General features: G+C 65.5%; 104 protein-coding genes and 1 tRNA gene (1 of these 105 cut by a window edge). 49 read left to right on the top strand and 56 right to left on the bottom strand.

Going from position 1 to position 112,039, the window contains the following annotated elements; translation table 11 throughout:
• The 4 genes from FAS41_RS04430 to FAS41_RS04415 all read left to right on the top strand — a co-directional run.
• Positions 1-816, top strand: the 3' portion of a protein-coding gene (locus tag FAS41_RS04430; protein WP_138520426.1) for a purine-cytosine permease family protein. The gene continues 699 nt to the left of window position 1, outside the view; only the last 816 of its 1,515 coding nucleotides appear in the window; the start codon falls outside the window, past its left edge; the stop codon is at positions 814-816.
• Between the two features lie 131 nt (positions 817-947).
• Positions 948-2,327 (top strand): sodium:solute symporter family protein, encoded by a 1,380-nt coding sequence (locus FAS41_RS04425; protein ID WP_138520425.1) that lies wholly within the window; start codon positions 948-950, stop codon positions 2,325-2,327.
• Between the two features lie 100 nt (positions 2,328-2,427).
• A complete protein-coding gene (locus FAS41_RS04420) occupies positions 2,428-4,029 on the top strand; it encodes a 5-guanidino-2-oxopentanoate decarboxylase (RefSeq protein ID WP_138520424.1) in 1,602 nt (533 codons plus the stop codon).
• Positions 4,030-4,351: 322 nt separating this feature from the next.
• Complete coding sequence (locus FAS41_RS04415) at positions 4,352-5,077, top strand: MBL fold metallo-hydrolase (protein ID WP_138520423.1); 726 nt, start codon at positions 4,352-4,354, stop codon at positions 5,075-5,077.
• Positions 5,078-5,147: 70 nt separating this feature from the next.
• On the opposite strand, the gene FAS41_RS31290 is transcribed toward FAS41_RS04415, so the two are convergent.
• From FAS41_RS31290 to FAS41_RS04400, 4 genes are all read right to left on the bottom strand, one after another.
• Complete coding sequence (locus FAS41_RS31290; protein WP_280055918.1) at positions 5,148-5,282, bottom strand: PA1414 family protein; 135 nt, start codon at positions 5,280-5,282, stop codon at positions 5,148-5,150.
• A 175-nt stretch (positions 5,283-5,457) separates the two neighbouring features.
• Positions 5,458-6,396: a DMT family transporter gene (locus tag FAS41_RS04410; RefSeq protein WP_138520422.1), complete on the bottom strand. Its 939-nt coding sequence runs from the start codon at positions 6,394-6,396 to the stop codon at positions 5,458-5,460.
• 184 nt (positions 6,397-6,580) lie between these two features.
• A complete protein-coding gene (locus FAS41_RS04405) occupies positions 6,581-7,678 on the bottom strand; it encodes an extracellular solute-binding protein (RefSeq protein ID WP_138520421.1) in 1,098 nt (365 codons plus the stop codon).
• Positions 7,679-7,784: 106 nt separating this feature from the next.
• A complete protein-coding gene (locus tag FAS41_RS04400) occupies positions 7,785-8,825 on the bottom strand; it encodes a histone deacetylase family protein (protein ID WP_024765266.1) in 1,041 nt (346 codons plus the stop codon).
• 252 nt (positions 8,826-9,077) lie between these two features.
• Here FAS41_RS04400 and FAS41_RS04395 point away from each other — a divergent pair, with 252 nt between their 5' ends.
• The 3 genes from FAS41_RS04395 (at position 9,078) to FAS41_RS04385 (ending at position 13,482) form a co-directional block, all read left to right on the top strand.
• Positions 9,078-11,531: a DUF3772 domain-containing protein gene (locus FAS41_RS04395; RefSeq protein ID WP_138520420.1), complete on the top strand. Its 2,454-nt coding sequence runs from the start codon at positions 9,078-9,080 to the stop codon at positions 11,529-11,531.
• Positions 11,532-11,736: 205 nt separating this feature from the next.
• The gene (locus FAS41_RS04390) at positions 11,737-12,783 is read left to right on the top strand and encodes a class I SAM-dependent methyltransferase (RefSeq protein WP_138520419.1); all 1,047 of its coding nucleotides are present in this window, start codon (positions 11,737-11,739) and stop codon (positions 12,781-12,783) included.
• A 132-nt stretch (positions 12,784-12,915) separates the two neighbouring features.
• Complete coding sequence (locus FAS41_RS04385; protein ID WP_138520418.1) at positions 12,916-13,482, top strand: hypothetical protein; 567 nt, start codon at positions 12,916-12,918, stop codon at positions 13,480-13,482.
• Between the two features lie 77 nt (positions 13,483-13,559).
• Here the strand turns inward: FAS41_RS04385 and FAS41_RS04380 are convergent, their stop codons facing one another.
• From FAS41_RS04380 to FAS41_RS04365, 4 genes are all read right to left on the bottom strand, one after another.
• The gene (locus FAS41_RS04380; RefSeq protein WP_138520417.1) at positions 13,560-13,775 is read right to left on the bottom strand and encodes a DUF3079 domain-containing protein; all 216 of its coding nucleotides are present in this window, start codon (positions 13,773-13,775) and stop codon (positions 13,560-13,562) included.
• A gap of 107 nt (positions 13,776-13,882) precedes the next feature.
• Positions 13,883-14,902 (bottom strand): AraC family transcriptional regulator, encoded by a 1,020-nt coding sequence (locus FAS41_RS04375; protein ID WP_138520416.1) that lies wholly within the window; start codon positions 14,900-14,902, stop codon positions 13,883-13,885.
• 223 nt (positions 14,903-15,125) lie between these two features.
• Complete coding sequence (locus FAS41_RS04370) at positions 15,126-16,307, bottom strand: vWA domain-containing protein (protein WP_015476361.1); 1,182 nt, start codon at positions 16,305-16,307, stop codon at positions 15,126-15,128.
• Positions 16,308-16,426: 119 nt separating this feature from the next.
• Complete coding sequence (locus FAS41_RS04365; RefSeq protein ID WP_015476360.1) at positions 16,427-17,272, bottom strand: AAA family ATPase; 846 nt, start codon at positions 17,270-17,272, stop codon at positions 16,427-16,429.
• A 231-nt stretch (positions 17,273-17,503) separates the two neighbouring features.
• On the opposite strand from FAS41_RS04365, the gene FAS41_RS04360 reads away from it, so the two are divergent.
• The 5 genes from FAS41_RS04360 to FAS41_RS04340 all read left to right on the top strand — a co-directional run bounded on the left by FAS41_RS04360 (position 17,504) and on the right by FAS41_RS04340 (position 21,809).
• Positions 17,504-17,893, top strand: coding sequence for a hypothetical protein (locus FAS41_RS04360; protein ID WP_052969551.1), 390 nt, complete (start codon positions 17,504-17,506; stop codon positions 17,891-17,893).
• Positions 17,894-17,902: 9 nt separating this feature from the next.
• Entirely contained in the window at positions 17,903-18,103 is a 201-nt protein-coding gene (locus FAS41_RS04355; protein ID WP_138520415.1) for a helix-turn-helix transcriptional regulator, read from the top strand.
• Between the two features lie 81 nt (positions 18,104-18,184).
• Positions 18,185-19,159 (top strand): cysteine synthase A, encoded by a 975-nt coding sequence (gene cysK, locus FAS41_RS04350; RefSeq protein WP_138520414.1) that lies wholly within the window; start codon positions 18,185-18,187, stop codon positions 19,157-19,159.
• Positions 19,160-19,370: 211 nt separating this feature from the next.
• Positions 19,371-20,465 (top strand): polyamine ABC transporter substrate-binding protein, encoded by a 1,095-nt coding sequence (locus FAS41_RS04345; RefSeq protein WP_045212354.1) that lies wholly within the window; start codon positions 19,371-19,373, stop codon positions 20,463-20,465.
• Between the two features lie 438 nt (positions 20,466-20,903).
• The gene (locus FAS41_RS04340) at positions 20,904-21,809 is read left to right on the top strand and encodes a DMT family transporter (protein ID WP_138520413.1); all 906 of its coding nucleotides are present in this window, start codon (positions 20,904-20,906) and stop codon (positions 21,807-21,809) included.
• Positions 21,810-22,017: 208 nt separating this feature from the next.
• Here the strand turns inward: FAS41_RS04340 and FAS41_RS04335 are convergent, their stop codons facing one another.
• The gene (locus tag FAS41_RS04335) at positions 22,018-22,923 is read right to left on the bottom strand and encodes a DMT family transporter (RefSeq protein WP_138520412.1); all 906 of its coding nucleotides are present in this window, start codon (positions 22,921-22,923) and stop codon (positions 22,018-22,020) included.
• An 85-nt stretch (positions 22,924-23,008) separates the two neighbouring features.
• The gene (locus FAS41_RS04330; protein ID WP_138520411.1) at positions 23,009-23,506 is read right to left on the bottom strand and encodes a GNAT family N-acetyltransferase; all 498 of its coding nucleotides are present in this window, start codon (positions 23,504-23,506) and stop codon (positions 23,009-23,011) included.
• A 179-nt stretch (positions 23,507-23,685) separates the two neighbouring features.
• Here FAS41_RS04330 and aceK point away from each other — a divergent pair, with 179 nt between their 5' ends.
• Complete coding sequence (gene aceK / locus FAS41_RS04325; protein ID WP_138520410.1) at positions 23,686-25,434, top strand: bifunctional isocitrate dehydrogenase kinase/phosphatase; 1,749 nt, start codon at positions 23,686-23,688, stop codon at positions 25,432-25,434.
• A 101-nt stretch (positions 25,435-25,535) separates the two neighbouring features.
• On the opposite strand, the gene FAS41_RS04320 is transcribed toward aceK, so the two are convergent.
• The 4 genes from FAS41_RS04320 to FAS41_RS04305 all read right to left on the bottom strand — a co-directional run bounded on the left by FAS41_RS04320 (position 25,536) and on the right by FAS41_RS04305 (position 27,909).
• Entirely contained in the window at positions 25,536-26,060 is a 525-nt protein-coding gene (locus tag FAS41_RS04320; protein ID WP_138520409.1) for a DUF2937 family protein, read from the bottom strand.
• 90 nt (positions 26,061-26,150) lie between these two features.
• Entirely contained in the window at positions 26,151-26,924 is a 774-nt protein-coding gene (locus FAS41_RS04315; protein ID WP_138520408.1) for a class II glutamine amidotransferase, read from the bottom strand.
• Positions 26,925-26,927: 3 nt separating this feature from the next.
• Positions 26,928-27,374 (bottom strand): HIT family protein, encoded by a 447-nt coding sequence (locus FAS41_RS04310; RefSeq protein WP_138520407.1) that lies wholly within the window; start codon positions 27,372-27,374, stop codon positions 26,928-26,930.
• A gap of 64 nt (positions 27,375-27,438) precedes the next feature.
• On the bottom strand, positions 27,439-27,909 hold the full coding sequence (locus FAS41_RS04305; RefSeq protein ID WP_138520406.1) for an MFS transporter: 471 nt from the start codon (positions 27,907-27,909) through the stop codon (positions 27,439-27,441).
• 103 nt (positions 27,910-28,012) lie between these two features.
• On the opposite strand from FAS41_RS04305, the gene FAS41_RS04300 reads away from it, so the two are divergent.
• Together FAS41_RS04300 and FAS41_RS04295 are read left to right on the top strand one after the other, a co-directional pair.
• Positions 28,013-30,073, top strand: a complete 2,061-nt coding sequence (locus tag FAS41_RS04300) for a S9 family peptidase (protein WP_138520405.1) — start codon at positions 28,013-28,015, stop codon at positions 30,071-30,073.
• Positions 30,073-30,414, top strand: coding sequence for a CPCC family cysteine-rich protein (locus FAS41_RS04295; RefSeq protein WP_138520404.1), 342 nt, complete (start codon positions 30,073-30,075; stop codon positions 30,412-30,414). Before FAS41_RS04300 ends, FAS41_RS04295 begins: the two co-directional genes overlap by 1 nt.
• Positions 30,415-30,421: 7 nt before the next feature.
• On the opposite strand, the gene FAS41_RS04290 is transcribed toward FAS41_RS04295, so the two are convergent.
• Positions 30,422-31,051: a LysE family translocator gene (locus tag FAS41_RS04290; RefSeq protein WP_138520403.1), complete on the bottom strand. Its 630-nt coding sequence runs from the start codon at positions 31,049-31,051 to the stop codon at positions 30,422-30,424.
• Positions 31,052-31,111: 60 nt separating this feature from the next.
• Positions 31,112-31,561, bottom strand: a complete 450-nt coding sequence (locus FAS41_RS04285) for a YcgN family cysteine cluster protein (protein WP_138520402.1) — start codon at positions 31,559-31,561, stop codon at positions 31,112-31,114.
• 236 nt (positions 31,562-31,797) lie between these two features.
• Here FAS41_RS04285 and FAS41_RS04280 point away from each other — a divergent pair, with 236 nt between their 5' ends.
• Positions 31,798-32,391, top strand: coding sequence for a nitroreductase family protein (locus FAS41_RS04280; RefSeq protein ID WP_054907202.1), 594 nt, complete (start codon positions 31,798-31,800; stop codon positions 32,389-32,391).
• Between the two features lie 133 nt (positions 32,392-32,524).
• Here the strand turns inward: FAS41_RS04280 and FAS41_RS04275 are convergent, their stop codons facing one another.
• The 3 genes from FAS41_RS04275 to rnd form a co-directional block, all read right to left on the bottom strand.
• Positions 32,525-33,457 carry a D-2-hydroxyacid dehydrogenase gene (locus FAS41_RS04275; protein ID WP_138520401.1) on the bottom strand — a complete coding sequence of 311 codons (933 nt, stop codon included), beginning with the start codon at positions 33,455-33,457 and terminating at the stop codon, positions 32,525-32,527.
• 249 nt (positions 33,458-33,706) lie between these two features.
• A complete protein-coding gene (locus FAS41_RS04270; protein WP_138520400.1) occupies positions 33,707-34,000 on the bottom strand; it encodes a YcgL domain-containing protein in 294 nt (97 codons plus the stop codon).
• 50 nt (positions 34,001-34,050) lie between these two features.
• Positions 34,051-35,241 carry a ribonuclease D gene (gene rnd / locus FAS41_RS04265; protein WP_138520399.1) on the bottom strand — a complete coding sequence of 397 codons (1,191 nt, stop codon included), beginning with the start codon at positions 35,239-35,241 and terminating at the stop codon, positions 34,051-34,053.
• A gap of 83 nt (positions 35,242-35,324) precedes the next feature.
• On the opposite strand from rnd, the gene FAS41_RS04260 reads away from it, so the two are divergent.
• A complete protein-coding gene (locus FAS41_RS04260; RefSeq protein WP_138520398.1) occupies positions 35,325-36,386 on the top strand; it encodes an SMP-30/gluconolactonase/LRE family protein in 1,062 nt (353 codons plus the stop codon).
• 22 nt (positions 36,387-36,408) lie between these two features.
• Here the strand turns inward: FAS41_RS04260 and FAS41_RS04255 are convergent, their stop codons facing one another.
• Complete coding sequence (locus FAS41_RS04255) at positions 36,409-37,203, bottom strand: lysophospholipid acyltransferase family protein (protein ID WP_138520397.1); 795 nt, start codon at positions 37,201-37,203, stop codon at positions 36,409-36,411.
• 78 nt (positions 37,204-37,281) lie between these two features.
• On the opposite strand from FAS41_RS04255, the gene FAS41_RS04250 reads away from it, so the two are divergent.
• The 4 genes from FAS41_RS04250 to FAS41_RS04235 all read left to right on the top strand — a co-directional run bounded on the left by FAS41_RS04250 (position 37,282) and on the right by FAS41_RS04235 (position 41,035).
• Positions 37,282-38,136 (top strand): sulfurtransferase, encoded by an 855-nt coding sequence (locus FAS41_RS04250; RefSeq protein WP_138520396.1) that lies wholly within the window; start codon positions 37,282-37,284, stop codon positions 38,134-38,136.
• Between the two features lie 116 nt (positions 38,137-38,252).
• Positions 38,253-38,906 (top strand): tetratricopeptide repeat protein, encoded by a 654-nt coding sequence (locus FAS41_RS04245; RefSeq protein WP_138520395.1) that lies wholly within the window; start codon positions 38,253-38,255, stop codon positions 38,904-38,906.
• A gap of 182 nt (positions 38,907-39,088) precedes the next feature.
• Positions 39,089-39,568, top strand: coding sequence for a hypothetical protein (locus FAS41_RS04240; RefSeq protein ID WP_138520394.1), 480 nt, complete (start codon positions 39,089-39,091; stop codon positions 39,566-39,568).
• Between the two features lie 189 nt (positions 39,569-39,757).
• Entirely contained in the window at positions 39,758-41,035 is a 1,278-nt protein-coding gene (locus FAS41_RS04235; RefSeq protein WP_138520393.1) for an outer membrane protein transport protein, read from the top strand.
• A 74-nt stretch (positions 41,036-41,109) separates the two neighbouring features.
• On the opposite strand, the gene FAS41_RS04230 is transcribed toward FAS41_RS04235, so the two are convergent.
• Positions 41,110-41,679 (bottom strand): MarR family winged helix-turn-helix transcriptional regulator, encoded by a 570-nt coding sequence (locus FAS41_RS04230; RefSeq protein WP_138520392.1) that lies wholly within the window; start codon positions 41,677-41,679, stop codon positions 41,110-41,112.
• A gap of 114 nt (positions 41,680-41,793) precedes the next feature.
• Here FAS41_RS04230 and FAS41_RS04225 point away from each other — a divergent pair, with 114 nt between their 5' ends.
• Positions 41,794-42,018, top strand: coding sequence for a glutaredoxin family protein (locus FAS41_RS04225; RefSeq protein WP_138520391.1), 225 nt, complete (start codon positions 41,794-41,796; stop codon positions 42,016-42,018).
• An 11-nt stretch (positions 42,019-42,029) separates the two neighbouring features.
• Positions 42,030-42,311: a Rho-binding antiterminator gene (locus FAS41_RS04220; protein WP_138520390.1), complete on the top strand. Its 282-nt coding sequence runs from the start codon at positions 42,030-42,032 to the stop codon at positions 42,309-42,311.
• Between the two features lie 15 nt (positions 42,312-42,326).
• On the opposite strand, the gene FAS41_RS04215 is transcribed toward FAS41_RS04220, so the two are convergent.
• Positions 42,327-42,866, bottom strand: coding sequence for a DUF2058 domain-containing protein (locus tag FAS41_RS04215; protein ID WP_138520389.1), 540 nt, complete (start codon positions 42,864-42,866; stop codon positions 42,327-42,329).
• 162 nt (positions 42,867-43,028) lie between these two features.
• On the opposite strand from FAS41_RS04215, the gene FAS41_RS04210 reads away from it, so the two are divergent.
• Positions 43,029-43,961 carry an aspartyl/asparaginyl beta-hydroxylase domain-containing protein gene (locus FAS41_RS04210; RefSeq protein WP_138520388.1) on the top strand — a complete coding sequence of 311 codons (933 nt, stop codon included), beginning with the start codon at positions 43,029-43,031 and terminating at the stop codon, positions 43,959-43,961.
• Between the two features lie 140 nt (positions 43,962-44,101).
• Here the strand turns inward: FAS41_RS04210 and mazG are convergent, their stop codons facing one another.
• From mazG to FAS41_RS04180, 6 genes are all read right to left on the bottom strand, one after another.
• Positions 44,102-44,935, bottom strand: a complete 834-nt coding sequence (gene mazG / locus FAS41_RS04205) for a nucleoside triphosphate pyrophosphohydrolase (RefSeq protein WP_138520387.1) — start codon at positions 44,933-44,935, stop codon at positions 44,102-44,104.
• Positions 44,928-47,186: a GTP diphosphokinase gene (relA, locus tag FAS41_RS04200; protein ID WP_138520386.1), complete on the bottom strand. Its 2,259-nt coding sequence runs from the start codon at positions 47,184-47,186 to the stop codon at positions 44,928-44,930. Before relA ends, mazG begins: the two co-directional genes overlap by 8 nt.
• 89 nt (positions 47,187-47,275) lie before the next feature.
• Positions 47,276-48,646 (bottom strand): 23S rRNA (uracil(1939)-C(5))-methyltransferase RlmD, encoded by a 1,371-nt coding sequence (rlmD, locus tag FAS41_RS04195; RefSeq protein WP_138520385.1) that lies wholly within the window; start codon positions 48,644-48,646, stop codon positions 47,276-47,278.
• Between the two features lies 1 nt (position 48,647).
• Positions 48,648-49,547 carry a cysteine synthase CysM gene (cysM, locus tag FAS41_RS04190; protein ID WP_138520384.1) on the bottom strand — a complete coding sequence of 300 codons (900 nt, stop codon included), beginning with the start codon at positions 49,545-49,547 and terminating at the stop codon, positions 48,648-48,650.
• Positions 49,548-49,648: 101 nt separating this feature from the next.
• The gene (locus FAS41_RS04185; RefSeq protein WP_138520383.1) at positions 49,649-50,995 is read right to left on the bottom strand and encodes a HAMP domain-containing sensor histidine kinase; all 1,347 of its coding nucleotides are present in this window, start codon (positions 50,993-50,995) and stop codon (positions 49,649-49,651) included.
• Between the two features lies 1 nt (position 50,996).
• A complete protein-coding gene (locus FAS41_RS04180; RefSeq protein WP_138520382.1) occupies positions 50,997-51,707 on the bottom strand; it encodes a response regulator transcription factor in 711 nt (236 codons plus the stop codon).
• A gap of 127 nt (positions 51,708-51,834) precedes the next feature.
• On the opposite strand from FAS41_RS04180, the gene FAS41_RS04175 reads away from it, so the two are divergent.
• From FAS41_RS04175 to FAS41_RS04160, 4 genes are all read left to right on the top strand, one after another.
• Positions 51,835-54,606, top strand: coding sequence for a response regulator (locus FAS41_RS04175; protein WP_138520381.1), 2,772 nt, complete (start codon positions 51,835-51,837; stop codon positions 54,604-54,606).
• Positions 54,607-54,622: 16 nt separating this feature from the next.
• The gene (locus FAS41_RS04170; RefSeq protein ID WP_138520380.1) at positions 54,623-55,612 is read left to right on the top strand and encodes a 2-hydroxyacid dehydrogenase; all 990 of its coding nucleotides are present in this window, start codon (positions 54,623-54,625) and stop codon (positions 55,610-55,612) included.
• A 62-nt stretch (positions 55,613-55,674) separates the two neighbouring features.
• On the top strand, positions 55,675-56,115 hold the full coding sequence (locus FAS41_RS04165; protein WP_138520379.1) for a hypothetical protein: 441 nt from the start codon (positions 55,675-55,677) through the stop codon (positions 56,113-56,115).
• Positions 56,112-56,510 (top strand): META domain-containing protein, encoded by a 399-nt coding sequence (locus tag FAS41_RS04160; RefSeq protein ID WP_138520378.1) that lies wholly within the window; start codon positions 56,112-56,114, stop codon positions 56,508-56,510. The genes FAS41_RS04165 and FAS41_RS04160 overlap by 4 nt, the downstream gene beginning before the upstream one ends.
• 17 nt (positions 56,511-56,527) lie before the next feature.
• On the opposite strand, the gene dinB is transcribed toward FAS41_RS04160, so the two are convergent.
• Positions 56,528-57,586 (bottom strand): DNA polymerase IV, encoded by a 1,059-nt coding sequence (gene dinB / locus FAS41_RS04155; protein ID WP_138520377.1) that lies wholly within the window; start codon positions 57,584-57,586, stop codon positions 56,528-56,530.
• Between the two features lie 219 nt (positions 57,587-57,805).
• On the opposite strand from dinB, the gene FAS41_RS04150 reads away from it, so the two are divergent.
• From FAS41_RS04150 to FAS41_RS04135, 4 genes are all read left to right on the top strand, one after another.
• Positions 57,806-57,882: transfer RNA gene (locus tag FAS41_RS04150), tRNA-Met, on the top strand.
• Between the two features lie 163 nt (positions 57,883-58,045).
• Positions 58,046-60,679 (top strand): bifunctional lysylphosphatidylglycerol flippase/synthetase MprF, encoded by a 2,634-nt coding sequence (mprF, locus tag FAS41_RS04145; protein WP_138520376.1) that lies wholly within the window; start codon positions 58,046-58,048, stop codon positions 60,677-60,679.
• A 1-nt stretch (position 60,680) separates the two neighbouring features.
• Positions 60,681-61,955, top strand: a complete 1,275-nt coding sequence (locus tag FAS41_RS04140) for a virulence factor family protein (protein ID WP_138520375.1) — start codon at positions 60,681-60,683, stop codon at positions 61,953-61,955.
• A 141-nt stretch (positions 61,956-62,096) separates the two neighbouring features.
• Complete coding sequence (locus FAS41_RS04135; protein WP_138520374.1) at positions 62,097-62,660, top strand: cytochrome b; 564 nt, start codon at positions 62,097-62,099, stop codon at positions 62,658-62,660.
• A 55-nt stretch (positions 62,661-62,715) separates the two neighbouring features.
• Here the strand turns inward: FAS41_RS04135 and FAS41_RS04130 are convergent, their stop codons facing one another.
• A complete protein-coding gene (locus FAS41_RS04130) occupies positions 62,716-63,840 on the bottom strand; it encodes a GNAT family N-acetyltransferase (RefSeq protein ID WP_138520373.1) in 1,125 nt (374 codons plus the stop codon).
• A gap of 214 nt (positions 63,841-64,054) precedes the next feature.
• On the opposite strand from FAS41_RS04130, the gene FAS41_RS04125 reads away from it, so the two are divergent.
• Entirely contained in the window at positions 64,055-64,303 is a 249-nt protein-coding gene (locus tag FAS41_RS04125; protein ID WP_138520372.1) for a hypothetical protein, read from the top strand.
• On the opposite strand, the gene FAS41_RS04120 is transcribed toward FAS41_RS04125, so the two are convergent.
• Complete coding sequence (locus FAS41_RS04120) at positions 64,304-65,335, bottom strand: glycosyltransferase family 4 protein (protein ID WP_138520371.1); 1,032 nt, start codon at positions 65,333-65,335, stop codon at positions 64,304-64,306.
• A complete protein-coding gene (locus FAS41_RS04115; RefSeq protein WP_138520370.1) occupies positions 65,332-66,141 on the bottom strand; it encodes a UDP-2,3-diacylglucosamine diphosphatase in 810 nt (269 codons plus the stop codon). The genes FAS41_RS04120 and FAS41_RS04115 overlap by 4 nt, the downstream gene beginning before the upstream one ends.
• Positions 66,142-66,275: 134 nt before the next feature.
• Between FAS41_RS04115 and FAS41_RS04110 the strand changes: the two genes are divergently transcribed.
• The 3 genes from FAS41_RS04110 to FAS41_RS04100 all read left to right on the top strand — a co-directional run bounded on the left by FAS41_RS04110 (position 66,276) and on the right by FAS41_RS04100 (position 68,393).
• Positions 66,276-67,040, top strand: coding sequence for a helix-turn-helix transcriptional regulator (locus FAS41_RS04110; protein ID WP_138520369.1), 765 nt, complete (start codon positions 66,276-66,278; stop codon positions 67,038-67,040).
• Positions 67,041-67,109: 69 nt separating this feature from the next.
• Positions 67,110-67,451 (top strand): tRNA-binding protein, encoded by a 342-nt coding sequence (locus FAS41_RS04105; RefSeq protein WP_138520368.1) that lies wholly within the window; start codon positions 67,110-67,112, stop codon positions 67,449-67,451.
• A 75-nt stretch (positions 67,452-67,526) separates the two neighbouring features.
• Positions 67,527-68,393: a DMT family transporter gene (locus FAS41_RS04100; RefSeq protein ID WP_138520367.1), complete on the top strand. Its 867-nt coding sequence runs from the start codon at positions 67,527-67,529 to the stop codon at positions 68,391-68,393.
• Positions 68,394-68,635: 242 nt separating this feature from the next.
• Here the strand turns inward: FAS41_RS04100 and FAS41_RS04095 are convergent, their stop codons facing one another.
• The 3 genes from FAS41_RS04095 to FAS41_RS04085 all read right to left on the bottom strand — a co-directional run bounded on the left by FAS41_RS04095 (position 68,636) and on the right by FAS41_RS04085 (position 70,679).
• Positions 68,636-69,157 carry a hypothetical protein gene (locus FAS41_RS04095; protein WP_138520366.1) on the bottom strand — a complete coding sequence of 174 codons (522 nt, stop codon included), beginning with the start codon at positions 69,155-69,157 and terminating at the stop codon, positions 68,636-68,638.
• A gap of 121 nt (positions 69,158-69,278) precedes the next feature.
• On the bottom strand, positions 69,279-70,271 hold the full coding sequence (gene rfaD / locus FAS41_RS04090) for an ADP-glyceromanno-heptose 6-epimerase (protein WP_138520365.1): 993 nt from the start codon (positions 70,269-70,271) through the stop codon (positions 69,279-69,281).
• Between the two features lie 123 nt (positions 70,272-70,394).
• A complete protein-coding gene (locus FAS41_RS04085; RefSeq protein WP_138520364.1) occupies positions 70,395-70,679 on the bottom strand; it encodes an Rdx family protein in 285 nt (94 codons plus the stop codon).
• A 70-nt stretch (positions 70,680-70,749) separates the two neighbouring features.
• On the opposite strand from FAS41_RS04085, the gene FAS41_RS04080 reads away from it, so the two are divergent.
• Positions 70,750-72,954 carry a patatin-like phospholipase family protein gene (locus tag FAS41_RS04080; protein WP_138520363.1) on the top strand — a complete coding sequence of 735 codons (2,205 nt, stop codon included), beginning with the start codon at positions 70,750-70,752 and terminating at the stop codon, positions 72,952-72,954.
• Between the two features lie 82 nt (positions 72,955-73,036).
• Here the strand turns inward: FAS41_RS04080 and FAS41_RS04075 are convergent, their stop codons facing one another.
• From FAS41_RS04075 to recQ, 6 genes are all read right to left on the bottom strand, one after another.
• Positions 73,037-75,307, bottom strand: coding sequence for a FimV/HubP family polar landmark protein (locus FAS41_RS04075; protein ID WP_138520362.1), 2,271 nt, complete (start codon positions 75,305-75,307; stop codon positions 73,037-73,039).
• A gap of 295 nt (positions 75,308-75,602) precedes the next feature.
• The gene (slyA, locus tag FAS41_RS04070) at positions 75,603-76,037 is read right to left on the bottom strand and encodes a transcriptional regulator SlyA (RefSeq protein WP_045212475.1); all 435 of its coding nucleotides are present in this window, start codon (positions 76,035-76,037) and stop codon (positions 75,603-75,605) included.
• 107 nt (positions 76,038-76,144) lie between these two features.
• A complete protein-coding gene (locus FAS41_RS04065; RefSeq protein ID WP_138520361.1) occupies positions 76,145-77,161 on the bottom strand; it encodes a DUF2804 domain-containing protein in 1,017 nt (338 codons plus the stop codon).
• 97 nt (positions 77,162-77,258) lie between these two features.
• Entirely contained in the window at positions 77,259-78,455 is a 1,197-nt protein-coding gene (locus FAS41_RS04060; protein ID WP_171049435.1) for a GGDEF domain-containing protein, read from the bottom strand.
• 67 nt (positions 78,456-78,522) lie between these two features.
• Positions 78,523-78,795 (bottom strand): hypothetical protein, encoded by a 273-nt coding sequence (locus FAS41_RS04055; RefSeq protein WP_138520359.1) that lies wholly within the window; start codon positions 78,793-78,795, stop codon positions 78,523-78,525.
• Between the two features lie 103 nt (positions 78,796-78,898).
• Positions 78,899-81,043: a DNA helicase RecQ gene (gene recQ, locus FAS41_RS04050; RefSeq protein ID WP_138520358.1), complete on the bottom strand. Its 2,145-nt coding sequence runs from the start codon at positions 81,041-81,043 to the stop codon at positions 78,899-78,901.
• A gap of 209 nt (positions 81,044-81,252) precedes the next feature.
• Here recQ and FAS41_RS04045 point away from each other — a divergent pair, with 209 nt between their 5' ends.
• Positions 81,253-81,840 (top strand): UPF0149 family protein, encoded by a 588-nt coding sequence (locus FAS41_RS04045; protein WP_045212487.1) that lies wholly within the window; start codon positions 81,253-81,255, stop codon positions 81,838-81,840.
• Positions 81,841-81,895: 55 nt separating this feature from the next.
• Complete coding sequence (locus FAS41_RS04040; protein WP_138520357.1) at positions 81,896-82,294, top strand: YbaN family protein; 399 nt, start codon at positions 81,896-81,898, stop codon at positions 82,292-82,294.
• 164 nt (positions 82,295-82,458) lie between these two features.
• Here FAS41_RS04040 and FAS41_RS04035 read toward each other — a convergent pair whose 3' ends face one another.
• The 4 genes from FAS41_RS04035 to FAS41_RS04020 are packed head-to-tail and all read right to left on the bottom strand — an operon-like array spanning position 82,459 to position 88,856.
• A complete protein-coding gene (locus FAS41_RS04035) occupies positions 82,459-83,874 on the bottom strand; it encodes a heavy metal sensor histidine kinase (RefSeq protein WP_281286759.1) in 1,416 nt (471 codons plus the stop codon).
• A 5-nt stretch (positions 83,875-83,879) separates the two neighbouring features.
• A complete protein-coding gene (locus FAS41_RS04030) occupies positions 83,880-84,572 on the bottom strand; it encodes a heavy metal response regulator transcription factor (protein WP_138520355.1) in 693 nt (230 codons plus the stop codon).
• 49 nt (positions 84,573-84,621) lie between these two features.
• Positions 84,622-87,714, bottom strand: coding sequence for a multidrug efflux RND transporter permease subunit (locus FAS41_RS04025; protein WP_138520354.1), 3,093 nt, complete (start codon positions 87,712-87,714; stop codon positions 84,622-84,624).
• A complete protein-coding gene (locus tag FAS41_RS04020) occupies positions 87,711-88,856 on the bottom strand; it encodes an efflux RND transporter periplasmic adaptor subunit (RefSeq protein ID WP_246084808.1) in 1,146 nt (381 codons plus the stop codon). The genes FAS41_RS04025 and FAS41_RS04020 overlap by 4 nt, the downstream gene beginning before the upstream one ends.
• Positions 88,857-89,064: 208 nt before the next feature.
• Between FAS41_RS04020 and lapG the strand changes: the two genes are divergently transcribed.
• Together lapG and lapD are read left to right on the top strand one after the other, a co-directional pair.
• The gene (lapG, locus tag FAS41_RS04015) at positions 89,065-89,766 is read left to right on the top strand and encodes a cysteine protease LapG (RefSeq protein WP_138520353.1); all 702 of its coding nucleotides are present in this window, start codon (positions 89,065-89,067) and stop codon (positions 89,764-89,766) included.
• 12 nt (positions 89,767-89,778) lie between these two features.
• Complete coding sequence (gene lapD / locus FAS41_RS04010; protein ID WP_138520352.1) at positions 89,779-91,734, top strand: cyclic di-GMP receptor LapD; 1,956 nt, start codon at positions 89,779-89,781, stop codon at positions 91,732-91,734.
• Positions 91,735-92,172: 438 nt separating this feature from the next.
• Here lapD and pap read toward each other — a convergent pair whose 3' ends face one another.
• On the bottom strand, positions 92,173-93,678 hold the full coding sequence (gene pap, locus FAS41_RS04005) for a polyphosphate:AMP phosphotransferase (RefSeq protein WP_138520351.1): 1,506 nt from the start codon (positions 93,676-93,678) through the stop codon (positions 92,173-92,175).
• A gap of 107 nt (positions 93,679-93,785) precedes the next feature.
• Between pap and mnmC the strand changes: the two genes are divergently transcribed.
• Together mnmC and FAS41_RS03995 are read left to right on the top strand one after the other, a co-directional pair.
• Entirely contained in the window at positions 93,786-95,753 is a 1,968-nt protein-coding gene (mnmC, locus tag FAS41_RS04000) for a bifunctional tRNA (5-methylaminomethyl-2-thiouridine)(34)-methyltransferase MnmC2/FAD-dependent 5-carboxymethylaminomethyl-2-thiouridine(34) oxidoreductase MnmC1 (protein WP_138520350.1), read from the top strand.
• Positions 95,754-95,808: 55 nt separating this feature from the next.
• Positions 95,809-96,558, top strand: a complete 750-nt coding sequence (locus tag FAS41_RS03995; RefSeq protein ID WP_138520349.1) for a sulfite exporter TauE/SafE family protein — start codon at positions 95,809-95,811, stop codon at positions 96,556-96,558.
• A gap of 3 nt (positions 96,559-96,561) precedes the next feature.
• Here the strand turns inward: FAS41_RS03995 and FAS41_RS03990 are convergent, their stop codons facing one another.
• The gene (locus FAS41_RS03990; protein ID WP_138520348.1) at positions 96,562-97,041 is read right to left on the bottom strand and encodes a MarR family winged helix-turn-helix transcriptional regulator; all 480 of its coding nucleotides are present in this window, start codon (positions 97,039-97,041) and stop codon (positions 96,562-96,564) included.
• Positions 97,042-97,173: 132 nt separating this feature from the next.
• Here FAS41_RS03990 and FAS41_RS03985 point away from each other — a divergent pair, with 132 nt between their 5' ends.
• The 4 genes from FAS41_RS03985 to FAS41_RS03970 all read left to right on the top strand — a co-directional run bounded on the left by FAS41_RS03985 (position 97,174) and on the right by FAS41_RS03970 (position 102,328).
• On the top strand, positions 97,174-98,943 hold the full coding sequence (locus tag FAS41_RS03985; RefSeq protein ID WP_138520347.1) for an N-acetylglutaminylglutamine amidotransferase: 1,770 nt from the start codon (positions 97,174-97,176) through the stop codon (positions 98,941-98,943).
• Positions 98,944-99,018: 75 nt separating this feature from the next.
• A complete protein-coding gene (ngg, locus tag FAS41_RS03980; protein WP_138520346.1) occupies positions 99,019-100,818 on the top strand; it encodes an N-acetylglutaminylglutamine synthetase in 1,800 nt (599 codons plus the stop codon).
• A complete protein-coding gene (locus FAS41_RS03975; protein ID WP_138520345.1) occupies positions 100,815-102,038 on the top strand; it encodes an osmoprotectant NAGGN system M42 family peptidase in 1,224 nt (407 codons plus the stop codon). Before ngg ends, FAS41_RS03975 begins: the two co-directional genes overlap by 4 nt.
• 59 nt (positions 102,039-102,097) lie before the next feature.
• On the top strand, positions 102,098-102,328 hold the full coding sequence (locus FAS41_RS03970) for a YheU family protein (protein ID WP_081520251.1): 231 nt from the start codon (positions 102,098-102,100) through the stop codon (positions 102,326-102,328).
• 144 nt (positions 102,329-102,472) lie between these two features.
• On the opposite strand, the gene FAS41_RS03965 is transcribed toward FAS41_RS03970, so the two are convergent.
• The 9 genes from FAS41_RS03965 to FAS41_RS03925 all read right to left on the bottom strand — a co-directional run bounded on the left by FAS41_RS03965 (position 102,473) and on the right by FAS41_RS03925 (position 109,813).
• Positions 102,473-102,802 carry a YnfA family protein gene (locus tag FAS41_RS03965; RefSeq protein WP_138215220.1) on the bottom strand — a complete coding sequence of 110 codons (330 nt, stop codon included), beginning with the start codon at positions 102,800-102,802 and terminating at the stop codon, positions 102,473-102,475.
• 32 nt (positions 102,803-102,834) lie between these two features.
• Positions 102,835-103,260: a hypothetical protein gene (locus tag FAS41_RS03960; protein ID WP_017522014.1), complete on the bottom strand. Its 426-nt coding sequence runs from the start codon at positions 103,258-103,260 to the stop codon at positions 102,835-102,837.
• 241 nt (positions 103,261-103,501) lie between these two features.
• On the bottom strand, positions 103,502-104,314 hold the full coding sequence (locus tag FAS41_RS03955) for an SDR family oxidoreductase (RefSeq protein WP_138520344.1): 813 nt from the start codon (positions 104,312-104,314) through the stop codon (positions 103,502-103,504).
• Between the two features lie 167 nt (positions 104,315-104,481).
• The gene (locus FAS41_RS03950) at positions 104,482-104,781 is read right to left on the bottom strand and encodes a hypothetical protein (RefSeq protein ID WP_138520343.1); all 300 of its coding nucleotides are present in this window, start codon (positions 104,779-104,781) and stop codon (positions 104,482-104,484) included.
• A 284-nt stretch (positions 104,782-105,065) separates the two neighbouring features.
• Positions 105,066-105,224 carry a DUF3309 family protein gene (locus tag FAS41_RS03945; protein WP_138520342.1) on the bottom strand — a complete coding sequence of 53 codons (159 nt, stop codon included), beginning with the start codon at positions 105,222-105,224 and terminating at the stop codon, positions 105,066-105,068.
• A gap of 121 nt (positions 105,225-105,345) precedes the next feature.
• Positions 105,346-105,972 (bottom strand): 3'-5' exonuclease, encoded by a 627-nt coding sequence (locus FAS41_RS03940; RefSeq protein ID WP_138520341.1) that lies wholly within the window; start codon positions 105,970-105,972, stop codon positions 105,346-105,348.
• Positions 105,969-107,759 (bottom strand): DUF294 nucleotidyltransferase-like domain-containing protein, encoded by a 1,791-nt coding sequence (locus FAS41_RS03935; RefSeq protein ID WP_138520340.1) that lies wholly within the window; start codon positions 107,757-107,759, stop codon positions 105,969-105,971. Before FAS41_RS03935 ends, FAS41_RS03940 begins: the two co-directional genes overlap by 4 nt.
• A 75-nt stretch (positions 107,760-107,834) precedes the next feature.
• Positions 107,835-109,505: a cation acetate symporter gene (locus FAS41_RS03930; RefSeq protein ID WP_138520339.1), complete on the bottom strand. Its 1,671-nt coding sequence runs from the start codon at positions 109,503-109,505 to the stop codon at positions 107,835-107,837.
• Positions 109,502-109,813, bottom strand: coding sequence for a DUF485 domain-containing protein (locus tag FAS41_RS03925; RefSeq protein WP_024763446.1), 312 nt, complete (start codon positions 109,811-109,813; stop codon positions 109,502-109,504). The genes FAS41_RS03930 and FAS41_RS03925 overlap by 4 nt, the downstream gene beginning before the upstream one ends.
• A 587-nt stretch (positions 109,814-110,400) precedes the next feature.
• On the opposite strand from FAS41_RS03925, the gene FAS41_RS03920 reads away from it, so the two are divergent.
• Both FAS41_RS03920 and FAS41_RS31035 read left to right on the top strand, forming a co-directional pair.
• A complete protein-coding gene (locus tag FAS41_RS03920; protein ID WP_138520338.1) occupies positions 110,401-110,898 on the top strand; it encodes a PAAR domain-containing protein in 498 nt (165 codons plus the stop codon).
• Positions 110,895-111,983: a PAAR domain-containing protein gene (locus tag FAS41_RS31035; protein WP_218939100.1), complete on the top strand. Its 1,089-nt coding sequence runs from the start codon at positions 110,895-110,897 to the stop codon at positions 111,981-111,983. The genes FAS41_RS03920 and FAS41_RS31035 overlap by 4 nt, the downstream gene beginning before the upstream one ends.
• Positions 111,984-112,039 lie beyond the last annotated feature (56 nt).

Below are 112,039 nucleotides of genomic sequence, written 5' to 3'. Positions count from 1 at the left end.
GGTGACTGGGCGCGCTACATCCCGCGCGAGACCTCGCAGAAGCGCATCATGCTGGCGGTAATCTGTGCCCAGCTGGCCACCCTGATCCCGTTCCTGTTCGGCCTGGCCACCGCGACCATCGTGGCGGTGAACGCTCCGGACTACATCGCGCAGAACAACTACGTCGGCGGCCTGCTGGCCGTTTCGCCGAGCTGGTTCTTCCTGCCGGTGTGCCTGATCGCGGTGATCGGCGGCATGTCCACCGGCACCACCTCGCTCTACGGCACCGGCCTGGACATGTCCAGCGTGTTCCCGCGCCTGCTCAACCGCGTGCAGGCCACCCTGCTGATCGGCCTGCTGTCCATCGCCTTCATCTTCATCGGTCGCTTCGCCGCAAACCTGGTGCAGAGCGTGTCCACCTTCGCCGTGCTGATCATCACCTGCACCAGCCCCTGGATGGTCATCATGATCCTCGGCCTGGTGATCCGCCGTGGCTTCTACCACGCCGACGACCTGCAGGTGTTCACCCGTGGCCAGGAAGGTGGCGCCTACTGGTTCCACAACGGCTGGAACTGGCGCGGCATGGGTGCGTGGATCCCGAGTGCAGCCCTGGGCCTGTGCTTCGTCAACCTGCCGGGTCAGTTCGTCGGCCCGCTGGGCAACCTGGCCGGCGGTATCGACATCAGCCTGCCGGTCACCCTCGGCGTCGCCGCCCTGCTCTACATCACCCTGCTGCGAACCTTCCCGGAGCCGGCTGGCGTCTGCGGCCCCAAGGGTCCGCGCTGGGTCGGCAGCCATGACCGTCCGGTACGCAGCATCAGCGAGCCGACGGCCTGATCCAGGCTTCGCGGCCTGACGCGAAACGCACCACCTGAAAGCCCCATCGGACCGGTTGCCGCCGGTCCGATGCCCTACCGCACGCCACAAGCGCGCGGCAACAATGACAATGCAAGTGTGAGGAGCCGACCATGGCGTTAGATCTGATCGTCGTACTGATATATGCCGCTGGCATGTTGTGGCTGGGTTATTACGGCATGCGCCGAGCCAAGACCCACGAAGACTACCTCGTGGCCGGCCGCAACCTCGGCCCGGCGTTCTACATGGGCACCATGGCCGCCACCGTGCTGGGCGGCGCCTCCACCGTCGGCACCGTGCGCCTGGGCTACGTCCATGGCATCTCCGGCTTCTGGCTGTGCGCCGCCCTCGGCGCCGGCATCATCGCGCTGAACCTGTTCCTGGCCAAGCCGCTGCTCAAGCTGCGCATCTTCACCGTCACCCAGGTCCTGGAGCGTCGCTACAACCCCATGGCCCGCCAGGCGTCCGCGGTGATCATGTTCGCCTACGCGCTGATGATCGGCGTGGTCTCCACCCTGGCCATCGGCACCGTCATGCAAGTGCTGTTCGGCCTGCCGTTCTGGGTGTCCGTGCTGCTGGGCGGCGGCGTCGTGGTGATCTACTCCACCATTGGTGGCATGTGGTCCCTGACCCTGACCGACATCGTGCAGTTCATCATCAAGACCGTTGGCCTGATGTTCATCCTGCTGCCGATCTGCCTGTACCGCGTGGGCGGCTGGGACGAACTGGTGGCCAAGCTGCCGGCAACCGCCTTCAGCTTCCACACCATCGGCTACGACACCATCATCACCTACTTCCTGATCTACTTCTTCGGCATCCTGATCGGCCAGGACATCTGGCAGCGCGTGTTCACTGCGCGCGATGAGAAAGTCACCAAGTACGCCGGCACCGCCGCAGGCGTGTATTGCGTCATCTACGGCCTGGTCGGCGCGCTGATCGGCATGTGCGCCAAGGTCCTGCTGCCTGACCTGGACAACGTCAACAACGCCTTCGCCGCCATCGTCAGCGCTGCACTGCCGGACGGCATCCGTGGCCTGGTGATCGCCGCTGCACTGGCAGCCATGATGTCCACCGCCAGCGCGGGCCTGCTCGCCGCCTCCACCACCATCACCGAAGACCTGCTGCCGATCTTCACCGGCCAGCGTTCGACCCGCCTGAGCCTGAACCGCATCTGCACCCTGATCACCGGTGTCGTGGTCCTGGCCATCGCCCTGGTGGTGAACGACGTGCTCAGCGCCCTGACCCTGGCCTACAACCTGCTGGTGGGCGGCATGCTGATCCCGCTGATCGGCGCCATCTACTGGAAGCGCGCCACCACCGCCGGCGCCATCACCAGCATGGCCCTGGGCTTCGTCACCGCGCTGGTGTTCATGCTCAAGGACGGCTTCGACGCCAACACCCCGATCTACTACAGCCTGGCCATCGGCCTGGTCAGCTTCATCGTCGTCAGCCTGCTGTCGCCCCGTCCGGCGGCGGTCGCTGACGCGGCCTGATAAGAAATTGCGCTAGGCAAGAGGGCGCGGCGAGCTGATCTCCGCGCCCTTTTGCATGAATGATGACCACGACCTCACCCACGAACTCCAAGGAACTGCCATGACCACCTGCGGCGAATTCCTCGTCAAGCAACTCGAAGCCTGGGGCGTCGATACCGTCTTCGGCATCCCCGGCGTGCACACCGTCGAGCTGTACCGCGGCCTGCCCCACAGCAACATCCGCCACATCACCCCGCGCCACGAGCAGGGCGCCGGCTTCATGTCCGACGGCTACGCGCGCGTCACCGGCAAGCCGGGCGTGTGCTTCATCATCACCGGCCCGGGCATGACCAACATCCTCACCGCCATGGGCCAGGCCTACGCCGACTCGATCCCCATGCTGGTGATCTCCAGCGTCAACGAGCGCTCGCGTCTCGCCCATGGCAACGGCTACCTGCACGAGCTGCCGAACCAGCGCGCCATGGTCGCCGGCGTCAGTGCCTTCAGCCACACGCTGATGAGCGTCGACGAGCTGCCGGCGGTGCTGGCCCGCGCCTTCGCCGTGTTCGACAGCGAGCGCCCGCGCCCGGTGCACATCGAGCTGCCGCTGGACATCATCACCGCCCCGGCCGACCACATGCAGGTACGCCCGCGCGCCCAGCTGGCCCGCCCGGCCCCGGCACGCTCGCCGCTGCACGAGGCCGCCGCCAAGCTGGCCAAGGCGAAGAACCCGCTGCTGCTGCTCGGTGGCGGCTGCGTAGCCGCCCAGGCCGAAGCCCGCGCGCTGGCTATTGCCCTGGATGCACCGACCGCACAGACCATCAACGCCAAGGGCCTGCTGCAGCCGGACCATCCGCTGCTGATCGGCAGCAACCAGTCGCTGATTCCGGTCCGCGAACTCGCGCTGGAAGCCGACGTCGTACTGGCCATCGGCACCGAGCTGGGCGAGACCGACTACGACGTGGTGTTCGACGGCAACTTCAAGATCGGCGGCGAGCTGATCCGCATCGACATCGACCCGCAACAGCTGATGCGCAACTACGCACCGAGCATCGCCATCCACAGCGATGCCCGCACCGCCATGCGCGCCCTTCTGGACCTGCTGCCGGCCCGTGAGGCCGACACCTCCAGCCCCGGAGCGCAGCGCGCAGCCAAGGTGCGTGCGCAACTGGCTGAGGACTTCAGCGGCTGGGCGCACTACCGCACCCTGTTCGACAAGATCCTCGAAGTGCTGCCCGACGCGCGCTTCGTCGGCGACTCGACCCAGACCGTCTACAGCGGCAATCACCTGGTGGAACTGGACGGCGGCCGCCGCTGGTTCAACGCCTCCACCGGCTACGGCACCCTGGGCTATGGCCTGCCGGCGGCCATCGGCGCCAAGCTCGGCGAGCCGGGCCGTCCGGTGATCAGCCTGATGGGCGACGGCGGCCTGCAGTTCACCATGACCGAACTGGCCAGCGCCGTGGAAGCCAAGGTGGGCATCATCGTCCTACTGTGGAACAACCACGGCTACGGCGAGATCAAGCGCTACATGGAACGCCGCGACATCACCCCGCTGGGCGTGGATATCTACACCCCGGACTTCCTCGCCATCGCCAAGGGCTTCGGCTGCGCCGCCGAGCGCGCCCGCGATCACGATCACCTGCAGGAGCTGCTGCGCACCGCGCCGAGCGACCGTCCGCTGATCGTGGAAGTCATGGAAGCGGCGCCCTTCGCGCCGTAACGCTGCCGCAGGATGGGTGGAGCCTGCGATACCCATCGGCATGGGTATCGCTCCGCTCCACCCATCCTACGCTCAAGCCACTCACCCTGCCCTCTCCCAGGGGGAGCGGGAATCCGCCAGAGCCGAGCGGCCGCGCAGCTACCGGCAACGCCGCTCCACCCCCCAGGTTCCGAACGGTTCCCTCTCCCCCTGGGAGAGGTTAGGGTGAAGCCTCCTTGCAGGAGCGAGGGGGACGCCTAGTCATTGCTCGCGAACCTGGCCTCGCAGCGGGGTTTGTTCGCGAGCAAGCTCGCTCCTACAAAAACTCAGGAAAGGCGCAACCATGAAGATCGTCACCCGCGACCGCTGGTTCGAGGTCCGTCACTGCTACGACGGCGTCAGCCTGATCCACGAGCCCTACGTCCGCCCCTTCTACCGCTGCAACATGTGGCATATCCAGGGACGCGAACGCGACGTGCTGGTGGACAGCGGCTCCGGCCTGGTGAGCCTGCGCGAGCAACTGCCCTGGCTCACCGACCGCCCGCTGCTGGCGGTGGCCAGCCACACCCACTTCGACCACATCGCCGGCCACCACGAGTTCGACGAGCGCCTGGTACACCCGGCCGAAGCCGACATACTCGCCAGCCCCGATGGCGAACGCACGCTAGCCACCGCCTTCGTCGACGACGAGATGTTCGACGCGCACCCGGACTGCCCGCTGTGTTACGCCGAATACCGCGTCAAGGCCGCTCCGGCGACCCGCACCATCGAAGAAGGCGATGTGCTCGACCTCGGCGACCGTACCCTGCAGGTGCTGCACACCCCCGGTCACTCGCCGGGCGGCATCAGCCTCTGGGAAGAGAAGACGCAGACGCTGTTCTCCGGCGACATCATCTACGACGGCCCACTGATCGAGGATGCCTACCACTCCAATCTCGACGACTACGCCGCGAGTCTGGCGCGCCTGCGAGAGCTGCCGGTGCGCACCGTGCACGGCGGGCACTTCGACAGCTTCTCCGGGGAGCGCTTGAAGGGAATGATCGACGACTGGTTCAGGGCCCACGAATGACGGGCCATCCACCAGGAGCCCATAAAAAACCCGCCATCAGGCGGGTTTTTCGTGTCCAACGCGGGCGCCATCAGTAACGGCGGCGCTGCTCCATCCGACGACGTTGCTCGTCGCTGCGGACAGGGATGGGTTGCAGACGTGGAGGCTCGATCAGGCCGAGCGCGATACCGAGTTTCCACGCAACGCTTTGCAGCCAGACTTTCATGGAATGCCTCCTCGTTCGAATTCAGGTCGGGCGACCCGTTACCACCATGGGCCGCCCTAGGAAGAATAGCCCGGCGTCCCACTCTCCGCCCGTGCCACTCACTCCTTGCAACAAAGACTATCGTCTTCCCTCGCCGCGGCGCCTGACCTGAATCAAGAGCGCGACATTTCCCAAGTCAGCGGCGAAGCATCCGGCGGATCCACTGCTCGCTGCTCACCAGCGTGATGCCGGCTAGCACCAGCGCGGCGCCAGCGACGAAATTCAGGGTCAGCGGCTCGCCAAGGATCAGCACGCCGAAGGCGATACCGAACATCGGTGTCATGAAGGAAAACACCGCCAGGTTCGACGCGAGATATCGGCGTAGCAGCCAGAACCAGGTGAAGTAGCTGAAGAATGACACCACCAGTCCCTGGAACAGCACGCTGCCCACGCCGATGGCGGTGAAACTCACGTCCTGGGTCTTGCCCAGCGCCAGCGCGGCGAAGGGCAGCAGCAACGCTGCGATCAGCAGCTGGTAGAACAACGTCAGGATCGGTTTCGCCTCGGACAGCCGCGTGGTGCGCACCGCCACGGTGGTCATGCCCCAGGCGAAGCCGGCCAGCACGCCAAAGGCATCGCCCAGCAGCACACGGCTGTCCAGGTTGGCGAAGTCGAAGCCGCCCCCGAAGCACATCGCGATGCCCCCGAAGCACACGCCGATTCCCAGCCACTGCAGTGGCCGCAGGCGTTCGCTGGGCAACAGGAAATGCAACGCCAGCGCGGAGAAGATCGGCGCGGTGTAGATGAACACCGCCATGTGCGAGGCCGACGTATAGACCAGCCCCTGGGCGATGAAGAAGAACTCGGCGGCAAACAGCACGCCGGCCAGCAGGCCGCCCTTGAGCGTGCCGTGGCGCAGGAAACCTTCCCAGCCGCCGCGCCAGCACATGATCAGGCCGACGGCCACCGCGGCAACCAGGTTGCGCCCGAAGGCCTGCATGATGGGCGCAATGTCAGGGGCGGCGAGTTTCACCATCACCGCCTGGATGCCCCAGATGATGCACAGGCCGGTCATGACCTGGATGGCGAAGGCGTCGGCGCCCTTGCGCTCGACGATGTTGGCGGGCGTATTCATGGGCGCCTCCTTGCGAAGGCGTGGGCAACATTCGGGCAGGTCATGGCAAGGCTCGGCAGTTCAACAGAAGCGGGAAGCCCAAATAGAAATCGGCGGACTTCCTCGAAGAAAGTCCGCCGATCATGCCAGCTCGCGGCGCCTGCCCGCCAACGGAAATCCGCTGTTCAGAGCGCCGCGGGCGAGATTATTTCCCGGATTTCACCTGCGTCCAGGTACGAGTGCGGATGCGCTCGAGCTTGGGCGGCAGCATTTCCACCGAGAACAGCTTGGCCTGCACGTCCGCCGGCGGGTAGACGTTGGGGTTGTCGTGCAGCTCCTTGGAGATCAGCCCGTCCGCCGCCTGGTTGGGGTTGGCGTAGGCGACGTAGTCGGAGATCGGCGCGACCACTTCCGGGCGCAGCAGGTAGTTGAGGAAGGCGTGGGCCTGCTCGACGTTCTTCGAGTCCTTCGGAATCGCCAGCACGTCGAACCAGGCCGCCGCACCTTCCTTGGGAATGCGGTACTCGATGTGGATGCCGTTGCCGGCTTCCTTGGCGCGGTTGGCCGCCTGCATCGCGCCGCCGGACCAGGCCAGGGCCACGCAGACGTCGCCGTTGGCGAGGTCGGTGACGAACTTCGAGGAACTGAAGTAGGTAATGTTCGGGCGCAGCTTCGCCAGCAGTTGCTCGGCCTTCTTGTAGTCGTCCGGGTTGTGGCTGTTGGGCGACAGGCCCAGGTAATGCAGCACCTGCGGGATCACCTCGGTGGGCGAGTCGAGGAAGGCCACGCCGCAGGATTTGAGCTTGGCGAGATTCTCCGGTTTGAACACCAGGTCCCACGAGTCCAGCGGCGCGTTGTCGCCGAGCACGGCCTTGACCTTGTCGACGTTGTAGGCGATGCCGTTGGTGCCCCACATGTAGGGCATCACGTACTGGTTGCCCGGGTCCTTGCTCTCCAGCACCTTGAGCAGGGCGGGATTGAGATTCTTCCAGTTCGGCAGCTTGCTCTTGTCCAGCGGCTGGAACACGCCGGCCTTGAGGTAATTGGGGAGGAAGCTGTCGCTGGGCACGACCACGTCGTAGCCCGAGTGCCCGGACAGCAACTTGGCTTCCAGCACTTCGTTGCTGTCGTAGACGTCGTATTGCGGCTTGATGCCGGTCTCGCCCTGGAAACCCTTGAGGGTGTCCGGACCGATGTAGTCGAACCAGTTGTAGATGCGCACTTCCGGCGCGGCGCTGGCAGCGCTGGCGGTGACGAGGGTGGCGGCGGCGAGCAGGCCGCGCAGCGCAGTATTCTTGTTCATGTCCTTCCCCGGTTGGATGCGCTCGCACTCTGACCATTACAAACAGCGGATCGCGAGCAATCAAAAGCAATCGGGCGGATAGTTATCCGCCCGATCTTCTCTCTATTTAGCGTGCAGCGCCTTCGTAGCCCTGCAGCACGTTCACCGCGTTGACGCCGATGGCCTCCACCGCGTAACCGCCTTCCATGATGAACAGGGTCGGAATACCCAGTGCGGCGATGCGCTCGCCCATCTTCAGGTAGTCCGGGCTGTCCAGCTTGAACTCGGAAATCGGGTCGTCCTTATACGTATCCACGCCCAGCGATACAACCACTGCGTCCGGTGCGTAGTCGGCAATCTTCCGGCAGGCGTCGTCCAGCGCGGCGAACCAGCCGTCCCAGCCGGTGCCATGGGGCAGCGGGTAGTTGTGGTTGTAGCCCTCGCCGGCGCCTTCGCCGTGCTCATTGGCGTGGCCGAGGAAGTACGGGTACTCCACCAGCGGGTCGCCGTGGATCGAGGCGAACAGCACGTCGTTGCGGCGGTAGAAGATGTCCTGGGTGCCGTTGCCGTGGTGGTAGTCCACGTCGAGGATGGCCACGCGCTTGGCGCCCTGGTCGAGGAACGCCTGGCTGACGATGGCGGCGTTGTTCAGGAAGCAATAGCCGCCCATGAAGTCGCTGCCGGCGTGGTGGCCCGGCGGACGGCACAGAGCGAACGCCGTGCTCGCGCCCTGGCGCATGTGGTCCTGGGCAGTCAGCGCGACCTGGGCCGAGCTGTAAACGGCCTGCCAGGTGCCGGCGGTGATCGGCGCCTCGGTGTCGAAGCTGTAGTGCCCCACTTCGCCCATCAGCGCAGTCGGGATCGGACCGTCACGCAGCAGGCGGCGGCCCGGGAAGGTAGTGGAGACCAGATCACCGGTGTGGCCTTCGGCTGCCCAGCGGGCCCAGGCGCCCTTGAGGAATTCGACGTAGCGGGTGTTGTGGGCGCGCAGGATGGGTTCGAGGCCAAAATCCTTCGGCTCGATGATCTCGCCCAGGTTCTGCGACTTCACACGGGCCAGCACGGTGTCCGCACGGCTGGGCATCTCGAAGCAGGGCTGCAGTTTGCCGTCGACCAGTTCGGACTGGCCGAAATGCAGGCGGTGATCATCGCTGTACACGGTAAGCATGGGAGTACCCTCTGAAGGATTCTTGTTGTCCGGTGACGGGAATTCTGCCCAGCGACTGCCTCGCACAGAACAGCGGAAGCGGCCAAAAGGGGATCGATGTGGCCAGAATTTATGACCCTTAACCATCTGCATGCATTGATTGTCCGCTTTCGCCCGGCAAAGACCCACCACTGCGGCGCTATGCTCAGGGAATTGTCCGGGCCTGAAGCCGGTCGAACATCATCAAGCGTTTTGACCACAGGATGGGGGAAGATGCGGGAAACCTTCGTACGCGCCTGCAGCCGTGCGCTGCTGATGCTGACTTTATCGCTGGCGGGCGCTGGCGCCGTGCTGGCGGGCGAGCCGACTGATGTGCAGGCCGGCTCCCTGATCGAACTGCCAGCGCTACCCGACGACGCCAGTCTGGATCAGCTGAGCGACCGCCTGGAATTGATCCGCCAACGGGTCTCCACCGACAGCGACGACGGTCTGCTGTCGAACCTGCGCCAGGCCGCGCTGAACGTCCAGGCCCGGGCCGAACAGAGCGCCAGCGATATCGGCGCACAACTGGTACGCACCGAGGACCAGCTCAAGGTGCTGGGCCCGGTAACCCCCAATGAAGCCCCCAGCCTGACCAACCAGCGCAATGACCTGCTGGCCGACCAGAAGCAGCAGCAGAAGCAGCAGGACCGCGCCAACCAGCTGGACAAGAATGCCCAGGACCTCGCCGCGCAGATCGTCAACCTGCGCCGCAGTCAGTTCAACTCGCAGATCGCCACCCGCTATCCACCGCCGTTGAGCCCGCGCTTCTGGTCCAGCCTGATCCGTCCCACCGACGATGACCTGGCACGCCTGCAAGCCATGCGCGAGCAGATCGGCGAGGGCCTTGCGACGACCTGGCAACCCCAGCACCGCTGGCCCTTCATCGTTTGCCTGGGCCTTGCCGCGCTGTTGTGGATTCCGGGGCGGCGCCTGCTGGAACAGTTGCTGACCAAGGCGATGATCCGCTGGATTCCGGTCGGCCGCCTGCGCCGCAGCGCCCTGGCAGTGGCCGTCAGCCTGGCAACCATCCTCACCCTGGGCGGCGGCGCCCTGCTGATCCGCGAGGGCCTGGACTGGCACGAGCAGCTCAATGGCAGCATGGCCAATCTGGGTGACCAGTTGCTTTCGCTGGTGATCTTCTGCACCTTCACCGCCGGCCTGGGCCGCGCCCTGCTGGCCGTGCAGCGGCCGTCCTGGCGTCTGCCGGACCTGCCTGACCTGGTCGCCACGGCGCTGTCGCCGTTCCCCTGGCTGATGGCCTGGCTGCTCCTCCTGCTGGGCACGATGGACCGCATCAATAGCGCCAGCGGCGCAAGCCTGGCGCTGACCGTGGCGGTCAACGGCATTACCGCGATCGCCACCGCCGTGCTGTACGCCACCGCCCTCTACCGCTACCGTCGCGCCCGCCGGGCCGTCGAGGGCCACGAAACCTCGCCGCTGTCGGGGATCATCGTCCTGGCGATCCTTCTCACGGTCCTGCTGATCGTCCTGGCGCTGGTCAGCGGCTACCTCTCACTGGCCTATTTCCTCGCCGGCAAGCTGCTCTGGGCCAGCGTGGTCTCCGCCACCGGCTACTTGCTGACGACCCTGTTCGTCGATCTTTGCGAAGCGCTGCTATCGCCCCGGCAGAAGATCGGTGCGCGGCTGGCCGAGAACCTCGGTGTCGATCCGCGTCACCAGGCGCAGTTCGCGACCCTGCTGACCGGCGCCGGGCGCACGCTACTGGTGCTGTCCACCCTGCTGATCGCCTTCTCCACCTCGGGCACCAGCCCCGGCGAACTGCTCCAGGGCCTGGTACAGCTGGTGGAAAGCGGCCAGTCCCTGGGCCGCCTGAATATCGTCCCGCAGGACATCCTGCTCGCCCTTGGCACCCTGGCAGCCGGCCTGTTCGGTCTGCGCCTGCTCAAGCGCTGGCTGGCCGACGAGTTGTTGCCGGAAACCAGCATGGACGCCGGTATGCGCGCCTCGCTGGTGACCCTGGTGGGCTACATCGGCATGGTCATCCTGGTACTGCTGGTGCTCTCGGCGCTACGCATCAACCTCACCAGCCTGACCTGGGTAGTCAGCGCCTTGTCGGTGGGTATCGGTTTCGGCCTCCAGGCCATCGTGCAGAACTTCATTTCCGGCCTGATCCTGCTCACCGAGCGCCCGGTGAAGGTGGGTGACTGGGTCAGCCTGACCGGCGGCGTGGAAGGCGATATCCGACGGATCAACGTACGCGCCACGGAAATCCAGATGTCCGACCAGTCCACGGTGATCGTGCCCAACTCCCAGTTCATCTCGCAGAACGTGCGCAACGTGACCATGGGCAGCGCGCTGGGCGTAGTTGGCATCAACCTGACCCTGCCGCTGGACACCGATGTGCAGAAGGTCCGCGAACTGATGCTCAAGGCGTACACCGAGCACGAAAACATAGTCGATACACCCGCCCCCTCGGTGACCTTCAAGGACCTCAGCGCCACCGGCCTGACCCTGGCCGCCTCGGGGAATGTCAGCAGCCCACGCGCGGTGTACTCGACCAAGAGCGATCTGCTGTTCACCATTTTCAGCGGTCTGCGCGAAGCCGGCATCAGCCTCTCTTCGCCGCAGAACCTGGTCCTGCAGCGGCCCATGCGCGCCACACCAACCGACGAAGAAACCGCACCGCAGGTCGGCGATGACACCGGGCTGAAACCGTCGCCGTAACATAGGGATGTTCACCGGCGTGCCGCCCCGGCCCGCCGGACTTCGCGCAACAGTCCCGTGCGGGAGTCGTCGTTGTGCCTCAAGCGCCCTGAGCCCGCCTTTGGCCGGCGCCCGTCGCGGCAAGGGCCGCACGCGCCCCCTGCCGTCCCTCAATCACGGTTGGCCACCGCGGCATGGCCCGGCGGCCTCGCAGGGAGATCGTGCGATGGACGAAGCCAGACTCAACGAATTCATGGGCAAGCTGGTCAACGACATGGGAGGTGCGGCGATGCTCGCCAACATCATCCTGGGCGAAGAACTGGGCCTCTACAAAGCCATGGCCGACGGCCAGTGGCTGAGCCCGACGCAACTGGCCGAGCGCAGCGGCTGCAATGCCCGCCTGCTGCGCGAATGGCTCAGCGCCCACGCCGCATCCGGCTACATGGAGCACCAGGACGGCAACTTCCGCCTGCCCGAGGAGCAGGCCATGGCCCTGGCTATCGAGGACTCGCCGGTCTACGTCGCCGGCGGCGCTTCCGTGGTCGCCGCGCTCTACCACGACAAGGACAAGCTGGTCGCCGCCATGCGCGGGGACGGCGGCCTGGCCTGGGGTGATCACCATCCCTGCATGTTCTCCGGCACCGAGAAGTTCTTCCGCCCCGGCTACCGCGCACACCTGGTTGCCGAGTGGCTGCCGGCCCTGGATGACGTGGTCGGCAAGCTCGAACGCGGCGCGCGGGTTGCCGACGTCGGTTGCGGCCACGGTGCCTCCACCATCGTCATGGCGCAGTCTTTCCCGAGTTCGAGCTTCGTCGGCTTCGACTATCACCAGCCGTCCATCGACGTCGCCAACCAGCGCGCCGGCCAGGCCGAAGTCTCCGAGCGCGCCAGCTTCAAGCGCGCCAGCGCCAAGGACTACCCCGGCAACGACTACGACCTGATCTGCTTCTTCGACTGCCTGCACGACATGGGCGACCCGGTGGGCGCCGCGCAGCACGCACGCCAGGCCCTCAAGCCGGACGGCACGGTGCTGCTGGTGGAACCCTTCGCCAATGACCAGCTGGACGACAATCAGAACCCGGTCGGCCGGCTGTTCTATGCCGCCTCGACCTTCATCTGCACACCCAACTCGCTGTCCCAGGAGGTCGGGCTGGGGCTGGGTGCCCAGGCCGGCGAAGCGCGTCTGCGCCAGGTGTTCGAGGAAGCCGGTTTCAGCCGCTTCCGCCGGGCCGCCGAAACGCCGTTCAACCTCATTCTCGAAGCCCGTCCATAACGCCTCACCGATCAGCTACAGCGCCCGGATTCCGGGCGCTGTAGCTCGGAAACAATTCGTCATTTCGCCGTCATCAATCCGTTATGTGGCCCGTTGAAACTCGCAGGCTTTCAACCCAGGGAAGCCCCCGAGATGTTCAACAAGAAAGCCAACACTGCCGCATCCATCGCCCTGCTCGCCGCCGCCCTCGCCGGCTGCGCCGCCCAGGCACCGGTGGCCAGCAAGGAAGCCACGCCCAACAATGACGACTGGTACCTGGTGCGTACCGAGTCGACCCTTTATGTATTCGACGACGCCACCGTCTATCGCGACTACCTGGTGACCGGCAAGACCGAGCACACCAAGGCCGTGGGCGAGAAGGACAAGTTCGGCCAGGACATCGTGCTGGTGGTGCGCGCCGAGGACCAGGGCAAGGACGTGAAGAAGATCGCCGGCTACCAGTTCCTCAAGCAGAGCCTGCCGCCGGCCGCCGGCTTCTACGGTGAAATTCGCCAGGAAGGCGTGATCTACGTGGCCCAGCGCTACGGTGACATGGTCGACATGAATGGCCTGGGCGAGCCGATCTTCCGCCACACCGAAATTGCCAGCGGCCCCAACGGCGAGCGCGTGGTCTACCTGATGCAGAAGGAAGAGAAGAAGCCGGTCGGCCTGATCGCTCGCTTCCAGAAGATCTACGGCATCACCCCCGCCAAGGGCTGATGACGAAAAAGCGCGCATTCCGGGGAGGGAATGCGCGCTTTTTACTTTAGCCGGCGCCGCAACGGCGTGGGTGTGCGTTAGCTGGAAGGCTCCAGCTGCACCGCGGGAATCGTCTTCGGCGCCTCGATGCCCCAGTCACCGAACAGGTACCAGTCATCACCGAGCATCTCGGCCGGGTGCATGGTGCGATCCGCGCCGTTGCCACAGGCCAGGTTGGTTGCCGGGCAATAACGGTCGCAGCCCCAGCAGATGCGCTCGGGGTGCGGCGGGTTGAGGGGGAATTTCTTGGCCATGGTGAGGCCCTCGGTGGTTTCCTTGTGGGATTCCTGAAGGCTATGCCTGTCGGACCGGCCGGCTCCTTGATCTGAGACAAGCGCGTCCGGATTTCACCCGCGGCGGTTTATGCGCGGAAGTGACTCGGCGGCTGGCCGCTCCAGCGCTGGAAGGCGTGGCGCAGGCTGGCGGTCTCGCTAAAGCCCAACTCCTCGGCGATGCGGTAGATCGGCATGTCGCCGTCCTGCAGCAGTTCCTTGGCGCGGGCGAAGCGCAGTTCGTCGAGCAATTGCTGGTAGCTGGTCTGCTGTTGCTGCAGGTGGCGGCGCAGGCTGCGCGAGGAGCAGTTGAGGCGACGCGCCAGTTCTTCCAGGCCCGGCGGCTCCTGCAGGCGTTCGCCAAGGATCGCGCGGACCTTGTCCAGCCAGGCGCGGCGTGCGGCCAGATCGATGTTCTGGCGGCGGCACTGTTCGAGCATCTCGCGGTGGGTCACGGCGTCGGCCAGTGGCAAGCGCATGTCGAGCCAGCTGGCGGGGAAGCCGATGGCGCTGCGCGAACAATTGAAGCTCAACTGGCAACCAAACAACGTGGCGTATGCCGCGCGACGATCGGCCGGGCCTTCGTAGTCGAACTCGGCGCGCACCAGCGGCAACGGCTGGCCGAGCAGGTCGGCGCAGGCCACCTTCAGCGAACCCAGGCACAGTTCGGTATTGAACGGGCGCAGCTCCTCCTCTTCGCCATAGCCGGTGGCGACCAGCCAGGCCATGTCGCCGTCCACTTCCAGCGCGAGGTGGAAATAGGTGCCCAGCAGCACCGGATAGCTCAGGCCGATACGCAGCGCTTCACCCAGGGTCGGCGCGGAGATCAGCGCATAACCCAACAGGCCGTACGCGGTGATCCGCGTGCGCACGCCCAGGCGCAGGCCGAGGGCCGGCTCGCCCGCGAGGTTCTGCACGTTGCCGAAGACCTGCTGCTCCTGCCAGGGGCTGACCAGCCGACGCAGGTCGAGCAGGTCATCGCCGGTGATGCCGCTGCCCTCGAGGATGGACTCGCGGCTGTGCCCCTCGGACTCCATCAGCGCGACAGTCAGCGAGGTCATGTGCAGGGAGTTGAGCCAGGTGGAGCGGGAGAAGGTCAGAGGATTCATTCGATGCCCATCGTAGACGCTACAGTGCGCCGCCGGGTGTTACCGCGACAGGCGCAGGTCAGGAGCAGGCAAGTTACGTGCCGGCCACCCAGCGTGGCCGGATCGATCCCCATGTTACGGGGCCTGGGATGTCGGGCGGAAGCGATTCCACCCAATGGCGGGGTTACCTTTGCGGACACAGGACGGTGCGGGCGCACCGTCCTGATGCTCGATCGCCGTGGAGTTAACCGCGAGAGAGGAAGCGCATGCCCTCTTCCAGGCCACTCAGGGTCAGCGGGAACATCTGTTCCTTCACCAGCTCGCGCACCAGGCCGGTGGAGGCGGTGTAGTTCCAGGTGTCCTTCGGGTACGGATTGATCCAGATGAGCTTCTTGTACTTCTCCATGAAGCGCTGCATCCAGACGTAGCCGGCCTCTTCGTTCCAGTGTTCGACGCTGCCGCCGGCCTGGGTGATCTCGTAGGGCGCCATGGCGGCGTCGCCGACGAACACTACCTTGTAGTCCGGCCCATATTTATGCAGCAGGTCGAAGGTGGCGGTGCGCTCGCTGGAGCGGCGCAGGTTGTTCTTCCACACCGATTCGTAGATGAAGTTGTGGAAGTAGAAGTACTCCAGATGCTTGAACTCGGTCTTGCAGGCCGAGAACAGCTCCTCGCAGACCTTCACGTGGGCATCCATGGAGCCGCCGATATCCAGCAGCAGCAGGAGCTTCACGGTGTTGCGGCGCTCGGGGCGCATCTGGATGTTGAGCAGGCCGGCATCCTTGGCGGTGTGGTCGATGGTGCCGTCGATGTCCAGCTCTTCCGCCGCGCCCTCGCGGGCGAACTTGCGCAGGCGGCGCAGGGCAATCTTGATGTTGCGCGTGCCCAGCTCGACCTGATCATCGAGGTTCTTGTACTCGCGCTGGTCCCAGACCTTGGCGGCCTTGCCCTGGCGCTTGCCGGCGTCGCCGACGCGGATGCCCTCGGGGTTGAAGCCGCCGGAGCCGAACGGGCTGGTACCGCCGGTGCCAATCCACTTGTTGCCGCCGGCGTGGCGTTCCTTCTGCTCTTCCAGGCGCTTCTTGAACTCCTCGATGAGCTTGTCCAGACCGCCGAGCGACTGGATCTGCGCACGCTCCTCGTCGGTCAGCAGGCGCTCGAATTCCTTGCGCAGCCACTCCTCGGGGATCAACGCCTTGAGGTGGTCATCGAGCTTTTCCAGGCCCTTGAAGTAGGCGCCGAAGGCCCGGTCGAACTTATCGAAATGGCGCTCGTCCTTCACCATGATGGTGCGGGCGAGGTAATAGAACTCGTCCATGTCGGCGAACACGACGCGGTGCTTGAGCGCATCGATCAGGTCGAGCAGCTCGCGCACCGACACCGGCACCTTGGCCGCGCGCATTTCGTTGAACAGGTTGAGCAGCATGGCTGCACCCTCTCGTAAAGCGGATGCTCTTCGTAGGAGCGAGCTTGCTCGCGAAGCTCTTTGCGAAGTTCACAGGGTTCGCGAGCAAGCTCGCTCCTACAAAAGAGCAGATTCGTAGATCAGCGCGAAGCGCGGCGGCTCATGAAAGCAAGGCGCTCAAGAAGCTGCACATCCTGCTCGTTCTTAACCAGGGCGCCAGCCAGCGGCGGGATGGCCTTGGTGGGGTCGCGCTCGCGCAGCACGGCTTCGCCGATGTTGTCGGCCATCAGCAGCTTCAGCCAGTCCACCAGCTCGGAGGTGGAGGGCTTCTTCTTCAGGCCCGGCACCTTGCGCACGTCGAAGAAGATATCCAGCGCCTCGCTGACCAGCGTGCCGCTGATCTTCGGGTAGTGCACGTCGACGATCTTCTGCAGGGTCTCGCGGTCGGGGAAGGCGATGTAGTGGAAGAAGCAGCGGCGCAGGAAGGCGTCCGGCAGCTCCTTTTCGTTGTTGGAGGTGATGATGATGATCGGGCGCTGTTTGGCCTTGATGGTCTCGTTGGTCTCGTAAACGAAGAACTCCATCTTGTCGAGTTCCTGCAACAGGTCGTTGGGGAACTCGATGTCGGCCTTGTCGATCTCGTCGATCAGCAGGATCACGCGCTCCTCGGCCTCGAAGGCCTCCCAGAGCTTGCCCTTCTTGATGTAGTTGCGCACGTCGTGGACCTTGTCCACGCCCAGCTGCGAGTCGCGCAGGCGGCTGACCGCGTCGTACTCGTAAAGGCCCTGGTGGGCCTTGGTGGTGGACTTGATGTGCCAGGTGATCAGCTTGGCGCCGAAGGACTCCGCCAGCTGCTCGGCGAGCATGGTCTTGCCGGTGCCCGGCTCGCCTTTCACCAGCAGCGGGCGCTGCAGCGTGATGGCGGCGTTGACCGCCAGCTTGAGGTCGTCGGTGGCGACGTAGGACTGGGTGCCTTCGAACTTCATCGGTGAATCCTCGAACGATAGCGGGCCGGGCGTTCTGCCGGGCCGGGCGAATGGTCGGACAAGCTGCGACTATACCGCGCACCCGAGGCGAGTGTGAACGCAGACGCGGCATTCAGTCATTGAATGGCGGGTCAGGGGGTGACTGATCGCAAATGGCCTGCCGATGACAAGTTTACTTTACATCGAAGAAATCCAGATGTTAAGTTTGCTTTACATCACAAGGAGACCGCGATGAATCCCGCCCTGCGCCGCTACACCCTGTCCTGCGCCGCCCTGATGTTCATCTACTCCGCCCTGGTCGCGCTGATCAGCTGGGGCCTGGACCTGCAGCAGCTGCCTTATGCCCTGCGTGTCCTCGCCGCCGCGTCTCCGGCGCTGCCGCTACTGGCGATGCTTTACGTGTTCGACCGCTACCTGCGCAGCGAGCCGGACGAATTCCTCCGTTTCCTGCTGTCTCGCGCTGCCATGCTGGCCGGCGGCGTGGTGGTCGGGCTGTTCAGCGCCTGGGGCTTCCTGGAGCAGTACGCCGCCTGGCCACGCTTCCCGGTGATCCTCGCCTTCCCGCTGTTCTGGGCGGCCTATGGCATCGCCGTGGTGCTGCTGCGCCGGCGCTTTGCCTGAGGACGAAACATGCACAATCGCCTCAAGGAGCTGCGTGCCGAGCACGGCTGGAGCCAGCAGGACCTCGCCCTGCAACTGCAGGTTTCGCGGCAGAGCGTGATCGCCATCGAGAGTGGCAAGTTCGATCCCAGCCTGCCGCTGGCCTTTCGTATAGCGCGGGTTTTCGGGCTGCCCATCGAGGCCATCTTCAGTGACGCGCAGCCCGACTGAGACGGGTGCGCCGACTGGACGACGAAGCCCGCCGGGCATAGGCTGCTGGGTCTGCACAGCTCCGAACCTAAGGAACGCATCATGAGCCGCATTTTCGCCGACAACGCGCAGTCCATCGGCAATACGCCGCTGGTCCAGATCAACCGCATCGCCCCGCGCGGCGTCACCATCCTGGCCAAGATCGAAGGCCGCAATCCGGGTTACTCGGTGAAGTGCCGGATCGGCGCCAACATGATCTGGGACGCCGAATCCAGTGGCCGCCTGAAGTCGGGCATGACCATCGTCGAGCCGACCTCCGGCAACACCGGCATCGGCCTGGCCTTCGTCGCCGCTGCCCGCGGCTACAAGATGATCCTGACCATGCCGGCCTCGATGAGCCTGGAGCGCCGCAAGGTACTCAAGGCCCTGGGCGCCGAACTGGTGCTGACCGAGCCAGCCAAGGGCATGAAGGGCGCGATCGCCAAGGCCGAGGAAATCCTCGCCAGCGACCCGGCGAAGTACTTCATGCCGGCGCAGTTCGACAACCCGGCGAACCCGGCGATCCACGAGAAGACCACCGGCCCGGAAATCTGGAACGACACCGATGGTGCGGTGGATGTGCTGGTGGCCGGCGTCGGCACCGGCGGTACCCTTACCGGTGTGTCGCGCTACATCAAGAACACCAGGGGCAAGCCGATCCTGTCGGTCGCCGTGGAGCCGGTCAGTTCGCCGGTGATCAGCCAGACCCTGGCCGGCGAAGAGGTCAAGCCCAGCCCGCACAAGATTCAGGGCATCGGTGCCGGCTTCGTGCCGAAGAACCTCGACCTGTCGCTGGTCGACCGCGTTGCGACCATCACCGACGATGACGCCAAGGCCATGGCCCTGCGCCTGATGCAGGAAGAAGGCATCCTCTGTGGCATCTCCAGCGGCGCCGCCATGGCCGCCGCGGTGAAGCTCGCCGAAGAACCGAACATGCAGGGCAAGACCATCGTCGTCGTGCTGCCGGACTCGGGCGAACGCTACCTCTCCAGCATGCTGTTCGACGGCCTGTTCGAGGACCAGGAACTGGTCCAGTAAGCTCTATTCCGCCTCTCTGCGGGGCGGATTCCTACCAGCCGTTCCGAATCGGTGCGGCTCGGGTCACAGGCGCTGTCTGCGGACCCGCAGGCAGCCATGGCCCCTCGCCATGTTCCGGCAAAATGGTTAATTCTTGCCCAGCCCGCGACGAAGCGTCGCCCATCTTTCGCGGATGGCCCGGGCTTTCCGCACCGTTGTCAGGAACACAAGAATGAAAATTTCCGCCCCGTTGCTCTCCACCCTTGCACTCTCCCTCTCCGTTGCCGCCGGCGCCGCCCAGGCCGACAGCGTCAAGATCTACAACTGGTCCGACTACATCGCCCCGGACACCGTGCCGACCTTCACCAAGGAAACCGGCATCCAGGCGACCTATGACGTCTACGACAGCAACGAGACCCTCGATGGCAAGCTGATGACCGGCAAATCCGGTTACGACATCGTGGTGCCGTCGAACCACTTCATGGCCAAGCAGATCCAGGCCGGCGCGCTGAAGAAGCTGGACAAGAGCCAGCTGCCGAACTGGAAGAACCTCAACCCGGTGCTGATGAAGGCGCTGGAAGTGAACGACCCGGGCAACGAGCACGGCTTCCCCTACCTGTGGGGCACCACCGGCATCGGCTACAACCCGGCGAAGATCAAGGAAGTGCTGGGCGACAACGCGCCGATCGACTCCTGGGACATCTTCTTCAAGCCCGAGTACATGGAGAAGCTGGCCAAGTGCGGCGTAGCGGTGCTGGACAACGGCCCGGAGCTGCTGCCGATCACCCTGAACTACCTGGGCCTGCCGCATCACAGCCAGAAGCTGGATGACTACAAGAAGGCCGAGGAAGCACTGCTCAAGGTGCGTCCGTACATCCGCTACTTCCACTCCTCCAAGTACGTCAGCGACCTGGCCAACGGCGAGATCTGCGTGGCTGTCGGCTTCTCCGGCGACATCCTGCAGGCCGCCACCCGCGCCAAGGAAGCCAAGAACGGCGTGGAAATCCAGTACTCCACGCCGAAGGAAGGCTCGCCGCTGTGGTTCGACATGGTCGCCATGCCCAACGACGCGCCGGATGAGAAAGCCGCCTACGCCTTCATGAACTACCTGCTGCGTCCGGAAGTCATGGCCGGCGTGAGCAACTACGTGCACTACGCCAACGGCAACCTGGCTGCCGACCCGCTGGTGGACAAGGCGATCAAGGCCGACCCGGCGATCTACCCGCCGCAGGACAAGATGGCCAAGCTGTTCGCCCTCGAATCCATGCCGATGAAGATCGACCGCGTGCGTACCCGCACCTGGAACACCATCAAGACCGGCAAGTAAGCGTCACCCTTGCCTGACAACGCGCGGCCCCGGCCGCGCGTTGTCGTATTTCGTCGCAGGAATCGCGCTTTGCCGCGTGACTCGCACCAGGCTCGCCTCGACGCAAGAAGCTCGCTATAGTCAGTCCACGCAGCACAGTTGCTGCCCCACTGAACAGGTTCGCCTTCCATGTCCCGATACCCATTGCCCGTTCCGGCAATCAACGTTGCAGCCTCCCCGGCTTGCGGCGCGGGTGCGGGCGCGGCCTGCCCTCCCCCTCCTGTCGTTGCAGTCGCGTCGCCTCCGCCTCCCGGTGCGGCCTACCCGCCACCCGGCGTGAGCTTCTGACGCCACACACGTTTTTCACCGCCTGGTTTTCCGCGCGTCACTGACGCGGCTCCCGGTATGTGTCCGGCCCTCGAAGGCCGGTCGTGATCTGCCTGACGACAGGTGTATTGCATGATTTCGCTCAACCGTTCTTCCCTGGCCGGCCTGGCCAGCACCTCCCTGTTCGTGCTGCTGTGGAGCAGCGCCGCCATTATCAGCAAGTGGGGCCTGGCCCATGCTTCGCCAATGGTGTTCCTCATCGCCCGATTCGGTACCGCACTGGTGGCGCTGCTGATCCTCTCGCCACTGATCGGCCTGCGCTGGCCACGCGAACGCAAACAGGTGCGCCACGCCGTGCTCACCGGCCTGGTGATGCTGGGCATCTACCCGATTTTCTACCTGATGGCGCTGGACCTGCACGTCACTCCCGGCGTCATCGCCACCGTGCTGGGCGTGCAGCCCATGTTGACCAGCTTCCTGCTTGAACGCCGGCATTCGGCTCCACGCCTGGGCGGCCTCGCGCTGGGCCTGATCGGGTTGGTGATGGTGGTCTACCAGAGCATCGGGTTGTCGGGCCTGACCTTCGCCGGGCTGGCCTGCTGCCTGCTGGCGTTGCTGTCGATCACCGGCGGTTCGATCCTGCAGAAGAACATCCGCGAGAACCCCTTGGGCACCCTGCCCCTGCAATACAGCGCCGGGCTTTTGCTGTGTCTCGCTGTCGCTCCCTTCCAGCCGCTGCACGTGGAGTGGAACGCCGCGTTCATCCTCAGTGCGCTGTGGATGGGCCTGATGGTCTCGGTGCTGGCCACGGTACTGCTCTACCGGATGATCGCGGCGGGCAATCTGGTCAACGTCACCAGCCTGTTCTACCTGGTGCCGGCGGTCACGGCGCTGATGGATTACCTGGTGTTCGGCAATCGCCTGTCCGTCCTCGGCCTGCTGGGCATGGGGCTGATCGTGGTGGGGTTGATGCTGGTGTTTCGCCAGGCAGCCCCGGCACGGGCAGCTGAAAACGCACAAGCGGTGGATAACGGGTAGTCCACCGTGGGGCCTGCGCCCTCTCCCTAACCCTCTCCCTGAAGGGAGAGGGGACTGTTCTGCGCTGCCTGGAAGGTCAGAGCGGTCCTGCCAACACCGGAAGAACTCGGGCGTACAGCTCGCAGAGGACAACTCCCTCTCCCTTCAGGGAGAGGGCTGGGGAGAGGGAAACCCGTCGGCACAAACTATCAGGGAATATCCGTAGCCATCACCCCGCCGCCTCCACCTTCGCCACCGGCGCCGGGCGCAGCACCAGCCACAACGCCAGGGCGATCAGCACGCCGCCCTGCAGATGCGCCCAGGACAGCGACTCATCCAGCAGCAGCACGCCCCAGAACACGCCGAAAGGCGGAATCAGGAAGGTCACCGTCATGGTCTTCAGCGGACCGATGCTGGCCAGCAGGCGGAAGTACAGGACATAGGCGAAGGACGTGCAGAGGAAGCCCAGCCCGGCCAGCGCCAGCAGGATCTTCGGCTCGGTCAGCGGCGCCAGCGGCATGTCCAGGCTGGTGCCGAGGAAGAACGGTAGCAGGCACAGGGTTGCCCCGGTCTGGCTGCCCAGGGCCGAGACGGCGAAGTCCAGCCCACCCTGGTCGTTGATCCAGCGCTTGGTGAAATAGCCGGCAAAGCCGTAACAGGTCGTCGCCACCAGGCAGGCAGCGGCACCCCAGAGCACCTGGGTATCGAAGGGCACGGGCCCGGCGCGGGTCAGCACCGCAACGCCCGCCAGCCCCAGCAGCACACCGAGAGCCTTGCCGCCAGTCAGTGCCTCGCCGAAGAACAGCGAACCGATCAGCACGCCCATCAGCGGCGTGGTGGCGTTGAAGATGGCCGAATATCCCGCTGGCAGGAACTGCGCCGCCAGGCTGTACATCAGTACCGGGACGCCGGAGGCGATCACGCCGATCAGGAGGATGCGTGCGAGCTTGCCACGAAAGTCCCAGCGCGTGCGCAGGACCAGCATGATCACCACCAGCCCCAGTGCCGACAGCACGACACGGAAGAAGGCCGTTGGCATTACGCCGATAGCGGGCACCAGTTGGCGCATGAACAGGAAGCTGGCGCCCCAGATGGCGGCCAGCCCGAACATATTCAGCAGAGCAGCGGGATTCATCGCGAAAAGCTCCAGGGCAGGTAAGCCACCAGCCTACGCCGGTGGCGAACACCATCCATCCATAGCTGACTTTCAAAGTCCACCGTCAGATGCGGCGCAGGCGGGCCATGCTCAGTACGTCGGCATAAACACCGTCGCGCAGGGCGAACTCACGCAGCGTGCCTTCCACCTCGAAACCGAACTTGCGGTACAGCGCGATGGCCGGCGCATTGTCGGTATAGACGGTCAGCTCGACGCGACGCAGGCCCATCCAGTTATCGGCCACCTCCATCAGTGCAGCCAGCAGCCGTGTGCCGACTCCGCGCCCCTGCCAAGCCACGGCGACACCCATGCCGATGCTGCCGCATTGACTGCGGCGCACACGCGGGTACTGCTCGAGGCTGGCACTGCCGATAACCTGGTCCTGGTGCATCGCCATCAACGTGATACGGCGCTCGTCGTCCAGCACCAGCCGCTTGCGCCACAGCTCCGGTGCCTGGTACGGCATCTGCAGCACCTGACGGGCCACGGCCGGATCGTTGTAGAGGGCCACAAGTCCGTTGATGTGCTGCTCGGTGCAGCGCTCGATGCGAAAGTCTTCCATTGCGTACCGGCTCCTTGCCGAAGGGTCTTTTTCCAGGGCTCTTTATCCAAGAGCGTGGCCGGTCAGCATACGCGTTAATTTCACGGGAAATCGCCAACGATCCTCCGGCGAGATCGCCCTTTCCCTCACCGTTTCCCCTGGCTAAGCTCGCTGCACCAGAACCCAGCAGAGGCGCTCCCATGGCTCAGCACTGGCCGGCGACCGAAATCGCGACCCTGATCCTCGAAGGCTTCGACGACTACCGCGCGAAGTTCCACCAGATCACCGCCGGGGCGCCTGCGCGTTTCGAGCAGGCCCAGTGGCAGGAGGCCCAGCGCGCCTCCGCTGAACGCATCGAACTGTACGAGGAAATGGTCGCCGAGACCGTGGGCCGCCTGACCCGAACCATGGCCGGCATCGACCTGGTGGACGTAGAGCGCTGGCCGATTGCCAAGAGCGCCTACATCACCCTGATCGACCCGCGGCTCGATGACGAACTGGCGGAAACCTGGTTCAACTCGATCTTCTGCGGCCTGTTCAGCCACGACAACATCAGCGACGGCACGATGTTCGTGCACACCACCCGCCCCTCGCTGCGCGCCCATTCGCGCGATCCGCATACGCGCATCTACCGCCCTGGCGGCAAGCTGCGCCAGGCGCTGGAAAGCATCTTCGACGACTACCGGTTCGCCGTGGACTACGACGACCGCGAACGCGACCTCGAACGCATGGACCACCTGTTGCACGCCAACCTGCCGGACTGGGTGTGCAAGGACCCGACCCTGACCATCGAGCTGATCGGTTCGGTGTTCTACCGCAACAAGGGCGCCTACCTGGTGGGCCGCCTGTTCACCCCGGAAGAACAGTGGCCGCTGGTATTTCCGCTGGTGCACCACGAGGGGCGCGGCATCCAGTTCGATACGGTGATCACCGACGAGGCGGAAGTCTCGATCATCTTTTCCTTCACCCGCTCCTACTTCATGGTCGATGCGCCAGTGCCAGCGGAGATGGTGGCCTTCCTCAAGCGCCTGCTGCCGGGCAAGCACATCGCCGAGCTGTACACCTCCATCGGCTTCTACAAGCAGGGCAAGAGCGAATTTTACCGAGCGCTGATCAACCACCTGGCGACCACCGACGACCGCTTCGTGATGGCCCCGGGCGTGCGCGGCATGGTGATGAGCGTGTTCACCCTGCCGGGCTTCAACACCGTGTTCAAGATCATCAAGGACAACTTCAACCCGGCCAAGACCGTGGACCACGCCACGGTGATCCAGAAGTACCAGTTGGTGAAGAACCACGACCGCGTCGGGCGCCTGGCCGACACCCAGCAGTTCGCCGATTTCCGCTTCCCGGTGAGCAAGTTCGACCCCGAGTGCCTGACGGAGCTGCTGGACGTCGCGCCGTCCACCGTGATGCTGGAAGGTGACGTAGTGCTGATCCGCCACTGCTGGACCGAGCGCCGCATGACCCCGCTGAATCTTTATCTGGAGCACGCCACCGAGGCTCAGGTGCACGAAGCGTTGTACGACTACGGGCTGGCAATCAAGCAACTGGCGGCGGCGAACATCTTCCCCGGCGACATGCTGCTGAAGAACTTCGGCGTCACCCGCCATGGCCGCGTGGTGTTCTACGACTACGACGAGATCTGCTACCTCACCGAAGTACATTTCCGCCACATCCCCCCGGCGCGCTACGAGGAGGACGAGATGTCCTCCGAGCCCTGGTACTCGGTGGGGCCGATGGATGTGTTCCCGGAGGAGTTCCCGCGCTTCCTGTTCGTCGACCTGAAACTGCGCCGGCAGTTCGCCAAGCTGCACGGCAACCTGTTCGACGCGGACTACTGGAAGGGGCTGCAGGAGCAGATTCGAGCGGGGAAGGTCATCGATGTATTCCCTTACCGCCGCCACGAATCGCCGGAGGAAGCCTTGGGGCGTCAGGCCAACCTATAGGAGCGAGCTTGCTCGCGAACAACGGAGTCCCACCTGACATCGACACGTCGGGCTGATACCGGCTCGCGAGCAAGCTCGCTCCTACGACGAGCCGTCGAGGTTCAGTTCCAGTGGCGCCGCGAAGCGCGACGGTTGTCGCCCAGGCCCACCAGGGCAGCCACCGAAGCCATCAGGACCTCGGCGATCCACGCCAGCAGCAAACCGCCGGCCAGTGCCCAGCCAATGGCCTCGGGCTCCAGCACCACCTGGTAGCGATAGTTCTCGTAGGTCTCCCGCAGCAGCTCCTGGTTGGGCGCGGTCACCATGTGCAGGGCGCGCTGGTACCAGTTGCCCTGCAGGGCCTGCCATTCGTTCTCGAACAGCTGGGCGCGGCGTATCAGGCGCTCGATATTGTCGGCGTCGCGCTGGAATACCGGGTCTGCACTACCGCGGTAATGCGCCACCAGAGCACCCAGGTCGCCCTTGAAGAACTGTCCTGAAGTGTCCTTGAAGCCCTGCAGCGCCTGGGCCGCCTCGATGCGATGGGCGTCGACGCGTTGCGCATAATCCTTGATGAAGCCCGGCACCTGGACCGCGACCATCAGCCCCAGTGCAAACAGCACCATGCGTACATAGCTGCGCAGCATTCTTTTCCCCTTCGTTCTTATGGATGCGCAAGGCGCCGCCGGATTCTCCCGTTTGCCGCACCGGCATTCCGGGAATGCTTCACGTCCCGATCAGATGCGGCCCTGGGTGACGATCTCGCCACGCCACCAGAGCATCCATTCGCCGCCCTGCATCCGGGTCCAGTTCTCGTTATCGGTCAGCGGTTCAGTGGCGATCACCGTGACCACGTCGTTGGGTGTGGTTTCCGACTGGAAGTCCACGGTGACGTCGGCATCGCGCAGGCGTGCCGGACCAAATGGCGCGCGGCGGGTGATCCAGGCCAGCTTGGTCGAACAGAAGGTGAACAGCCAGTCGCCGTCGCTGAGCAGGCAGTTGAACACGCCTTTTTCGCGGTAGGACGCGCACGCGGTCACTAGCGTGGGCAGCAATACTTCCACCGGCACCGGTTCGGGGAAGGCGCGGCGCACGCGGTTGAGCAAGTCACAGAAGGCCGCCTCGCTGTCGGTATCGCCCACCGCGCGATACAAGCCGGGCTCGGGATGGAAGTCGGCGAGCTGGCCGTTGTGGGCAAAGGTCCAGTAACGTCCACCCATTTCGCGCACGAACGGGTGAGTGTTGGACAGACAGACCTGGCCGACGTTGGCTTGGCGGATGTGGCCGATCACTGCCTCACTCTTGATCGGGTAGCGCTGTACCAGCCGCGCGACTTCCGAGTCGACACTGGCGGACGGATCCTGGAACAGCCGCACGCCTCGCCCCTCGTAGAAGGCGATGCCCCAGCCGTCACGGTGCGGGCCGGTGCCGCCGCCGCGCTGCATCAGCCCGGTGAAGCTGAAGACGATGTCCGTCGGGACGTTGGCGCTCATGCCGAGCAACTCGCACATGAATCAGTTCTCCTCCATCAGTGCCTCGCGCAGCTGATGCAGCTCGCGTTCCAGGCGATTCTGCATCCTTTTCCGCCCCAGCGGCAGGAACCGCGTGAGCGTGCGCAGCAGCAGGGCCGGCAGATCACTCAGCTCACGCGGGATAAGGTGCAGATGAAAATGTGGGACGTGCTGGTTGGCCGCGGGGCCGTCATTGACCAGCAGGTTGATGCCGACCCGCCCGTAGCCGGCACGGCGCAACACACGCTCCATGCGCTCGGCCAGCGGGATCAGGTCCTGCTGCGCCGCCTCGGAGAGCTGGTGCAGGAAGGTCGCGTGCTCGCGGGCCACCAGCAGCAGGTGTGCGGGGCGCAGCGGGTAGATGTCCAGCAGCACGATGAAATGATCGTCTTCGTAGAGGATACGGGCCGGCACGCGACCGGCCGCGATGGCACAGAACACGCAGTCCATGGGAACTCCTCGAAAGGCCGTTCAGTTCATGCTGGACGCGTGCGGGGCAGGACGCAAGGCCGGACTACAGGCGCGGTTCGATCCGCGCGCGGTTGTCGCGTCGCTCACTGGGATGAGCGTCCACGCCCTCGACCAGCTCAGGTTGCATCAGCTGGCGCAGGGTCGGCTCGTCTTCGGCCTCCTTGTCCTGGCGGCGCCTCTTCAGCGAACGCTCCAGCGGCCAGCGGATGAGCACGAACAGCAGGTACACGCCGAATGCCGCCAGCAGCACCAGAGCGAGGTCGGAGACGGCGCGCCAGGCGTTGTTGCCGACCTTGAACACCACATCCAGTGCGGTGATGGCGATCGCCGGGGCGTACAGGTTGTTCGCCGGGTCCACCGGGGTCGGTGTGAACAGCAGGACGATGACGATCACCCGCAGCGGCTCGCGCAGCCAGCGCCACATCCAGCCGGTCATCAGGAACCAGACCAGGGTCAGGCCAAGGCCGGCGGCGATATAGGCGCCCCAGGCAAGCGTGTAATCGTGTTCGTTCATGCGCGTGCGTACGTGCGGTGTCGACAGAGGGGTGCGTATGATAGCTCCTTTTCCCCGTGGGTGCGCAGCCAGGCGTCATCCATGCCGCCGCCGAGGATTCGCCATGACCAACCGCCAGCCCCCCATCGCCCGCCGCGAGGCCGCCGCCGATCCCTATGCCTGGCTGGAGAACCGCGACGCCGAAGATGTCCTCGACTACCTGAAAGCAGAAAATGCCTACCTGGAAGATCAGCTTCTTCCTCAGACAAAACTGCGCGAAACACTCTTCCAGGAGATCAAGGGCCGCATCCGCGAGACCGACCTGTCGCTGCCCACGCCCTGGGGCCCCTGGCTCTACTACCAGCGCACCACAGCCGGCGACGAGTACCCACGTCATTACCGCAGCCCTCGCCCAGCCGATGGTTCGCTGACCGTCGAGGAGAGCGCCGAGCAGTTGTTGCTGGACCCCAACGAACTGGCTGGCGACGGCTTCCTGTCGGTCGGCGCCTTCAGCATCAGCCCCGATCATTCGAAGCTGGCCTACAGCTTGGATACCAGTGGCGACGAGATCTACACCCTCTACGTGAAGGAACTGGCTGACGGCAGCGTGACCACCCTGCCCTTCGACGACTGCGACGGCAGCATGACCTGGGCCAACGACAACCGCACCCTGTTCTTTGGCGAGCTGGACGACACCCATCGACCGCACAAGCTCTATCGCCACCGTCTGGGCGACAGCGGTGCGCAACTGATCTTCGAGGAGCCCGACGGGCGTTTCTTCCTCAACTGCTACCGCGCCAGCTCCGAGCGTCAACTGATCCTGCTGCTGAACAGCAAGACCACCAGCGAAGCCTGGGTGCTGGATGCCAACAAGCCGCAAGGCGAGTTCGTCTGCCTGGCCCCGCGCGAGGAGGGCCACGAGTACTACCCGGACCACGGTCGCCTTGAGGGTGACTGGGCCTGGCTGATCCGCAGCAACCAGACCGGCATCAACTTCGCCCTTTACCACGCCAGCGAGGCACAGCCGTCCCGCGAGCACTGGCGCGAACTGATCGGCCATCGCGACGACGTGATGCTCGAAGGCCTGACCCTGAGCGCCAGCGCCCTGACCCTGAGCCTGCGCGAGGGCGGCCTGCCGATCGTCGAAGTCCACCCGCACGGCCAACCGGCGCACCGCGTCGACCTGCCGGACGCCGCCTACAACCTCTATGTGCAGGACAGCCTGGAGTTCGACAGCACGGTGATCCGCCTGCGCTATGAGGCGCTCAACCGTCCGGCACAGATCCGCCAGCTGGACCTCGCCAGCGGCGAACAGGAAGTCCTCAAGCAAACTCCGGTGGAAGGCCCGTTCGACGCCGATGCCTACGAAAGCCGCCGCCTCTGGGCCGAAGCCGCCGATGGCGTGCAGGTGCCGATCAGCCTGGTCGGGCGCCGCGAGGTACTGGAAGACATCGCACGGGGCAAGCCGGCGCCGCTCTACCTCTATGGCTACGGTGCCTACGGCGAGAGCCTCGACCCCTGGTTCTCCCACGCCCGCCTGAGCTTGCTGGAGCGCGGCTTCGTCTTCGCCATCGCCCACGTGCGCGGCGGCGGCGAGCTGGGCGAAGCCTGGTACCGCTCCGGCAAGCTGGAACACAAGCAGAACACCTTCAGCGACTTCATCGCCTGCGCCGAACACCTGCTCAGCCACGGCTACTGCACCCCGGCACAGCTGGCGATCAGCGGCGGCAGCGCCGGTGGTCTGCTGATCGGCGCGGTGCTCAACCAACGCCCGCAGCTGTTCGCCGCGGCCATCGCCGAAGTGCCCTTCGTCGACGTACTCAACAGCATGCTCAACCCCGACCTGCCGCTGACCGTCACCGAGTACGACGAGTGGGGCAACCCGCAGGAGCCGGAGGTCTACGAGCGCATCCGCGCCTATGCGCCCTACGAGAACGTCAGCGCGCAGGACTACCCTGCCCTGCTGGTAGTAGCCGGCTACAACGACAGCCGCGTGCAGTACTGGGAAGCCGCCAAGTGGGTGGCCAAGCTGCGCGTGAGCAAGACCGACGACCGCCTGCTATTGCTCAAGACCGACCTGGGCGCCGGCCACGGTGGCATGAGCGGCCGCTACCAGGGCCTGAAGGACGTGGCACTGGAATACGCCTTCCTGTTCAAGGTGCTGGGCATCGAAGGCAACGCCTGATGCTCTATACCTGCCCCTGCTGCGGCTACTTCAGTTTCGGCGACCCGCCAGGGTCGTACGAAATCTGCGAGATCTGCTTCTGGGAAGACGACCACCTGCAACTCTGCTTCCCTGACGCACGCGGCGGCGCCAACCCCGTGAGCCTGATCGAAGCACAGGTCAATTTCGTGCAATGGGGCGCCTGCGAACGGCGCTTCCGCACGAAGGTCCGCCCGGCGACCATCGACGACGAGAAGGACGAGCGCTGGTTCCCGCTGTGGGAGAGGCGCGTGGAGCTGCCGGAGGAAGAAGCACCGCTGACCGGTGAGGAAGCCTGTTACTGGCTGCGCGCACCGGCCTGAGTGTGAATCAGCGCCGGCTGCTGAATGCCAGGCCGACACCCATGGCGACGATCAGCCCACCCGAGGCAGTCTGCTGCCAGCGCCGCCAGGACGGATTGCTGCCCACACGGTTGCCGACGCGCCCGGCAACCACCGACACCACGGCGTTCACCAGGCAGCCGCCGAGGTTGAACAGCAGGCCGAGGCAGAGGATCTGCAGCACGAAGTTCGGGCTACCGGCGGGCACGAACTGCGGCAGGAAAGCGAGGAAGAACAGCGCCACCTTGGGATTGAACACGTTGACCATCATGCCCTGCAGGAACACCCGGCTCAGGCGCGCGGGCTCAAGCTCCGTGCGCTTCTGCTCACGCCAGGCGCCCCGGATCAACTGCACGCCGAGCCAGACCAGGTAGAGCGCACCCAACCACTTGAGAACGCCGAAGGCCACGCTGGACATCATCAGCAGCGCCGACAGCCCGAACGCCGCAGCCAGCATGTGCACCACGCAGCCGGCGCCGATCCCGAGCGTCGACATCAGGCCGGCCGCCGTGCCCTGAGCGGCCGAACGCGAGGCGACGTAGAGCATGTCCGGGCCGGGCGTGAGGTTGAGCGCAAGGGTGGCGATGAAGAACAGACTGAGGCTTTCGAGGCTGGGCATGGCGCGGCTCCGGGGCGGAAGACGCGCAGCATGCCATGGGCGCCCAGAGCGACGGAAGGCTCAGCCGGCGCGGAAGATCAGGTGTTCTTCCCAGTCGTCTTCGGGCACCGAGCCCTCGGCGAGCATGCGTCCGGACTGCGAGATGCGCTCGTGGTGCACCGCATCCGGATCACCGCAGACGAGGTGGTGCCAGAGCGGCAAGTCCTTGCCTTCGGAGACTAGGCGATAGCCGCAGGTCGGCGGCAGCCACTGGAACTCGTCGGCCTGGGCCGGGGTGAGCTGGATGCAGTCGGGCACGCTGGCGCGGCGGTTGGCGTAGTCGGTGCAGCGGCAGGTCTTCAGGTCCAGCAGCTTGCAGGCGATGCGCGTGTAGTAGACGGCGCCGTCGTCCTCGTCTTCCAGCTTCTGCAGGCAGCACAGGCCGCAGCCGTCGCACAGCGACTCCCACTCTTCCTGGTCGAGCTGATCGAGGGTCTTGCGTTTCCAGAAGGGCTCTACTTTGGCGGCCATTTTTTGTACAGGGGCAATTTCACGGGGCGCAAAGTCTAAGCCCGCCGCGCTCGCAGGCCAAGTGCAGGCGACCATTGACCGCGCAGCGCTTGCCAGAGCGGGCCGCGCTGGTTAGTTTGACCGACCCACGGGTGCCTTCTACCAGTGCCGCACGCCACACCAGGCGCCCGTTCCCACCGCGATGCCCGGCCGACCACGGCACCATCGGCAGATTCCACGCCCTTCAAGGAGCCACCATGAGCGCCAATCCTCGCGTTTCCGAGCACCCCATCGACCCGCAATTCATCAATCGCTGGTCGCCCCGTGCCTTCAACGGCGAAGCCATTCCCCAAGAGACCCTGCTGAGCTTCATCGAGGCCGCGCGCTGGGCGCCGTCCTCCTTCAACTCGCAGCCTTGGCGCTTCCTCTTCGCCCTGCGCGACACACCGAACTGGCAGCGCTACCTGAACCTGCTGGGCGAATTCAACCGCGGCTGGGCGCAACACGCCTCGGCGCTGGTGGTGGTCCTGTCCAAGACTACCTTCGCCCCGCCTGGCTCCAGCGAAGAGAAGCCCGCCCTGTGGCACAGCTTCGACACCGGCTCGGCCTGGGGCTTTCTCGCGCTGCAGGCGAGCCTGGCGGGCTGGCACACCCACGGCATGGCCGGCTTCGACCGCGAGTTGGCGCGTACCGAACTGAAGGTCCCGGCGGACCATGAGATCCACGCGGTGATCGCCATCGGCAAGCTGGGCGACAAGTCGATCCTCTCAGAGAGCCTGCAGGCCCGCGAAGTGCCGAACGCCCGCCGCCCGCTGGCAGAAATCGTGGCCGAGGGTGATTTCTCGCTCTAATGCTACCTGTAGGAGCGAGCTTGCTCGCGAACCCCATAGCTCCGTGCCTTGCAGGTTGGCGAGCAACCTCGTTCCCACGAAAAGCCAAAAGAAAAGGCCCCGATCGGGGCCTTTTTCATGGGCGCGACAGCAGTCAGTAACCGCGGGAGAAATCCACCTCGCCACGCATGGCCTGCCCCGCCCAGAAACGCGTGAGGTTATCGCGGAACAGGTCGATCAGCAGGCTGGGCAGCGTCGGTGCTGCGGTGTGGCCGGTCAGCAGCAGGCGCGGCGTGTGCCAGAACGGATGCGAAGCCGGCAGCGGCTCCTGGCGGCAGACGTCGATCACCGCACCGGCCAACTGGTTGGCTTCCAGCGCTGCGACCAGGTCTTCGTCCACCACCGAAGTACCTCGTCCCGCGTTGAGGAACAGAGCGGTGGGTTTCATCCGCTGGAAAAGCGCCAGATTGTAGATATCCGCGGTTTCCGGCGTATCGGGCAGCAGGTTGATCACGTAATCGGCGGTTTCGGCCAGGCGCGGCAGGTCATCCAGACCGCCCATGCGGCCGAACGGCACCAGGGCGCGCGGGTTCTTCGCCACGCCAACCAGATCCACGCCAAAGGGCGCGAGCATGTGCGCCACGGCCTGGCCGATCTCACCGGTACCGACGATGAGGATCTGCCGGCCGCTGAGGCTACCCGGCGCGCGGTCATCCCACTGCACGCCGACCTGGCTGGCCAGGCGGCCGAGGAACTGGCGTTCGTGGGCAAGCATATAGGTGAGCAGGTATTCGGTCATGACCTGGCCGAAGATGCCGACGGCGCGGGTCAGGGCGTAATCCTTGGGGAGGTCGTCAGCCAGCAGCGGGGTGATGCCCGCCCAGCTGGACTGGATCCAGACCGGGTGCACGCCCTGGCGCAGCAGTTGGGCGGCCAGGTTGGGCTCGCCGAGCCAAACAGGGCACTCTGCCGCCGCTTCCACCAGGGTGTCGGGGTTGTTGCCGGAGATCACCGTCAACCGGGGTTCGGCCGCCATCAGCAGGGCGGCGTAGAGGGCGTGTTCGCGATCGAGTACGAGCAGGCGCATGGTCAGGCCTCTCGCTTCGAGCGGTGGAGCATTTCCGGCTGGCGCATCTTGACTCGCTTCAAGGGAGCTTCCCTGGGGAAATCGTCGTCAGTTCTAGGGAAGTCAGGCGGCTATAGACACAGCCAGAGACCAAGCGTTCCGCTCCGTTGAACCCTATTTCTCCGCGCATAATGCGCTCAGGCCGCGTATTTGCACAGTGCCAGCACTGGGCGTAGACGCGGCCTGAGCGGAGTGACGATTCGGTCGCGATCAGACTGGATCGTTTCGACGCAGCAACTCCTCGGGCAAATGCTCGATGTACTCGTCTTCGGCCGGCGGCATTTGCAGGTGGAAGCCCTGCTTCTCGATGTTCTCCAGTACCACGTTGATGTCTTCGCGGGCCAGCTGACGCTCGGGGCTCAGGACCAGATCGAAGGTGTGCTTCGGCGCGCCGAATGCGACGAGCAGCGCCTCGGGCACGCGGCTGAGGGCTTCGCGCTTGTCGACGTACAGGTACATCTCGTTCTTGCGCGGACTCTTGTAGATGGAGCAGATGCGTTTCATATCGGTACTTTCCGCGTTATGGAGTCGGCCGCGTTATTGAGTGGGCCATGTTATTCGGGAGTCTGGGCAGCCAGGCTGTCCAGCAGGGCCTGCCCCATCAGTTCGCGGCGCCAGCCTTGCAGCGAATCGGGCAGTTGGTAGGGGCCGTTGGGCCAGCCAGTCTTGAGCAAGGCCTCGAGAATCTTCTTGCGCAGCATCAGCTCGGGTGCCATTTCCAGACGCTCGGCCTGCTTCTGGCCGACTTCGCGCAGCTTCTTCAGCACCGGGGTGATTTCGCGCGGCAGCGGCTCAGGCAGGGTCTGTGGCCAGACCGCTTCGGGCAGCTTCGCCGCATGGGCCATCAGTGCGATCAGGGTGTCGCCATCCTGGCGCACGGTGCGTGGGTGCATGTCGTCAATACGCGCCAGGGCAACCTTGTCGGCCGGCTGGAAGCGCGCCAGCGGCCACAGGGTGTGCTCGCGCAGCACATGGTTGCGCGGTTTGTTGCGCAACCGCGCCTGCTCCTCGCGCCAGACACACAGCTCGCGCAGCACGGCCAGTTGTGGGCGATTGAGCTTCCACGCCAGCTTGACGTCGAGGTAAGCCTCCTGCGGGTCGCTGACACGGCTCTGGTTGTTCGTCAGGTCGGTGCCGTCGGCCAGCAGCCACTGCAGCTTCTCGTCGCTCAGGCGCGGCGCGAGCTTCACATAGACCTCAGCCAGGTGCTGCACGTCCTCGGCGGCGTAGCGTACCTGCATGTCGGTCAGTGGACGCTGCAGCCAGTCGGAGCGGGTTTCATCCTTGGGCAGGTCAAGGCCGAGGATTTCCAGCACCAACTTGGAGTAGCCCATGGAATGCGGCATGCCCAGGTAGGCGGCGGCCAACTGGGTGTCGAACAGCGGCTGCGGCAGGCTGCCGGTCAGGCGCTGGAAGACTTCCAGGTCCTCGCCGCAGGCATGGAACACCTTGACCACCACCGGCGATTCCAGCACGGCAGCGAACGGCGACCAGTCGCGGATCAGCAGCGGGTCGATCAGCCACACGCCGCTGCCGTCGCCAACCTGCACCAGCCCGGCGGCCGGGTAGAAGGTATCGACACGCATGAACTCGGTGTCGAGCGCGAGGTACGGCAGTTCTTTCCAGTCCTGGCACTTGCGCTCCAGGGTGGCATCGTCGCGAATCCACTGTATGTCGAGGACGGTCACGAACTTCTCCTTCGTTTCGGTGCGCGCATTATATAGAGATGCATGATGTGCGAGCATTCCACTCGGCCATCGGTCTGTGACGACTGCATGGCAACTTCTACGCTTTGCCCCGCCCACAACTACAAGAAGGCAGCTTGCGCATGAAAAAGCTTCTCGGACTGGTCGTCCTGCTGGTCGTAGCCCTCTCGGTCTACCTGGCGCTGACGCCCAGCCCCATCGACCCGCTGAGCTGGACGCCACCCAAGGCGCCAGCGATGACCGGCGTAATGGAACCCAACGACACGCTGATGAAGGCCGAACTCCTCGCCCAGGGCCAGATCGTCGGCCCCGAAGACACCGCCGTGGACAGCCAGGGCCGCGTTTTTGCCGGACTCGATGACGGACGCATCGTGCGCATCGGCGCCGATGGCAAGGCCGAAACCTTCGTCGAAACTGGCGGCCGCCCGTTGGGTCTGGCCTTCGACAAGGCTGGCAACCTGATCGTCGCCGACGCCTGGAAGGGCCTGCTGGAGATCAATCCGCAGGGCAAGATCCGCATGCTGACCGATTCGGCCGACGGTGTGCCCTTTGCCTTCACCGACGACCTGGACATCGCCAGCGACGGGCGCATCTATTTCAGTGATGCCTCCAGCCGCTTCCACCAGCCCGACTACGTCCTCGACCTGCTCGAAGCCCGCCCCCACGGCCGCCTGCTGCGCTATGACCCGGCCACCGGCAAGACCGAGACACTGCTCAAGGACCTGTATTTCGCCAACGGTGTGGCGTTGTCACAGAACGAGGACTTCGTGCTCGTCAACGAGACGTACCGCTACCGCATCACCCGCTACTGGCTCAAGGGTGAGAAGGCTGGGCAGCACGAGATCTTCATCGACAACCTGCCGGGCCTGCCGGACAACCTCGCCAGTGACCGCAGCGGCACCTTCTGGGTCGCCCTGCCTTCGCCGCGCAAGGCTGACGCCGACGTGATCCAGCAGATGCCCTGGCTGAAACGCCAGCTCACCAAGCTGCCGCGCGCCGTGCTGCCCAAGCCGGTGCCCTACGGCCTGGTGATCCAGGTGAACGAGAAAGGCGAGATCGTGCGCAGCCTGCACGACACCAGCGGCCAGCACCTGCGCATGGTGACGTCGGCCAAGCCGGTGAACGGCGTGCTCTACCTGGGCAGCCTGGAGAACGACCGCATCGGCCGGCTCCCTCTACACTGACGGCGCAAGCGGCACTGGCGCCTTAGGCCAGAGTCTGCTCCTTCAGGGCGGGCGTCGGTGCCAATACAGCCGCGGGTTCCAGCAGCTCCAGCATGCGCTCGCGCACCTCCCCCATCAGCGCATCGACGCCGTGCTCGGTGAACTGGGTGGAATCGATCGGCGCGCCGACGTGCACCTCCACCGGCATGCCGAGGTTCAGCTTCAGCCCCCCGGCCGGCAGCAATTGCTGGATACCGCGGATGGCCACCGGAACGATGATCGCGTCGGTCTGCTGGGCCAGGCGGAAGCAGCCCTTCTTGAACGGCTGCAGCTTGCCATCCTTGGAACGGGTACCCTCGGGCGCGGCCCAGAGCACGATGCCGCTCTCCATCATCTCCCGCGCCTTCGCCAGGTCAGCCATGGCCTGGTGGCGGTTGTGCCGGTCGATGGACGGAAACTCCGCCGCGCGCATCGCCGCGCCCCACACCGGCACCGCAAACAGCTCGCGCTTGGCCAACATGCGGATCGAACCGGGCAGGGTCACGAAGATCGCCGGGATGTCGTAGAAGCTGGAATGGGTGCAGAGGATCATGTAACGACGGCCATCACCGAAGTCCGGCACCTCGCCGTGGCGACTCAGGCGCGCCCCCGTCAGGCTCAGCAGGCTGCCTGACCAGTCGCGGGTAAAGCCGTCGACCTTGGCGCGGCGCAGCTGGCCGATGGCGCCCAGCACCAGGACCCGGACACTGTAGCCCAGGGTGATCAGAACGGTCGCCAGTCCCACCAGGGCGACGCGCAGCGGGCCCGCCTTGCGCGGTGCCGATTGCTGGTCGTGCATGTTCGCCAACTCCCACAACTTTTCATCGTACAAGCCTTATGATGCGCCTCAGCCCCGTCACGACACAGGAACGCGCCCATGACCCAAGCCCGCCTGCTCACGCCCGAGCAACTGGCCGCCCGCCTCGATGACCCGAATCTTGTCCTGCTCGATTGCCGCTTCTCCCTTGAAGACCCTGCCTACGGCGCGCGCAGCTACCAGGAGAACCACATCCCCGGTGCGCATTTCGCCGACCTCAACCGGGACCTTTCGTCCCCGGTGATCCCAGGCATCACTGGCCGCCATCCGCTGCCCGATCCGCAACACCTGCAGGAACACCTGCGTGCCTGGGGCCTGAACGCCGACAGTGAAGTGGTGCTGTATGACGATGGTCCCGGCGCCTTCGCCGCCCGTGCCTGGTGGCTGCTACTGTGGCTGGGCAAGAGCGAGGGCGTGTATCTGCTTGATGGCGGGCTGACCGCCTGGCGCAACGCGGGCCTGCGCCTGACGACCGCCGAAACGCCGCTGCGCCCTGGTGACTTCAAGGGCGAGCCGGACAACCGCCTGTTGATCAGCGCCAGCGAACTGGCCGCGAAACTCGGCGAGGCCGAACTGCCACTGATCGACGCCCGTGGCCTGCCGCGTTTCCGTGGCGAGGTCGAACCCATCGACCCGGTCGCCGGGCACATTCCCGGCGCCCAGTGCGCGGCCTTCACCGACAACCTCGGCAACGACGGCCGCTTCCTGCGCCCGGAACACCTGCACCAGCGCTTCGCCGGCCTGCTGCGCGGGCGCCCAGCAGAGGATCTGGTCGCCTACTGCGGTTCCGGTGTCACCGCCTGCCACAACCTGTTCGCCTTGAGCCTGGCGGGCTACCCGTTGGGTCGCCTGTACGCCGGTTCCTGGAGCGAATGGATCACCGATACGCGCCGCCCGGTGGCCAAGGGCGACTGATCTCCCCCGCTCTGGCGGAAAAAACGGAAGGCGCCTCACGCCAGCGCCTTCCGTTCCTATGGATAGGTGTCAGGGCATCGGTCAGACTCGTGCCCATTCTTCAAAGGAGTGATCCCATGCCTTCGCGCATCCGCCCAATCCTGCTCGCCAGCCTCCTGCTGGGCCTGTGCAGCACCATCCCCGTCCACGCCGCTGAACTGGAAGCGACGCCCTGCGCCATTCAGGACGAGTGGTCCGATCTCTACGGCGAAGACCTGGTGAAGGCCGCCAAGGCCGGCCATGCCAGCGCGCAGTACACACTCGGCCTGGAATACGACTCGGGCAGCGACGAGTACGACCAGGACTACGAGAAAGCGGCCTACTGGTACGAGAAGGCCGCCCAGCAGGGCCATGCCTGCGCCCAGTACAACCTCGGCAACGCCTACGACAATGGCGACGGTGTCGAACAGGACAACGCCAAGGCGGTGTACTGGTACCAGAAAGCCGTCGACCAGGGCGACAAGGATGCCCAGTACAACCTCGCGATCATGTACGAGAACGGCACTGGCGTGACCCGCAGCTACAAGAAGGCCTTCGCCCTCTATCTGCAGTCTGCCGAGCAGGGTGATGTGGATGCCGAGTTCCAGGTGGCGGAGAGCTACGCCAAGGGCCGTGGCGTGGCCAAGAACCCGGCACAGGCCCGTACCTGGTACCAGAAAGCGGCCGACCAGGGACACGAAGAGGCCGAGGAGAAGCTCTCGGCAATGCCGGAGTTACCGTCGAGCATCTAATCGCCAGAAGGCATATGAAGGCTTTCCGCGCCGACGAAACAATTTAAAAACAGTCCTTTACAGCATCTTCATCGCACTACACTTCAATTCGAGCGGCTAAGTCCGCTTCCGGCGGGGCCGAGGATAATCATCAGAAGCTGCCAAGACGCCCAGCCCCGCCGGTCATTGATGACGAGGATGTCATGGGAATCGCCGCGAACGATCTTTGCCAGTATGTGATTCGCCCTACCCTGCACTACCTGGGGCGTCACAGTGTCGCGGCCGAATCGCTGCTGCTGGGGGCAGCGGCCTGTCAGTCGGCGCTGGGGAGCGCCCTCGATGACAGCCATGGCCACGGGCTGTATCGCATTGGTGAACAACGGCACCAGACGCTCTGGGATGGATTCCTGGCGCTGGACCCCGAGCTGGCCAGCCGCGTCAGAGGGCTGGCCAGCCAGCATGCCTTCCTCGACGCACCGCACCTAGAACTCACGGTCAACCTGCGCTACAGCACCGCCATCGCCTGGATGCTGGTGGAGGCGGAACACCTGCACCTGCCGCTGGCGGACGACCCCATGGAGCTGGCCCGGATCTGGCGCCAGGTTTTCCATCCCCACGGCCGCCTGCACGACTTCGTCGACGCGTGGCACAGCTACGTCGGAAATTTCAGTCGCGTCGCGTAAGCATTTCGGCCAACTCCACTTAGTGACCGATCGGTCAGAAAAAATTTACATACAGCGACGAACGGCCGCCATCCCGATGGAACGTTCGTTTGAGCTTCAAGGCCCAAGGTAGAGCCTTTTTCCGGCACTACCCAAGTAAAGGGAATCTTGATAGCTTGCGCGCCGTTAAACACAGGAGTTGCTCTTACAATGAAAACAACATGGCTCAAGACCACACTAGCCCTGACCATTAGCGCTGCCTCTGCCCAGGCTTTCGCCAACGGCATCGCCATCAACGAGCAGAGCGCCAGCGGCGCCGGTACCGCCTACGCGGGCCGTGCTTCTTCGGCATTGGACGCCAGCACCATCTACGGCAACCCTGCCGGCATGTCCAAGCTCAAGCGCACTGAAGTCAGCGGCGGTCTCGCCGTTGTTTCCGCCAAGGACGACATCAGTGACGCCCACAGCACTGCCTCTGGCTCCAACAAGGGCGACTCCGTCCCGCTGGCTGCCGTGCCGTTCGGCTACTTCGTCACCCCGCTGGACGACAAGGTCAGCGTTGGCCTGGGCATCTATGTGCCCTACGGCATCATCAACGACTACGAAAGTGGCTTCCAGGGCCGTTCCCACGGTTCCTACAGCAAGGTCCAGGTGATCACCGTCCAGCCGACCATCAGCTACAAGTTCAACGACGTGGTGTCGGTCGGCTTCGGCCCGACCATCAACCGCATCGACGGCAAGCTGGAGAACAACCTCGCGACCAAGGGCCTGTTCGGCGCCACGGACGACACCAAGATCAGCATCAAAGGTGACGACACCGCCGCCGGCTTCAACGTCGGCCTGCTGGTCACCCCGACCGAGAGCACCTCCATCGGCGCGACCTACCACTCCAAGGTCAAGTACGAACTCAAGGGCCACACCACCGTCTCCAACTCCCCGGCCGGCCTGTTCGACTCGCGCATGGACGCGAGCCTGGACATCACCCTGCCCGAGTCCCTGGACCTGTCCGTCACCCAGAAGCTTGATGACCGCTGGACCGTCTACGGCGGCACCACCTGGACGCGCTGGAGCCGTCTGAAGTCCATCGAAGTGCAGAACACCGGCGCACCGCTGGCCGCTTTCGATACCATCGGTGAAGACCTGAGCTGGCACGACACCTGGTCGGCCGCGATCGGTACCTCCTACCAGTGGAACGACCAGTGGGTGCTGCGTACCGGCTTCGCCTACGATCCGTCGCCGACCACCAACGAGCACCGTACCGTGCGCATCCCGGTGGGCGATCGCAAGATCTTCACCCTGGGCGCCGGCTACTCGCCCAACGCCGACATGACTATCGACGTGGCTTACGCCTACCTGTGGGAGTCCACCGCCGGCGTGAACCAGCCGGACGGCCAGGAACTGGCAGGCCTGCAACTGCAGCCGGCCTACAGCGCCAAGTACGACAACAGCGCCCACGGCCTGACCGCGCAGATGACCTATCGCTTCTGATAGCTTCTGCGCCATGAAAAAGCCGGGCATCTGCCCGGCTTTTTCATGCCTGCGATTCTGCCAGAGAGGGCCGTTCAGGCCGCTTCATCGGGCGCCGCATGCTCGCGGCAGATCAGCCCGCCTTCGTGCGCATCCAGCCTTTCCCCCGTCAGCCCGCAGAGCGCGCCGTCCTCCCGTTTCTGGTGGAAGCGGCAGGTACGGCACAGGCCGAACCCCGGCACGTTTTCCTGGCGTTGCACGGTCGCCAGCAACTCCTGCAGCAGTTCGACCAGCAACTCGCTGCGCTCCCCCAATGACTCTTCGGCGCGGCGCAGGAAAGCCGGTGGCACCAGCGCATCGATCAGCCCCCTGCCCTCCTGCGTCAGCTCCAGGTGTACACTGCGGCGGTCCTGAGCGTCTGGTCGTTTCTCGATCAGCCCCTTGGCCTCCAGCGCCTTGAGCGACTGGGACACCGTGCCCTTGGTCAACCCGAGGAAATCCGTCACCCCCAACGGCGTGTTCGAATAGCGGTTGCAGCGAGCGAGATAATTCAGCGCGCTCAGCTGGATTGGCTGCAGATCGGCCATCAACGGCTGCTCGCGCGCCCAGGCGCGCATCAGGCTGGCGATGCGTTCGAGGTAGTCGTACAGGGTCGTATCGGTCATGAGCTAATCCTCCCGATAGATAGTATCGATCAAAAACCAGTTTGACAGAAGGCTCATTTCGATCGCAGACTCAACTGGTATCGAATCGATACTTAACTAATCAGGAGAACGATCATGAGCAAAACCGTTTACTACCATGCCGGTTGCCCCGTCTGCGTCGAAGCCGAGCGCGCGCTGCTGCCGTTGCTGAACCGCGAAGTCGAAGTGGTGCACCTGGGCGAACAGTCGCCGCGTGTGGCCGAAGCCGAGGCCGCCGGGGTGAAATCCGTACCGGCGCTGGTGGTCGATGGGCAGGTGCTGCACCTGAACTTCGGCGCCGCCCTGGCCGATCTGAAATAAGGCTGGCCGGCATGAGCCACTACCGGCCGCTGCACTGCGACCTCCATGACTATCTGGAAATCGCCTGCCTCTACCGCTACTGGCTGCGTATCGAGCTGCGTGAAGGCCTGGCGTTCGACGCCCAGGCCTTCACCACGCAGACGCGAAGGAGTGCGGGCGGAGTGCTGGAGGAATTTCTCGAGGTGCAGGTGGACGATGCCAGCCGGGAATTCCGGCTGGACCGTCTGCACGCCATCACGCCGCTGTCGGCGCAGGCGCTGTTTGGAAGGGTGGAGCTGAATGCAGCCCGCTGAGCGGCCGCAACGACCTCACCACATGAGGTCGTCGGGCACCACGTAATCCTTGTACGGATCGTCTTCATCCGGCTCGCCGCTGGGCTCGCTGAGGACGATGATGCGGCGCTCGTCGCGCTCCTGGATGCGCAGCGCGGCATCGCGCGGCACGATCTCGTAGCGACCGTCGTAGCTGACGATGGCCAGGCTGCCGCGGCTGAGCTTGTCGCGGATCAGGTCATTGACCGCGATGCGCTTGACCTTCTTGTTGTCGACGAAGTTGTAGTAGTCGTCCGATTCCAGCTTCGGCAGGCGCGTGCCCTCGATCAGTTGCTTGATCTGTGCGGCCTTGGCCTTCTTGTCGGCCTTCTCCTGCTGTTGGCGGTTCAGCTCGGCATCGCGTGCCTGTTTCTCGGCCTGGGCCTGCAGGGCTGCCTGACGCTGGCTGTCGTCCTTTTCTACCTGGTTCTTGTGCTCCAGGCGCTGCTGTTTCTGCTTCTGCTTGCCGGCCTGCTTGGCCTGCTTCTCGTTGACCAGTCCGGCTTTCAGCAACTGATCACGCAATGACATGCTCATGAATCAAGGCTCTCCAACAGCCCATAATGATGCAGGACAACTCCCAGACCAACGCATAGGTGCGGCGGGACCGTCCTCAGGGGGTATAATCCTCGGGCCTGTGCCAGCGCAGCGCAAGTGCCTGGCTCGAATTCACTCATCTGGAGCGGACTCGTTACCTCCATGCTGAAGCTCATCGTTCTCGCGATACTGGCCATTTTCCTCGTCGCCATCCTCTACGTGCACCTGCGCGGCAAGGTGCGGCTGCCCTTCCTGCGCCAGGTGGTGAACCACTCCGCCTGGTTCGCCCCCTACAACTCGCTGATGTACCTGAACTCCAGCGTGCCGTCCAAGCCCTACCTGGACCGCGAGCGCTTCCCCGAGCTCGACAAGCTGCGCGACAACTGGCAGATGATCCGCGAGGAGGCCGAGCAGCTGTTCGACGAGGGCTACATCCGCGACGCCCTGAACAACAACGAGGCCGGCTTCGGCTCCTTCTTCAAGAAGGGCTGGACCCGCTTCTACCTGACCTGGTACGACGGCCCCCTGCCCTCGGCGCAACAGCTGTGCCCCAAGACCGTGGAGCTGGTGAGCAGCATCCCCAACGTCAAGGGCGCGATGTTCACCCGCCTGCCACCGCGCAGCCACCTGAACAAGCACCGCGACCCCTACGGGGGTTCGCTGCGCTACCACCTGGGCCTGGCCACGCCAAACTCCGATGAATGCCGCATCTTCGTCGACGGCCAGCCCTACGCCTGGCGCGACGGCCAGGACGTGATGTTCGACGAGACCTTCGTCCACTGGGTGAAGAACGAGACGGACGAATCGCGCCTGATCCTCTTCTGCGACATCGAGCGCCCGCTCAAGTCGCCGCTGCTGACCCGCATCAACCGCCGCGTCAGCGCCTTCCTCGGGCGTGCCACGGCGCCGCAGAACGTCGAAGGCGAACGGGTAGGCGGGATCAACCAGGCCTACTCGGTGCTGATCCGCTTCGGCGACGCCGTGGGCAGCAAGGTGAAGGTGTTCAAGCGCGCCTATCCCAAGGCCTACCGCATCGGCCGACCGATCCTGGCCGTCGTGCTGCTGGTACTGATCCTGCGCTGGCTGTTCGGCTGATCGCTTTTTGTAGGAGCGAGCTTGCTCGCGAACAGAGTCTCCGGCCGCGCCGGCATCAAGTGGTTCGCGAGCAAGCTCGCTCCTACCAAGAGCCATGAAAAAGCCCCGCAATCGCGGGGCTTTTTCATGGCTGGAAGAACTTATCCACAGCTGAGCGGGTTCTTTTCGTCACGCTTGGCAGCGCCCCACAGCTCGTCCATCTCTTCCAGGTTGCTGTCTTCCAGCGTGCGTCCCTGGTCGCGCAGCGCCGTCTCGATATAGCGGAACCGGCGCTCGAACTTGGCGTTGGCGGCGCGCAAGGCGGTTTCCGGATCGACCTTGAGCTTGCGCGCCAGGTTGACCACCACGAACAACAGGTCGCCCACTTCCTCGGCCTGGGCCTCGGTGTCGCCGCCAGCCATGGCTTCGAGCACCTCGTCCAGCTCCTCGCGAACCTTGTCCACCACCGGCAGGGCATCGGCCCAGTCGAAGCCGACCTGGGAAGCGCGCTTCTGCAGCTTGGCGGCGCGGCTCAGTGCTGGCAGGGCGTTGGGCACGTCGTCCAGCAGGGACAACTGCACCGGTTCGGCGGCCTTGGCGGCGCGCTCCTCAGCCTTGAGCTCTTCCCAGCGTTGCTTGACCGCCGCTTCCGCCAGCTTTGCCGGGTCGGACTCACCGTACAGGTCGCCGTCGGGGAACACGTGGGGATGGCGGCGGATCAGCTTGGTGGTGATGCCATCGACTACCGCGTCGAACTCGAAGCGCCCCTCTTCCCGCGCCAGTTGCGCGTAGTAGACAACCTGGAAGAGCAGGTCACCCAGCTCCTCGCGCAGATGGTCGAAATCGCCGCGCTCGATAGCATCGGCGACTTCGTAGGCTTCCTCGAGGGTGTACGGGACGATGGTCGCGTAGCTCTGCTTCAGGTCCCAGGGGCAGCCGTGCTGCGGGTCGCGCAGCCGGGCCATCAGGTACAGCAGGTCGTCGAGCCTATGCATCCTTGGCACCCGCGCGATCACGCCGCGCCTCGATGATGTTGGGCAGTTGGGAGATGCGCGCCAGCAGACGACCCAGCGAATCGAGACCCGGGATCTCGATGGTCAGACGCATCACTGCGGTGTTGTCTTCCTTGTCCGAACGGGTGTTCACCGCCAGCACGTTGATGCGCTCGTTGAGCAGCATCTGCGAGACGTCGCGCAACAGGCCGGAACGGTCGTAGGCCCGGATGACGATATCCACCGGATAGGTGCTGACCGGTACCGGACCCCAGCTGACCTGGATGATCCGCTCCGGCTCGCGGCCGGCCAGTTGCAGCGCGGTGGCACAGTCCTGGCGGTGGATGGTGACACCGCGGCCAAGGGTGATGTAGCCGACGATCGGGTCGCCCGGCAGCGGCTGGCAGCAGCCCGCCATCTGCGTCAGCAGGTTGCCGACGCCCTGGATCTGGATGTCGCCGCGCTTGCCGTGGCCGATCTTGCTCGGCTTGCGCGGGATGAGTTCGAGCTGCTCGGTGCCGCGCTCCGGCTCCACCAACTGCTGTGCGTAGTTGACCACATGGGCCAGGCGCAGGTCGCCGGCGCCCAGGGCGGCGAACAGGTCTTCACCGGTCTTGTAGTTGGCCTTCTCGGCGAGCTTCTCGAAGTCCACCGGCGGCAGTGCCAGGCGGCCCAGCTCGCGCTCCAGCATGGCCTTGCCGGCGGCGACGTTCTGGTCGCGCGCCTGCAGCTTGAACCAGTGGACGATCTTCGCCCGTGCTCGCGACGTGGTGACATAACCCAGGTTCTGGTTCAGCCAGTCGCGGCTCGGCCCGCTCTGCTTGCCGGTGATGATTTCCACCTGCTCGCCGGTCTGCAGGCTGTAGTTCAGCGGCACGATACGGCCGTTGATCTTGGCGCCGCGGCAGTTGTGGCCAACCTCGGTATGCACGCGGTACGCGAAGTCCAGCGGCGTGGAACCCTTGGGCAGGTCGATGGCGTGGCCGTCAGGGGTGAAGACGTAGACCCGGTCGGGCTCGATATCCACCCGCAGCTGCTCGGCCAGGCCGCCGATGTCGCCCAGCTCCTCGTGCCATTCGAGCACCTGGCGCAGCCAGGAAATCTTCTCTTCGTAATGGTTGGAGCTGGCCTTGACGTCGGTGCCCTTGTAGCGCCAGTGCGCGCAGACGCCCAACTCGGCTTCCTCGTGCATGGCGTGGGTGCGGATCTGCACTTCCAGCACCTTGCCCTCGGGGCCGATCACCGCGGTATGCAGCGAGCGGTAGCCGTTTTCCTTGGGGTTGGCGATGTAGTCGTCGAATTCCTTGGGGATGTGCCGCCACAGGGTGTGCACGATGCCCAGCGCGGTGTAGCAGTCGCGCATTTCCGGCACCAGCACGCGCACGGCGCGCACGTCGTAGATCTGGCTGAAGTCCAGGCCCTTGCGCTGCATCTTCCGCCAGATGGAATAGATGTGCTTGGCGCGGCCGGACAGGTCCGCCTTGATGCCGGTGGCGGCCAGGGCGTCCTTGAGCTGCTGCATCACGGTGGCAATGTACTGCTCGCGGTCCAGACGGCGCTCGTGCAGCAGCTTGGCGATCTGCTTGTACTGGTCAGGCTCGAGATAACGGAAGGACAGGTCCTCCAGCTCCCACTTGATGTGGCCGATGCCCAGACGGTGGGCCAGCGGCGCGTAGATGTCGAACACCTCGCGGGCGACACGCATGCGCTTTTCTTCGTCGCCGTTCTTCACCGCGCGGATCGCGCAGGTGCGCTCGGCCAGCTTGATCAGCGCGACGCGCACGTCGTCGACCATGGCCACCAGCATCTTGCGCAGGTTCTCGATCTGCGCCTGGGTGCCGAGCACCAGGGATTGTCGCGGACTGAGACTGGTGCTGATCGCCGCCATGCGCAGCACGCCCTCGATCAGCTTGGCGACGACAGGGCCGAAGCGCTGCGCCACATCCTCGAGCTTGACCTTGCCCTCGCGCACACCACGGTAGACCACCGCGGCGACCAGCGACTCCTGGTCAAGCTTGAGGTCCGCCAGGATCTCGGCGATCTCCAGGCCCGTCTGGAAACTGGAGGTTCCGTCCGCCCAGGAGTTGTCAGCCGTGCTGACAGCCCTGTCTTCCACCTCGCGAGCGAACTCGCAGGCTTCCAGCAGGACCTGGCGATCCAGGCCCGGGACCAGGGTCTGGACATGGTCCAGCCAGGCCTCGAGATTGATGCTGCCGTCGGTGTTGACCGGCTGGTGCGCTCTCACCTGTACCATCGTGTCTACCCTTCCCCACGGTGCGCCACAACACACCGCTCACTGCGCCGGCCTTTCTTGCTTGAGCCGGTCGGATTGCGCAGGCCGTCCTAGCCTGCCTCGAACAAAGCCATGGCCTCGACATGGGCCGTCTGCGGGAACATGTCGAGAATGCCGGCGCGCTTCAGACGATAGCCCTGTCGGGCCAGCTCGCCAGCGTCGCGCGCCAGGGTCGCCGGGTTGCAGGACACATAGAGTACCCGCTCCGCGCCCAATGAACGCATCTGCCGCGCCGGCTCGAAGGCTCCGTCACGCGGAGGGTCGAGCAGCACGGCGGTGAAATCCTCCGCCGCCCAGGGGGCTTCGGCAAGCGGTTTCGTCAGGTCCGCCTGATGGAACCGGATATTGGCCAAGCCATTGGCGCGGGCATTGGCGGCAGCGCGCTCGACCATGGTCTGCACACCTTCCACACCCACCACCTCGCGCACCTGACTCGCCAGCGGCAGGGCGAAGTTGCCCAGGCCGCAGAAGAGGTCCAGCACACGCTCGTCGCTACCGGGTCTGAGCCAGTCGAGCGCCTGGGCAACCATTGCCTCGTTCACCGGCTCGTTCACCTGAACGAAGTCGCCGGGCCGGTAGGCCAGGGTCAGATTCCAGGCTTCGAGCCGGAAGCCGAGCTCGCGGTTCCCACTGTTTTCTGCACCGTCGGAGCAGAGCGTCGGTTCGCCGTCACCCTGCAACCACAGTTGCACATCCCGTGCCGAACAGAATTCCAGCAGTCGCGCGCGATCGCTATCGGACAAAGGTTCGATATGCCGCAGCAGCAACGCGCTGGAAGTACCGTGGAACAGCTCGACATGGCCGAGGCTCTGCGGCTTGGCGAAACCACGCAGCAACTCGGGCAGCTCGCGGGCAAGAACCTGCAGTTCAGGCACCAGCACCAGGCAATCGTCGAAGGCGACGATTGCCTGGCTGGCGGCGGCGCGGAAGCCGACGTCCAGGCGCTTGGCCTTCACGTCCCAGCGCACGGCGAGACGGGCGCGGCGGCGGTAGCCAAACTCCGGCCCGACCAGCGGTGCAGCCCACGCTTGCGGGACCAGGCCGGAGAAGCGCTCCAGTTGCTCCGCCAGGGTGCGCTGCTTGAGCGCCAGTTGATCGGCGTGGGACAGGTGCTGCAGGCTGCAGCCGCCACAGCTGCCAGCCACCGGGCAAGGCTCGGCGCGGCGATTGGCGGCAGCGGTGAGGATACGCTCGCTACGGGCGTCGACGATCTGCGCGCGAGCCGAAAGCACACGGGCTTCCACCGACTCACCCGGCAGGGCGTTGTCGACGAACCAGGTGCGTCCGTCGATGTGGGCAATGCCGCGGCCGTCGTGGGCCAGGCGCTCGATGTTCAGGCGCTGCTTCTTGCCCACCGGTACCGCAGGGCTGCGCGCTCCGCCGCTGGGCTGGAAGCGCAGGCCGGATCTCTGCTTGGCCATGTCAGTGGGAGTCGAACACGCCCGAGGACAGGTAACGGTCGCCACGGTCGCAGATGATCGCCACCAGGGTCGCGTTTTCCAGTTCGCGCGACAGGCGCAGCATGGCTGCCACCGCACCACCGGAGGACACGCCACAGAAGATGCCCTCTTCGCGGGCCAGGCGGCGCATCACGTCCTCGGCTTCGCTCTGCTGCATGTCGACGACGCGGTCGACGCGGGTAGCGTCGAAGATCTTCGGCAGGTACTCCTGCGGCCAGCGGCGGATACCGGGGATGGCCGAGCCTTCCATCGGCTGCAGGCCGACGATCTGCACGTTGGGATTCTGCTCCTTGAGGTAGCGCGACACGCCCATGATGGTGCCGGTGGTGCCCATGGAGCTGACGAAATGGGTGATCTCACCGCCGGTCTGCTGCCAGATTTCCGGGCCGGTGGAGTGGTAGTGGGCAATCGGGTTGTCGCCGTTGGCGAACTGGTCGAGCACCTTGCCCTGGCCTTCGCGCGCCATCTGGTCGGCGAGATCGCGAGCGCCTTCCATGCCCTGCTCCTTGGTCACCAGGATCAGCTCGGCGCCGTAGGCGGTCATGGCGGCCTTGCGTTCGGCGGTGGAGTTGTCGGGCATGATCAGGATCATGCGGTAGCCCTTGATCGCCGCCGCCATCGCCAGGGCGATGCCAGTATTGCCGGAAGTGGCTTCGATCAGCGTGTCGCCGGGCTTGATGTCGCCGCGCAGTTCGGCACGGGTGATCATCGAGAGCGCCGGGCGATCCTTCACCGAACCCGCGGGGTTGTTACCCTCGAGTTTCACCAGCAGGGTGTTGGAAGTTTCCCCGGCCAGGCGCTGCAGGCGCACCAGCGGGGTATGGCCGACGCAATCGGCGATAGTCGGGTACTGCACGGTCATGGAAGCACTCGGATCTGGAACAGGGCGCCCTATGATACCGGCAAAAGTCGCCCCGCCATACGAAACTTCCTAACAAGCCGTGTGCTGAGCCGGGGCCTGCCTCAGGCCGCCGCCGCGTCGGGCAGGCGCAGGTGCACCCGCAGCCCGGCTTCGGCGCAGTCCGCCCAGAGGTCGCCACCCTGCATGCGCAGCGAGCTGCGGGCGATGCTCAGCCCCAGGCCGAAGCCTTCACCGGTACGCGCGTCGGAAAGCCGGGTGAACGGCAGGAAGATGCGCTCCAGGTCACTTTCCGCCACGCCGGGACCATCATCCTCCAGCCAAAGATGCCAGCCAGCGGACTCGCGCCGGCCACTCAGGCGGATGCGGCCATTTTCCGGCGAATGACGGATGGCGTTGCGCAGCAGGTTTTCCAGGGCCTGGGCCAGACCGTTGAGGTGACCGCGCACGCGGCAATCCGCCGGGACCTGATAAAGGAAGCGCTCGGCACTCCAGCCCGCCTCGAAGCGCGCGTCGTCCACCAGCAGGTCCCACAGCGAGCGCAGGTCGATCTCCTCCAGTTCCAGGCGCGGGCGCTCGGTGTCCAGCCAGGCCAGCTCCAGGGTGTCGGCGACCAGGCGCTGCATCACTTCCACTTCGCGCTCCACGCGTTGGCGCAGCGCAGCCTCACTGATCGGGCTGTCGCCGGCCACGCGCAGGCGGCTGAGCGGTGTGCGCAGTTCGTGGGACAGATCGCGCAGCAACTGGCGCTGCAGGCCGACATGGCCGCGAAGCCGTTCGGCCATGTGGTCCAGCGCGCGGCCCAACTCTCCCAGTTCGTCGCGGCGGGCAATCAGTTCCGGGCCGGCGACCGAGCCGAGGTTATCCGCCTGCAAGGCATTGGCGTGTTCGCGCAGACGTCCAAGCGGACGCACCAGCCGGCGATAGATCAACCCGCAGAGCATCAGGGCAAGAATCGCCGGTACCAGCGCATGGCTGATGGACTGGCGCAGTAAGGTCAGGCCGCCGGGCAGGAAGCGCTGCGGCAGTTGCACGACCAGACGGCCAGCGGAAGGATCGTCCGGGAAGGGAATGCCGATGAACGGAAGGTTCACCGAGCGCGAGCTCACCGGCCAGTCCAGCCCGCGCTGGAAGGTCAGGTGTGCCACGTCGTCCATGGGCAGCGCCTGCGTGCCCAGCGATTGCAGGCGGGCATCCACCACGACCATCCACACCGGCTCGCGCTGCTTCATCTGCGTCAACCAGGCATCGACGCCCGCCGCCCCACCCGTACGCCAGGCTTGCTGGGCCTCGTCGGCATAGCTGGCGAGCACTTGGCGCGCTGCCTCGGACAGGAAGTAACTGTCGCGCTCCATCTGCTTGCCCCAGTTCCAGGACAGCCAGATGACCGACAGGCACAGCACGACCAGGGCGAAGGCGAGTTTCCAGAACAGCGAGTGACGGCCGGGCATGTCAGTCCTCGGCCTCGGCGAACACGTAGCCCTTGCCCCAGACGGTGTGCAACTGGTGGCGAACGTAGCCGATGGCCTGGAGCTTGCGGCGCAGGTGGCTAACGTGCATGTCCAGGCTACGGTCGTGGGCGGTGAAGGCGCGATGCAGCACGTGCTGATAAAGGAAGGGTTTGCTCAGGGTCTCGCCCTGGCTGCCGAGGAAGGTTTCCAGCAGGCGGTATTCGGTCCCGGTCAGGCCGGCCCACTGACCGTCGAGGCCGACGTCGTCCTTCTGCGGGTCCATCTGCAGGCCGGTCGGGGCCGAGCTCAGCGACTGGCTGCCGCGCTCCAGCGCCACACGGCGCAGCACCGCATCCACACGCACGCTCAGCTCGGCAAGACTGAAAGGCTTGGGCAGATAGTCGTCGGCGCCCTGGGAAAAGCCAGCGATACGGTCCTGCTCGGCGCCCAGGGCGGACATCAGGATCACCGGCACCGCGCGCTCGCGGCGCAGGGTGCGGAGGATATCCAGGCCGCCGATGCCAGGCAGCATGATGTCCATCAGCACCAGGTCGTAGTCGCTGCCGCGCGCCTGGGCCAGGCCTTCGTCGCCGTCCTGGCACCAGGTGACCTCGAAGCCGCGTTCGCTCAAGTGGGAAGACAGGTGGGCGCCCAGGGTCGGGTCGTCCTCGATGGTCAGCAGGCGCAAGCCGGACGAAGCGATGGCATTCATATCAAATAAGAGTGATTAGCAATTGCGTGGAGTATTCACGATTCTGCGCGTTCTCGGCAAGGCAAAGGGCTTCCGACGAAGGTCCGAACCGCTACACTGCCGGGGATAAACGCATCGGAGGAAGCGCGTGTTCAAGGATCTCGGCATCAAGGGACGTGTACTGCTGCTCACCCTGCTGCCCACCAGCCTGCTGGCGCTGGTGCTGGGCGGCTATTTCACCTGGGTGCAGCTGTCGGACATGCACGCCCAGTTGATCGAGCGCGGGCAACTGATCGCCGAACAACTCGCGCCGCTGTCGGCCCCGGCGATGGCCAACCACAATAACGAGCTGCTCGAGCGCATCGCCAACGAAGCGCTGGACCAGCCCGACGTGCGCGCCGTGACCTTCCTTGACCCGGACCGGGAAAAACTGGTCCACGCCGGCCCCAGCATCCTCACCCCCATGCCTTCGGGCGACGGCTCACACCTGAGTATGGCGAGCAACCTGGACACCACCCACTTTCTCCTGCCGGTGCTGGGCAAGCACCGCAGCCTGTCCGGCGACCCGGACGAGGACGCCGAGAAGTTGCTGGGCTGGGTCGAGCTGGAACTGTCGCACCACGGCACCCTGCTGCGCGGCTACCGCAGCCTGTTCACCAGCCTGCTGCTGATCGGCGCGGGACTGGCGGTCACCGCCCTCCTCGCGCTGCGCATGAGCCGCGCGATCAACGCACCCCTGGGGCAGATCGCCCAGGGCGTCGCCCAGCTCAAGGAAGGCCGCCTGGAAACCCGCCTGCCCGCGCTGGGCAGCCACGAACTGGATGAGCTGGCCGGCGGCATCAACCGCATGGCCGAGGCGTTGCAGAGCGCCCAGGAAGAGATGCAGCACAACATCGACCAGGCCACCGAGGACGTGCGGCAGAACCTTGAGACCATCGAGATCCAGAACATCGAGCTGGACCTGGCCCGCAAGGAGGCGCTGGAGGCGAGCCGGATCAAGTCCGAATTCCTCGCCAACATGAGCCACGAGATCCGCACCCCGCTCAACGGCATCCTCGGCTTCACCAACCTGCTGCAGAAGAGCGAGATGACCAGCCGCCAGCAGGACTACCTGGGCACCATCCACAAGTCCGCCGAGAGCCTGCTGGGAATCATCAACGAGATCCTCGACTTCTCGAAGATCGAGGCCGGCAAGCTGGTGCTGGAGAACATCCCGTTCAACCTGCGCGAGCTGATCCAGGACACCCTGACCATCCTCGCCCCCGCCGCCCACGAGAAGCACCTGGAGCTGGTCAGCCTGATCTACCGCGACACCCCATTGCAGCTGGTGGGCGACCCGCAGCGCCTGAAGCAGGTGCTGACCAACCTGGTGAGCAACGCCATCAAGTTCACCCACGATGGCAGCATCGCCGTGCGCGCCATGCTCGAAGACGAGAGCGACGACCGCGCGCAGTTGCGCATCAGCGTCCAGGACACTGGCGTTGGCCTGACCGACGCCGACCTGCGCGCGCTGTTCCAGGCCTTCAGCCAGGCGGATAACTCCCTCTCGCGCCAAGCCGGCGGCACCGGCCTGGGTCTGGTCATCTCCAAGCGCCTGATCGAGCAGATGGGCGGTGAGATCGGCGTGGAAAGCAGCGCCGGCGACGGCTCGGAGTTCTGGATCAGCCTCAACCTGCCCAAGGCCCGCGACGACGGCGACGACCTGCCGCACGCCCTGGCCGGCGGCCTGCGCGTGGCACTGTATGAACCCCACGAACTGACCCGCACGGCCCTGCATCACCAGCTGGAAGACTGCGGCCTGGAGGTCACCGAGTTCCCCGACCTCGTCACGCTGGAAAAGACCCTGCTGGCCGGGCCGTCGGACAAGGCGCCAATCACCCTGGCGCTGCTCGGTGTAACCGCCGCAGACCACCCGCCCGAGGCGCTGCGCCAGTCCATCCGTGAGCTGGAACAGCACGGCTGCAAGAGCCTGGTGCTTTGCCCGACCATCGAACAGGCGCACTACAACGACGTGTTGCCCGATGCCCAGGTGCAGAGCAAACCCGCCTGCACGCGCAAGCTGCAGCAGGCACTCAATGAGCTGCTGCACCTGCGGCCGGCGCGCAAGGACAAGACCGTCAACGGCAAGCTGGAGCGCACGCCACGTCTGCTCTGCGTCGACGACAATCCGGCCAACCTGTTGCTGGTGAAGACCCTGCTGACCGACCTGGGCGCCGAGGTGACTGCCGTGGATAGCGGCCTCGCCGCCGTCGAGGCGGTACAGCGCGAGCGTTTCGACCTGGTCTTCATGGACGTACAGATGCCGATCATGGACGGCCGCCAGGCCACCGAAGCGATCCGCCAGTGGGAAGGCGATCGCGAGGTCAGCCCGGTGCCGATCATCGCCCTCACCGCCCATGCCCTGGCCAACGAGAAGCGCGCCCTGCTGCAGGGCGGCATGGACGACTACCTGACCAAGCCGATCGACGAGCGCCAGCTGGTCCAGGTGATCCTCAAGTGGACAGGCCTCGCACTGGGCGAGCCGCGCGACGAGCGACCGCGCCAGGCCCAGTCCTCCCTGGAAGGCCTCAGCGTACTGGACCCGGAGGAAGGCCTGCGCCTGGCCGCCGGCAAGCCGGAACTGGCCGCCGACATGCTCGGCATGCTGCTCGCCTCGCTGTCCGCCGACCGCCAGGTGATCCGCCAGGCCCGAGAGCGCAACGACCGCAACACCCTGCTCGAACGCATCCACCGCCTGCACGGCGCCACCCGCTACTGCGGCGTGCCGATGCTGCGCGCCGCCTGCCAGCGCGCCGAGACACTGCTCAAGCAGAACGAACCGGACAGCCCCGCCGCGCTGGATGAGCTGGACAAGGCCATGGCCGAGCTGGCACAAGCGACCGAAGGCCTCCTGGAAGTCGAAGCCGGCCAGTCGCACTGAAGACGGAATTCAATCGATGCGCATCATCCTGTTCAGCAACCAGACCTATGACCGCGACAGCTTCCTCGCCGCCAACCATGGCCACGGCTTCGAGCTGCATTTCCAGCAGGCGCAGCTGCGCGAGGACACCGTCGCCCTGGCCATGGGCTTCGAGGTGGTCTGCCCCTTCGTCAACGACGATCTGTCACGCCCGGTGCTGGAGCACCTGGCGGCGGGCGGCACCCGGCTGATCGCCCTGCGCTCGGCCGGCTACAACCATGTCGACCTCGCCGCCGCCCAGGCACTGGGTCTGGCCGTGGTGCGCGTACCGGCCTATTCGCCCCACGCGGTGGCCGAACACGGCGTGGGATTGGTCCTGGCGCTGTGCCGACATCTGCACCGCGCCTACAACCGCACCCGCGAAGGCGACTTTTCCCTGCACGGACTGACGGGCTTCGACCTGCACGGGCGCACCGTCGGGATCATCGGCAGCGGGCAGATCGGCGAAGTCTTCGCCCGCATCATGAGCGGCTTCGGCTGCCACATCCTGGCCTATGACCCGTACCCCAACCGCGCAATCGAGGCGCTGGGCGGGCGCTTCGTCGAGCTGGACGAATTGCTCGCACAATCCGACATCATCAGCCTGCACTGCCCGCTCAACGACGCGACCCGACACCTGATCAATGCCGCCAGCCTGGAACGCATGAAGCGCGGCGCCATGCTGATCAACACCGGCCGTGGCGCGCTGGTGGATACCCCGGCATTGATCGAGGCGCTGAAAAGCGGCCAGCTCGGCTACCTCGGCCTGGACGTCTATGAAGAGGAAGCCGACATCTTCTTCGCCGACCGTTCCGACCAGCCGCTGCAGGACGACGTATTGGCGCGCCTGCTGACCTTCCCCAACGTGATCATTACCGCGCACCAGGCCTTTCTGACCCGCGAGGCGCTGGCCGGAATCGCCCAGACCACCCTGGCCAACATCGCCGCCTGGCGGGCCGGCAATCCGGTGAACCTGGTGAAAAACTGAGCAGAAGGCGCTCGCATCCACACGCCACGCGCCCTAGAATGCCGCGCTTTCCCGGAGGACCCATGGCCCAGCACGATTTCCGCTACACCCTGCTCAACCCGCAATTCACCCTCAACGAATGCCGCGCGCTGACTCCGGGCCGCTATCAGGTCACCGGCATCGGTGGCTCGATCAAGGCCGGCGACACCCTGCTGGTTAGCCTCAAGGGCAGCAAAAGCCTGAGCATGACCCTGGAAGTGGAAAAGGTCCGCCACCTGATCAACCCGCCGGGGCAGTGGATGGCCGTTGCCAAGGGCCCGGTGTTCCGTGAACTGGGTATCCACGAGTGGAAGGTCAACTGCGACGGCTGCGCGGCTACACTGGACTTCGAATTCGCCGTCGATGCCACCCTCGGCAAGGCTGCCCAGCAGCCCGCCGCCGAGCAGCGCATCGCCGAACTCGGATGGGCCAAGGTTGGCAACCGCCACCTCTGCCCGGATTGCCAGAGCAAGGAGACAGCATGAAAGCCCTGATCGCCAGCGCCTGCACCGCGCTGGCCCTGACCGGCTGCGCCAGCAAGCCGGTTCCCGAAGCGGAGCAGACCTACCGCGTGGAATGGGTCGGTGAGCACCCGCTGATCGACTACACGCACATCAGCCTGACCCTGGACGGCAACGGCCGAGCCTACGGCAGCGCCGGCTGCAACCACTGGTTCGCCAGCTACAAGCTCGAAGGCGAGCAGCTGACCTTCGGCCAGCCCGGTGCCACCCGCAAGCTGTGCGCCGACCTGGTGATGGAGCAGGAACAGCAGTTCCTCAAGATGCTCGGCGAAGTGCAGCGCTGGGATATCACCGACGAGGGCGAACTGCGCCTGTGGCCAGTCTCCGGCCGCGCCATGCGCATGTGGCCCGAAGGCTGAGGCTCCTTCAGCCAGAGCTAGAAGAGCGTGAGCTGCTCGTGGGCGCCGCGCAGGTCGACCAGACGCACGCCCACGCCGATCAGACGCACCGCCTTGTTGCCGCGCTGGAAGGCCTGCCCCAGCAGCAGCCGGTAGCTTTCCAGGTCTCGGGCGGCGCCCGCCTGCTCCAGGGTTGTCTGGGTGAAGTCGTGGAACTTCAGTTTGATGAACGGCTTGCCCGGCCGATAGCTGGTGTCCAGGCGCGTCATGCGCCGCTCCAGTTCACCCAGCAACGACGGCAATTCCTCCTGACAGGCCGCCAGGTCCGGCAGGTCCTGGTCGAAGGTGTTCTCCACGCTGATCGACTGGCGGCGGCTATCCACCTGCACCGGGCGCTCGTCGATCCCCCGCGACAATCCCCAGAGCCGCTCGCCGAAACTGCCGAACTCCTTGGCCAGCTGGATGCGCGACCAGTCGCGCAGGTCCGCGCAGGTGCGAATGCCCAGGCGCGCCAGCTTCTCGGCAGTGACTTTGCCCACGCCATGCAGCTTCTTCACCGGCAGTTCGGCAACAAAGCCGTCCACCTCATCCGGCGTGACCACGAACAGGCCGTTGGGCTTGCGCCAGTCGCTGGCGATCTTGGCGATGAACTTGTTCGGTGCCACCCCGGCAGACACGGTGATGTGCAGGGTCTCCCAGACGCGCTGGCGAATCTCCTGGGCGATACGCGTGGCACTGCCGCCACAGCGTTCGCTGTCACTGACGTCAAGATAGGCCTCGTCCAGGGACAGCGGCTCGATCTGGTCGGTGTAATCGCGGAAGATCGCGTGGATGTCCCGCGAAGTCTCGCGGTAGACGTCCATTCGCGGGCGCACGATGGTGAGGTCCGGGCACAGCTTCACCGCCGTGCGCATGGCCATGGCCGAATGCAGCCCGTAGGCGCGCGCCTCGTAGTTGCAGGTGGCGACCACGCCCCGCTTGTCCGGCGATCCACCCACGGCCAGCGGCTTGCCCGCAAGGCTGGGGTCGTCGCGCATCTCGATGGCGGCATAGAAGCAGTCGCAATCGATGTGGATGATCTTTCTCTGCCGAGTCACGAAGAAGGCGCCTGCATCACCGTCGGAAGCCGCCCGAAAAGGCAGCGGAAAACCCGTGCATGGTAATGCAAAAAGCCGTCATCCCGGTTATCCGCAGGCCGGAAAGGCCCTCCTATCAATAGCCACCCCGCTGCCGTTCATCGCGGCTAAATAATTGATAGAAAATCACTTTTTCCATTTTTCGATTGACACCCTGGCGTACCGGCGTAGAATGGCCGCCGCGGGATGGAGCAGTCTGGTAGCTCGTCGGGCTCATAACCCGAAGGTCGTAGGTTCAAATCCTGCTCCCGCAACCAGACATCAAGAAGAAAGCCACTCTTAGGAGTGGCTTTTTTCGTTGTGCCCAGAAAATGATTGCCCACGGGTGGCGTCTCACGGATCAGGAAAATACTCTTCCGGGGACTTGGGAATTCGCGTCAGTGCCCCTACTCTGTCGCGCTAAATCGATTGAGGTGCCCGATGAGCGCCAACCCCGCCACACCTGAGACATCTGCCACCGAAGACGCTCCCGCCCGAGCGACCTGGCTCAACTGGGTGAACGCCAACCGCCAGGCACTCGGCCTGGGCGTGACCCTGGTGCTGTTCAGCCTCGCGTTGATCGCCTGCTATCACCTGCTGCGCGACATCGACGCCTACTCCCTGCACGACGCCCTGCTCGACGTGCCCACCACCTCGCTGCTCGGCGCTTTCGCTGCCACCGTGGTCGGATTCGTCTTCCTGCTGGGTTATGAATGGTCGGCGAGCCGCTTCGCTGGCGTGAAACTGCCCGTCCCGGCGCTGTTGACCGGCGGTTTCTCCGCGTTCGCCATCGGTAATGCCGTGGGCCTGTCGATGCTTTCCGGCGGCTCGGTGCGCTATCGCCTCTATGCCCGCCAGGGGCTGGGCGCTGGCGACGTCGCGTTGATGACCTTGTTCGCCAGCCTGTCGCTGGGCTGCGCATTGCCGGTGCTGGCCGCGCTCGCCGCGCTGAGCGACCTCTCCGACGCCTCGCTGGCCCTGCACCTGCCGGAGTGGCTGGTGGCGGTACTGGCGCTGAGCATCATCGGCTTCTGCCTGCTGCTGGTCGTCGGTATAGAACGCCGCCGCTTGCCCGAGCAGCCCTCGCCCGACAGCCACCTGGTCCGCTTCGGCCGCCGCACCTTGCGCCTGCCGGGCCTGCGCCTGTCGCTGCTGCAATTGCTGATCACCGCGCTGGACGTGGCTGCCGCCGCCACCGTGCTCTATCTGCTGCTGCCCGAAGCCCCGCCTTTCGGCGCCTTCCTGCTGGTCTACCTGATCGCGCTGGCCGCTGGCGTGCTCAGCCATGTGCCGGGCGGCGTCGGCGTGTTTGAAGCGGTGCTGCTGGCGGCCTTCGCCAACCAGTTGGGCGCCGCGCCGCTGGCCGCTGCACTGCTGTTGTATCGACTGATCTACGTGGTGCTGCCGCTGATCGTCGCCTGTCTGCTGCTGCTGTTCCTCGAGGCCCGCCGCGTACTGGTGGCCAAACAGGCGGTGCGCATCACCTCCGGCTTTGCCGCGCAGATCCTCTCCTTGCTGGTGTTCATCTCCGGGATCGTGTTGCTGTTCTCCGGGGCCACGCCGTCCATCGACACCCGCCTGGACGAAGTCGGCTTCCTCGTGCCGCACCGCCTTATCGATGCCTCGCACCTCGCCGCCAGCCTGATCGGCGTGCTCTGCCTGCTGCTCGCCTATGGCCTGCGCCGCCGCCTGTCCGCCGCCTGGGCACTGACTCTCGGCCTTCTGATCGCCGGCGCCGCGCTGTCGCTGCTCAAGGGCTTCGACTGGGAAGAAGCGCTGATCCTCAGCTTCACCTCCGCCCTGCTGGTGATCTTCCGCAGCGCCTTCTACCGCCGCAGCCGCCTGATGGACCTGCCGTTCTCGCCGATCTACCTGGGCGCCGCCGCCTGCGTCGTCGCCGCGTCGATCTGGCTACTGCTGTTCGCCTACCAGGACGTGCCTTACAGCCACGAACTCTGGTGGCAGTTCGCCCTGGACGCCGACGCCCCTCGCGGCCTGCGCGCGGCCCTGGGCAGCTGCGTCCTGCTCGCGGCCCTGGCGCTCTACTGGCTGCTACGCACTGCGCCGCCGGCGATTCATGAGCCCAGCCGCGAAGACCTGGACACCGCCGCTGCCATCCTCGCCAAGTCTTCGCAACCCGACGGCGGGTTGGCCCTGTCGGGCGACAAGGCGCTGCTGTTCCACGAGGGCAACGACGCCTTCCTGATGTACGCGCGCCGCGGCCGCAGCCTGGTGGCGCTGTTCGATCCAGTAGGCCCGGCCCAGGCCCGCGCCGAACTGATCTGGCAGTTCCGCGACCTCTGCGACCTGCATCACGCGCGCCCGGTGTTCTACCAGGTGCGCGCGGAGAACCTGCCGCTGTACATGGACATCGGCCTGACCGCGCTCAAGCTCGGCGAGGAGGCCCGGGTCGACCTGCGCCGCTTCGACCTGGAGAGCAAGGGCAAGGAGATGAAGGACCTGCGCTACACCTGGAACCGTGGCCAGCGCGACGGCTTGAGCCTGGAATTCCATGACGCCGGCAACGCGCCGATGGACGAATTGCGCGCCATCTCCGACGCCTGGCTGGGTGGCAAGAACGTCCGCGAGAAGGGCTTCTCCCTCGGCCGCTTCACTCCCGAATACCTGCGTTATTTCCGCGTCGTCGTGGTGCGTTTCCAGGGCCGCGCCGTGGCCTTCGCCAACCTGCTGGAAACCTCCGGCAAGGAGCTGGCGAGCATCGACCTGATGCGCGTGGCCCCCGACGCCCCCAAGCTGACCATGGAATTCCTCATGCTCGGCCTGATCCTGCATTACAAGGAGAGCGGGCACACCCGCTTCAGCCTCGGCATGGTGCCACTGGCCGGCTTGCAGCCGCGCCGTGGCGCCCCGCTGACCCAACGTCTCGGCGCGCTGGTTTTTCGCCGGGGTGAGCAGTTCTACAATTTCCAGGGGTTGCGACGCTTCAAGGACAAGTTCCAGCCCGACTGGGAACCCCGTTACCTGGCCGTGCCCGCCGGACTGGATCCGCTGGTGGCCCTGGCCGATACGGCCGCCCTCATCGCAGGCGGCCTGAGTGGATTGGTAAAACGCTGATATGTTGAAACGACGCTGGCGACACCTGCTCGCCCTCCTCCTGCTGATCATCATCGCCATCGGCCTGCTGCTGTGGAGCCGCCCGGCTTCCCAGGCCTCCCTGGAACACCGCCAGTTGCCCGACGGCAGCGCCGTCGCCCTGGCCATCCCCGGCAAGGCGCCGAACGCCCGTGTTCTGCTGGCCGTGCAGGCCGACCAGAAACTCGACGACGGCCAGTTGCTGGCACTGGCCCACGACAGCGGCGCCCGCGTGGTGCAGTTCGTCTTCCCGGAAAAGGACTGCACCACCCAGCAGGCTCGCATCCAGGCTGCCAGCGCCCTGCTCGACGGCCAGCCGACCCTGGTCGCCGGCATCGGTCCGGGCAGCGCCTGGGCCTTCCGCTGGCTCGCCGGGCAGACCGATGACAAGGCCAAGGCCCTGTCGGTGGGTTTCTCCCTGGAGAAGCCCGACTGCGCCGCGACCCCGCTGCCGACTACTGCCGCCCACGGCCACTGGCTGGCCGCCTGGAACGACAACCCGGATGACGCCAGCGCGCGCTTCGCCCGCGGCCTGAAAAACGCCGAAACGGTCATCACCGACTACGACACCCCGCTGCCCAAGGTCCTCGCCGACCAACTGCGCCAGCAGTTGCAGGGCGGCGGCGACAATGTCCCGGTGGTGGAAGTCCCGGCCGCCAAGCCCTCGGAAACCGTCACCCTGTTCTACTCGGGCGACGGCGGCTGGCGCGACCTCGACCGCGACGTCGCCGCGCAGATGGCCGAGCTGGGCTATCCGGTGGTAGGCGTCGACGCCCTGCGCTACTTCTGGGAGCACAAGACCCCGGAGCAGAGCGCCGCCGACCTCGCCCTGCTGATGCAGCACTACCGCGAGAAATGGGGCGCCAAGCACTTCGTGCTGGCCGGCTACTCGTTCGGCGCCGACGTGCTGCCGGCGATCTACAACCGCCTGCCGGCAGACGCCAAGAAGGACGTCAGCTCGGTGATCCTGCTGGCCTTCGCCCGCAGCGGCAGCTTCGAGATCGAGGTGCAGGGCTGGCTCGGCAAGGCCGGCCAGGAAGCCTCCACCGGCCCGGAAATGGCCCGCCTGCCGGGGCCGAAGGTACTCTGCGTGTACGGCATCGAGGAGAAGGACGAAAGCGGCTGCACCCAGCCGCAGGCGGTGGGCGAGAACCTGCAGTTGCCCGGCGGCCACCACTTCGATGAAGACTATCCCGCGCTGGCCAAGCGCCTGGTGAACGCCATCCGCTCCCGCCAGTCAGCCGACGACGAAGGCTGACCGACGTCAAAAGGGCCGCACATTGCGGCCCTTTCACTTTGCCTTCACGGTTTTTCAGGCAGGGTTAAGGCTCTATGCTGAGACTGATAGCCCCGTCGCCAGAACGGGGCGTCACGACTCCGAGCCAAACAAGGAACCGTCATGAGCCTGTCCAAGACCCCGTCCCGCTATGGCAGCCTGTCCATAGCCCTGCACTGGATCATGCTAGTGCTGATCGCCGCCACGTACTTCTGCATGGAGTACCGCACCAACTTCCCCAAAGGCAGCGATACCCGCGCGCTGTTCTCCCAATGGCACTTCATGCTCGGCCTGAGCGTCTTCGTGCTGGTCTGGCTGCGCATCATCGGCCGCTTCATCTATCCCACCCCACCCATCGTTCCCGCGCCGCCGGCCTGGCAGATGATCCCCGCCAAACTGATGCACCTGGCCCTTTACGCCCTGATGATCGGCCTGCCGCTGGCCGGCTGGATCATCCTCAGCGCCGCCGACAAGCCGGTGCCGTTCTGGGGCATGGAGCTGCCGCACCTGGTGGACAAGAACCCGGACCTGGCCAAGCAGGTGAAGTACTGGCACGAGACCATCGCCGTGCTCGGCTACTGGCTGATCGGCCTGCACGCGCTGGCCGCGCTGTTCCACCACTACATCAGCCGTGATAACACCCTGGTGCGGATGCTGCCGGGCAAGGGCGAGGCGAAGCCGGAATAAACCTTCAGCCCCTGCGAGACGTTGGCTCGGCCGGCGGTTCGCAGGGGCAACCCGCTCATTCCTGCCGATACGGCAAAGCCACGCGGGCCTCTTCGGCGTACGCCAGGATGCCCGCCCTCTCCCCCGCCAGGAACTCTTCCACTGCCTCGCGTAGTCCCGGATGCCCCAGGCGATGCCAGGAGCGCGTGATCACCGGTTCGAAGCCCCGGATCAGCTTGTGCTCTCCCTGCGCCCCGGCATCGAAGCGCTTGAGGCCATGGCCGATGGCGAAGTCCAGGCCCTGGTAGAAGCAGGTCTCGAAATGCAGGCGGTCGAACTCCGCGAGACAGCCCCAATAACGGCCATACAGCGTGTCACCGCCCAGCAGGCTGAAGGCCATGGCCACGGGCCGGCCATTCTGGTGGGCGAAGACCACGCGGATCGCCTCGGGCATGCGCTCACCAATCAGGCTGAAGAACGCGCGGCTCAGGTAAGGCGCCTGCCCGCGCACCTCATAGGTACTGCTGTAGCAGGCGTAGACGAAGTCCCAGTGCGTCTCGGATAGCTCGCGTCCTTCCATCCAGATGAAGTCCAGCCCGAGCCCGGCGACCTGCTCGCGCTCCTTACGCAATTGCTTGCGCTTGCGCGAGCTGAGCGCGTCGAGGAAGTCCTGGAAGTCGCGGTAACCGCGGTTGTTCCAGTGGTACTGGCAGCCCAGGCGCTCCAGCCAGCCGTCGGCATGGCGCAGCAGCGCATCGGCGGCAGCATCGGTGAAGTTCACGTGCACGCCGGAACAATGCCCCTCGTCCACGTCACCCGCCAGCGCGCCGACCAGGCTCAGGGCCGCTTCCGGCGTGCCCAGCAGGCGGGCACCACCAACCGGCGTGAAGGGAATGCCCACCAGCAGCTTGGGGTAGTACGGGATTCCGGCACGCAGGCAGGCATCCGCCCAGCTCCAGTCGAACACGTACTCGCCATAGGAGTGGCTCTTCAGATAGGCCGGCGCGGCGGCCAGCAGGTGGCCGTCGTCGCCCAGCAGCACACGATGGGAGGGTTTCCAACCGGTCCGGCCACCGACACTGCCGCTGTCCTCCAGGGCGGAGAGGAAGGCGTGGCGCAGGAACGGCTGGTCGTCCGGCAGCAGGGCATCCCACTGGTGGGCGTCGACTTCGGCTAGGCGGGAGAGGGTCTGGATAGGCATGGCCGACAGTCTGGCGCGGTGCGCCAACATTGGGAAGATTCGCGCAGGAAATCTCCGGCGAAGGTGACATTCACGTTCGTCGGTATCCGCCGGAAAGGCCTGCCGGGTGGACTATGGTGGGGGTTAGCAAGGCTTGCCGGCGCACGACGCCGGTGCCGTTCCGCCCGCCTGCCGCCCGCTTTGGGCCGTTGGCGAACAGCCAGGAGGACGCCCCATGAGCCTGATGCAATGCGAGTACCGCCAGTACACCATCACTGCCGATGTCGTCGAACACCCCGGCATCCCCACTCCCTGGGCCGCCGGCTGCCACATCACCGCCCCGGACGGACAGACCACCAGGCGCAAGACACTGCCGGTCGAATTCGCCTTCATGTCGGACCTGGCGAAGGCCCAGCACGCCTCCATCGCCCACGGCAAATGGCTGGTGGACCAGAGCCTGGACCACGATCGCCAGCTGTTCTGATCAGCCGTTCGCGTAGCCCGGTTCGTCACTGACGGGCAGTTCCGTCAGGCGTACCTGAAGCGCCATGAATTCCTGCGCCGATGCCCGCCAGGTCTGCCCGCTCGCCCATTCCACGCAGGTCTGGCGATCCAGTTCCAGCGCCTGCAGGCAGGCACTGCGCAAGTCGGCGTCCATCACCCCGGTTACGCCTTGTTCCAGCACATCCAGCGGTCCCGTCACCGGGAACGCCGCCACTGGCGTGCCGCATGCCAGCGCCTCGTACATCACCAGACCGAGGGTGTCGGTCAGCGACGGGAAGGCCAGCACGCTGGCGTTGCGGTAGGCCTCGGCGAGGTCGTCGCCGTGGCGATAACCGAGGAATTCCACCTGTGGATAAATAGCTTGCAGCTCAGCACGCTGCGGGCCATCTCCCACCACTCGCTTGCGCCCCGGCAGGTCGAGAGCGAGGAAGGCTTCGAGATTCTTTTCCCGCGCCAGCCGGCCGACATAGAGGAACACCGGCTCCTCCGGCGGTGCGCCCACACCCGGCTGGAAGCGCTGGATATCCACACCCTTGCGCCATAGCGCGAGGTTGTCGAAGGCATGATCGGCGAACGTGCCGCGCATCCGTTCGCTGCTCACCAGCACGGCCTGGCTCGGTGCGTGGAAACGGCGCAGGAAGGCATAGCCCCAGCCCAGCGGCAACCACGGCCACCGCGTGCTCACGTACTCGGGAAAGCGCGTGTGGATGGCGCTGCTGAACTTCAGGCCCCGGCGCACCAGCCAGCGCCGAGCGGCCCAGCCCAGCGGGCCTTCGGTGGCGAGGTGGATACAGTCGGGAGCGAAGCCGGTGATCTTCTCGCCCACCTTCCACAGGTCCCACGCCAGCGGAATCTCCGGGTAACTCGGGCACGGGCGGTGACGAAAGTCCTGCGGGGTGAGCAGGCCGACCACATGGCCCAGCCCTTCCAGCTCGGCCACCAGCGCCCTCAGGCTGGTGACCACGCCATTGACCTGCGGTAGCCAGGCATCGGTGACGACCAGCAGCCTCATGCCGCCGACTCGACCACCACGGGCTCCTCGGCGCGAGCCTGCTCCTCGGCCAGTCGATAGAGCTGGATGCTGCCGTCCCAGTGCTCGATCAGCGCCGAGCAGGATTCCACCCAATCGCCGCAGTTGAGGTATTCCACCTCGCCGATCTGGCGGATTTCCGCGTGGTGGATGTGCCCGCAGACCACGCCGTTGAGGCCACGCTTGTGCACCTCGTGGGCAATGGCTTCCTCGAAGTCGCTGATGAAGTTCACCGCCGTCTTCACCTTGTGCTTGAGGTACGCCGACAGTGACCAGTAACCGTAGCCATAACGACTACGCCAATGGTTGAGCCAGCGATTCAGGGTCAGGGTGAATTCGTAGGCGGAGTCACCGAGGAAGGCCAGCCAGCGGTGGTAGCGGGTGATGACGTCGAACTGGTCGCCGTGGATCACCAGCAGCTGGCGTCCGTCGGCGGTGGTGTGGACGATCTCGTCGACCAGTCGGATGTTGCCCAGCAGCAGCGAGGAATAGCGGCGCAGGAATTCGTCGTGGTTGCCGGTGACGTAGATCACCTCGGTGCCGCGCTTGCTCATGGTCAGCAGGCGGCGAATCACGTTGGTGTGCGCCTGCGGCCAGTAAATGCCGCCGCGCAGCTTCCAGCCGTCGATGATGTCGCCCACCAGGTAGATGCGGTCGGCGTGGTAACGCTTGAGGAAACCGGCCAGGTGCTCGGCCTGGCAGTCACGGGTGCCCAGGTGGACATCGGATATCCACAGGGTTCGTACCCGTTGCTTCTTCGTCGGCGTCATGCGTTGCGCGCTGCTCATCGTCGGCGACCTCCAGTGGGGTTTCTCCGAGTGTCGGCCCACGCGGTGAAGCGCACATGACCGACTGGCGACAGTCCCGTGACAGCCCGCGGCGCGCTAGACTGTCAGCCTGCCCGCCCGGAAAGTCGCATCGCATGAGCCAGATCCTCTCCCTGCGCCACTACAGCCACGACCACCTCGCCCACAGCCACAGCCATGCGCAGCTGGTGCTGGGGCTGTCCGGCAGCCTGGATTTCGAAGTCGGTGGACGCGGCAGCCTGGTGACCCGGCAGACCTTCGCCGTGGTACCGCGTGACGAGCACCACGCCTGCGCCAGCCCCGACGGCAGCCGCTGCCTGGTGGTGGACCTGGAAGATGAAGAGGACCTTCTCGGCGGCCTCGGCCTGCACAGCGATGCCGGCCGGCGCCTGTTGGAAACCCCTGGCCAGCGCCTGCTCAGCCATGACCAGGCGCAACTGGTGCACTGGCTCGCCGGCAGTTCGCTGCATGACCCGGTGCTGGCGCGTCAGGGCGCCATCCTGCTGCTGGCCAGCCTCGCCGCCGGCCAGCAGCGCGTCGAGGAGCCCGCGCAGTTGCCGCTGGCCAGTCTGGACAGCTACATCGATCGCCACGCCGCGCACCCGCTGCAGGTGGCCGACCTGGCACGGCTCGCCGGGCTCTCTGCCGCACGCTTCCATGCCCGCTTCCTCGCCGAAACCGGGCAGACGCCCATGGACTACGTGCGCCAGCGCCGTCTGCAACTGGGCCGCGATCTGCTGCGTGGCTCGCACCAGTCGGTGGGCGAAATCGCCGCGCAGGTCGGCTATGCCTCGCAAAGCGCCTTCACCGCCGCGCTGGTGCGCCAGTTCGGTACCACGCCGCGCCAATTGCGCCAGCAGGCACGCGACAATTCCCGCTAGCCGCGCGACAGACAGCCGCGAGCCCAGGGCCTAGACTGCCGGCAACCAAGCAAACCAGTGGGAGCAGCGATGTCGGTAGACACCATCGAGTGGCAGGATTTCGAGCGCGTCGAACTGCGCGTGGGCACCATCGTCCAGGCCGAACCCAACGTGAAGGCGCGCAAGCCCGCCTACATCCTCCAGGTCGACCTCGGCCCGCTGGGGATCAAGACCTCCAGCGCGCAGGTCACCGCGCATTACGAGGCCAACGAACTGATCGGCCGCCAGGTGCTGTGCGTGTGTAACTTCGAGCCCAAGTCCATCGCCGGCGTGCGCTCGGAAGTGCTGGTCACCGGCGCCTACGACAGTGACGAGAAAGTGGTGCTGACCGGGTTCGACAAGCCGCTGCCCAATGGCTCGCGACTGGCCTGACCTTCGTTTCACCTCGTGCCGGCTGGCCCGGCACGCTTCACTTTCCCGACAAGGCCCTGCCACCGCATTTCAGGCATGAATCGCATTACCCAACTCACTCCCCGCGGCGCCCTGATCGGCCTGCACATCGGCGCCCTGATGTTCGGGCTGTCCGGCATCTTCGGCAAACTCATCCTCGCCGGCCCCCTGGTCATCGTCTTCGGCCGCGCTCTGTTCGGCTCGCTATCACTGGCGGCGGTGTTCGCCGGGCATCTGCGTCAACAGAGGCGCCCCACGCTGAAACAGGCCGCCATGCTGCTGGGTGGCGGCGTACTGCTGTGTACGCACTGGCTGACCTTCTTCCTCGCGGTGAAGGTGGGCAATGTCGCCGTGGCCACTCTCGGCTTCGCCAGCTTCCCTGCCTTCACCGTGCTGCTGGAAGGACTGTTGTTCCGCGAACGCATCCGCAAGGGTGAGTACCTGGTGGTGGTGCTGGTGTGCATCGGCCTGGTGATGGTCACGCCGACCCTGGACCTGCACGACGGCGCCACCGCCGGCCTGCTCTGGGGCACCCTCTCGGGCCTGCTGTTCGCCCTGCTGTCGCTGGCCAACCGGGTGAGCGTGCGCGGGATAGACCCGATCCAGGCGGCGTTGTGCCAGAACCTGACGATCATCGCCTGCCTGCTGCCACTGGTGCTCTTCGACCTGCCCGCGATTCGAGGCATGGACTGGCTCTGGCTGGTCGCGCTGGGCGTGCTCTGTACCGGCGTCGCCCACAGCCTGTTCGTCGCCAGCCTGCGGTTGATCAAGGCGCGCACGGCGGCGGTGATCTTCGCCCTGGAGCCGGTCTACGGCATCGCCTTCGCTGCTGTGCTGTTCGGCGAAGAGCCTAGCCTGCGCATGCTGGCGGGCGGCGTGCTGATCATCTTCGCGACCTTCCTCAGCGCGCGTGGATCGCACTGACCCCGCGTCTTTTCTGTAGGAGCGAGCTTGCTCGCGAACAAGCCTTGCTCCGCTGCCAAGCGGTTCGCGAGCAAGCTCGCTCCTACAAGAGCCTCAAGCGGTGCGTGAGGCAAAAAAGAAGGCCGCCCCGCAGCGTGCGTATCTCGAACCTTGCCCCGGGGAGGGAATGCCAAGGAGTCATCGCACGACAGCCTGCGAGGCGGCCTGTTCGGTGTGGCGCCTGTGGATAAGGCGCCGGGGAATCAGTTGATGCTGTAGCCGCGCCCGCTCAGGCAGGCGCCCAGCGCACGACGGTAGGTGTCGGATTGGCCCGCCGGCGGTGCCTGGGTGGCAGCGGCCGGGTCGAAGCCGCTCTGGCCGACGGCCCAGGTGTGGCATTCATAGCGATCGCGGCTCTGCTGCTCCGGCGACTGGCCACTGGCGGGATAGGCGATCACCTCGTAGCTGGTGGTCGGCGCGGCCTGTACGGCCGGCGGCGTCTCCACCGCGACATACTGGCGGCGGTCGGCGTTCCACAGGTAGTAAGTCCCGGCGGCGACGAAGTAGAGCATGCTGCCGATCCAGACTTCCCGCGCGTAATCCGGCAGGCCATAGCCATGCCCCGGCCCCCAGCCATGGTAAGGGCCTGGTCCCGGGCCGCCCGGTTCCCCAGGGCCGCCCGGTTCCCCAGGGCCGCCATGGGGCCCGGCTATGGCCGCAGCCGAAACGCTCAGGGCCAGCAAGGTGGCGACGGATTTGAGCGCGATGCGCGAGGACAACTTCATTTCACCTCCAGTCACGGGCGATCCACCGCCCGCCGTTCGTGGTGAGAATTGTCTCGCGCCTACCCCCCGCGCAGTGTCAGCAGTCGGTAAAGACTGGGTAAAAAGCCCGATACACGCGGTATCAGTCCTGTTGCAGCAACCAATGGCAATAGCGCCGTACACCCTCCTCCACGCCCATCATCGGCGCACGGTAACCCGCCTCGCGAAGGAAGGCGATGTCGGCGCAGGTGTAACACTGGTACTTGCCGCGCAGCTCATTGGGGAACTCGGTGTATTCCAGCAGCCCCGCGCGGATCGCAGCGTCCAGGGTGAGCGGCTGCAGGTCCTGCTGTTCGCGCAGGGTATTGATCACCGCCAGGGCCACATCATTGAACGGCTGGGCGCGGCCGCTACCGAGGTTGAAGATGCCGCTGCGCTCGGGGTTGTCGAGGAAGTACAGGTTGACCTTCGCCACATCCTCCACCGAAACGAAATCGCGCAGGTGGCCGCCAGCGGGGTATTCACCGTATTCGCCGAACAGCTTCACCTTGCCCGTCTCGCGGAACTGGTTGAAGCAGTGGAAGGCCACCGAGGCCATGCGCCCCTTGTGCTGCTCGCGCGGGCCATAGACGTTGAAGTAGCGGAAGCCGGCCACCTGGGTGCGAGCGGTGGGCAGCACTTTGCGCACGCGCTGGTCGAAGAGGAACTTCGAATAGCCGTAGACGTTCAGCGGCTTCTCACAGGAGCGCATCTCACGGAACTCGTGCGCGCCGCCGTACACCGCTGCCGACGAGGCATAGAGGAACGGCACGCCCAGTGACAGGCTGGCATCGAGCAGCTCGCCGCTGTAGCGGTAGTTGTTGTCCATCATGTAGCGCCCGTCGCGCTCCATGGTGCTGGAGCAGGCGCCCTGGTGCAGTAATGCGCGCACCACGCCGAAGTCGCCACGGGCGTAGCGCTCGATGAAGTCGCGCTTGTCCAGGTAATCGCTGATGTCGCAGTCGGCGAGGTTGGCGAACTTGTCGCCCTCGGTCAGGTCATCGACCGCAATGATGTCGGTCTCGCCGCGCTGGTTCAGCGCCTTGACGAGGTTGCTGCCGATGAAGCCGGCGGCGCCTGTGACAATGATGCTCATGAGGGCACCTCCTGTGGAGAATGGGTGCTCTCAGACTAAAAGTGGTACCGGCGTACCCCCTTGATATGAAGCAAGGAAGCTAGCCTGCTATCGAATGGTTCTGCCAGGCGGTACAGCGTCGGTTCAGGAACGGTCGTTATGGCCCAGGTCGCGCTGCGGATCGATGCGGTCACGCACTCGCTGCTTGAGCACCTTGGCCTCGGGGAAGCCACCGTCGGTCTTGCGTTCCCAGATCTGCTCGCCGTCGCAGGCAATGTGGAAGACCCCGCCGGTGCCCGGCACCAGGCTGACCTTGCCCAGGTCGTCGCCGAAGGTGCTCAGCAGTTCCTGGGCCAGCCAGGCGGCGCGCAGCAGCCACTGGCACTGGGTGCAATAGGTGATGACGATTTCGGCTTTGGCTTCGGACATGAATCAGACTCGGCTGTAGGACGCGAACCTATAATACCGGTCTGAAACGCCCTACCGGACTCTTCTCTTCATGCGCCGACTGCTGTTCGCCCTCCTCCTGCTCCTTCCCCTCGGCGCCCTGGCGGCGAACACCCCACCGAAGATCGGCCTGGTCCTCTCCGGCGGTGCGGCGCGCGGCCTGGCGCACATCGGCGTGCTGAAGGCGCTGGACGAACAGGGCATCCACGTCGACGCCATCGCCGGCACCAGCATGGGCGCGGTGATCGGAGGCCTGTATGCGGCGGGCTACACGCCTAAAGAGCTGGAACAGCTGGCCCTGGGCCTGGACTGGAAGGAGGCGCTGTCCGACTCGCCGCCCCGAGTCGACGTGCCTTTCCGCCGCAAGCAGGACGACCGCGACTTCCTGGTGAAGCAGAAACTCAGCTTCCGCGACGACGGCACCCTCGGCCTGCCGCTGGGAGCGATCCAGGGGCAGAACCTGTCGATGCTGCTGGAAAGCCTGCTGGTGCACACCAGCGACACCCGCAACTTCGACAAACTGGCGATCCCCTTCCGCGCAGTGGCCACCGACATCGCCACCGGCGAGAAGGTGGTGTTCAGCAAGGGCCACCTGCCCCAGGCGATCCGCGCCAGCATGTCGATCCCCGCGGTATTCGCGCCAGTGGAGGTCAACGGCAAGCTGCTGGTGGACGGCGGCATGGTCGACAACATTCCTGTGGACGTGGCGCGGCAGATGGGCGTCGACGTGGTCATCGTGGTCGACATCGGCAACCCGCTGGCAGACCGCAAGCAGCTGACCACAGTGCTGGACATGCTCAATCAGTCCGTCACCCTGATGACCCGCAAGAACTCCGAAGCGCAACTGGCCACCCTCAAGTCCAGCGACATCCTCGTGCAGCCGCCGCTCAGCGGCTACAGCTCCACCGACTTCGGCCGGGTGCCGCAGCTGATCGATGCCGGCTACCGCGCCGCCAGCATCCTCGCGCCGCGCCTGGCCACCCTGCGCAAACCCGCCGACGCCCAGGCGGTGGCGCTGGACGAGGCACGCACGCCAGGAGAGCGCCAGCCGGTGATCGACCGCATCGAGGTGGAGAACAACTCCAAGGTCAGCGACGACGTGATCCTCCACTACATCCGCCAGCCGCTGGGCGAGCACCTGGACCTGGAGCGCTTGCAGCGCGACATGAGCACCCTGTATGGCCTGGATTACTTCGACCAGGTGCAGTACCGCGTGGTGCATAACAAGACGGGCGTGGATGGCAAGTCCGACAACGTGCTGGTCATCCACGCCTACGGCAAGCGCGGCGGCACCGACTACCTGCGCCTGGGCCTGAACCTCTCCGATGACCTGCGCGGCGACAGTACCTTCAACGTCGGCGGCAGCTACCGCATGAACGGCATCAACCGCCTCGGCGCGGAATGGCTGACGCGCCTGCAGATCGGCGGCCAGCAGGAACTCTACAGCGAGTTCTACCAGCCGCTGGATGTGGGCTCGCGCTACTTCGTCGCGCCCTATGTGTTCAACCAGGCGCAGAACGTCGAGGCCACCGACAACGACGACCCCATCGCCGAGTACCGCCTGGAGCGCTACGGCTACGGGCTGAATCTGGGCCGGCAGATCGCCAACAACGGCGAATTCCGTCTGGGTATCGCCCAGGCCTTCGGCAAGGCCGACGTGCGGGTGGGCGAACAGGACCTGCCCGACTACCACTTCAACGAAGGCTACGCCCAGCTGCAGTATTCCTTCGACACCATGGACAACGTCGACTTCCCCCGCGAGGGCGAGAACATCCAGACCTCCTTCCGTGAACACACGCCGTCCCTGGGCGACGACGACCGTTACCGGCAGTGGGAATTCCACCTGGACAAGGCATTGAGCACGGGCCCGAACACCTGGGTGCTGGGCGGCGGTTACGGGCGCACCATCGATGACGCCGACGTGGTGGTGTCGAGCTTCCTCCTCGGCGGTGCACGGCAGCTTTCGGGCTACCGCCAGGACGCGCTGGCCGGGCAGAACTACAGCCTCGGGCGGGTCATCTACTACCGACGGATGACCGAGCGTTCCTTCCTTCCGCTGGACTTCCCCTTCTACCTGGGCGGCAGCCTGGAACGCGGGCGGGTGTGGAACAACGACAACAGCTACGACACCGGTTACGTCAACGCCGGCAGCCTCCTCATGGGCTTCGAGACGCCACTGGGGCCACTGTCCTTCAGCTACGGCCTCAACGATGCCAGCGAGCACGCGGTGTACATCAACCTGGGCCGCAATTTCTAACCCGCTGTGTGATTCGAGCGGGCAAAATCTGCGCCCAAGAAAAAGCCCGGCATCGGCCGGGCTTTTTTATACGCGGTGAGGATCAGGCTATCAGCGCCAGCAGTTCGCGCGCTTCGGCCTTGGCCTTGGAGTCGCCGCTGGCGATCACCTGCTTGAGGATGCCGTAGGCCTCTTCCAGGTTGCCCTGGTCGATGCACTGGCGAGCGCGATCGAGGCTGGCCAGCAGCTCGTCGTGCTCGTGGCCGATATCATCCGGCAGGTCGAAGCTCAGCTCCTCCTCCACGCCCATGGTCTTGCTGCCATGGCCGAACATCTCGCCGTGCTCGCCCAGGTCCAGCTCGGTGATTTCCGGCAGCTCATGCAGATTGCTGCGGAAGTCCGACGGCACTTCCTGTGCGGCCTTGGGTGCAGCCTTGCCCTGCCGGGTCGATTCGAAGGGGGTGTCGAGCTTGTCCCAATCCAGGTCCAGCGACAGGTCACTGAGGTTCATGGCGAAATCCGGCTGGTCCTGCGCAGCCCTGGGTTGTTCCACGGGAGTGGCCACAGGCTCGCCCAACTCCAGGTCGTCCCAGTCGGTGAGCGTCTCGCCGGTTGGCGGCTGCAGGGTGTCTTCCGGGCGAATCAGCATCGCCGGGTAGCGCGACTTGAGCTGGTCGATCTGCTTCTGGTCACCGCCGGCCGCGACCAGGGCGTGCTCTTCCTCATGGAAGCCCGCCACGTCGCCCAGTTCGGCCAATACCAGCAGCAGCTTCATGCGCACCTCGCGGCGGTTCGGCTCGGCGTTGACCGCCTTGCGCAGCATGTCGCGGGCCTGGGTGAAGCGGCCGTAGGCGATATAGATGTCCGCGCCTTCCAGGCTGTCCGCGCTGGCCGCGGGCAGACGGGCGACACCCGGCTCCGGCGTGGCGACCACCACCGGATGCGGCGTCGGTACGGGAGCCACAACAGCGGCCGCCAGCGGCTTGACCTGCGGAACCGGTTTCATCGGCTCGGGCGCGGCCGCGCGCTGAGGCGGCATCTCGACCGGTTTTTCTTCGCGCTTGCGGCGGGCGAACAGCAGGCCGACCAGCAGCGCGCCCAGAGCGCCGGCACCCAGCCAGGGCCAGTAATTGAAACCGGAGCCCTGGGCATCCTGCGCCGGGGTTACCGGCTGTTCGGCGCTTGCTGCCGGAGTGTCCTGCGGCACCGGCGCCACGGAATTGGGAGCGGCGGGCACGGCATTGGTCGGGGCATTGCCAGTGGCTGCGTCAGCTGCCGGAGCATTGGCTCCCGGCACAGTGCCCGAGGCCTCCTCGCCCTGGCGGCGATCCAGCTCGGCCTGCAGCGACTGCACCTGCTGGTCACGGCTCTGCAGGGCCTGCTGGAGAGAAACCAGCTGCTTCTGCAGGTCGTCCATGCGCTGGTTCATCTGGTCGCGCTGGGCGTTGGCCAGGAGCAGGTCGGCCTCCACCTTGGCGACACTGGCATCAGCGGCCGGCGCTGTCGGTACGGCAGCATTGCCCTGGGCCTGGGACGGATCGGCGGCTGCAGCGGTCGCAGGTAGCTGCTGCGCGCCGGTTGGCTGCTCGCTGGCCGTAGCAGGAGCTGCGGAAGCGGGCTGTGGCGCCGAAGCCACGTTACCGGTGCCGACGTGTTGCTGGCCCTGCGGCAGGACCAGCGTCTGGCCCACCTTCAGGCGATGTGGGTCACCATTGACGAAGGCCTGCGGGTTCAGCGCGACGATGCTGTCCATCAACTGCGCGCGGGAAGCGCCGCTGCCGGTCAGCTGCGAACTGATCTTCCACAAGGTGTCATTGCGCACCGTGGTGTAGCGGCCATCACCCGCCGGCAGCGGCGGTTGTGCCGGCGCGCGGCGCACGGGTTCCGGGCGGTAGATGTCCGGACGATAACCCGAAGAGCGCGAAGGCGAGACGTCGCTTCCCCCGACATTGGCGGCCACGCTGCGGTTGGCGCTGTACTCCGGCGGATCGATCAGCACGGTGTACTCACGCAGCATGCGACCGTTGGGGCGCTCCACGGCGATCAGGAAATTCAGGTAAGGCTCGTGCACCGGCTGCGTGGACACCACCTTGATGTAGCCACGACCATTGCGGATCACCGGGGTGAAGCGCAGGTTCTGCAGGAACACGAAGCGGTCGACGCCGGCATTCTCGTAATCGGCGGGACTCGCGAGCTTCGCAATGAGTTCGTCGGAGGTCATGTCGCCGGTCTCGAGCAGGGCGATCTCGGCATCCAGTGGCTGGTTCAGCCCGGAGTGCAGCGTGATATCCCCAAGACCGAGGGCATTCGCGTGAGCGGAGACAAAAACCGAAAGTGCGGCAAGCGTCAGCGGAATTCTATTTATTCGAGCCATAACCCCATCCCATTGTCCGGGTCTGCACGCCATTCCCTGACCACTCGAAAGCAGCAGGCTGAACCTGTCCACACACTTGAAGCCATGCCGGACTGCAGACCGTCACGCACCACCCCTCTGTACCTTGCAGGGTACAGGCCGTCTGATATCACGGATTAGGTGTTGCACGGAGTTTGGTCAAGATAAATCGTCGAAAAACCGGCGAATGGTTAAGGAGTGGATGGCGAATGGCTAGCGGCCCCGTGGAGGACCGCCAGAAAAATGGCTACTTTACCCGAATAACGTGATGAATTGCTCAGTTTCGCTCGAGGTTGCCGAGAATTCGACTGAGCGTTTTCTGACACAGCGCGATTTCTTCTTCCGAAATCCCCGCCAGCACTTCGTTGCGAACGGCGGCGGCGATGTTCTCGATATCGGTGATCAGGACGTCTGCCTTGGGGGTGAGGGCGATGCGCTTGGCACGGCGGTCTTCAGCCACGGCCTGGCGGCGGACCAGCCCCTGGGCTTCCAGGCCATCGAGCAGCCGGGCCAGGGTCGGGCCTTCGACACCGACCGACTGGGCCAGCTCGCGCTGGGTCGGGGCGGCGGAGTGGCGCGCCAGGTGCAGCAGCACCAGCCAGCGAGCCTGGGACAGGCCGAGGTGGCTGAGACGGCGGTCGAGTTCGGCCCGCCATGCACGCGAAGCCTGGGCCAGTTGGGTACCGAAGTAGTGCTTATCGTTGTCTGACATTGTGCTGCGTACGGTAAGAAGTTGGACGGCTAATTGATTTGACTAATTATTAGCCAGCTAATCAAGCTCGTACAATGACAGATTGTCGCAGGTTGTAAATCGCTATCTCACCATTTCGCGTACTGGTCTTCGACGAACCCCCACAAGTTCTCGATGCGCACCTCGGCCTGCCCCGCCGGTCGCAGCACACCGCTGAAGCGTCCGAAGATCTGCTTGAAGTTGCTTGCCAACACGCCGAGATTGAGGCGTTCCTGGTGCAGCCCGTGGGCCTCGAAGTGCAGCTCGACCTGGCCGTCGTAGGAACGGATGGTCCAGGGTTGCAGCGGATGGTCGCGGTCGAACTCGAAGCGCACCGTGTCGACCTTCACCAACTGGCCGTCGAGCCAATAGCAGTTCTCGGTGAAGCTGGTCTCGTTGACACCGCACGACAGGTTCAGCCCGACGCGCCGCCCTTCCGTCTCGCCGGACAGGCAGGCCCAGTTCCAGAATGTCTCGCGGCGCATGTAGCCAGCGGACCAGTCGTGATGTGCATAGGCATTCAGCTCGCGAAGGTCGTAGTTGCCCAGCGCGCTGCGCACTTCGCCGCTGCAGTGCACGCCGGCCACCTTTCGCGCATACACCCAGCCATTCACCGCGGTTGGCGTGCAGAGGCTCATGGGCTGAAATGCCGGCTGCTCCTCGCTGAAGCGCGCGTCGATGCGGGTGCCGTCGTCCAGCTCGACCAGCAGACGCTTCTCGAAGGGCGCGGAGCCGTTCTCCAGACGCAGCAGGTTGCGCCCCTGGCGCAGTTCACAGACGCCATCGTTGGGCGTCTGCGAGAAGTTCGAGCCCATGCCCAGTGGGCACTTGAACTGGCGTTCGATCATCCGCCCACTCTCGGGGTGGTAGAGGTAGACGAAACCGATGGTGAGCAGGCTGACATCCGCCAGTGCACAGCCGCCGATCAGCGTCGGGCTGATCAGACCGAAGTACTGGAACTGGTGGAAGCTGCGCCACTTGCTCAGCGCCCCGAGGCGCCGGCCCATGGGCGAGCGGAAGTCGAAGTCGCGGTAATTGATGGTCGCCGGGGTGCCGGGAAAGATGCCGTAGTGCGGTTGGCCGTTGGGCTGGATCAGCTGCTGCATGGGCGCGGGCTCGGTGACGGGGTGCGCCGCATGCTAGCACCGCGCCGGCGCGCACCGCAGTCACGCACGGCGCCAGCTCGGGGGACCGAATGGGCCATCAGGCGACGACCTGGTTACGTCCGAACGCCTTGGCTTCGTAAAGCGCACGATCGGCGTGCTCGTAGATGCTTCGCAGCGGGTGGCCGGTCTCCGGCCACAGGCAGGAAACGCCGATGGACAGCGTCACCTCGTCCGCCGTCAGCGACCCCTCATGGGCGATGCCCATGGCCTGCACCGACTCGCGCACGACCTCGGCGCGCTCCCTGGCCTCGCGCTCGCTGGCGCCGTAGAGCAGCACGGCGAATTCCTCGCCCCCCAGGCGCACGGCCATGTCCAGCGGGCGCCGCGCACTGGCCGCCAGGACCTCGCCGATGCGCTGCAACACGCCATCGCCAGCCTGGTGGCCATAGCGGTCGTTGTAGGCCTTGAAGTGATCGACATCGCAGAGCAGCAGCGCCAGCCCTACACTTTCGCGCTGGGCCTGGCGCCACAGGCGCTCCAGTTGACGATTGAAACTGCGGCGGTTGTGCAGGCCGGTCAGGGCGTCGTGCTCGGCCATGACCTTCAGCAGACGGCTGATGAGGAAGTGCTGGCGGGACTTGTAGTCCAGCAGGTAGCACCCCACCGCGCCGACCAGGTTGGCCAGCAGCAGGAACACCACGTTGCTGATCAGCTTGGGCAACGGCAACCCCGCGTACAGCTCGAAGCCCACGTACGCCAGCAGGATCACCGAGGCGCAGCCCACCGCCTCGGCGAAACGCAGACCGATCAGGAAGTAGGCGGCCATGCTGACCAGCAGCAGGCCTTCATAGGGATAGCTCGGGTCCACCGTGTGGGCGATGCCCGCCACGGCCGCAGCGCCGATGCCGACGCTGAGGATGCACGCCAGGCTCAACGGTACCAGCAACTGGGTATGCCGGCGCTGCAGGATGAGCCCGCCACAGACGGTCAGCAGCACCAGCACGCCGATCCGAACGGCGAGCATGTCCCAGTGTTCTGCAGTCCGGATCAGAAGGAAGTCGATAGCCGCCAGCGCCAGCCAGATCAGCACGCCGATGGTCAGCGCGGTGCGCTTGAGATCGAAGCTGTCTTCCAGCAGGTAATGGCGGTACTGGGTTTCGAGGTCGGGTTCGAAACGCAGGCGGCGAAAGCCCCGTGAGAGCTGTTCGGCATAGGCATTGGAGCGGACGTCGTCCAGCCAGCTTTGTTGTTGTGGCACGCTCACCTCTTCTCGTGGAGGTCTAAGTGCCACCATAGCCGTTCGGGACGTGCGTCACAAGTTTGTCGTTTTGCTCCGTCACGAAACTGACAGGGCAAAACACTCACCAGCGATCATCCCGGGAATTCCGGTAGCGATCGTGGCCGTAGTACGAGTCGTTGCAATAGCGGCGATCGGAGCGGCTATGGTGCTTGCGGCAGTCGCGGTCGTCGTCATCATCGTCCTTGGACATGATCACCAGCCCTGCTACCAGCGCCACCGCTGCAACGCCGATCAAGGCGTTCTTGCCACCTTCTGTCAGCCCGCCACCACTGGCGCATCCACTGAGTTGCCCAACGACCAGCAGCCCTGCCACTACCCGCACCCAGCTCGCCATCTGTCACTCCGAAAGTGATCCGTACTGATAGCTATGACTGGTGGGGAAAGGCGCCGTTGCTGGCACATTGATATTTCATCTGTAACGCCGTATTTCCGGGCGATCAGACTTCCAGTTCGGCCTGCAGGGCGGCGCGCACGCAATGCAGAACGCCCAGCGGCACGCGACCTTCGAACAGTTCGGCAATGGCGCTCACCGGCGGCAGCTCGCCGTCCTCGTCGAGGAAGGCATCCTGGACTTCGCCAAGTAGCTCCTCGGGCAGGTCAAGCGCCTGCTCCAGAGTCAGTTGCTGCTTGCCGATGGCCTCGGCCAGCAGGCTGTAGACATTCTTCTCGCTGCAATCGAGCTGGCGGGCAATTTGCGCGGGGGTCATGCCGGCACGGGCCAGGGTCACCAGTTCGTGGCGCAGATCGGTGACCGGAGCCGGGGTGTCCGGCGCCTTGTCGGACTCGGTGAGGACATCGAGGAAGGCCTGGCCGTAGCGCTCCAGCTTGCGCGCGCCGACACCGCTGACCTGGGCCATGGCGGACAGCGTGGTGGGCTGGCTGCGGAGCATTTCCAGCAGGGTGGCGTCGGGGAAGATGACGTAGGGCGGCACCGAGTGCTCCTCCGCCAGCTTGCGCCGCAGGGTGCGCAGGGCTTCCCACATCTCGCGCTCTTCCTGGCGCACCAACTGGCTGGCCGGGCTGGCACCGCCGGAAGAAGCGGACTTGCTGCGCTGCGGCTTGGGGTCACGGCGCAGGGCCAGCGTCTCCTCGCCGCGCAGCAGCGGGCGGCAGGCCTCGGTCAGGCGCAGGCCGTTGAAGCCATCGACGTCCACATCGGCGAAGCCACGGGCGACCAGCTGGCGGAACAGCGTGCGCCACTCGTCCTCGCCACGGGATTTGCCGATGCCGAACACCGCCAGGTGTTGGTGCCCGACACTGCGCACCTTCTCGGTGTCCTTGCCCAGCAGCACGTCCACCAGGTGGCCGACGCCATAGCGCTGGCCGCTGCGGTAGATGGCCGACAACGCTTGGCGCGCGGGTTCGGTGGCATCCCAGGTTTCCACGCCGTCGACGCAGATGTCGCAGTGACCGCAGGGATTGGGCATCACCTCGTCGAAGTAGGCCAGCAGCGCCTGACGGCGGCAGCGGGTTTCCTCGCACAGCGCCAGCATGGCTTCGAGCTTGTGCCGCTCGACGCGCTTGTGGCGCTCGTCGCCCTCGGAGTTCTGCATCATCTGCCGCAGCAGCAACACATCCTGCAGGCCGTAGGCCATCCAGGCGTCGGCGGGCAGGCTGTCACGGCCGGCGCGGCCGGTTTCCTGGTAGTACGCCTCCAGGCTCTTGGGCAGGTCCAGGTGCGCGACGAAGCGCACGTTGGGTTTATCGATACCCATGCCGAAGGCGATGGTGGCGACCATGATCAGCCCTTCCTCGTTGAGGAAGCGCTTTTGATGATAGGCGCGCAGGTCGTTGGACAAGCCGGCGTGATAAGGCAGCGCCGGGAAGCCCTGATTGGAGAGGAACTCGGCAACCTCCTCGACCTTCTTGCGCGACATGCAGTAGACGATCCCCGCATCGCCGCGTCGCTCGCTGAGGAAGCCCAGCAGCTGCTTGCGCGGCTGCTCCTTGGGCACGATGCGGTAGAAGATGTTCGGCCGGTCGAAGCTGGAGAGGAACTGCTCGGCGTTCTGCAAGTGCAGGCGCTGGATCATCTCCTCGCGGGTACGCATGTCCGCCGTGGCGGTCAGGGCGATGCGCGGCACATGCGGGAACAGCTCGGCGAGTTGGCCCAGCTGCAGGTATTCAGGACGGAAGTCGTGGCCCCATTGCGACACGCAGTGCGCTTCATCAATGGCGAACAGGCCGATCTCCAGGCGCTGCAGGAAGGCCAGCATGCGCGGCTGCACCAGGCGTTCCGGGGCGAGGTAGAGCAGCTTGATCTCGCCGCGCTGCAGGCGGTCGGCGATCTCGCGCTGGGCATCGGGACTCAGCGAGGAGTTCAGCGCCGCCACCGGCACGCCCAGTTCCTCCAGCGTGGCGACCTGGTCTTCCATCAGCGCGATCAGCGGCGACACCACCACCGTCAGTCCTTCGCGCAGCAGCGCCGGGACCTGGAAGCACAGCGACTTGCCGCCGCCGGTGGGCATCAGCACCAGCGCATCACCGCCACCGGCCACGCGCTCGATGATCCGCGCCTGATTGCCGCGGAAGGCGTCGTAACCGAAAACGTCTTTGAGGATGCGCAGGGCCTGATCGAGCATGGGGGACTCCGAATGAAGCCGCGCATTATACGCAAGCCATCCGGTCGCGGCCGGCACCTTGTCCGGGAAACTGCGGAAAAATCCGTCACATGCGTCCGAGCTCTGCGTCGGAGCCCCGCGTCGGCGCGGGCTGCACGGGCATTTGGCTTTTGCCGCGAGCCGGCGGAAAGACTACAATTCGGGACCGATCACCTCCGAGGTAGTACCCGATGTCCTTCGCCGACCAATTGTCCCGCCTGCAAGCCTTTCTCGATGCCGATGACCTGCACGAGGAAGCCTTGGACTACGTGGCGGCACACGGCTACCTGACCGCCCTGGCGATCTGCCCGGAGGAAGTGCCGGAGCGCGAGTGGATCGACGCCCTGTTCGCCGAGCCGCCGCACTACCGCAGCGAGGAAGAGCGCAGCGAGATCGAATCCACCCTGGTCCAACTCAAGGCGCACATCATCCGCCAGATGGCGGGTGACGAGGAGCTGGAGCTGCCCTGCGAGCCCTACCTGGGCGACGAGCCGGACGACTCCGACATTCGCGGCTGGTGCATCGGCTTCATGGAAGGCGTGTTCCTGCGTGAGGCCATCTGGTTCGAACAGGCCGAGGAAGAAGTCAGCGAGCTGCTGCTGCCGATCATGGTCGGTTCCGGCCTGTTCGACGAACAGCCCGAGTTCGACGAGATCGCCAGCGACCGTGGACTGGTGGACGACATGGTCGCGCAGATCCCCGAGCTGCTGACCAACCTGTTCCTGCTGTGCCAGGCCCCGGAAGAGAAACCGGCCCTGCTCAAGCCCCGCACCCACTGATCCGCTACCGGGGCCGCGCAACGCGGCTCCGGGTTCGCTTCGCGTACGTCGATCAATGCCACGAGAAATCCGCCAGAGCCGCCACGCCTGGGTTCGCTACTGCCTGCTCGGCGTGGGCTGGCTCAGCGTGGCGCTCGGCGTGATCGGCATCTTCCTGCCAGTCCTGCCCACCACGCCCTTCCTCCTGCTCGCCGCCGCCTGCTTCATGCGCAGCTCCCAGCGCTTCTACGACTGGCTGGTGAACCACCCCAGACTCGGCCCGTGGATCCGCGACTACCTCGACGGCGAAGGCATCCCGCTCAAGGGCAAGGTCTACGCCATCGGCCTGATGTGGTGCAGCATCCTGGTTTCCGGCTTCATCGTGCAACGCCTGTGGGCCTGGGCCTTCATGCTGACCAGTGCGACGCTGGTGACGATCTATCTGATCCGGGTGAAGACGCGGCGGTTGGATTGAGTCCTCTGCCGGGGCAAGTTCCCTCTCCCCAGCCCTGGCTGCGCGCCCCGCTCCGAAGGGAGAGGGAGCGGCTCGCAGCGTCCAGCTAGCTCGACAATTCGCCTGAGACCAATCCAGTCCCCTCTCCCTTCAGGGAGAGGGAAAACGTCTCAGTGCCAACGCCATCAAACGAGCACGACTTCCCGCACTTCTCCGTCATCATCCGAACGGTGCCCCACCGCCCCCACCGCATCCACGGTGAAGCCAAAGGTATTCACCCCACCCTCGCAGCGCACGAACACCGAGCCGCCATGCATGCTCGCCACCGCCTTGACGATGGACAGCCCCAGCCCGTGGTTGCTCTGGCTGTTGGCGCGGGCCATGTCGGCACGGTAGAAGCGCTCGAACAGGCGCGCGCGCTGCTCGGCGGTGATCGGCTCGCCGGGGTTGCTGACTTCCACCAGCGCCGCGCCACGCTCGCCGCTCAGGCGCACGTCGATGCGACCGCCCGGCGCGGTGTGCTGGGCGGCGTTGTACAGCAGGTTGGTCACCGCGCGCTGGAACAGCGCCCGCTCGACGCAGGCCCGCGCGTCACCGCGCAGGCTCACTTGCACGCCCTGCTCGTCGAAGATCACCTCGAGGAAATCCACGGTGGTCGCTACTTCGGCCGCCAGCGAGGTTTCCACCCGCTCGGCCGCCAGCCCGCCCTGGTCGACACGGGCGAGGAACAGCATGTCGTTGACGATGGCGCGCAGACGCTCCAGTTCTTCCAGATTGGATTGCAGAACCTCTTCGTAATCCTGCGCGCTGCGCTCGCGGGACAGCGCCACCTGGCTCTGGCCGATCAGGTTGGCCAGCGGCGTGCGCAGTTCGTGGGCAACATCGGCGTTGAACGACTCCAGGCGCAGGTAGGCCTGCTCCAGCCGGTCCAGCGCTTCGTTGAAGGCGCCGGCCAATGCCGACAGTTCCGCCGGCAATCCTTCCAGACGCAGGCGCTGGGACAGCTGCTTCGGGCTGATCTGCCGCGCCTCGGCGGACAGTTCGTGCACCGGCCGCAGGCCGACCCGTGCGATCCAGTGCCCGCATAGCGTCGCCAGGGCAATGCCCAGCGCGGACAGCACGAACAGGGTGATCAGCGTGGCGTGGCGCGCATGCTGGAAAGCCACACTGTCGATGGCCGCGAGCAGCACCAGCGCCGGGCGTCCGCCACTGGCCGGCAGAACACCGACGCGGGCACTCAGTGGCGAGTCGTGTTCGGGCAACTCCAGTTCAGCGTAGCCATTACCACTGCCCAGCATCCGCCGCACTGCGTCGGTGGGCTGGCCGTAGCGGAAGCGCGAATCGTCGCTGTCGATCCAGAAGCGGATCAGCTGGTACTCCTGGCTCAGGGTATTGAGCTTGAGCTGCATGTGCGGCCAACGCTCGGCGAGGTCCGGCTTGTCGAGCATACGCGCGACCATGTTGAAGCGGGTGTCGAGTTCCGAACGCTGCAGGCGCTCGATCTGCCCGTCCAGCACGCAGTACAGGGCCGAGCCGATGAGCAGGAAAATACCCAGCGCGGCGGCGGCGAACATGCCGGCCAGGCGGGTCGACAGCGACAGCCCCCTCACGCTTCGCCCCCTTGGGCGGCGCGACTCTCCAGCACGTAGCCCATGCCGCGGATGGTGTGCAGCAGCTTGGTGTCGAAAGGCCCGTCGAGCTTGGCGCGCAGACGCTTGATAGCGACCTCGACAACGTTGGTATCGGTGTCGAAATTGATGTCCCAGACCAACTCGGCGATGGCCGTCTTGGAGAGAATTTCCCCACTGCGCTGGGCCAGCACGCAGAGCAGCGAATACTCCTTGGCGGTCAGTTCCAGGCGCGTTCCGCCACGCTGGACGCGGCGGCTGACCAGATCGATGGCGAGGTCGGCGATGCGCATCTGCGTGGCGCTCTCCAGGTGTGCGCCACGGCGGGTCAGAGCCTGCAGGCGCGCCACCAGCTCGAGGAAGGAGAACGGCTTGATCAGATAGTCGTCGGCGCCTTCGCGCAGGCCGCGCACGCGGTCCTCCACACGCTCGCGGGCGGTGAGCATGATCACCGGCGTCTGCCGCTGTTCGCGCAGGGCGCGCAGCACCCCGTAGCCGTCGATGCCGGGGAGCATCACGTCGAGGACGATGACGTCGTATTCGCCGTTGAGCGCCAGGTGCCGGCCGTCGATGCCATTGCTCGCGACATCCACGGTGAATCCCTGCTCGCTCAGCCCGCGCTGCAGGTAGTCGGCGGTCTTGCTCTCGTCTTCGACAATCAGTACGCGCATGCCCGTTCCTCGTTCGCCACGCCCATCATCCATGCTACCCAGCCCCGCCTCACGCCGCACCTTCGATCAGGGCCGGCGCGGCCTGGCGATGGAACAGCCGGTCCAGCGCCAGGTACACCACCGGCGTGCTGAACAGGGTCAGCGCCTGGCTGAAGATCAGCCCGCCGACCACCGCCACACCCAGCGGCTGGCGCAGTTCCGAGCCGGTGCCGAAGCCGATCATCAGCGGGATCGCACCCAGCAAAGCGGCCAGCGTGGTCATCATGATCGGCCGGAAGCGCGCCAGGCACGCCTCGCGGATCGCGTCATAGGGCGACAGCCCGCGCTGGCGTTGCGCGGCCAGGGCGAAGTCGACCATCAGGATGCCGTTCTTCTTGACGATGCCGATCAGCAGCACCAGGCCGATCAACGCCATCACCGAAAACTCCAGCCCCCAGCCCCAGAGCAGGAACACCGCACCGATGCCCGCCGAGGGCAAGGTGGACAGAATGGTCAGCGGGTGCACGAAGCTCTCGTAGAGCACACCGAGGATCACGTAGACCGCGAACAGCGCCGCGAGGATCAGCAGCGGCTGGCTCGCCAGCGAACTCTGGAAGGCCGCCGCCGCGCCCTGGAACTCGCCGCTGATGCTGGACGGCATGCCGATCTCCTCCTGCGCGCGCTGCACCAGCCCCACCGCGTCGCCCAGGGCCACGCCCGGCGACAGGTTGAAGGACAGGGTCACCGCCGGGAACATGCCGTTGTGGTTGATCTGCAAGGGCCCGGACTTGTCCGGCGCGACCCGCGCCAGCGCCGCCAGCGGGACCATCTCGCCGGTCAGCGGCGAACGCAGGTGGAACCACCCCAGGCTCTCGGCACGGCCACGCTGCCGCGAGTCCAGTTCGAGGATGACCTTGTACTGGTTGACCTCGGTCTGGAATTCGCCGACCTGGCGCTGGCCGAAGGCGTCATACAGCGTCTGGCTGACGTCCTCGGCGGACAGCCCGAAGCGCGCCGCCGCCACCCGGTCGATCTGCAGCGAGGTGACGCTGGCGCCCATCTGCAGGTCGTTGGAAACATCCTGCAGGCCACCCTCCTCCTTCAACCGCTGGGTCAGCCGGTCCGCCCACAAGGCCAGCGCCGCGCTGTCATTGCTGCGCAGGGCGTACTGGTACTGAGTGCGCACCGGGCCGGTGGCGAGGTTGATGTCCTGGGCCGAGCGCAGATAAAGGACGATACCCGGCACCTTGGCCAGCTTGGGCCGGATGCGATTGATGAACTCGTCCACGGAGACATCGCGGTCGCCACGGTCCTTGAGCACGATCCAGAAGCGACCATTGGACAGGCTCTGACTGCCGCCGGTGATACCGATGGCATGGTTGTAGCTCTGCACCGCCGGGTCGGCGGCGATGATATCCGCCAGCTGCTTGTGTTTCTCGGCCATGTCGGCATAGGAGATGTCTTCGGCGGCCTGGCTGGTGCCAAAGATGAAGGCAGTGTCCTGAGACGGGAAGAAGCCCTTGGGAATGCCGACGTAGCCGGCCACGGCGATGGCCACGCAGACCACGAAGCCGGCGAGCACGGTGCGCTGATGATGCAGCGACCAGTCCAGCCCCTTCGCGTAGCGCGCCAGCAGCCAACCGGCGATACCGCCGTCATCATGCCCATGCTTCGGCGCGCCCATGAAGCGCGAGGCGAGCATCGGCGCCACGGTCAGCGAGGCCAGCACGGAGATGAGGATGGCGGCCGTGACGCTGACGGCGAACTCGCGGAACAACCGTCCGACGATACCGCCCATGAACAGCAGCGGGATGAACGCGGCGATCAGCGAGAAGCTGATGGACACCACGGTGAAGCTGATCTCCGAGGCGCCGGCCAGCGCCGCCTCGACTCGATCCTTGCCCTGCTCCAGGTGGCGGTGGATGTTCTCCACCACCACGATGGCATCGTCGACGATGAAGCCCACCGCGATGATCAGCGCCACCAGCGTCAGGTTGTTCAGAGTGAAGCCCAGCAGGTACATGGCCGCGAAGCTGGCGCTGAGCGACACTGCCAGCACCGTGGCGACGATCAGGGTAGCCGACAGCTGGCGCAGGAACAGGCCCATCACCAGCACCACCAGGCCCATGGTCAGCAGCAGGGTCAGCTCCACCTCGTGCAGCGAAGCGCGGATGGTCCGTGTCCGATCGTTGAGCACTTCCACTTCGACGCCCGCCGGCAGCATCTCGCGCAGGCGTGGCAGCTCGGCCTGGATGGCATCGGCGGTATCGACGATGTTCGCGCCGGGCTGGCGCAGGATCACCAGTGCCACACCTGGGCGGCCGTCCGGCCAGGACTGCACGTAGTCGTCTTCCGGCGCCTTCACCACCTTCGCCAGATCGCGCAGGAACACCGGCGCACCGGCACGGTAGGCCACCACCAGATCGCCGTATTCATCAGGGCTGAACAACTGGTCGTTGGCGGCCAGGGTGGACACGCGGCCATCGCCGAACAACGCGCCCTTGGCCAGGTTGATACTGGCCGACTGCAGCGACTGGCGCAGGTCGGCCAGGGTCAGGCGGTAGGCGGCGAGCTTCTCCGGCTGCGCCTGGATGCGGATCGCCGGGCGCTGCTGGCCAACCACGAAGATCTGCCCCACCCCGCTGATCTGGCTGAGCTGACGCGCCAGCAGCGTTTCGGCGTAATCGCTCAGCTCGATCAGCGGCATCAGCTCGGAGTTGACCCGCACGATCATGATCGGGCTGTCCGCCGGATTGATCTTGCGCCAGGTCGGCAGGTTCGGCATGTCCGCCGGCAGGCGCCCGGCGGCAGCGTTGATCGCGGCGGTGACCTCCTGGGCGGCGACGTCGATGTTCTTGTCCAGGTCGAACTGCAGCGTCAGGGTGGTCGATCCCAGCGCGCTGGTGGAGAGCATCTGGGTGATGCCGGGAATAGCGCTGAACTGTACCTCCAGCGGAGTCGCCACCGAAGACGCCATGGTCTCCGGGCTGCCGCCTGGCAGCAGCGCCTGTACCTGAATGGTGGGGAAATCCACCTGCGGCAGCGGCGCTACGCCGAGCCGGAAGAAGGCCAGCAGTCCGAGAAACAGCGAGGCGATGGTCAGCAGGCAAGTGGCGATTGGGTGGCGCACGCACCAGCCGGACATGCCGGCACGCACGCTCACGGCTCGCTCCGGCGGGCCAGGGCCTGCACGTCGCCCTGCACTTCCACGCGGGCCCCCGGGGTCAGGCGCGAGTGGCCGTCGAGCACCACCTCATCGTCCACCGCCAGGCCTTCGACGATAGTGCGGCCGTCCACTTCCTCGACGATGCGCACCGGCACCTTCTGTGCCTTGCCGTCTTCGATGCGGAACACGAAAGCCCCATCCAGACCGCGGCGCACGGCGCGGCTGTCCAGCACCAGACCGTTGTGCAGCACGCCGGACTGCAGGTCGATGGCAACGAACTGCCCCGGCCAGAGCTTGCCATCCTTGTTGTCGAACACAGCCCGCACGCGGATGGTGCCGGTGCTGCTGGCCACCTGGTTGTCGATGCTGCGCAGATGGCCTTCGCCGAGCAGCTGGCCGCCGTCACGGCTACGAGCGACTACCGGCGAGTCGCCGGCCATCAGCGGCTGCAGTTGCGGCAGGTTTTCCTGCGGCAGGGCGAAGACCACCGAGATCGGCGACATCTGGGTCACGCTGAACAGGCCATTGCTGTCATTGGTGCGCAGCAGGTTGCCGACGTCGACATTGCGAATGCCGACGCGGCCGGCGACGGGTGAGGTTATGCGGGTATAGGACAGGCGCACGCGCTCGGCGTCGATGGTGGCGTCGTTGCCGCGCAGGGTGGCGCGCAGGCGGGCTGCTTCGGCTTCGCTCTGCTCCACCGTCTGCCGGGAAATCGATCCACGCTGGATCAGGGTCTGGTAGCGCGCCAGGTCCTGCTCGACGATGCGCAACTGCGCCTGATTGCTCTGCTTGGTGGCCTCGGCCTGCTCCAGTGCGGCCTTGATGGCTCGGTCGTCGATGGTCGCCAGCAGTTCGCCCTGCTTGACCATCTGCCCTTCCTCGACAAGCAGCGCGGTGAGCTGGCCTTCCACCTGCGGGCGCACCAAAACGCTGGCGAGCGAGGTAACGGTACCGACGCCATCGATGTTCTGCGTCAGGTCTTCGCGGGCAACGCGCGCCAGGGTCACCGGTACCCCGGCTGCCTGGGCTGCGGCCTGCGGCGCTTCGTGCCGGCCGGCAAAGCCCCAGATGCCCGCTCCCAGCGCCGTCACCCCCAGCAACCCTGCTGCCAGCCAAACCCGCCGTTGTCCCTGCATCCCGCTCTCCTGCGTCTGGTTCGGCCACAGCGGCCGCATCCTGGGGTTATAAGCCCGCCGTCGGGACCGGATGCTGACCCTTAGATGACAATTCTGTCAGATTCGCCTCCAAGGCCCGTGGGACGGGGCTTTGCGCTCAATGGCGATACGCCGGCGCAAGTTCTCGAAGAGCGCCTAGACTCCACACATCCCACATGGAGCGCTGGCGATGCAGCCACCCCGAGGAGCCCTCTGGCTGTTCGCCAGCCCGCTGTGTCTGCGGGCCGGTGCTCTGCTGCTCGCGCTCCTCGCACTCACCGCCACCGCCGCCTGGAACTTCGACACCATCCTGAAGAACGCCGAGCAGCGCTACGGCAACCTCGGCACTGCCAAGACCCGCATCGAGTCCTGGGGCCGCCTGATCGCCGACAGCGAGAGTCTCGACGAGATGGCCAAGCTCAAGGCGGTCAATGCCTTCTTCAACGGCGCCCTGGTATTCACCGACGACCGCACCGTCTGGCACCAGGAGGACTACTGGGCGACGCCGGTGGAATCCCTCTACAAGGGCGCCGGCGACTGCGAGGACTACTCCATCGCCAAGTTCGTCACCCTGCGCCGCCTCGGCGTCGCCAGCGACAAGCTGCGCATCACCTACGTCAAGGCGCTGCAGCAGAACCAGGCGCACATGGTGCTCACCTACTACGCCTCCCCCACTGCCGAGCCGCTGGTGCTGGATAACCTGATCCCGCAGATCAAGCCTGCGTCCCAGCGCAAGGACCTCCTGCCCGTCTACGCCTTCAACGCCGAGGGGCTTTGGCTGCCCGGCGCCAACGGTGGCAAGCGCACCGGCGACAGCAAGAAGCTGTCGCGCTGGCAGGACCTGTTGACCAAGATGCGCGCCGAGGGCCTGGACCTCGACGAGACGCGATAGGAGAACCCCGGCATGTCATTGCTCAAGCAACTGTTCCTGGCGATCTGCCTGTTCCTCGTGGTGGCCTTCGCCGGCAGCTTCGCCGCCAGCCTTGAAAGCTCCCGCGAGCAACTGATCGGCCAGTTGCGCTCGCATGCCCAGGACGCCGCCACCGCGCTGGGGCTGTCGCTCACCCCGCACGTGGACGACCCGGCAATGATCGAGCTGATGGTCAGTTCGATCTTCGATTCCGGCTACTTCGCCACCATCCGCGTGGTGAGCATTCCCGAGGGCAAGGTCATCGTCGAACGTGACAGCGACAGCCAGGATCAGAAGGTACCGGCCTGGTTCGCCAAGCTGGTCAACCTCAAGGCCCAGGGCGGCGACGCGCTGATCATGCGCGGCTGGGAACAGGCCGCGCGGGTCGAGGTGGTCAGCCATCCGCAGTTCGCCCTGGCCAAGCTGTGGGACGGCGCGCTGGGCAGCCTCGCCTGGCTGCTGGCCTGCGGGCTGGTCAGCGCCATCCTCGGCGGCTGGCTGCTGCGCACCCAGCTCAAGCCGCTGGACCAGATGGTGCAGCAGGCCCACGCCATCACCCGGCGCGAATTCCTCACCCTGCCCAAGGAGCCGCGCACCCCCGAACTCAAGCGCGTGGTGCAGGCGATGAACCAGATGGTCGACAAGCTCAAGGCACTGTTCGCCGAGGAGGCCACCCGCAGCGAGAAGCTGCGCGAGGAGGCCTACCAGGACAGCCTCTCGGGCCTGGCCAACCGCCGCCTGTTCGACGCGCGGCTGGATGCACAGCTGTCCCCCAGCGAACAGAACGCCGCCGGTTACCTCCTGCTGTTGCGCCTGAACGATCTGGGCGGGCTCAACCAGCGCCTGGGTGGGCAGCGCACCGACGCGCTGATCAGAGATGTGGCCGAGCTGCTGGAACGTGAGCGCGAGCAGCACGGCACCCCAGATTGGCTGGCTGCACGCAGCCGCGGCGGAGAGTTCACCCTGCTCGCACCCGGGGTCGACAGCGCCAGCGCCGAACTGCTTGCCGACCAGCTCAGCGCCGCCCTGGAAAACCTGCGCAGTACCGGCGCCAGCGACTGCACACCGGTGGCGCACCTTGGCCTGGCCGCCTTCCGCCCCGGCGAATCGGCCGCCAGTGTGCTGTCCCGCGCGGACCAGGCACTGGCGCAAGCGCAATCCTCGCCTGACCGGCCCTGGCAGCGCCTGGACAGCTCCGGCGGCCAACCCGCGCAAGACTCGCGAGCCTGGCGCGAATGGCTCGACGACGCCCTGCAGAAGGGCAAGCTGCAACTGTGGTTCCAGCCCGTGCGCACCTGCGCCGAGAATGGCGAGGTGCTGCACCAGAAGGTGCTCGCGCGGCTGCTCGACCCCAAGGGCGAGGCCGTCGCCGCCGGGCAGTTCCTGCCGTGGATCGAGCGCTTCGGCTGGTCCGCGCGTTTCGACCTGGCCATGCTCGAACACGCCCTCGCCCACCTCGCCCAGCAGCCAGCGCCACTGGCCCTGTCGCTCTCGGCGGAAACCGTACGCAGCGCCGAGCCCTTGCGTCAGCTGTTCGAAATTCTCCGTGCCCACCCGCAGGAAGCCCAGCTGATGACCCTGGAGGTGGACGAACGCTACCTGCCGCCGCCGGCCGAGCTGGAGAAGCTCGCCCAGTCGGTGCAGGACGTCGGCGCCAAGCTGGGCCTGCAGCATTTCGGCGGGCGCTTCAGCCTGATCGGCAACCTGACCCGCCTGGGCCTGGCGTACCTGAAGATCGACGGCAGCTACATCCGCGCCATCGACCAGGACAACGACAAGCGCCTGTTCATCGAGGCCATGTACCGCGCCTCCAACAGCATCGACCTGCCGCTGATTGCGGAGATGGTGGAAACCGAGGGTGAGCTGCAGGTGCTGCGGGAGATGGGGATTGCCGGGGCGATGGGGCGGCTCATTGGTGCGCCGAAGCCGTCGCAGAAAAACGGGGCATAGATCGGCAGCACGCCTGGCATCGGCATGCCCCTGGAAGAGCGGGCTTGCTCCCGAACCGATTTCGCAATGGGGCCTGTTCGCGAGCAAGCTCGCTCCTACGAAAGCCCTCAATCCCCCGCTTCGGCTCTAAAAAGACTTCCAGAAAAACACCCGAGCACTCCGAACGGCCCCGTTCAGCGCGTGCCCCTGAAACTTCGCTTCAACGAGGGCATTTTTCGCCCCAAGCGAAAAACCGGATGTCCGGGGCAAGACCTTTGCCTACTTTGGGGCGTTTGCCAAAGTAGCTCGCCCGAGGGGGCGAGACAAGAGGTCCGCGCGCCCGCCGAAGCGGCGCTGGATTCCCAACGACAAGCAAGAGCATCGTGGGCAAGGTCCGCTCACACCAGCGTTGATCAGCTTCGCGAGCAAGCTCGCTCCTACAGGTAGCGAGCTGAAGCGTCAGTCCTTCTTGCTCTTCTTCGAACTCCCGTATGCCGCCTCCAGCGCATAGTTGATGGTCCTGAGTACCTTCACCCGCGCATAGCGCTTGTCGTTGGCCTCGATCAGCGTCCAGGGTGCGATCTCGGTGCTGGTGCGGTCGACCATGTCGCCCACCGCGTCCACATAGAGGTCCCACTTGTCACGGTTTCGCCAGTCTTCCTCGGTGATCTTGAAGCGCTTGAAGGGAATCGACTCGCGCTCCTTGAAGCGCTCCAGCTGGGTCTCCTGGTCGATGGACAACCAGAACTTCACCAGCACGATGTTGTAGTTCGCCAGCTGTTCCTCGAAGTCGTTGATCTCCGCGTAGGCGCGCAGCCAGTCGGCGTCGCTGGCAAAGCCCTCGACCCGCTCCACCAGCACGCGGCCGTACCAGGAACGGTCGAAGATGGTGAACTGCCGGCGCGCCGGGATGTGCCGCCAGAAGCGCCACAGGTAGGGCTGCGCGCGCTCCTCCTCGGTGGGCGCGGCGATCGGCACGATGCGGTACTGGCGTGGGTCCAGCGCGTCGGTGACACGGCGGATCGCGCCGCCCTTGCCTGCGGCGTCGTTGCCCTCGAACACGGCGATCAGCGAGTGGCTGCGGAAGCGCTTGTCGCGCATCAGCGTGGCCAGGCGCGCCTGCTCCTTGGCCAACTGCTCCTTGTACTGGTCCTTGTCCAGCGACAGGCTCAGGTCCAGCGCATCCAGCAGGCCCTTGTTGTCCAGGCTGGAGACCAGCGGCGCGGCGTGAGGCTGCGGAGTCGGGCGATCCTTGCGCTTGAGGGCGGCCTGGAGGCTTTCGAGGATGGTGCGGCCGACCGTCAGGCTGCGGTAGCGCTCATCGGAACCTTCCACCACGTACCAGGGAGCATAGTCGCGGCTGGTGCGGCGCAGCACGCGCTCGCCATAGCGCACGAACTTGTCGTAGACCTCGCTCTGCTTCCAGTCCACCTCGCTGAGCTGCCAGCTGCGGCTCGGGTCGTTCTCCAGCGCCTTGAGGCGCTCCTTGAGCTGCTTCTTGGAGAGGTGGAACCAGAACTTGAAGATCAGTGCTCCCTCGTCGGAGTACATGCGTTCAAAGCGCTCGGCATCGCCGATCAGGCCGTCGAGCTGGCTGTCCTTGATCTCGCCCGTCACCCGCGCATAGAGCATCTGGCTGTACCAGTTGCCGAAGAAGATGCCGGTGGTGCCCTTGGGCGGCAGGCGGCGCCAGAAGCGCCACTGCGGCGGCCGGGAGAGCTCCTCGTCGGTGGGCAGCAGGAAGCTTTCCACCCGGATCAGCCGCGGGTCCATCCACTCGTTGAGCAACTTCACCGTCTCGCCCTTGCCGGCGCCCTCGATGCCGTTGATCAGGATGATCACCGGGAAGCGCGCCTGTTGCTTGAGCTCGTACTGCGCCTCGAGCAGGGCCTCGCGCAGCACCGCGACTTCCTTCTCGTAGGTTTCCTTGTCGATGGAATGACCGATCTCAGCGGATTCGAACATGCAGCTCTCCTTGTTTCGAAGTGAATAAAAGGTAGCGGATGTGACGCAGGCTGTCTGCGCGGCGGATCGGCTAAACTGCCGCCTTCGTTTCCCAGCCTTGCCTTCCCATGCCCGACATCAGCAGCGCCCAGATCGACTGGGACGAAAACGGCCAGCCCACGTCCCGCGTCTACGACGACGTGTATTTCTCCCCTGCGTCCGGTGTTGCCGAGACGAACCACGTGTTCATCAACGGCAACCGCCTGCCCGAACGCTTCGCCGCACTGCCCGCTGGCGGGCGCCTGTGCATCGGCGAAACCGGTTTCGGTACCGGGCTGAACTTCCTTTGCGCCTGGCAGCTGTTCGAGGCGCAGGCTCCGCTAGATGCGCAACTGCACTTCGTCAGCACCGAGAAGTACCCGGTGGCGCCGGACGACCTGCACCGCGCTTTTGCCCTCTGGCCGGAGCTGGCGCACCTGTCGGGGCAGTTGCTGGAGCAGTACGTGGCGATCAATCCCGGCTTCCAGCGCTTCGTCTTCGCCGGGGGTCGCGTGGTGCTGACCCTTCTGGTGGGCGACGTGCTGGAGACCCTCCCCGAACTGGACGCGCGCATCGACGCCTGGTTCCTCGACGGCTTCTCCCCGGCGAAGAACCCGGAGATGTGGAACGACGCGCTCTACGCCCAACTCGCCCGCCTCTCGGTGCCGGGCACGAGCATCGCCACCTTCACCAGCGCAGGCTTCGTCCGCCGCGGGCTGGGCGCCGCCGGCTTCAAGATTCGCCGCACCCCGGGCTTCGGCAAGAAATGGGAGATGTCCCAGGGCGAATTCCTCGGCGTCGAACAGCCGGCCGGCAAACCGTGGTACAGCCGACCAGCCCGACCGAATGGCCCGCGCGAAGCGCTGGTGATCGGCGGCGGCATGGCCGGTTGCGCCAGCGCCGCCAGCCTTGCCGCGCGGGGCTGGCAGGTGACGCTGATCGAGCGTCACGCGGGCCTCGCCGAAGAAGCCTCGGGCAATCCGCAGGGCGTGCTCTACCTCAAACTGTCCGCCCACGGCACGGCGCTGTCGCGGCTGGTCGTCAGCGGTTTTGGCCACACGCGACGGCTGATCCAGCGCCTGCGCAAAGGCGAGGAATGGTCCGATTGCGGCGTGTTGCAACTGGGCTTCGATGACGCCGAAACCCAGCGTCAGAGCAAACTGGCCGAAGCTTTCCCGGCCACCCTGCTGCGCCAACTGGGCAAGGCCGAGGCCGAATCCATCGCCGGCATCGGCCTGCCCGCCGGCGGGCTGTTCTACCCGGAAGGGGGCTGGGTACATCCGCCCGCACTGTGCCGCCATCTCGCTCAGCATCCGAACATCCGCGTGCTGACCGGTGAAGAAGTCCGCCTGCAACGCGACGCCGATGGCTGGAGCGCCTGGAGCGGCGAGCAGAAACTCGCCAGCGCGCCCATCGCCATTCTTGCCACCGCCGCCGAAGTGCGCCGCTTCGACGGGGCCCAGACGCTGCCGATGAAGCGCATCCGCGGGCAGATCACCCGCGTACCGGCCACCGCCGAGAGCGCCGCACTGAGTACCGTGGTCTGCGCCGAAGGCTACGTCGCCCCACCGCGCCACGGCGAGCACACCCTGGGCGCCAGTTTCGAATTCAAGCGAGACGACACTGAGCCATCATTGGAAGAACACCTGGGCAACCTCGACCTGCTGGCGGAGATATCCACAGACCTGACCGAGCGCCTGCACATCGCCCAGCTCGATCCGGCAATGCTGCAGGGCCGCGCCGCCTTCCGCTGCACCACCCCGGACTACCTGCCGCTGGTGGGCCCGCTGGCGGATCGTGAAGCCTTCGCCCAGGCTTACGCAGTGCTCGGCAAGGACGCGCGCCAGGTGCCGGAAACACCCTGCCCCTGGCTCGACGGCCTGTTCCTGAACAGCGCCCATGGCTCACGCGGGCTGGTCACCGCGCCGCTGGCCGGTGAACTGCTGGCGGCCTGGATCGACGACGAACCGCTGCCCGTGGCACGCGCCGTGGCCGAAGCCTGCCACCCGAACCGTTTCTTCCTGCGCGACGTAGTACGCGGCCAGAAGAACTCCTGAACACCTCGCGGTCCATCGATGGGACCGCGACCAGCCTCCAGAGCGGACCACCGACATGGATGCACTGCTGCTTGAATCCTCCGCCATCGGCCTGATCCTCGGGCTGCTGCTGGGCCTGACCGGCGCCGGCGGCTCGCTGGTGGCCCTGCCCCTGCTGCTCAGCCTGCACCTGCCGCTGCACGACGCCATCGGCGTCAGCCTCGGCGCCGTCGCACTGTCCGCGGCCATCGGCGCGGTGCCGCGTGCACGGCAGGGCCAGGTGGCCTGGAAGCCGCTGTTCTGGCTGGTGATCACCGGCTGGCCAGGCAATGCCGTCGGCCAGTGGCTGGGCAAGTTCGTGCCGGACGCCTGGCTGATCATCGGCTTCTGCCTGCTGGTGCTGTGGTCGGCCTGGCGCATGTGGCAGGGGTCCAGCCAACCGCGAGTGTCCGACCAGCCGACGCGCAACGGCCCACTGCTGGGTGTGGGACTGGCGGTGGGCATGTTGTCCGGCCTGATGGGGGTGGGGGGTGGCTTCCTGATCGTGCCGGGCCTGCTGTGGTTCACCCCGCTGTCGATGATGGCCGCAACGGCGACTTCGATGGCGGTAATCGCCCTGGTGTCCGGTGGCGGCTTCCTGCTCTACCTCACCCATGCCCAACCGCCACTGCCGTTGCTGGCCTGCCTGGCGGCGGGCGGCGCGCTCGGTGTGCTGTTCGGCAATCGACTGGCAGTACGCCTGGGCGGCGCGACCTTGCAGCGCCTGTTCGCGTTGATGCTGGTGGCAGTCAGTCTGTCGCTGGCTGCGCAGAAGCTGATGAGCTGAAGCCTAGAACTCTTCTTCCTCGACGCCCACTCCCGGCGTCTCGAACAGCTCGGCGGCGCGCAGCAGGCCCGCGAGGATCGCGTGCTGTTCCCATTCCGGCAGCCCGGCAAAGCGCTCCAAAGCATGCTCGGGCAGCAGCGTCGGCCCGTTCCTGAGCGCCCGCCGACCGACCGCCTCCAGGCTCAGCCACTGCTTGCGGCGGTCATCGTCGTCGCGCCGACGGGTCAGCAACCCTTTGCTTTCCAGGCGTGTCAGCGCGCTGGAAATGGATGACTGCGACAGCGCCACCTGCCGTGCCAACTGACCAGCGGTTATCTCCCCTTCCAGGTCCACGACCTGCAGGATCAACAGCTGCAGCGGCGTCAGCTCACCGTCGCGACCCAGGCTCTTGGAGTGCACTTCCGCCGCCTGCTGCAGCCGTCTCAGGGCCTGCAACATGGAGAGTGCGTGGGCGTTGCGCATCGCGGTCTTGCTCTCGGCCATCTCAGTCCACCTGCTGCTCCGTCATTTTTTCTCAATGAAATCAGATAGAACTCTCGCCAGATCGACGGGTCATCCCCTAAGGCCTCCATGAGGCGCCACCCACTTCATCCCCAACGGAGAACCGGTAAGGACATGTGCGGAATAGCAGGAGAACTACGTTTCGATAACCAGGCTGCGGACCTTGCCGCAGTCGAACGCATCACCCATCACCTCGCCCCGCGAGGCCCCGACGCCTGGGGCTTCCACAGCGAAGGGCCGGTGGCCCTGGGGCACCGGCGGTTGAAGATCATGGACCTGGCCGAAGCCTCCGGTCAGCCGATGATCGACACCTCGCTGGGCCTGTCGCTGGTGTTCAACGGGGCAATCTACAACTACCCCGAACTGCGCGGCGAGCTGGAAGCCCTTGGGTACCGCTTCTTTTCCGGAGGCGACACCGAAGTACTTCTAAAGGGATACCACGCCTGGGGTGAACAACTATTGCCCCGCCTCAATGGCATGTTCGCCTTCGCCATCTGGGAACGCGACAAACGACGCCTGTTCATCGCCCGCGACCGCCTCGGCATCAAGCCGCTGTACCTGTCGCAGACCGGCAAGCGTCTGCGCTTCGCCTCCAGCCTGCCGGCGTTGCTCAAGGGCGGTGACATCGACCCGGCGCTGGACCCGGTGGCACTCAACCACTACCTGAACTTCCACGCCGTGGTGCCCGCGCCGCGCACCCTGCTGGCCGAAGTGCAGAAGCTGCCGCCGGCCACCTGGATGACCATCGACGCTGACGGCCACACCGAGCGCCAGCGCTGGTGGACCCTGGACTACGGCCCGCTGCCGGACGAGCGCGAGCTGACCCTGGACGACTGGGAAGACCGCCTGCTGTCCAGCCTACGCGACGCCGTGAGCGTGCGTCAGCGCGCCGCCCGAGAAGTCGGCGTGCTGCTTTCCGGCGGAGTCGACTCCAGTCTGCTGGTCGGCCTGCTGCACGAGGCCGGCGTCGAGGACCTACTGACCTTCTCCATCGGCTTCGAGGACGCCGGTGGCGAGCGCGGCGACGAATTCCAGTACTCGGACCTGATCGCCCAGCGCTACGGCACCCGCCACCACCAGCTGCGCATCGACGAGAACGAAGTGATCTCGCAGCTGCCCGCGGCCTTCCGCGCCATGAGCGAGCCAATGGTCAGCCATGACTGCATTGCCTTCTACCTCCTCTCGAGGGAGGTCTCGAAGCACTGCAAGGTGGTACAGAGCGGCCAGGGCGCCGACGAGCTGTTCGCCGGCTACCACTGGTACCCGAAAGTGGCCGGCGCCAAGGACCCACTGCAGGCCTACCGCGCGGCCTTCTTCGACCGTAGCCACGGCGAATACCTGGACACCGTGCGCGAAGCCCTGCGGGTGGAGGACGTGGCCAGCGAGTTCGTCCGCGACCACTTCGCCCAGCCTGGCGCGGAGGACCCGGTAGACAAGGCGTTGCGCCTGGACAGCACCATCATGCTGGTCGACGACCCGGTCAAGCGAGTGGACAACATGACCATGGCCTGGGGCCTGGAAGCCCGCGTGCCGTTCCTCGACTACCGCGTCGCGGAGCTGTCGGCGCGCATCCCGTCGCGCTTCAAGCTCGGCGATGGCGGCAAGCAGGTGCTCAAGGCCGCCGCGCGCAAGGTCATCCCCAGCGAGGTGATCGACCGACCCAAGGGTTATTTCCCGGTGCCCGGTCTGAAGCACCTGCAAGGCAATACCCGCGCCTGGGTCAGCGAACTGCTGCTGGACCCGAGCCAGGACCGCGGCCTGTTCGAGACGGCGATGTTCGACCGCCTGCTCAGCGACCCGGCAAGCGACCTTACTCCGCTGCGTGGTTCCAAGTTGTGGCAGTTGGCGGCCCTCAACCTCTGGCTGACGGAACAAGGCCTCTAGAGCCCGGCAACGCCGCCTCGTGCGGCGTTGCCTTTTCTTCCAGCCCAGGACAGATGCCTTATCAGGGAGCGCAAGATGAAAGCCCATTCCAACCTGCCCCATCCCCACAACCAGCGGCTGCTGCGCGGCCAGACGCCGACCTACGAGCGGCTGCAGGCACGTTTCGCCGGCGACCACGCGGAAAGCCACGGCCCGCTGATCCTGCAATGCGGCTGGGGCCGCCTGCTGATTGGCCACACCTTTTCCAGCCCCGACAAGCTCGCCGCCGAATTGCTCAACGAGCAGCCCGGTGAGCGCGACATTGCCCTTTACGTAGCCGCTCCGCAGCAGGTGCTGGCGCAGGCACCGCAGCAACTCTTCCTCGATCCATCCGACGCGCTGCGCCTGTGGTTCACCGACTATCGCCCCGCGCGCCGGCCTTTCCGCGGCTTCCGCATCCGCCGCGTGCACAGCGATGAAGACTGGGCAGCGATCAACCGCCTGTACCTGTCGCGCGGCATGCTGCCAGTCGATCCGTCCAACGTCACCCCGCGCCACCAGGGCGGCCCGGCCTACTGGCTGGCGGAAGACGCCGAGACCGGCACGGTGATCGGCACGGTCATGGGCATCAATCACGCCAAGGCCTTCCGCGATCCGGAAGGCGGCTCCAGCCTCTGGTGCCTGGCGGTGGACCCACAGTCCAGCCGGCCCGGCGTCGGCGAAGCGCTGGTGCGCCACCTGATCGAGCACTTCATGAGCCGCGGCCTGGCGTATCTGGACCTGTCGGTGCTGCACGGCAACCAGCAGGCCAAGTCGCTCTACCACAAGCTGCGTTTCCGCGAGCTGCCCACCTTTGCCATCAAGTGCAAGAACGGCATCAACCAGTCGCTGTTCCTCGGCCCCGGCCCGGAGAAAGGTCTGAACCCCTACGCGAAGATCATCGTCGACGAAGCCCATCGGCGCGGCATCGAAGTCCAGGTGCAGGACGCCGACGCCGGCCTCTTCACCCTCACCCAGGGAGGCCGGCGCATCCGCTGCCGGGAGTCGCTGTGCGACCTCACCAGCGCCGTGAGCATGAGCCTGTGCCAGGACAAGACCCTCACCCACCGCGCCCTCGACCGTGCCAGCCTGCGCCAGCCACAACAGCGGCTGGCCGGTAGTGCCCAGGAGAATGCCGCGTTCCTTGAGGAGCACAGCGCGCTGGTGGTCAAGCCGGTGGACGGCGAACAGGGCCAGGGCGTCGCCGTGGACCTGCGCACGCCACAAGAGGTGGAGGAAGCCATCGCCCACGCGAAGCAGTTCGACACCCGCGTGATCCTCGAGAGCTACCACCCCGGCCAGGACCTGCGCATCGTGATGATCGGCTACGAAGTGGTGGCCGCCGCCATCCGCCGCCCCGCCGAGGTGATCGGCGATGGTCGGCACAGCATCCGCAAGCTGATCGAGGCGCAGAGCCGTCGGCGTATGGCGGCCACCGGCGGCGAGAGTCGCATCCCGCTGGACGGCGAAACCGAGCGCACCCTGAGCGCCGCGGGCTTCACCTACGACGACGTGCTGCCCAGCGGCCAGCGCCTGGCCGTGCGCCGCACCGCCAACCTGCACACCGGCGGCACCCTGGAGGACGTCACCGAGCGCCTGCACCCGGCGCTCGCCGACGCAGCCATCCGCGCGGCGCGGGCACTGGAGATTCCGGTCACCGGCCTCGATCTGCTGGTCACCGAGGCCGACCAGGCGGACTACGTGATCATCGAAGCCAATGAGCGCCCCGGTCTGGCCAACCATGAGCCACAGCCCACTGCCGAGCGCTTCGTCGACCTGCTCTTCCCGCTGAGCCGCGAACTGCTGCACCGCGACAACCGTGACCAGCCACACCCCAACGTGGAGGCCCCGGCATGACCCAACTGCCGCAACCGGACCTGAACTACCTGCAGCGCGTGCTGCTGGAAATGCTCGCCATCCCCAGCCCCACCGGCTTCACCGACACCATCGTGCGTTACGTTGCCGAGCGGCTGGAGGAGATCGGCGTCCCCTTCGAGATGACCCGCCGCGGGACCATTCGCGCGACCCTCCTGGGCCGGCGCAAGAGTCCGGACCGCGCGGTCTCGGCGCACCTGGACACCATTGGCGCCATCGTCCGCGAGATCAAGCCCAACGGTCGCCTGGCACTGGCGCCGGTGGGTTGCTGGTCGAGCCGCTTCGCCGAGGGCAGCCGCGTCACGGTATTCTGCGAGAACGGCGTGTTCCGTGGCAGCGTGCTGCCGCTGCTGGCTTCCGGGCACGCCTTCAATACTGCCGTGGATACCCTGCCGATCAGCTGGGACCACGTCGAACTGCGTCTGGACACCTACACCGCCAGCCGCGCCGACAGTGAATCCCTGGGCGTGGCCATCGGCGACTTCGTCGCCTTCGACCCCTTGCCGGAATTCACCGAGAGCGGCCACATCAGCGCCCGCCACCTCGACGACAAGGCCGGCGTCGCCGCGCTGCTGGCTTCGCTCAAGGCCATCGTGGAAAGCGGCAACGTTCCACCCATCGATTGCCACCCGCTGTTCACCATCACCGAGGAGATCGGCTCCGGCGCGGCCGGCGCGCTGCCCTGGGACGTCAGCGAGTTCGTCGGCATCGACATCGCCCCGGTGGCCGAGGGACAGAACTCCAGCGAGCACGCAGTGAGCGTGGCCTTGCAGGATTCCGGCGGTCCTTACGACTTCCACCTCTCGCGGCATCTGCTGCGGCTGGGCGAGCGCCATGAAGTCCCGGTGCGCCGCGACCTGTTCCGCTATTACCACAGCGACGCGCAGTCGGCGATCACCGCCGGCCACGACATCCGCACCGCCCTGCTGGCGTTCGGCTGCGATGCCACCCACGGCTACGAACGCACCCATATCGACAGCCTTGCCGCGCTGGCAAAACTGCTCACGGCGTACATGCTCAGTCCGCCGGTATTCGACAGCGACGCGGAGCCCAGCGAAGGCACGCTGGAGCGTTTCAGCAAGCAGCTGGAGCACCCGGTACACATGGAGAGCACCACCCATGTGCCACCGGTGGACGACCTGATCGACAGCGGCGATGGATCGTCCGACAAGGGCAAGGCCCCGGACGGGGAAAAGAACTGAAGCTGCACTCGGCGCAGCGCGGGACTACAATCCCGCGCTGCGATTCTGAGTAGCCAGCCATGCTGATTCCCTTCGAGCTCATCGAAGCCGACACCCTGAACAACCTGCTGGAAGACTTCGTTACCCGCGAAGGCACCGACAACGGCGACGACACGCCGCTGGACGTGCGCGTGGAGCGCGCGCGGCATGCACTCAAGCGCGGCGAGGCGGTGATCGTCTTCGATCCGGAAAGCCAGCAGTGTCAGCTGATGCTGAAAAGCGAAGTGCCGAAGGAGTGGCTGGAGGACTGACACGCTCCTTCTATGACGCTCAGGCTGAACACTATGTGGGATGGCGTGGAACGCAGCGATACCCATCGATTGCGTGCACCACGGCATGGGTATCGCAAGCTCCACCCATCCTACGACGAAGCTCAGTGGTCAGATGGGAGCGGATCAGGGAGCCAGACGCGGCCCCAGCAGCACCACGCTGGCGCCGATGACGCAGAGCGCCACGCCTACCCAGTCGCTCCACAGCGGGCGACTCTTCTCGACGAAGGCCAGCCAGAACAGCGACGCAGCGACGTAGATACCACCGTACGCGGCATAGGCGCGCCCGGCGTAGTTCGCTTCGACGCGGGTGAGCAGCAGGGCGAAGACCGTCAGGCTGAGCAGGCCGGGAATTATCCACAGGGCGCTCTTGTCCAGACGCAGCCAGAGGTAGAAGGCGTAGCAGCCGGCGATCTCGCAGAAAGCGGCGAGGACGAACCAGAGGTAATTGATCATGGGGGCTCTTTCCGTGACGGGAAGTGCGCCGGTCAGCCGCGCAGGCCGCCCTCGCGCTCCCAGGCGCAGCGCACTTTCAGCTCGCCTTCGCGCGGACTGTGGAAGCCGTTTTCGGACTCCCAGCGGAAGGTGTGGCTGCCGTTGACTTCGGTTTCCAGATGCACCACCGCGCTGGCCCAGTACAGGCGGCGCAGCAGGGCTTCGAACTGTTCGACCCAGAGTTTCCACTCGTACTCGATGGTCTGGTAGCTGGCGCCGAAATGGATCACCTGGGACTGGTACAGGCCCGCACCTTCGGTCTCACAGCGGCTGAACATCTCGCGGCCCAGGAACGGCCAGGCCTCGCCCATGGGCAGACTGTCGAGCACCTTGCGGTTGGCGGCGCGGCGCAGGCGGCGCTCCATCGAGTCGCCGGGCCAGTCGCGGATGCAGCCATAGACGATGGATTCAGAGTGCAAGCGGGTTCTTCCTTCAATGACACCGGAGCCTTCTAACACAGGCCTGGCGATGCGCAAAGCACGAATCCCAAGAGCTGGGCAGTAGCCCGAAAAAGCAAAAGCCCCGCGAAATGAGCGGGGCTTTCACCGGGGTCCAACGTACATCAGCCAGGCAGGCCGGTGACTAAAACTAACCCTTTGCACCGGCCTGGGCAAGCCCTCTCTTCCACTGCACCGAAAGGGGGCAAAAAGTGACTGGAAATCAGCCCAGGCTGCGGCGCTTGGCTTGCATCTTCTCGGCCATTTTCGCCATCTCGTCGTACAGCGCCTGCGGGTTCTGCTGCTTGATCTGCCAGGCCATGCGGCCCTGTTCGTGGGGCAGGATCATGAAGACGTCGCGGGCCACTTCCTGGTGGATGTAGTCGGCGATGTCGGCGGCGCTGATGGGCGAGCTTTCCAGCAGCTTGCCGACCTGGGTCTTCATCTCCGGGCTCGGACCACGGAAGGAATCCAGCAGGTTGGTCTGGAAGAACGACGGGCAGACCACGTGGACCTTCACATCCACCAGGCTGAGGTCGGCCAGCAGGCTTTCCGAAAGCGCCACCACACCGGCCTTGGCCACGTTGTAGTTGCTCATCGCCGGGCCCTGCATCAGGGCAGCCATGGAGGCGATGTTGATGATCCGGCCCTTGCTCTTCTCCAGCAGCGGCAGGAAGGCCTTGCAGCCCTTGACCACGCCCATCAGGTTGATCGAGATCTGCCAGTCCCAGTCTTCCAGCGAGAGTTCGCTGAAGAAGCCGCCGGAGGCGACACCGGCGTTGTTGACGATGATGTCGATGCCGCCGAATTTCTCTTCGCAGGACTGCGCCAGCTGGGTCAGCTGGCTGTAGTCGCGCACGTCGCAGCGCTGGGTGAAGCCGTCACCGCCGGCCTCGCGTACCAGCTTGAGGGTTTCCTGCAGGCCTGCTTCGTTGACGTCGGCCAGCGCCAGCTTCCAGCCCTCGCGGGCCCAGCGCAGGGCGATTTCGCGTCCGAGGCCGGAACCGGCGCCGGTGATCATGATGCGATTTTGCATAGGGGAGGTCTGCCTTTTCTTGTCTTGTTCGGGACGGGTATCGACAACGGTCCTGTCGACGACTGTGGCCCGAAGTGTAACCAAGGCTTTCGGCTATCAGCGGCGAAATCAGGGCGCTGAATGCCCCTGGCAAACCGCCGGCGCACTAGCGCTTCGAGGGATACAGATCAGGCCTGGAGCAGCACGCAGAGCTTGCCCAGCACGAGGGCGATGCCGGCGGAGACGAGCAGGTGGGCCGCGCAGTTGATGCGCTCGCGCTTGAACTGGGCGAATTGCCTGATGCGGTAGCGCAACAGGAAGATGCCCAGGGCCACGGGAAAGGCTGGGCCGAGGAAGGCAAACTGCCAATAGCGGTCCGGATTGACCACCGGGTCCAGGGTCATGGCTTCGGCCAGCGGTGGCAGGCCCAGCCCGCACTGGACGAGCAACCACACCACGCCCAGCACAACCAGTACAACGCCCAGCATCCCTACGACTCCCTGATGGCAAAGGCCCAGTATGTTAGTACAGGCACCTCGGAATGGCTGTGCGACGAATCACCCTGTGACGTATCGGCGCTGTGACGAAAGCCGAGTTATCTGACGCCACCGCGCTAGGGCACTCCCCTCACCCAGCCCTCTCCCGCAGGGAAAGGGAGCCGCTCGTGCCGGCTGACAATTCGGTTTCAACCTGTGCCGAACGGTCCCCTCTCCCCTGGGGAGAGGGTGAGGGTGAAGGGTTTAATGGGGCAAACCGATCCGTCCCCGCCCGGTCAGATCCGCCCCAGCAACAACAGCACCAGCAGCACGACCAGCACCACGCCGATCACACCGGAGGGGCCGTAACCCCAATTGCGCGAGTGGGGGAAGACCGGCAGGCCGCCGATCAGCAGCAAGATCAGGATGATCAACAGGATGGTCCCGAGTCCCATATCGTCTCTCCTCTTTCAGTCGACGAGGGGCGATGGCTCGCGGTGGTGCGATAGGCCAGCGCTTATGGTTTCCGACTGGGAGGATGCGCGGAAGATTCAAAGAATCTGCACGTACTCGGGATCAGCTCAGGTCGCGGGGTAGTGAGCCCTTGCGCAGGCGCAGGAACATCAGGGCTGCAGTGCGCGCGTCGCCGATAGCGGTGTGGCGGCCTTCGATGGGGATTTCCAGATGGCGCGCCAGGGTGTCGAAGCGCAGATCCAGGTGCAGGTCGGGGAAGCGCCTGCTCATCTTGCGGTGGTAGATTTCCGAGACTTCCACGCGGGGGTTGTCCAGCCGCGCATCGAGTTGCTCGCGCAGGTGCCGGCGCAACACCGCGACGTCAAAGGACAGGTAGTAGCCCAGTAGCGGCCGATCACCGACGAACGCCTGCACCCGGCGCAGGGCTTCCACCAACGGCAGTTGCCCCTCAAGGTCAGTGCGACGCAGCTTGTGGATACGGATCGACTCGCCGTCCAGCGACGGCGGCGGCTCCACCAGCAGCTCCAGGCGCTCACCGAGAATCAGCTTGCCACGCCGGATCACCACCGCGCCGATGCTGAGGATATCGGCCTTGCGCGGATCGAGGCTGGTGGTCTCCAGGTCCAGCGACACCAGCTCTTGCGCCTCCGCCGGATCGTGCCGCCACCAGTACAGGCGACGGCGCCAGGCAGACCAGTGCGGATCGGGTGCAGCGACACAAGCGTTCATCGGGTCTCCAGGTGGAATTGACGGGTCAGGCTCTGCTTGAACTTCTTCACCGTATGCAGCCCAAAGCGCAGCAGATCACGCTCGTGGCGGCTGAGGCGAGAAACATCGAGCCCCTGTTCGCGGCCGTCACGCTGGCCATCCAGTTGCTGGCGCAGGCGCAGTTGCAGGAACAGCTCGAAGGCTTCGGCCAGGTTGTCCACCAGCGAATCGTCCAGCACGCCCAGTGCCTTCAGGGCGACGAGTCGGCCGAGGGTGCCGCGCTCCTCCAGCCCTTCGCGCACGGCCAACACACGGGCGCCGTGAACGATGGGGAAAATGCCGCCACGCTTCACGTCCAGCTGCGCATCCTGGGTTTTCAGCTGGCCGAGGAAGGTCAGTGGCGTGTCGAATTGCAGGGCCGGCAGCGCCAGGTCGCTCATCCAGCGACTGCTGTCGCCGGCCAGCTCGTACAGGCATTCGCGCAGGCTGTCGAACAGCCTTCGGTTGCCCGCCACCGGCCAGGCATCGGCGAGGATCGACAGGCGCATCAGTTGTTCGGGGCGACCTTGCAGCGGCAGCTCGCGCAATTCGCGCTGCCACTCGGACAAGGGTTTGCACCACTCCGGCCGGCTGGCCATCACCCCACCGGGGCAAGGCGGATAGCCGAACTCCAGCAGCGCGGCGGAGAAGCGCTGCATCAGCAACAGGCCCTGCTCCACCGGCAGACCATCGTCGAGGATCAGCGCGTTGTCCTGGTCGGTCTTGAGCAACTGCTCCGCGCGCCCTTCGCTGCCCATCACCAGCAGGCAGCAACGACCACGGAGGACCGGCGGAACCTGCAACTCGAAGAGGCGCTCGAGCAGTTGTTCGTTGAGAGCACTGACCAGTTGCATGATGAAACGCAGGCGGATGCCATTGCCCGCCAGGGTCGCGATCAGCGTATGCAGGGTCTCGGCGGCGGCGCGCAGCTCAGCCTCGCTTTCGGCGCGGGCAATGCGCAGCGCCAGCACATGGGAGTGGGTGGAGAACAGGCTGAGCACCTGGGTCAGGTGCAGCAGACCGACCACCCTGCCCTCCTCGCATACCGCCACGCGCTCGATGCGCTGGCGGGTCATGAGGATCATCGCATCGAAGAGGAAATCGCCCAGCTCGACGTGACTCAACGGGCGGTGCGCCAGCGGCCCAATCGGTTGCGCCTCGCTGAAGCCATCGCGGAAGTGCGCCGTCATCAGGTCCGTGCGGGTGACGATGCCCAGCGCGCCGTCCTCGCGCACCAGCAGCGCGTCCGCGCCGCGGCTGAGTTGAAGGCGCGCGGCGTCGCCCAGGGGCAGCGTCGGCCCCACCTCGATGGCGGGCAACAGGTGTTCGGGCGCAATGCGAGTGAGGATGAATTCGGCGAGGTTTTGCCCGTCGCGGCGTTCCAGCTGGCGCTTGCTGGCCAGGTCCGCGCGGAAGAAGCGGGCGAACTGGGGGTTGTCTGTGCACAGCTGGTGGAACACCGCCGCCGGCAGTTCATAGACGATGCTCTCTTCCACTGCCTGGTAGCGGTGCTTGCTGCTGCCGGAGAACAGCCCGCGCACGTCGAACAGGTCCTCGGCGCCGTACTGGGCGAACAGCTTGCCGTCCTCGCCGCGCTCCTCGATCACGCCCTTCATCAGGACGAACAGGCAGGGCACCGGCGCGCCGGCTTCGAGCAGCACTTCATCGACCGTGTAGTAGCCCACGCTCAGCGCATCGCGCAGCTGTTCGCGCTCCCGCGGGCGGAGCTGGTCGAAGGGCGGCGAGGCGAAGTTGAAATCTTCGGACATCCGTCATCCATCCCTGTCAAAAAAGCGGGGCCGGAGGTGTTTCCACCCCCGGCCCCGGCAGGTTAGCTCAGACGATCAGTGGGCAGCTGCGCCACTGGCACCCAGGCCGGTCTGCGAACGGATGAACTGCGGGAAGAAGCGCGCGCGCTCTTCGTCGGCAGCGGTCGACTTGTCGGTGATGGAGAAGAACCAGATACCGATGAAGGCCACGGCCATGGAGAACAGCGCCGGGTACTCGTACGGGTAGATGGCTTTCTCGTGACCGAGGATCTGCACCCAGATGGTCGGGCCGAGGATCATCAGGGTCACTGCGGTGACCAGGCCGAGCCAGCCACCGATCTTCGCGCCACGGGTGGTCAGCTTCTTCCAGTACATGGAGAGCAGCAGCACCGGGAAGTTGCAGCTGGCGGCGATGGAGAAGGCCAGGCCGACCATGAAGGCGATGTTCTGCTTCTCGAACAGGATGCCGAGCACGATCGCGACCACGCCGAGGCATACGGTGGTGATCTTCGAGACGCGCAGCTCATCTTTCTCGTTGGCCTTGCCGCCTTTCAGCACGCTGGCGTACAGGTCGTGGGACACGGCCGAGGCGCCGGCCAGGGTCAGGCCGGCAACCACCGCGAGGATGGTGGCGAAGGCCACGGCGGAGATGAAGCCCAGGAACAGGCTGCCGCCCACGGCATCGGCCAGGTGCACGGCCGCCATGTTGTTGCCGCCCAGCAGCGCGCCGGTGGCGTCCTTGAAGTCAGGGTTGGTGCTGACCAGCAGGATCGCGCCGAAGCCGATGATGAAGGTCAGGATGTAGAAGTAGCCGATGAAACCGGTGGCGAAGAACACCGACTTGCGGGCTTCCTTGGCGTCACTGACGGTGAAGAAGCGCATCAGGATGTGCGGCAGGCCAGCGGTGCCGAACATCAGCGCGAAGCCCAGGGAGAACGCCGAGATCGGGTCCTTCACCAGGCCGCCGGGGCTCATGATCGACTCGCCCTTCGGGTGGACCTTGATGGCTTCGGAGAACAGCGTGCTGACATCGAAGTTGACGTGCTTGAGCACCATGATCGCCATGAAGGTGGCGCCCGAGAGCAGCAGCACGGCCTTGATGATCTGTACCCAGGTGGTGGCGAGCATGCCGCCGAACAGCACGTACAGCACCATCAGGATGCCGACCAGCACGACCGCGACGTGGTAGTTCAGGCCGAACAGCAGCTCGATCAGCTTGCCGGCGCCGACCATCTGCGCGATCAGGTAGAAGGCCACCACCACCAGCGAACCGCAGGCGGACAGGGTGCGGATGTCCTTCTGCTTGAGGCGATAGGACGCCACGTCAGCGAAGGTGTACTTGCCCAGGTTGCGCAGGCGTTCGGCGATCAGGAAGAGGATGATTGGCCAGCCGACGAGGAAGCCGATGGAGTAGATCAGGCCGTCGTAGCCGGAGGTGAACACCAGCGCGGAAATGCCGAGGAAGGACGCGGCGGACATGTAGTCGCCGGCGATCGCCAGGCCGTTCTGGAAACCGGTGATGCTGCCACCGGCGGTGTAGAAATCGGCGGCGGATTTGCTGCGTTTCGAGGCCCAGTAGGTGATGCACAGGGTCAGGCCGACGAAGGCGACGAACATGACGATGGCGGAGACGTTCAGCGGCTGGCGCTGCACCTCGCCGGTGAGGGCGTCAGCCCAGAGTGCGGGAGCCCACAGAGCGGGAAGAACGGCGGCCAGCGCGAGGGCCGCGGAGTGTCGGCCTTTCATTGCTGGGCCTCCTTGAGGATTTCCTGGTTGAGGCGGTCGAATTCACCGTTCGCCCGGCGCACGTAGATGCCGGTAAGCACGAAGGCAGAGAGAATCAGCCCGACGCCCATGGGGATGCCCCAGGTGACGGACGAATCGGCACTGATCTTCGCGCCGAGCAGCTGCGGCTGGAAGGCGATGAGCAGGATGAAGACCACGTACAGGCCCAACATGATCAGGGAGAGCAACCAGGCGAATCGCTCGCGCTTGGCCACCAACTCTTTGAAGCGCGGATTGGTATCAATCCGCTGGTAGATGCTGTCGTTCATTTTGTTCTTGTCCTCACAGCGGGGATGACGCGGATGTCGTCGATCCCTAATTTATTGGAGCGCTGCAAGGGCTCCAGACGACTTTAGTCGTAGCGATTTGCCCTCTCTTGCGAACAAGCCCGGAATAGACGCTTCGGCATAAGAAAACCGCTGCACCGGCAGGTGAGGGTAATTGCACAACGTCGGTACAGGCAGCCAACACGGGCGATCCGGGAATGGCTGAATTCGTAATCCCACGGGACCTGCAAGAGCCTGACCGGTTGCGGCCGATCAAAACCGCCACGATTCGTTGGCAATTTTTCTTCAGGCTACCCACTCCGGACAAATGCCAATCCCCAACGACGAAAATCGATGAACTCCATGGTATTCGGGCGTAGCCACAATAATCAGATCAACCATTTGCAGCTAGGAGCCTTTCCCAGCTCTCACATCCCGTTCGCCTTCCCGCACTGAATCAGCGTACCCACCGCGCAGCCAATTCCTACATACGCAGCAACAACCCCCTAAGTAGAGTCGATTTTTCGGCAACGTATTTCCCCTGAGGCTGGGAAAACGCTGCCATATCACTACTACAAAGACGCAAGCATATGACGCTCGCAAATACATCAACCCGCTTCTACAACAACGAAGTATCGCCAGAACGCCTGCAGGAACTGAACAAGCCTTGTTTCTCCGAAGAGCAAATAAACACATTCGATGCCGAGGCGGCAGAACTTATTCGGCGGAACCAGGCTGAACAGCAGGAAAACCCCGCAATAGCCATTCGACTATTTGCCTCCGAGGGAAGCCAGAGCAAACGCGGCGGCGTAATAACTCAAGGTACCTCCAGCCTCACCATCACCCTGCCCTCAGGTGAAGCGCTCGCCATCGCCCGGATCGGCGACCCCGTCGAATATCCGGATGGCTCAATTGCCTATATCGAGACTGGTGCGGGAGACGCCTTCTCCAACCTTGCCCTGGTCGGCAGCCGGCTGGATAACGGCGACGAAATCATCAATAGCCGGCAGAACATCGGGCACATCAACCTCCGCAAGCACTCGCCTCCTGCCAGCGACTTCCTCCCCGCGAAGAAGGCCGAGCAATGACAGCGCACCGCCCCGATATCAATGGCAAGGGCCAGGCACTCGGTGGGGATAGAACCACCACCGGCGCACTGCTGATCAGCTACATCACGCACTTCGGCATCTGCGAGGGCAGAGGATTCATTCTCAGAGGCGACAAGACCGGAACATGCCCCAAGTGTGGAAAAGCCGGGACGGTCGCTGAAGGGGACCCCGATTACACCTGGGACGGCATTCCCATGGCCGTCGACAGGAACATGGTCAGTTGCGGCTGCCCGGAGGGGACCAATCGCATTATCGCGCCACTGGGCCCGCTATCATCGAGCAAACCCGCGGAGCCGATGAGAACTGCCGCCGCCTCCGGTCAGAATCTCTTCTCGCCCCCTGCTTCACAGGCGAAACCATCGCAGTCCCTCGCCGCTGAAGACAAACCCAAAACCAGCGATAAGGCGCCGCTGACTCCCGAGTTGATTGCCGTCGCCGGCAGCCAGCATGACCAGCGTTCGGGCAACAAGATGATGTTCATCGGCCAGGCGGTGCGCGAACTGGGCGAGTTCAAACGCAGCAAGCCCGCCTTGGCGCGGACGCTGGTGGTCTTCACCCCGCTTTACAATGAAGCCATGCTCAGTGCGGCACGCAGCTCCGCCGACGCCTACGGCGCGGACTTCATCACCGTCACAACAGTCAAGGAATTGATCGCCTACCTGAACAGTGGAAAAGACCGAACCCAGGCCCCTATCGAGCACCTTTCGTTCTTCAGTCATGGTGTACCGCAGCGAATCGCCTTTGGTTATCACACCACCGGGGACTATCAGATGTCCCTGGACGTACTGAACTACAACAAGCTTTCGCCACAGGCATTCTCCCCCACGGCACAGATCGACAGTTATGCCTGCCGCACCGGGATGGGCAATCGTTCGGAATACCCCATCGAAGACGGCATTCAGTTCTTCCCACAGACCAATGAAAGCCTGGCGCAACTGCTGGCCAATCATCTGTGGGTCAAGGTACGTGCGTTCGTTCGGCGGTCGGACTACAAGAATACTTGGGGGACGTTTGAGGAGCGACAAATAGGAAAATTGTCGAAGGCCTGCGCCTGGGCGACCTGATGGGTCAACTGCGGATAGACCCGCTGAGCTACTGGTTTGGTGCGTCCTGGCAGCGC

It is taken from the genome of Pseudomonas nicosulfuronedens, assembly GCF_005877905.1.
Taxonomy (GTDB): Bacteria; Pseudomonadota; Gammaproteobacteria; order Pseudomonadales; family Pseudomonadaceae; genus Pseudomonas; species Pseudomonas nicosulfuronedens.
The sequence above is the reverse complement of the archived record's forward strand: the minus strand, read 5'-3'. Positions and strand labels throughout refer to the sequence as shown.

Excerpts from the sequence above, each read along its gene's own strand:
- FAS41_RS04330 (WP_138520411.1), bottom strand. The coding sequence starts at position 23,506 with ATGGAAGACTTTCGCATCGAGCGCTGCACCGAGCAGCACATCAACGGA.
- FAS41_RS04135 (WP_138520374.1), top strand. The coding sequence starts at position 62,097 with ATGAGCCTGTCCAAGACCCCGTCCCGCTATGGCAGCCTGTCCATAGCC.
- FAS41_RS04235 (WP_138520393.1), top strand. The coding sequence starts at position 39,758 with ATGAAAACAACATGGCTCAAGACCACACTAGCCCTGACCATTAGCGCT.
- FAS41_RS04180 (WP_138520382.1), bottom strand. The coding sequence starts at position 51,707 with ATGAATGCCATCGCTTCGTCCGGCTTGCGCCTGCTGACCATCGAGGAC.
- FAS41_RS04165 (WP_138520379.1), top strand. The coding sequence starts at position 55,675 with ATGGCCCAGCACGATTTCCGCTACACCCTGCTCAACCCGCAATTCACC.
- rlmD (WP_138520385.1), bottom strand. The coding sequence starts at position 48,646 with ATGGCCAAGCAGAGATCCGGCCTGCGCTTCCAGCCCAGCGGCGGAGCG.
- FAS41_RS04160 (WP_138520378.1), top strand. The coding sequence starts at position 56,112 with ATGAAAGCCCTGATCGCCAGCGCCTGCACCGCGCTGGCCCTGACCGGC.
- FAS41_RS04210 (WP_138520388.1), top strand. The coding sequence starts at position 43,029 with ATGCTGAAGCTCATCGTTCTCGCGATACTGGCCATTTTCCTCGTCGCC.
- FAS41_RS04410 (WP_138520422.1), bottom strand. The coding sequence starts at position 6,396 with ATGAATACGCCCGCCAACATCGTCGAGCGCAAGGGCGCCGACGCCTTC.
- FAS41_RS03985 (WP_138520347.1), top strand. The coding sequence starts at position 97,174 with ATGTGCGGAATAGCAGGAGAACTACGTTTCGATAACCAGGCTGCGGAC.
- FAS41_RS04020 (WP_246084808.1), bottom strand. The coding sequence starts at position 88,856 with ATGCAGGGACAACGGCGGGTTTGGCTGGCAGCAGGGTTGCTGGGGGTG.
- FAS41_RS03920 (WP_138520338.1), top strand. The coding sequence starts at position 110,401 with ATGACGCTCGCAAATACATCAACCCGCTTCTACAACAACGAAGTATCG.
- mazG (WP_138520387.1), bottom strand. The coding sequence starts at position 44,935 with ATGCATAGGCTCGACGACCTGCTGTACCTGATGGCCCGGCTGCGCGAC.
- FAS41_RS04290 (WP_138520403.1), bottom strand. The coding sequence starts at position 31,051 with ATGCCCAGCCTCGAAAGCCTCAGTCTGTTCTTCATCGCCACCCTTGCG.
- FAS41_RS03970 (WP_081520251.1), top strand. The coding sequence starts at position 102,098 with ATGCTGATTCCCTTCGAGCTCATCGAAGCCGACACCCTGAACAACCTG.
- mprF (WP_138520376.1), top strand. The coding sequence starts at position 58,046 with ATGAGCGCCAACCCCGCCACACCTGAGACATCTGCCACCGAAGACGCT.
- FAS41_RS04275 (WP_138520401.1), bottom strand. The coding sequence starts at position 33,457 with ATGCGCCTGCTCGTACTCGATCGCGAACACGCCCTCTACGCCGCCCTG.
- FAS41_RS03940 (WP_138520341.1), bottom strand. The coding sequence starts at position 105,972 with ATGAACGCTTGTGTCGCTGCACCCGATCCGCACTGGTCTGCCTGGCGC.
- FAS41_RS04365 (WP_015476360.1), bottom strand. The coding sequence starts at position 17,272 with ATGAAGTTCGAAGGCACCCAGTCCTACGTCGCCACCGACGACCTCAAG.
- slyA (WP_045212475.1), bottom strand. The coding sequence starts at position 76,037 with ATGTCAGACAACGATAAGCACTACTTCGGTACCCAACTGGCCCAGGCT.
- cysM (WP_138520384.1), bottom strand. The coding sequence starts at position 49,547 with ATGACCGTGCAGTACCCGACTATCGCCGATTGCGTCGGCCATACCCCG.
- FAS41_RS04115 (WP_138520370.1), bottom strand. The coding sequence starts at position 66,141 with ATGAGCAGCGCGCAACGCATGACGCCGACGAAGAAGCAACGGGTACGA.
- FAS41_RS04310 (WP_138520407.1), bottom strand. The coding sequence starts at position 27,374 with ATGGACTGCGTGTTCTGTGCCATCGCGGCCGGTCGCGTGCCGGCCCGT.
- FAS41_RS04030 (WP_138520355.1), bottom strand. The coding sequence starts at position 84,572 with ATGCGCGTACTGATTGTCGAAGACGAGAGCAAGACCGCCGACTACCTG.
- relA (WP_138520386.1), bottom strand. The coding sequence starts at position 47,186 with ATGGTACAGGTGAGAGCGCACCAGCCGGTCAACACCGACGGCAGCATC.
- FAS41_RS04390 (WP_138520419.1), top strand. The coding sequence starts at position 11,737 with ATGGACGAAGCCAGACTCAACGAATTCATGGGCAAGCTGGTCAACGAC.
- FAS41_RS04100 (WP_138520367.1), top strand. The coding sequence starts at position 67,527 with ATGAATCGCATTACCCAACTCACTCCCCGCGGCGCCCTGATCGGCCTG.
- FAS41_RS04045 (WP_045212487.1), top strand. The coding sequence starts at position 81,253 with ATGTCCTTCGCCGACCAATTGTCCCGCCTGCAAGCCTTTCTCGATGCC.
- FAS41_RS04305 (WP_138520406.1), bottom strand. The coding sequence starts at position 27,909 with ATGAACGAACACGATTACACGCTTGCCTGGGGCGCCTATATCGCCGCC.
- FAS41_RS04105 (WP_138520368.1), top strand. The coding sequence starts at position 67,110 with ATGTCGGTAGACACCATCGAGTGGCAGGATTTCGAGCGCGTCGAACTG.
- FAS41_RS04405 (WP_138520421.1), bottom strand. The coding sequence starts at position 7,678 with ATGAACAAGAATACTGCGCTGCGCGGCCTGCTCGCCGCCGCCACCCTC.
- ngg (WP_138520346.1), top strand. The coding sequence starts at position 99,019 with ATGAAAGCCCATTCCAACCTGCCCCATCCCCACAACCAGCGGCTGCTG.
- FAS41_RS04230 (WP_138520392.1), bottom strand. The coding sequence starts at position 41,679 with ATGACCGATACGACCCTGTACGACTACCTCGAACGCATCGCCAGCCTG.
- mnmC (WP_138520350.1), top strand. The coding sequence starts at position 93,786 with ATGCCCGACATCAGCAGCGCCCAGATCGACTGGGACGAAAACGGCCAG.
- FAS41_RS04140 (WP_138520375.1), top strand. The coding sequence starts at position 60,681 with ATGTTGAAACGACGCTGGCGACACCTGCTCGCCCTCCTCCTGCTGATC.
- FAS41_RS04095 (WP_138520366.1), bottom strand. The coding sequence starts at position 69,157 with ATGAAGTTGTCCTCGCGCATCGCGCTCAAATCCGTCGCCACCTTGCTG.
- FAS41_RS04125 (WP_138520372.1), top strand. The coding sequence starts at position 64,055 with ATGAGCCTGATGCAATGCGAGTACCGCCAGTACACCATCACTGCCGAT.
- FAS41_RS03925 (WP_024763446.1), bottom strand. The coding sequence starts at position 109,813 with ATGAACGACAGCATCTACCAGCGGATTGATACCAATCCGCGCTTCAAA.
- FAS41_RS04170 (WP_138520380.1), top strand. The coding sequence starts at position 54,623 with ATGCGCATCATCCTGTTCAGCAACCAGACCTATGACCGCGACAGCTTC.
- FAS41_RS04420 (WP_138520424.1), top strand. The coding sequence starts at position 2,428 with ATGACCACCTGCGGCGAATTCCTCGTCAAGCAACTCGAAGCCTGGGGC.
- FAS41_RS03945 (WP_138520342.1), bottom strand. The coding sequence starts at position 105,224 with ATGGGACTCGGGACCATCCTGTTGATCATCCTGATCTTGCTGCTGATC.
- cysK (WP_138520414.1), top strand. The coding sequence starts at position 18,185 with ATGAGCCGCATTTTCGCCGACAACGCGCAGTCCATCGGCAATACGCCG.
- FAS41_RS04185 (WP_138520383.1), bottom strand. The coding sequence starts at position 50,995 with ATGCCCGGCCGTCACTCGCTGTTCTGGAAACTCGCCTTCGCCCTGGTC.
- FAS41_RS04385 (WP_138520418.1), top strand. The coding sequence starts at position 12,916 with ATGTTCAACAAGAAAGCCAACACTGCCGCATCCATCGCCCTGCTCGCC.
- FAS41_RS03995 (WP_138520349.1), top strand. The coding sequence starts at position 95,809 with ATGGATGCACTGCTGCTTGAATCCTCCGCCATCGGCCTGATCCTCGGG.
- aceK (WP_138520410.1), top strand. The coding sequence starts at position 23,686 with ATGGCTCAGCACTGGCCGGCGACCGAAATCGCGACCCTGATCCTCGAA.
- FAS41_RS03930 (WP_138520339.1), bottom strand. The coding sequence starts at position 109,505 with ATGAAAGGCCGACACTCCGCGGCCCTCGCGCTGGCCGCCGTTCTTCCC.
- FAS41_RS04250 (WP_138520396.1), top strand. The coding sequence starts at position 37,282 with ATGACCCAAGCCCGCCTGCTCACGCCCGAGCAACTGGCCGCCCGCCTC.
- rfaD (WP_138520365.1), bottom strand. The coding sequence starts at position 70,271 with ATGAGCATCATTGTCACAGGCGCCGCCGGCTTCATCGGCAGCAACCTC.
- FAS41_RS03955 (WP_138520344.1), bottom strand. The coding sequence starts at position 104,314 with ATGCAAAATCGCATCATGATCACCGGCGCCGGTTCCGGCCTCGGACGC.
- FAS41_RS04080 (WP_138520363.1), top strand. The coding sequence starts at position 70,750 with ATGCGCCGACTGCTGTTCGCCCTCCTCCTGCTCCTTCCCCTCGGCGCC.
- FAS41_RS04225 (WP_138520391.1), top strand. The coding sequence starts at position 41,794 with ATGAGCAAAACCGTTTACTACCATGCCGGTTGCCCCGTCTGCGTCGAA.
- FAS41_RS03975 (WP_138520345.1), top strand. The coding sequence starts at position 100,815 with ATGACCCAACTGCCGCAACCGGACCTGAACTACCTGCAGCGCGTGCTG.
- FAS41_RS04215 (WP_138520389.1), bottom strand. The coding sequence starts at position 42,866 with ATGAGCATGTCATTGCGTGATCAGTTGCTGAAAGCCGGACTGGTCAAC.
- FAS41_RS04130 (WP_138520373.1), bottom strand. The coding sequence starts at position 63,840 with ATGCCTATCCAGACCCTCTCCCGCCTAGCCGAAGTCGACGCCCACCAG.
- recQ (WP_138520358.1), bottom strand. The coding sequence starts at position 81,043 with ATGCTCGATCAGGCCCTGCGCATCCTCAAAGACGTTTTCGGTTACGAC.
- FAS41_RS04260 (WP_138520398.1), top strand. The coding sequence starts at position 35,325 with ATGAAAAAGCTTCTCGGACTGGTCGTCCTGCTGGTCGTAGCCCTCTCG.
- FAS41_RS31035 (WP_218939100.1), top strand. The coding sequence starts at position 110,895 with ATGACAGCGCACCGCCCCGATATCAATGGCAAGGGCCAGGCACTCGGT.
- FAS41_RS04040 (WP_138520357.1), top strand. The coding sequence starts at position 81,896 with ATGCCACGAGAAATCCGCCAGAGCCGCCACGCCTGGGTTCGCTACTGC.
- FAS41_RS03935 (WP_138520340.1), bottom strand. The coding sequence starts at position 107,759 with ATGTCCGAAGATTTCAACTTCGCCTCGCCGCCCTTCGACCAGCTCCGC.
- FAS41_RS04315 (WP_138520408.1), bottom strand. The coding sequence starts at position 26,924 with ATGTGCGAGTTGCTCGGCATGAGCGCCAACGTCCCGACGGACATCGTC.
- FAS41_RS04075 (WP_138520362.1), bottom strand. The coding sequence starts at position 75,307 with ATGGCTCGAATAAATAGAATTCCGCTGACGCTTGCCGCACTTTCGGTT.
- FAS41_RS04415 (WP_138520423.1), top strand. The coding sequence starts at position 4,352 with ATGAAGATCGTCACCCGCGACCGCTGGTTCGAGGTCCGTCACTGCTAC.
- FAS41_RS04065 (WP_138520361.1), bottom strand. The coding sequence starts at position 77,161 with ATGCAGCAGCTGATCCAGCCCAACGGCCAACCGCACTACGGCATCTTT.
- FAS41_RS04285 (WP_138520402.1), bottom strand. The coding sequence starts at position 31,561 with ATGGCCGCCAAAGTAGAGCCCTTCTGGAAACGCAAGACCCTCGATCAG.
- FAS41_RS03965 (WP_138215220.1), bottom strand. The coding sequence starts at position 102,802 with ATGATCAATTACCTCTGGTTCGTCCTCGCCGCTTTCTGCGAGATCGCC.
- FAS41_RS03990 (WP_138520348.1), bottom strand. The coding sequence starts at position 97,041 with ATGGCCGAGAGCAAGACCGCGATGCGCAACGCCCACGCACTCTCCATG.
- lapD (WP_138520352.1), top strand. The coding sequence starts at position 89,779 with ATGTCATTGCTCAAGCAACTGTTCCTGGCGATCTGCCTGTTCCTCGTG.
- FAS41_RS04395 (WP_138520420.1), top strand. The coding sequence starts at position 9,078 with ATGCGGGAAACCTTCGTACGCGCCTGCAGCCGTGCGCTGCTGATGCTG.
- FAS41_RS04110 (WP_138520369.1), top strand. The coding sequence starts at position 66,276 with ATGAGCCAGATCCTCTCCCTGCGCCACTACAGCCACGACCACCTCGCC.
- FAS41_RS31290 (WP_280055918.1), bottom strand. The coding sequence starts at position 5,282 with ATGAAAGTCTGGCTGCAAAGCGTTGCGTGGAAACTCGGTATCGCGCTC.
- FAS41_RS04375 (WP_138520416.1), bottom strand. The coding sequence starts at position 14,902 with ATGAATCCTCTGACCTTCTCCCGCTCCACCTGGCTCAACTCCCTGCAC.
- FAS41_RS04220 (WP_138520390.1), top strand. The coding sequence starts at position 42,030 with ATGAGCCACTACCGGCCGCTGCACTGCGACCTCCATGACTATCTGGAA.
- FAS41_RS04370 (WP_015476361.1), bottom strand. The coding sequence starts at position 16,307 with ATGCTGCTCAACCTGTTCAACGAAATGCGCGCGGCCAAGGTGCCGGTG.
- FAS41_RS04120 (WP_138520371.1), bottom strand. The coding sequence starts at position 65,335 with ATGAGGCTGCTGGTCGTCACCGATGCCTGGCTACCGCAGGTCAATGGC.
- FAS41_RS04425 (WP_138520425.1), top strand. The coding sequence starts at position 948 with ATGGCGTTAGATCTGATCGTCGTACTGATATATGCCGCTGGCATGTTG.
- FAS41_RS04345 (WP_045212354.1), top strand. The coding sequence starts at position 19,371 with ATGAAAATTTCCGCCCCGTTGCTCTCCACCCTTGCACTCTCCCTCTCC.
- FAS41_RS04240 (WP_138520394.1), top strand. The coding sequence starts at position 39,089 with ATGGGAATCGCCGCGAACGATCTTTGCCAGTATGTGATTCGCCCTACC.
- FAS41_RS04270 (WP_138520400.1), bottom strand. The coding sequence starts at position 34,000 with ATGAAACGCATCTGCTCCATCTACAAGAGTCCGCGCAAGAACGAGATG.
- FAS41_RS04055 (WP_138520359.1), bottom strand. The coding sequence starts at position 78,795 with ATGGCGAGCTGGGTGCGGGTAGTGGCAGGGCTGCTGGTCGTTGGGCAA.
- FAS41_RS04255 (WP_138520397.1), bottom strand. The coding sequence starts at position 37,203 with ATGCACGACCAGCAATCGGCACCGCGCAAGGCGGGCCCGCTGCGCGTC.
- FAS41_RS04340 (WP_138520413.1), top strand. The coding sequence starts at position 20,904 with ATGATTTCGCTCAACCGTTCTTCCCTGGCCGGCCTGGCCAGCACCTCC.
- FAS41_RS04300 (WP_138520405.1), top strand. The coding sequence starts at position 28,013 with ATGACCAACCGCCAGCCCCCCATCGCCCGCCGCGAGGCCGCCGCCGAT.
- lapG (WP_138520353.1), top strand. The coding sequence starts at position 89,065 with ATGCAGCCACCCCGAGGAGCCCTCTGGCTGTTCGCCAGCCCGCTGTGT.
- FAS41_RS04360 (WP_052969551.1), top strand. The coding sequence starts at position 17,504 with ATGAATCCCGCCCTGCGCCGCTACACCCTGTCCTGCGCCGCCCTGATG.
- FAS41_RS04320 (WP_138520409.1), bottom strand. The coding sequence starts at position 26,060 with ATGCTGCGCAGCTATGTACGCATGGTGCTGTTTGCACTGGGGCTGATG.
- FAS41_RS04355 (WP_138520415.1), top strand. The coding sequence starts at position 17,903 with ATGCACAATCGCCTCAAGGAGCTGCGTGCCGAGCACGGCTGGAGCCAG.
- FAS41_RS04400 (WP_024765266.1), bottom strand. The coding sequence starts at position 8,825 with ATGCTTACCGTGTACAGCGATGATCACCGCCTGCATTTCGGCCAGTCC.
- FAS41_RS04245 (WP_138520395.1), top strand. The coding sequence starts at position 38,253 with ATGCCTTCGCGCATCCGCCCAATCCTGCTCGCCAGCCTCCTGCTGGGC.
- FAS41_RS04280 (WP_054907202.1), top strand. The coding sequence starts at position 31,798 with ATGAGCGCCAATCCTCGCGTTTCCGAGCACCCCATCGACCCGCAATTC.
- rnd (WP_138520399.1), bottom strand. The coding sequence starts at position 35,241 with ATGCTCGCACATCATGCATCTCTATATAATGCGCGCACCGAAACGAAG.
- FAS41_RS04295 (WP_138520404.1), top strand. The coding sequence starts at position 30,073 with ATGCTCTATACCTGCCCCTGCTGCGGCTACTTCAGTTTCGGCGACCCG.
- FAS41_RS04380 (WP_138520417.1), bottom strand. The coding sequence starts at position 13,775 with ATGGCCAAGAAATTCCCCCTCAACCCGCCGCACCCCGAGCGCATCTGC.
- FAS41_RS04060 (WP_171049435.1), bottom strand. The coding sequence starts at position 78,455 with ATGGTGGCACTTAGACCTCCACGAGAAGAGGTGAGCGTGCCACAACAA.
- FAS41_RS04085 (WP_138520364.1), bottom strand. The coding sequence starts at position 70,679 with ATGTCCGAAGCCAAAGCCGAAATCGTCATCACCTATTGCACCCAGTGC.
- FAS41_RS03950 (WP_138520343.1), bottom strand. The coding sequence starts at position 104,781 with ATGCTGGGCGTTGTACTGGTTGTGCTGGGCGTGGTGTGGTTGCTCGTC.
- FAS41_RS04335 (WP_138520412.1), bottom strand. The coding sequence starts at position 22,923 with ATGAATCCCGCTGCTCTGCTGAATATGTTCGGGCTGGCCGCCATCTGG.
- pap (WP_138520351.1), bottom strand. The coding sequence starts at position 93,678 with ATGTTCGAATCCGCTGAGATCGGTCATTCCATCGACAAGGAAACCTAC.